The sequence below is a fragment of the Acinetobacter sp. CAU_H_56 genome, assembly GCF_058599425.1.
On the sequence record NZ_CM178654.1, the window covers coordinates 2882730 to 2998072 of the forward strand.

The following is a 115343-nucleotide window of genomic DNA, read 5'->3' on the forward strand; positions in this document are numbered from 1 at the left end:
ATAATGCTGCATTGCCCATAAAGCCCATCCAGATCAGGGTAAATCCGGTAGGAATCAGTAGAACCCCAACAATGAACTCACGGATACTGCGGCCTTCGGATACTCGGGCAATAAACATCCCGACAAATGGCGACCAGGAAATCCACCAGGCCCAATACATAATGGTCCAGCCACCAATCCAGCCACTAGGCTGATAGGCATACAGATTAAAGGTCATACTGAACAGGTTTGCAACATACTGGCCAGAGTTTTGAATGGTGGTCTGCAGAAGATAGATGCTTGGACCGGTAACAAAAACAAAGATGAGTAGCAGTAAGGCAAGCAGCAGATTCAGTTCAGCCAGGCGTTTGATGCCCTTATCCAAACCAAAAAATACCGACATCGATGCCATTACAGTAACGGCAATAATCAAAATAACCTGAGTACTGGGTGTCTGCTCAACTCCAAACAGATAATTCAGTCCGGAGTTAATCTGGGTCACCCCAAAACCTAAAGTTGTCGCGACCCCAAATACTGTCCCTAAGGTGGCAAAAGTATCTACCCCGTCTCCGATCGGGCCATGAATCCGGTTACCGATTAATGGATATAAGGCGGAGCGAACTTTTAAAGGCAGATTATGTCGATACGCAAAATAGGCCAATGACAGACCCACAATGGTATAAATCGCCCAGGCATGCAGGCCCCAGTGGAAGAAAGTCACGCGAATAGCTTGCTGTGCGGCTAGTACAGTTTCCGGATCACCAGCAGGTGGCGTAACATAGTGCATAACCGGTTCGGCAACCCCGAAAAACATCAGACCGATCCCCATGCCTGCGGTAAACAGCATGGCAAACCAGGATGCCTGGCTGTATTTTGGCTGACTATGGTCAGGCCCGAGTTTAATTTTCCCCATATCGGACAGGGCAATATAAATCAGGACAATCAGAAAGATCGCCACGGAGAGGACATAAAACCAGCTAAATGAAGTGGTAATCCACGCATTCATTTGCTTGGTCAACAGGTCAAATGAGTCAGGTGCCAATATCACCAGTCCCAAAAAAATGGCGATAATCACCACTGTACTAATAAAGACATTCGGATTGATATTGGCAAACCAGGATGAAGGTTTGGAAGGCATAGATCCCCCATTTTTTAATAGATTGAATGCCGGGAGGCTTGAATCATTATTGATAAGTAAAAACATTCTGATCGAGAGAATTACGGTCAAAGATACGTTTTGAACCTTGCGATTTTAAAATATTCAGGAAAATAAAGCCGTTAAGTTAATGTAACCAAGCTATGCAGCTCTGTACGTTCTATTCTTCAGGCTTTCTATGCTTATGTTGTATATGAGTCTGTTTAGGAAGATGGGAAATATACTGTAAGGCAATCAGACGCGAGACAATCAGGGCCAGATACATCACCCCGACAAACATCTGGATAATGGCCAGCATCCGTGCGACCGGGCTGACCGGCATCACATCAGATAATCCTGTAGCAGACTGCACACTAAAGCTCAGAAAGAGCAGATCCAGCCATGGCTGATAAGCTTTTAAATCTGGGTCCGAAAAGCTGTAAGGTACCCATAACTGGCAAATGCTATAGAGAAAAGCAAAGCCCCAAGCTAGCAAGGTAAAGACCGCTCCCGCTGCAAACAGTTCATCCTTAGTCAGATAACGATCATGAAACATATAACGTAACAGGCCATACGCTGCACTGAAATAGGCGCTGGCTTCAAACAGGTGGGCGACGATCATGATCCAGGTATAGCGCAGCCCCAACACAATTAATGACGAAAAGAAAATAGCCCCTGCGACAAAGATGAGTCCCAGAATGGTAAACATCGGAGTCTGACGAATTACCTTGGCAATCACCAGCAAGACCATCACCCCCAGCATCCATGTACCCGCGCGATAAGACACACTGTCATAACTCAGCATCGATAGGATCAGAATCAGTAATTGTAGGCATAGTAGCCACGCAGAAGGCAGATACTTAAAATGGGTCCAGAATCGTAGCAGGGAGTGCTTCATGAGATTTGTCTTGATGTCCTGTCGAGCATCATTATTGTTATCGCTGGCTTAACATAGCATGATCTGGCTAATGGATAGAAACAGGATTGTATAAAAATCATTGAAATCTCAGTTAAAAGTGAGAGTGTTCTACTTAAGATTGACTATCCAAAAGTCCTCCTCTCCATTTGATAACTCAGGTATTTTATCGCTATAAAAAAAGCCCCCATCAGGAGGCTTTTTTTAGGACATCAGATCTTAGTGATCAGATGCACCTGAGATTCCAATACCTGTTTGTGAGCGAACAAACTGTGCATCGAAAGCTTTGCGTTCTGCCTGTGCTTTCACTGAGCGGTCTGTGATGGAGAAGAACCAGCAGCAGAAGAAAGACAACGGCATTGCAAATAATGCAGGACCATTAAATGGAACGACTGGTGTATCTGAAATTGCGAAAGTATCTACCCAAACGGCTTTAGACAGTACGATCAGTACTACTGCAGTCACCAGACCAACCACGCCACCAATCACAGCACCACGTGTGGTCAGGCCTTTCCAGAACATAGACAGTACCAGTACCGGGAAGTTGGCACATGCGGCTACCGAGAATGCCAGACCCACCATGAAGGCAACGTTTTGCTTCTCGAACAGGATTCCCAGGATCATCGCAAAGATCGCAAGACCAAGAGTCGCAATTTTAGACATGCGCAGTTCAGATTCAGGTGTAGTACGACCTTTCTTGAATACGTTTGCATACAAGTCATGTGAAATTGCTGAAGCACCTGACAAGGTCAAACCTGCAACAACTGCAAGAATGGTTGCGAATGCCACTGCAGAAATGAAGCCCATGAACAGGTCACCACCCACAGCATCTGCCAGGTGAACCGCAGCCATGTTGTTACCGCCCACCAGCTCTAGCTTGCCTGTGATTGCCATTTTCGCAATATCCAGGAACTGCGGGTTATTCGCTACATATAGAATCGCACCGAAACCGATAATGAAGGTTAACAGGTAGAAGTAACCGATAAAGCCTGTTGCAACAACCACTGATTTACGTGCTTCTTTGGCATCTTTGACCGTGAAGAAACGCATCAGGATATGTGGTAGACCTGCTGTACCAAACATCAGCGCCAGACCGAGAGAAATCGCATCGACCGGATTCGAAGCCAGGCTACCTGGACCCATGATATTGGCTGCATCAGCCAGGCTCAGGTCATGTACCTTCGAGAACACCTGAATCGATTGTTCAAACATATTGGTGAAACTGAAACCTACGCCTTTCATGACCATGAAAGCCATAAATGTCGCACCAGACAACAGCATCACGGCTTTAATAATCTGTACCCAAGTCGTTGCCAGCATGCCACCGAAGATTACGTAAGCCATCATCAACAGGCCAACAATTACCACAGCAATGTTGTAGTTCAGACCGAAGAGCAACTTGATCAACTGACCTGCACCCACCATCTGTGCGATCAGGTAGAACGCCACCACAACCAGTGAACTTAATGCAGCCAGAGTACGCACTGGTTTTTCTTCCAGACGGAACGATACTACATCAGACAGGTTGAATTTACCCAGGTTACGCAAACGTTCTGCCACCAGGAATAAAACGATTGGCCAACCCACCATAAAGCCTAGTGAGTACAGTAATCCGTCAAAACCGGACAGGAATACCATCGCGGAAATACCGAGGAAAGATGCTGCAGACATGAAGTCACCAGCAATGGCCAGACCGTTCTGGAAACCAGAAATCCCGCCGCCGGCAGTATAGAAATCATTGGTATTTGTGGTTTGTTTGGCAGCCCATTTGGTAATAAATAAGGTTGCTCCAACGAAAATCACAAACATGATAATCGCGTGCCAGTTGGTCGCTTGCTGCTCCGCAGCACCCAGATCTGGTCCAGCAAATGCCATTGCCGAGCTGAGCAAGGTCAGCGCTGCAGCAGCAAGCGCTTGATATGAAATCCCTTTCATCTTAGTGTTGCCCCTTTTCTTTTGTAATCGCTTCCACTTCCTGAATTGCTTCTCTGTTCAGCTGATCAAGTTTGTTATTGGCAATGTAGGAATACACCCAGCACAATATAAAAGACAAAATAATGATACCGATACCTAGAGGTACACCCCAGGTCGTTACACCGCCAGAAATTGAAGACAATAGAAATTCTTTGTTGTAGCCAACAAGCAACATGAAACCGACATAGACAAATAGCATGATGCCGGTTAAGGTCCAGCTCAGCGTACTTTTTCTACGTACCATTTCTTTGAATTTGGGATTCTGTAGAATTCTTTCTACTTGTGCCTCATCCATAGTTACACTCCTGTAGCCCCACCATGGGCTTACTATTTTTTAATTCGAATTATCACTGTTGCAAAATAACAACATTTAGAATGACTTGTAATTTAGACTTTGGTCGTTAAAAAATGATCAATTTAAACTGCTGAGTGCATGATGCGGTATCATAGCGTCATGCACAGTACACATCAGGCTATATGAACAGTTGGCTCATCATAGGGGTGCTCGCCCTCTATATCACTTTACTCTTTACTTGCGCTTTCTATGGGGAAAAACATGCCAGCCGGCTGAGTACCCGTGGCCGCATGCTATTGTTTAGTTTAACTTTAGGCGTTTACTGTTCTTCCTGGACATTTTATGGCGCGACTGGCGCTGCGGTTCGTGAAGGAATTATTTTCCTGCCGATCTATCTTGGTCCTCTGCTCTTTGTCGCGATTGGTTACGATATCTGGCGCCGTCTGGGACGGGTACGCCAGCACCATGCCATTTCTTCAATCGCGGACTTTGTCGCTGCACGTTATGGTAAAAGTGGGCCTCTGGCTTCGCTAGTCACCATTCTGGCAGTGATTGCCATCATTCCCTATCTGGCCTTGCAGTTGCGTGCTATTGCCTTGAGTGCGGCGGTCATTCTGGAACCTTCAGCCGGGATTACCAGTACCACCAATAGCGTACTGTTCCTGACTGGCGTCCTGGCGATTCTGGCGATGATTTTTGGTACCCGGCAGATTGCCAACACCGAACAGCATGGCGGCCTGATGCTGGCTGTCGCCTTTGAGTCTTTTGTTAAGTTATTTGCCTTGCTGGCCGTAGCCTGTTTCTTTATTTTTGAAGCACCAGAAAATCTGCCTCAGATCAGTAGCGATATTCAGTCAACCTTCCATGATGTACAGCTGTTTGGCGTACCGGAAAGTTTCTGGGTACAGACCCTGTTGGCTGCACTGGCGATTATCTGCTTGCCACGTCAATTCCACGTAGCAGTGGTTGAATTACGGGATGAAAAACATATCCGTGGTGCACGTCGCTGGTTTGCCATTTATCTGATTCTGACCACACTGGCAATTATCCCGATCGCCAGCTGGGCACTGCATGCGGCACCGCAATATCTGGCGATTCCTGATGTTGCAGTGCTGTCTTTACCGCTTAGCTATAATCAGGACTGGCTAACTTTACTGGCCTTCTTAGGGGGCTTCTCGGCTTCTACCGGTATGCTGCTGGTATCTTCAGTCGCTTTATCCATCATGCTAAGTAATGACCTGATCATGCCGGCGCTCTGGCGTTTAAACCTGATCTCACGGCATGACAAACGTTTACCACTGGTACTGAAATTTACCCGCCGGATCTGTATTCTGGCCGTGATGTTGATGGGCTTCCTGTTCTTCAACTTCTTTAATGATATTGACCAGCTTTCTGTTTTTGGCTTGTTGGCCTTTAGTGCTGTGGCACAGTTTGCCCCTGCCCTGATTGGTGGCTTGTACTGGCGTGGTGGAAGTAAGCAAGGTGTGTATGCGGGTCTGTTGACCGGTTTTGCACTGTGGTCGTATACCCTGCTATTACCAACAATTTTGCGCAGCCTGCCAGAAGCCTATCAGCAGTTTAGCCAGAGTTTTCTGGAACAGGGTCCTTTGGGCTGGAACTGGTTACGTCCTGAAGCCCTGATCGGTTTCGAATCTTTTGATCCTCTGACGCATGGTGTGGTCTGGGCACTAGGTCTGAATACATTCCTATATATCTGGGTTTCCCGGATGTTCCGTCCAAGTGTGGCTGAACAGATTCAGGCAGAAAGTTTCTTCTACTATGAAACCAAGCCGCTTCCTTCTCAAAGCCCATCCACTGATGTCAGCTACTCACATCAGGATGTGGCTCGTTTAAAAGTTGGTGACCTGATTACGCTGGCTAAGCGCATTACCGGTGAAGGCCCGACCATGCAGGCCTTCCAGCAGTTCTGTGCTCAAAATAGTGTGGAACTGAATGAAAATAGCAGTGCCAATGGCATGTGGTGGCGTTTTACCGAGCAGTATCTGGCCGGTACCATTGGTGCAGCATCGGCACGTACCTTGCTGACTACAGCGATGGTCAATAATGGCCTGGCCCTTGGTCAGGTGGCGAATATTCTGGATCAGGCCTCACAATGGCAGCGTTTTAACCAGAACCTGATCATGACCATGATCGACCATATGACCCAAGGGGTGAGTGTGGTCGATGAAAACATGTGTCTTGTTGCTTGGAACAACCAGTATCTGAAACTGTTCGATTATCCAAAAGATATTGTTTATGTCGGTTGCCCAATCGCTGATCTGATTCGTTATAACGCTGAACGCGGTGAATGCGGTCCAGGTTCGGTTGAAGAACATGTACGTAAACGGATTCACTGGATGCAGGTTGGTAGTGCGCATGAATTTGAACGGATCCGTAAAGACGGCCGCGTGATTCAGATGCGGGGTAACCCAATTGAAGGCGGTGGTTTCGTGACGACCTTTGCCGATATTACTGCCTTCCGTGAAAATGAAGCATTACTGGAAGCCCGGGTTCAGGATCGTACTCAGCAGCTCGCTGATGCCCTGTCTGAACAGCAACTGGCGCGTGAACAAGCCGACAAAGCCAATATGTCCAAGAGCCGCTTTATTGCTGCCGCCAGTCATGACCTGTTACAGCCAATGCATGCTGCACGTCTGTTCAGTACGGCGCTGGAGCAAAGTGTACAAAGCGAAGAAGATCGCAAGACCCTGCAGCAACTGGATCGTGCCCTGCATGGGGCAGAAAGCATGCTCTCAGCTCTGCTGGATATTGCCCGACTGGAGGGCGGTACGATTCAGCCGAAACGTCAGGCTTATCCACTGCATGACTTATTAAGTGATCTGAAACTGCAATTCAAATCCATTGCAGCACAGCGTGGCATCAAACTGCGGGTACATGATGCCCAGTTCTGGATCGATACCGATCCGCAATGGATTCGCCGGATTATCCAGAACTTTGTCAGCAATGCCCTGCGTTATACCGCCAAAGGTAAGGTTGTGGTGGGTGTACTGCGTTCTAGCAACCGACCGAACCATATCCGGATCGGGGTTTGGGATACCGGTCCCGGTATTGCTGAAGAACAGCGCATCAAGCTGTTCCAGGAATTCGAGCGTTGTGGCCATACTTCGCCTTGGGGTGAACAGGGTCTGGGGCTTGGTCTCGCCATCGTGCAACGTATGACCGGTTTACTGGATTATCCAGTTCATGTTTCTTCCGAGCTGGGCAAAGGCTCCTGCTTCATGATTGAAGTACCGTTGACCGCAGCACCGAAAGTCGTTGCCGCCCCTGTTCAGGCTGTGCCATTGAAGTCCAAGGCCTTTAAGATTCTATGTCTGGACAATGATGAAACTATTCTGGAAGGCATGTCGACCTTATTGACCAAATGGGGTTATCAGGTCTTTAAAGCCACCGAACCAGAACAGGCAGCCGAAATGATCCAGCAGGAAAATATTCAGGTCTGGCTGGTGGATCAGCATTTAAATCAGGACAAGATCGGTCTGGACTTTATTCTGGAACATCGCAGTAGTGATATTCCGGTGGCATTAATTACCGCAGATTCTGATCCGGAACTGCCACAGCGCCTGAAGGATTTAAATATTGTCCTGCTGAAAAAACCGTTGAAGCCTGCTTCACTCCGTTCCTGGTTATCCGGTCTGAAAATCTCAGGTAGCTAGAACTTTTTATTTTCATCTCAATGCCCATTTTAATGATTTAAAGTGGGCATTTTTTATACTGAACAAATACCTTTCTTTACCTGACTGGCAAAAAAATCAGGCCAATGTGCTAAAAGCACCAAATTTCACATAATTCCTGCTGATAAATTGCTCAAAATTATCATTTCAGCATTCTCTATGGCAAAAGCCACCAATTCTATTAATATACATGTGTACACCTAGTTACAATTATTTAAATATTTGTTTTAAATTAATTTTTAATCCTATTTTGTAGCAGATAGAACTTTGGTCGTATTTTTAATACAACAAGCCTAGTTCTAAAAATAGACAATATAAGAAACGATCAGTTTCCATCTGACAATGCCTAAATCCTTTTGGCAGCTGGTCTATTTGCACTGCTAGATAGGAGTTATAAAAATGAAACTCGATGAATCAATTGCTCAGCTTCCCGCACAGACTCAGCAATTCCATCGCCAATATGGTGCTAATGCCTTATTACCCAGCATCGACTGGGCACAAATGTTTAAATACAGCAAACTCGACGATACCCAGATTCAGGCACTTGAAACCTTGTATCAGCATGCGGTTCCTTTAGCCCTGCAAGTTTTTGATGAACTGCATTTTGATGTCTTTGAACCTTATGCCTACAAACCGCAAGGTTTAGGCTTATTTGAACGTCTGGCTGAACAGGAAAACAAGCTGATTGAATCTCTGGAAGCGGAAGCCGAAGATTTGCCAGCAAAAACCCGCTATCAGATCTGGAGTATGCTGCTGCGTGGTGGCGCTGTTCTGGTCTTTAAAGCGTGGCTCGGCAAAGTGAAAAATGAAGAAGATTGCCTGGACACGACCCAGTTTGATGAACTCTCTGACTTGCTCTTTATCAAGACCTGCCCACATGAACTGGCAGAGCACCTACAGGTCGATCCGAATAGCACAGACGAGCATGTGTTCCTGATGTATGAAGATGAAGTTTATCTGGACCGTTTTAACAGTCTGGAAACTGCTGCCCTGTTTGTTGATCTTGGTGTTTATGATTCGACTTTCCTGAGTCTGCGTGATGACCGTGTGGCGGAATATCTCATCTCCAAAGGCTATGTCACCCAAGAACAGATAGATGAATTGCAATCTGCACTGAACCCCATGTTCTGTACCGATGTCACCCAAAAACAGGATTATATTGCTTAATCTGCAATATTCTCAAAATAAAAAAGACCTCATGTGAGGTCTTTTTTATTTTGTAAGCTGCCTCACTTACATTTTCTTTTCTTCAATATTCAAGGCATTGATGGCAAGCACCGCCTGGGTACGGTTTTGTACACCCAGCTTACGGAAGATTGCTGTCACGTGCGCTTTAATGGTGGCTTCTGAAACATCCAGTTCATAAGCAATCTGTTTGTTCAGCAAGCCTTCGGCTACCATCATCAAGACACGGAACTGTTGTGGTGTTAAAGACTGAATCCGTTCTGCCAATGCAGTTTCATCTGCAGCACGCGGATCAAAGTTCATGTTGGCTGGCAGATTGGGTGGTAACCAGATTTCACCTTCAAGGACTTCACGAATCGCTTCACCAATATGGCTTGGATGTGCCGATTTTGGAATATAGCCCATCGCACCATGTGCAATCGCACGCTGGATAATGCTGGCTTCTTCGTGAGCAGAAACGACAATAATTGGAATCGAAGGATATTGGGCGCGAACGTGGACCAGAGCAGAAAAGCCCGATGCACCTGGCAGGTTTAAATCCAGAAGGACAAGATCAGGCTCAGGACCATTTTCTAGACGTTCATAAAATTCATTGACTGCTGCAGTTTCATGAATCTGCGCCTGTGGCAGACTATAACGAACAGCTTGGATCAGAGCATGACGAAACAGTGGATGATCATCAACGATTAAAATATTCATAGGACGTGAGAGAGATCTTGTGCACAGTAGCTCCTATTCTAACCACACAAGCCAGTTTATGGATATGCAAGATCGCCAATTTTTTAAATAATGTGGAGTTTTTCTTTAATTTTTTTAAATTTTGGCTTATTTCAATAATTCTTTAATTCTCATCACTTTTTTATATATGATTTATTCCTATTCTGCATAACTTATCTTTATTCAATATAAATATAGTTATCAGTCATTTATCCAGCTCTCTCCATTTCAGAAGCACATTTTCCGCTTATATAGAAAAATCAGATAACTTTTCAGCATTTCGTTATTTTACACCTACTGCGGCAATCGGGATTAATAGGGTCATTCCGAGCTTAACCATTTTTAGGTACTTCACATGTCCCATTTTTCCGAGCAAAAACCTTTAAACATCGTGGCTGTTTCTGGCGGCCTGAATCACCCATCTAAAACCGAAGCACTGGTTCAAGCCATTCTGGATGAACTGGGTGAAGCGACGCCAATCAATGTACATTTCATTAAGTTCAGCGAAATCGGCCAGCTTTTAGGTGGTGCAATTTACCGTAACCAGTTACCGCAACGCGTACAGGATGATCTGGCAGCCGTTGAAGCAGCAGATGCCCTGATTGTCGGTACGCCTGTTTACCGCGCTTCATTTACGGGTCTGTTTAAGCACTTTTTTGACTTCGTAGAACAAACGGCGCTGGTAGATGTACCGGTTCTTTTAGCAGCTTCTGGTGGCAGTGACCGTCATGCGCTGGTTCTTGAACACCAATTACGTCCATTGTTCAGCTTCTTCCAGGCACAAACTCTGCCAATCGGGGTGTATGCCACAGATCGTGACTTTACGCCTGAATACACCATTCATAGCGAATTACTCCGTACCCGTATTACCTTGGCAGTGGCTCGTGCCCTACCGATCCTTGAATGGGCGCCAGCAAAGGGGCAGCGTGCTGAGGTCATTAAAGAAAAATCTCAGCAAGCCAACCAGAACCTAGGCATCAATAAGCAAATCGAACAGGAAGAAGTTTTACCTTCCGCTGCAGTGCCAAGTCTGGATGCCGCAGAATCCCGTTTGCACAGCAAGAAAGCGCCAAAGACTCAAGTGGCTTAATAGCCGCTTCATTCAGAGGGTAAGAATAATGTCTCAAGATAAAAATATTGTATTTGCTTACTGGGTTCCAAATGTCAGCGGCGGTCTGGTGGTCAGCGACATCGAACAGCGTACTGACTGGAGCTATGACTATAATGTCCGTCTGGCGCAAACTGCTGAGAAAGCAGGTTTTGATTATGCCCTGACCCAGATCCGTTTTACTGCGGGCTATAACGCTGAAAACCAGCATGAATCAGTCAGCTTCAGTCATGGTATCCTGGCGAAAACTGAACGTTTAAAAGTGATTGCCGCGATCTTGCCGGGTCCATGGAAACCTGCGCTGGCAGCGAAGCAGCTGGCCACCATTGACCATCTGACCAATGGCCGGATTGCGATTAACGTCGTAAGTGGCTGGTTCCGTGGCGAGTTTGATGCAATTGGTGAAGAATGGCCGGAACATGACGAACGTTATGCACGTTCAGAAGAATTTATTCGCAGCCTGAAAGGGGTCTGGACTCAAAACAATTTTAGTTTTGATGGTAAATACTACCAGTTCAAAGACTATACCTTGAGTCCAAAACCGCTACAAAAACCGCATATTGAAATCTTCCAGGGGGGGAGTTCCCGGGCAGCACGCGATATGGCATCTCGCGTGTCTGACTGGTACTTCACCAATGGCAATACGCCGGAAGAGCTGAAAAAACAGATCGATGATATTCGTGAAAAAGCCAAAGCGAACAATCACTCTGTGAAAATTGGCGTAAATGCATTTGTGATTGCTCGTGACACCGAAGAGGAAGCGCAAGCAGTACTGCGAGAAATCGTGGCCAAGGCCAATGTTCAGGCGGTGAAATCTTTCGGTGAGGCAACGCGTGAAGCGGGCGCAGCGAGTAAAGAAGGTGAGGGTAACTGGGCCAAATCCACATTTGAAGATCTGGTGCAATATAACGATGGCTTCCGTACCAACCTGATCGGTACACCTCAGCAGATTGCGGAACGTATCATCGAACTGAAAAAAGTTGGTGTTGATCTGGTTCTTTCAGGCTTCCTGCACTTTATTGAAGAAGTGGAATACTTCGGTGAAAAAGTCTTGCCACTCGTGCGTGAACTCGAAGCGCAGCAAGCTGAACAGCAACAAGAAGCTGAGCTCGTTTAAACTATAATAATGCTCAGCATAACGATTCATTCCCTCAAGGCTCGGCTTGAGGGATTTTTTTGTGCAACACAGTGTTCTCGGCATAGAGATAGCCGCCTGCTTCATTCTTGACTAGAATGAAGCCAAACTCGATGAGATAGAAATTTAAATTATGTATACCGGTATCGTACAAGGCTTGGAAAAAGTCGTGGATATTTGCCAGGGCAATGGCTTCATTACCATTATCGTGAGCAACGAAAATCAGTTTTTTCAGGATGTCTTTATTGGCGCCAGTGTTGCGATCAACGGCGTCTGCCTCACCGTAACGACTATTGATCAGAAGCTAAACCAGATTCACTTCGATATCTCCGATGTAACCCTTGCCCTCACCACCTTAAAATCTCTTCAAGTAGGTGATGAAGTGAATGTCGAACGCTCTGCCAAAGTCGGTGCAGAAAATGGCGGGCATAATCTGTATGGGCACATCGAAGGCACAGCAATCATTAAAAATCTGGAACATCGGGGTGAAACCTACCATATCGACATTCAGATCCCGGATGGCAATATCAAATACTTTTTCTTAAAAGGGTTTATTGGTCTGAACGGCTGCAGCCTGACCGTCAATCGCGTTGATCGTGCCAATAGTGAAATTTCGATTGATCTGATTCCCGAAACTTTGCGTCTGACCACCTGGAAAAATGCCAAAGTAGGTGATGAAGTCAATTATGAAATTGACCAGACCACGCGCACCTTGGTGGATACCCTAGAAAATATTCACCAGCGTTAAAATGAAAGAGCCGCTTATACCATAGGCGGCTTTTTTAACTGATCATTCTGCCCACGTCTACGTTTCTATACAGAATTTTCAGGCGGAATGAATAAAATAATTGGATTCCGATTCAGAACGTTATTCCCATGCAGTTGATCTGGTTCCGCCAAGACCTCCGTATACATGACCATGCCGCACTCTGGCATGCGACCCAGCAAGGACCTTGTATTGCACTAGCAGTCCTCTCTCCCGGACAATGGCAATTACATCAGGATGCCCGGATCAAAACTGATTTTTATCTGCGCCGGCTGAAATTTTTAAAACAGCAGCTACAGCAACTGAATATCCCACTCATCATATTGAATATTCCTTTATGGGAAGATTTGGCGCCAGAAATATTGAATCTATGTCAAGCCCTGCAGATTGAAAGCTTACATGCCAATATCGAAGTTGGCGTCAATGAACTGGAACGTGATGCTCAGGTACAGCAATTGCTGCAACAGCAACAGATCAGGGTCGAGCTCTATCATGACCGCACCCTGTTTCCTCTCGGCAGTATACGAAACCAGTCCAATCAACCGTATCAGGTCTATAGTGCCTTTAAGAAAAAGTGCTATGAACGGCTAATTCTGGATGTACCCGTCTGCTATCCTGAGATTGAAACTCAAGATCCAATCCAATTACCTACTGAGCTCACGGATTTTGATCTGGAAAAATTCTCAGCGGATTATGTAGTAGAGCATGCTGCCCAACTTTGGTCTGCGAAAAATCGAACTGCCTTGGACCTGCTCGATGACTTTATCGAGGATAAAATGGCTCATTATAAAACTGACCGTGATCTGCCAGCAGTTGATGGCACCAGCCGTCTTTCCCCTTATCTGAATATCGGTATTCTCTCCATTCGCCAGTGTATGCAAGCTCTTTTTCAGGATGGCTATTTCCAGATTGAAGACTTGGGTCAGCAAACCTGGTTGGATGAACTCTTGTGGCGGGAATTCTATCTACAGACCCTGTTTGATTTTCCACGTGTCTCCAAACACCAACCATTTAAGCAAAATACTAATAATATCCAGTGGCGCAATGCCCCCGAAGATTTAGCTGCCTGGCAAAAAGGCCAGACCGGAATTCCAATTGTCGATGCTGGCATGCGGCAAATGCTGGCGACAGGTTGGATGCATAACCGGGTCAGGATGATCACTGCGATGTTCCTGTGTAAGAACTTGCTGATCGACTGGCGACTGGGTGAAAGCTGGTTTATGCAGCATCTGATTGATGGCGATCTGGCTGCGAATAACGGTGGCTGGCAATGGTGCGCATCAACCGGCATGGATGCCGTGCCCTATTTCCGGATTTTTAATCCGGTCAGCCAGTCCCTGAAGTTTGATCCCAATGGAGACTATATCCGCAAGTGGGTGCCTGAACTGGCGCATCTAGATGCCAAATCCATTCATGAACCTTATGCCAAAAATCCAGATCTGGAACTGGATTATCCAAAACCGATTGTCGATTTAAAAGCCTCTCGTGTACGAGCCATAGAAGCCTTTAAGCAGATTTAGAAGAAACTATCACTTCATCTAATATGAAAAGCCTCCAATATCGGAGGCTTTTTATTTTCATATTAAGAATAAAAACTTGGATCAGGCACTTTCCCGGTCAGTACCCATTCCCCAACTTCCTGATACTTATAATCCACCGGATCATGCAAGGTCTGGGTGCGAACATTACGCCAGAAACGGTCTAGATTCAGTTTGGCTATAGTCGCACGCGCGCCCATCACTTGGAAAATATTCTGGGTGATATAGAGAGATGTATTGGTGGCCGCGATTTTGGCTGTGGCAATCGCCACTGAAACTTCACCACGCTGCTCAGCAGTGAGATCATTGCCCAGATCCCACGCGGCCTGTAAGGTTTGAATCGCTTTATCAGCTAGCAGGCGTACACTTTCCAGCTGCACATAGAACTCGGCAAAATGCTTCTGGGTAAAGGGGTCATTCATTGCCTCTTCTACCAGTGATTTTGACCAGGCTTTTTGAGTCTGTACGGTTTGTTTGGCCACTTCAAACGCACCTTCTGCTACCCCGAGGAACATGTGTACAAAGATCAACTGGGCAATCAAAGGACGTAAGCTTGAATACGGTGTACTCAGTGGACCGGGATTTAAAAGCAATTCATTTTCATGAATTCTGACCTGCTCAAAATGACTGGTGCCGCTATCGGTCTGGCGTTGACCCATATTATTCCAGTCACCGAGAAAACTTACGCCCTTACGTGCTGTTGGAATGACCCCAATCAGTAATTTTCCAGCGTCGTTATAGCCTGAGCACAGTAAAATGTCGGAATCAATGGAGCCAGAACAGAAACTTTTATTTCCATCAAAAATATATTCTTTTTCAGCAACTTTTGTTGCGGTAGTACGATGGTCCAGTGGATTTAAGGTATTGCCCCAGAACAGGTTTTCCCGAGCGGTCTGTTCAAACCAAGGACCATATTGTTCCGGTTGGGAAAATAATTGAACCGTTGCAATCAGCAAATGATGAAACCCATAAACATGTGCTAATGAACTATCAACTCGGGCAATAATTTGAATGGTTTTAAAAATTGTCTGCCAGTCTGCTTCCTGACCGCCGTACTGTTTCGGAATAGACAGGCCCAGTAAACCGCTCTGGCGAATCAGATCACGCTCGGCTTTAGGATTACCGCCCTGCTTGTCACGAACTGCGGCCGTTTGAGCAAAAGTTTCTGCCAATTGCTGGGCAATTTTCAGGGGAGATTGATCTAGATATTGTTGTCGTACATTCATTCTTTTAACCTAAGTTCAGCATGGTTTTAGCTTAGCAGATTGCAGCTTGGCACTATATTCGAAAGCATGCAGAGCTTATTCCTGAGACAAAAATACCGGCAAATAATGCCGGTATTTGAACGTCCTAAACTTATGCCTGATTACGCTGCACTTCAGCAATTAACTGATCGACTACTTGTGGTTCAGCCAGAGTCGAGGTATCGCCCAGACTGTCCAGTTCATTGGCAGCAATCTTTCTTAAGATCCGGCGCATGATTTTACCTGACCGGGTTTTAGGTAAAGCGGGTGCCCAGTGCAAGGCATCTGGCGTTGCCACTGGCCCTAAAATTTTACGTACCCAAGCTACCAGTTCACCGCGCAACTGTTCAGTACTTTCAGTCCCTGCCTGCAAGGTAACAAAGGCACAAATCCCCTGTCCTTTGATGTCATGCGGCATACCGACAACAGCAGCTTCGGCAACTGCTTCATGGGCCACCAGTGCACTTTCAATCTCTGCCGTACCCAGACGATGACCGGAAACATTGAGTACGTCATCGACACGACCAGTAATCCAGTAATAGCCATCTTCATCACGACGTGCGCCGTCACCAGTAAAGTACGTTCCCGGATAGGTCGAGAAATAAGCTTCAATAAAGCGGTCCGGGTCACCCCAGATGGTGCGCATCTGGCCTGGCCAGGAATCTTTAATCACCAGATTTCCTTCCGCCACCCCTTCAATTTCCTTGCCTTCTGCATCGACAATGGCTGGTTGTACGCCAAAGAATGGACGGGTCGCAGAACCTGGTTTCAGGTCGGTCGCGCCCGGTAAAGGCGTAATCATGAAGCCACCGGTTTCGGTTTGCCACCAGGTATCAATCACCGGACAGCGGCTTTCACCAACTACCGAGTAATACCAGTTCCAGGCTTCCGGGTTAATCGGCTCACCGACCGAACCTAAAATTCTCAGGCTGCTACGATCACTTTCCCGCACATAAGCATCCCCCTCACGCATCATGGCACGAATGGCTGTCGGTGCAGTATAGAGAATGGTCACATTATGCTTGTCGACAATATGTCCGGTACGTGCCCAGCTCGGATATTGCGGCACCCCCTCAAACATGACCGTAGTTGTACCATTAGAGAGCGGACCATACAGTACATAGGAATGCCCGGTAATCCAGCCGACATCGGCAGTACACCAGAACACATCATCCTGTTTGATGTCAAAAACTTCACGGAAGGTGCAATTCACATAAGTCAGGTAACCACCTGTGGTATGCAGTACGCCCTTAGGTTTTCCGGTTGAACCCGAGGTATACAGGATAAATAAAGGATCTTCCGCATTCATCGGTTCAGGTGGACAGATCTCATTCACGGTCATGATTTCCATGTGATACCAGAGATCACGCCCCTGTTGCATTTCTACCGGATTGCCGGTGCGATGTACAACGATGACATGTTCAACCGATTCGGTGCCAGCAATTTTCAGGGCTTCATCGACATTGGCTTTCAGTGGAATAGCTTTGCCACCACGCATGCCCGAATCTGCGGTAATCACCATTTTGGCCTGACTGTCTTCAATCCGGCTGGCCAGAGAATCAGGTGAGAAACCACCAAATACCACACAATGCACTGCACCAATCCGGGCACAAGCCAGCATGGCAATTGCGGCTTCCGAGACCATTGGCATATACAGCACCACCCGGTCGCCTTTTTTAATCCCGTTCTTTTTCAGGACATTGGCGAAACGGCAGGTTTCATCATAAAGCTCGTGAAAAGAAATAATCTTGTGACGGGACGGATGATCCCCTTCCCAGATAATCGCCGGTTTATAAGGATGTTCCTTAAGATGGCGATCCAGACAGTTGGCACTGACATTGAGCTGGCCATCTGCAAACCATTCAATTTTAAAATTGTCTTTATCAAAACTGGTATTTTTAACCTGGGTAAAAGGTTTGATCCAGTCCAGGCGCTGTGCCTGTTCAGCCCAGAACTGATCCGGTTGTTCAATGGATTGCTGATAACGCTCAAAATACTCTGTATCAGTGGTACGTGCGGTTTTCTTAAATTCTGCTGGTACTGGATAGATTTCTTTCATTGTTCGCTTCCTTGATCTTGTTCTATCTCATCACGAGAGCTTGATGGCATTTTGTTGATTGTTTTTTATGCATAATGGCAGTATGTACTGCATATTTCAAATCCGACAATCATGCTTTCGTCGTAGATTATTTATTCAAATTCAATCAGAATAACTTCGGATAATGCTCAACTATGGCCAAAGTCAGCTAGATATTGCTATCGTCAAATAAAATGAGTCTCCCACTCTCGCTGTATTTTATACAGGCTTAGGATCTTGCCCATGAATTCAACTGAACCTTCCTATTTCCCTCCTCCTTTTCCTGCAGCAGATCATCCCTTATCGATCAGGGGCCGATTTGGACGTTTGAGTTTTATTGCCTGGTCTGCATTTTTACAGTTTATTTTCTTATGCAGCAGTATTGCGCTAGGTTTAAGTATTGATATTGTGAACATTGCCAGCCTATCGGTAGATTCGAACTGGCAAATTTCCCTACATGGCCTGTCCAGCCTGTTTGCCTTGGCAATCATGCTGGTCTACCTGTATTTCGGTATTGTGATTACGGTACGGCGCTTACACGATCTGGACCGTAGTGGCTGGTGGATGCTGCTATTCTTTGTGCCTTTGATCAATCTGTTTGTCTGGATCTATATCCTGCTTTTTCCAGGAACAAGAGGCAGCAATCAGTATGGCCCAATACGTACAAGCCCCGTCTGGGAAAAGATTGTAGCTTGGCTGGTAATCATTTTTACCGTATTGAGCCTATTGGCGACGACTGCATTATTCTCTTATATGAGTGAAGGTGAACCTTCAAGAATCCCAAGTGAAGTGAAACAAAAAACGACTGAGTTCTTTTAAACCAATTGTGTCTGTTTTGCATAAATATATTGTGTATAAACTTCGCTGTTGTTAATTTTTTGCAGTAGTTGAGGCAAAATAAGCGAAATTTAAATTGTGGAGTTTTTGTGGCTGAGCAAGAGAATACTTTAAGCCAGGTAACTGAAGGGACGACTGAGCTCCTGCATCAGGCGACTGAAAAAACTGCCCAAACTGTGATCGAACATACCTCCAAGTACAATGATGCCTATAGCACCATTGACAAGATCATGGAGGGTTTCTGGGAGCGTGTGCCTTATTTCTGTATTGCGCTAACAGTCATTGTCATTTTCTGGTTACTGTCAAAACTGTTTAAGTTTTTTGTCCGTAAGACTTTAGAAAACCGTACTTATACCCGACAGAATCTGGTGCTGGTGCTGAACCGTGTCGGTAGTACCGTGATTGTTTTCTTCGGTGTTTTAATCGGGCTGGTGATTGCGATTCCAGGTTTCACCCCAGGTCAGCTGATGAGTGCGCTTGGGATTGGTTCGGTGGCGATCGGTTTCGCATTTAAGGATATTTTCCAGAACCTGCTCTCAGGTGTACTAATTTTGCTGGGTGAACCTTTCAAGATTGGCGATGACATTATCGTGAATGGTCTGGAGGGTACCGTAGAAGATATCCAGATTCGTGCAACCTTTTTACGCTCGCCAGATGGTCGTCGTATCGTAATTCCAAATGCTACGGTCTATACCAGTGCAGTCACAGTGAATACTGCTTATACCCGTCGCCGCTGTGAATTTTCGGTCGGGATCGGTTATGAAGATGATATCCAGAAAGCCAAGGATATTATTACTGCAATTCTGGATAAAGATCCGACCATCCTGAGTCAACCTGCATTTAGCGTCAATGTGATTGCACTGGCAGACTTCTCGATTACCCTCAAAGCCTTATGGTGGGTCAATACCACTGAAACAGGCATAGGCACCTCAATCAGTGCCGTTCAGGAACGGGTGATTCAAGCCTTTGCTGAACATAACATTTCGATTCCATATCCGGTGCAGGAAGTGAAAGTCTATCGTGGCGATGGCCATGAGGATGCCTCAGCTCGCGCTAAACAGTCGACCTAAAACATACGAAATCGCCGTTTCAGTACGGAGAATACGGTTGCCAAGGCTCACTGCCTGGCAGCCGTTTTTTATGAGCAAATCGACCTCATACGGAATAAAGCCACCTTCCGGACCAATGACAATCGTGCAAGGATGCTGAAGTGCATATGGCATCGGCTGTTCGGCATAAGGATGTGCAACAAAGGCTGGACAGTCTGCTGTAATGAGTCCAGACAAGATATCTTCGACAAAAGGTTTAAAGCGTTTATACAGCTCAATTTTCGGAGCAAGCGTATCTCCTGCCTGTTCTAGCCCAAGATCTACATAATGGTTTAATTGCTGCAAAAATGGGGTCTGCCAATAGCTTTTATCCACCCGATAGCTATGCAATAAAATGATTTTCTCTACGCCCATGGTGACAGCATCCATGATCAGACGGCGCAAAACTTTAGGGCGTGGCAAGGCCACAATCAAGGTAACAGGCAGCTTTGCAGGGACTGATTCTTCTTGAATCGGTTTCAATAAAACTGCTTTTTCAGAAATTTCGACAACTTCAGTTAAATACCGTTTCCCTTCCCGAATCCCAACTTTTAATGTGTCACCAACCTGAATCTCAAGATGCTGTTGCAAATGCTCCAGTTGTCGCTTTGAGCTAATCGGCCATAGTTCAGATTCGGTTTGGCGGGGATCAAGCAGGACGATATTCATAAAAAATTAACTCAACAAATCCATCACTGGATACGCGGAAACGTCATCCACAATTGTCCGAGGCAGGACTCTTTTTGCCTTATATAGGTTCTGCGATATCTCTGCAAAAAGATGGTATATGACGAGTTTTGTGGATGACAAATGGTTTTGTTACTTTTGCCGAAACAAAAGTAAAAGAAAGAAGAGTTCCTAGCATTAAATCTATAAAGATAAAGCCTAGTTTTAACCTTATACAGTCAATCCATGAAAATCGGCTTCTTCACAAATCAGAATATAATCAAAGATATTGATCAATCGCCTGAATATGCCTTTCAAGTGAACCCTGATTCTGCTGCATAATCTTTTGTGCAGCAGTATTCAAACTTTCAGCTTTAGTTGAATTATTCAGAATTTCTAGCAAAGTCTCAGCAGACTGTTTAGCATCCTGCACTACTTCTACCGCATGCGCCTGAACAAACTCATCGACAATCGTCTGAAAGTTAAAATAGTTTTTACCCAGAATCGTTGGAACATTCAGCGCAATCGGCTCCAGAATATTATGTCCACCACCCGGTTCATTCAGGGAACCACCAACATAACAGGCTTGGCTCAAGGCATACCAGAGCCACATCTCGCCCATGGAATCCGCCAGATAAACCTGAGTATCTTCTTCGATACGTTGTTCCAGGCTACGGCGTTGGGTTCTTAAACCTAAGGATAGTGCAGCTTGGAACACCTCATCGAAACGTTCCGGATGGCGTGGCACCACGATACAAACTAATGTCGAATCTGCATCCAGCGCAGATTTAAGTTCAGCCATTAATTGCTGTTCTTCAGGCGCATGCGTACTGGCGAGAGTAATGATCTTCCGGCCTTGCAGAGACCATTCCTGTTTCAATTGGGCAGCATGATTAATAAATTGCTGCGGTGCCGTGATATCAAACTTGATATTGCCCAAGACCTGAGTTTTTTCTGAAGCTATACCTAGATCAATATAACGCTGCTGGGTTGCTGTATCCTGAGCCAAAAGGCCGGTTAAATTCTTAAGCATGCCACGGGTTAGGCCTTTGACTTTGCCATAGCCTTTGGCAGATTTTTCAGAAAGACGGGCATTCAATAATAGGCAACGCACATTAAAATTCGGTGCCTGGTCAATCAGATTTGGCCAGAGCTCAGTCTCCATCAATAACAGCAATTTAGGCTGATATTTTTGATAAAAATCACGAATCAGGGTTTTCTGGTCAGCTGGCAAATATACAGCTTGGAATAAGTCTAAATAAGGTTCTTTTAAGAAGAGAGATTTGGCACGTGCCTGTCCGGTCTTGGTGGTATTGGTCACTAGAACCGGATGCCCAAGTTTTAAGTAATGTTCAATTAAAGGTTGAGCGGCATTGGTTTCCCCTACGGATACTACATGAAACCAGATCGCCTGCAGATTTTTAGGGGACTGGAAAGGACCAAAACGTTCCAACAGTTCTTGTTCTAATTGTTCCGGACTGGTCGCACGTTTACGTATACGGGATTGATAAAGCGGTTTCGCTAGCGCCAAGGCTGCGTTATACCAGAATGGAGTAGCCACATTGCGCCCCAAAACAGATTCAATCGGCAAAATATAACAGAGCCACATCGACATGTTAATCGATGTGGCTCTTATTTCGAATTATTCTATGGTGCTTAATACTCTAACTTCTGCCAAAGTTGGATAATCAATATAACCTTCAGCCACCTGACTGCCGATCATATTTTCCATTTTCAGCTCATTAAGCGGTGCATTATCAAGCAGACGTTCGTATAGATCAGGATTTGCAATGTAGGCTTTACCAAATGCGACTGCATCTGCCTTTTCAGCTGCCAACAGCTCAATCGCATCTTCACGACTCAGTTGCATATTGGCAATATAAGGTACTCCACCTGAACGCTCTTTCATATATTCGGAAATACTGTCTTCAGCCAGATATTCACGGGTAAAGAAGAAGGCAATCTTGCGCTTGCCCAGCTGCTCCATGGCATAGCCAAATGTTTCACGTGGATCATTATCCCCCATGTCATGGTCATCACCACGCGGCGCAAAATGTACCCCTACACGATCCGCACCCCATACTTCAATCAGTGCATCAGTTGCTTCTAGCAGGAACCGTGTACGGTTTTCAACTGAACCGCCGTATTCATCTTCACGCTGATTGGTTTTGCTTTGCAAGAACTGGTCAATCAAATAACCATTGGCAGCATGTAATTCAACACCATCAAAACCGGCTTCTTTAGCACGAATCGCGGCTTGCTTATATTGCTCGGTAATCGCGTGAATTTCAGAAACTTCCAAGGGACGTGGCGTAACGTATGGACGTTTTGGACGTAACAAGCTGACATGACCCGCCTGTTGTACTGCACTTGCAGAGACTGGTGTTTCACCATTTAACAGATCCGGATGTGATACACGACCAACATGCCAAAGCTGGGCAACGATTAAACCGCCCTTCTCATGAACCGCTTGAGTGACCTTTTTCCAGCCTTCGACCTGAGCATCGGTAAACAGTCCTGGAGTATTTAAATAGCCATTGGCTTCTTCAGAAATCACTGTAGCTTCAGAAATGATCAGACCAGCACTTGCACGTTGCGCATAGTACTCAACCATCATTGGGGTTGGAACACGATCAGCAGTTGCACGGCTACGGGTCAGCGGCGCCATGATGACACGGTTTTTAAGCTCTAACGCACCGAGCGTTAAAGGAGAATTTAATTCAGCCATCGTTACTCCCACCTGTTAAAGGTGTTGTTGTAGGTGTTCGATAAATTGCTGAATCAAAGTTTCATTGCGGGAGAAATATGACCACTGTCCATGCTTGGTCGCAGTGATCAGGCCAGCCTGCTGTAATACCGACAGGTGATTGGACATGGTGGACTGTGAAACCTGGCCTAAACGTTCAATTTGACCTGCACAGACCCCACGTTGAAAGCCACCACACTCTTCCGCAGACAGATATTGCTCCGGCGATTTTAACCATTCCAGAATTTGTCGACGGGTCGGATTGGCTAAGGCTTTAAAAATTAGATCAAGGTCCATAGGCACATCACAATCAGTAGCGCAACGAAACTTCATTCAGCATCTGCGACTATTATATCGTATTTTTTCGATTTATATATCGAATAATTTAGATATAAGAGTCACAGTCTGTTAAAGCTTTATTACGCCAGCTTTTAAACGATTTCTTACAGGCCCTGTTTCAGGCTTGCTTCGATAAATTTGTCCAGATCACCGTCCAAGACTGCGCCAGTATTGGAGTTTTCTACCCCTGTACGCAAATCCTTGATACGTGAATCATCCAGGACATAAGAACGGATCTGGCTACCCCAGCCGATATCAGACTTGGAATCTTCCAATGCCTGTGCAGCTTCATTACGTTTATTCATTTCCAGCTCATATAGCTTGGCACGCAATTGCTTCCAGGCATGGTCACGGTTGGCATGTTGTGAACGCTGGTTCTGACATGCCACCACAATACCGGTTGGAATGTGGGTTAAACGCACTGCAGAGTCAGTTTTGTTAATGTGCTGACCACCCGCGCCTGATGCACGATAAGTATCGGTACGGACATCTGAAGGATTGATTTCAATTTCGATATTGTCATCTACTTCAGGTGAGACAAACACGGCAGAAAATGACGTATGACGACGGTTGCCCGAGTCAAATGGTGATTTACGCACTAAACGGTGTACACCAGATTCGGTACGTAACCAGCCATAGGCGTACTCACCTTCCACACGAATCGTCGCAGATTTAATCCCGGCAACATCACCGTCAGATTCTTCCATCAGTTCAGCTTTAAAACCATGACGTTCGATCCAGCGCATGTACATACGTAGCAGCATAGACGCCCAGTCCTGTGCTTCAGTACCGCCGGAACCTGCCTGAATCTCCACATAGCAAGGGTTTGGATCCATCGGGTTGCTGAACATACGGCGGAATTCAAGCTTCGCCAGTTCTTCTTCAGCCGTATTCAGCTCAGTCTGTACATCTTCCAGCATGGCCTCTTCATCTGCTTCAACCGCAAGGTCAAGCATTGCCTGGGCATCTTCAAGCTGGGTGGTTAAGCCGTCCAGTACATTGAGTACATTCTCAAGCTCGCCTTTTTCTTTGGCCATGGCCTGAGCACGACTCTGGTCATTCCAGATCGCCGGGTCTTCTAATTCACGCAGGACTTCTTCTAAACGCTCTTTTTTCAGATCGTAGTCAAAGATACCCCCGTAGTGTTTGACCACGTTCGTTTAAGTCTTTTAATTGGTTTAGATACGGATTAATTTCCACGTGAATTACTCTCAATCAAAATTAGGTATAAATTCTTAGGTCAATATTATATCACAGTCTATTTCGCCAATTTATAGCGATAAATCCATCTTTAAGGCTAAGCAAGAAAATGTCACTAGCACATTTTTTAATTACAAAATTTGTCAGCCCGATAAAATAGCTAAATATTATTTTTAATACTTTCTCATTCTATTCTTAAATATATTTCGCTGTATTTTTATACTCAATTTTTTATTCATTTTAAAACCCTAAAACCCCTACAAAATAAGATAAAAAATAGCATTTTCAATACATTCCACAATATCTACACACTTTTAATAAAACAAAACATTTCATTTTTAGTTTTTGAATTCAATTAGTTATTAAATGAAAATTACATAATATTACCTTACTCACAATGTAGTAACTTTCCTTTGATTGACGATTATTAGAATTGGTCTAGACTTAAAGTTGTAACAAAAAGTGTATTAATTTTAGCCATATTTTTCAGAGGGGAGTATCCGCATGAAAAAACTAGCAATCGCTTCAGCATTACTTTCAGCCGTAGCTCTTACAGGTACAGCAGCTCATGCTTATCAAGTAGAAGTGGGTGCATCTGCAGGCCTAACAGACCCGGATAATGGTAGCTCAAGCGGCTCTTTTGGTGTTGATGGCACATACTACTTTAATCCAGTTGAAACACGTAATGCACCATTAGCCGAAGCAGCTTTCCTTGATCGTGCAAGTAATGTGAAAGCTCAATATCAATATGATGATTACGACTCTTCAGAACGTCACCGTTATGGTGTAGGTGCTGAATACTTCGTACCAAACTCAGATTTTTATTTGAGTGGTAGCGTAGGTCGTGATGATTCTAAATACGACTATGCACCTGATTTTGACGAAACCGTTTATAGTGCCGAAGTCGGTTATTTACCTGCACCAGGTCTGTTAATTGCAGCAGGTGTAAAAGGTTATGACAATGACTATGATGACGGTGTAGATCCAACTTTACGTGCTAAATATGTGACCACTTTAAGCAATGGTAAAGACATTAACCTTGAAGCTGGCGCTGCCTTTGGCGACCTGGATGAGTACAACTTAAAAGCTGACTACTTCATCGACAAAACTTTAAGTGTTGGTGCTGATTATCAAAGCAAAGACAATGGCCCATATGACTCAAATGAATTTGGTGTAAGTGCACGTAAATTCTTTAATGAACAAGTGAGCTTGGAAGGTCGTGTAGGTTTTGGTGAAATTGGTAACCAAGACTACAACAAATTTGGTCTAGCTGCGAAATACCGCTTCTAATCCCTACAAAAAGTAAGTCAATCTTAAAAAGCCCATCCTCGCATGGGCTTTTTGCACTTTTAAAAAGCATTTAGGTAGTTTTTGCACATTGACGGGGCGGATATAAACTGTACAATTTGTTACAACTGTTCATGAAACAGTCATATTTTTATAACAAAGAGAGAAATCTAAATGCTTAAAAAACTTGCTCTTGCGACTGCACTTATTGCTAGCCTAGGAACTGCACACGCTTACCAAACCGAAGTTGGAGGTACAATTGCTTTTGTAGATCCAGATAATGGGGATACTTCTACTGGTTTTGCAATTGATGGCACTTATTACTTCAATCCAGTTCAAGTAAAGAACTCGCCTCTTAATGAAGCAGCTTTTTTAAACCGAGCTAGCAATATTAACGCAGAAGTTTCTTATATCGATTACGATGTAACCGATGTCACAACTTTCGGTGTAGGGGTTGAATATTTTGTTCCAAATTCAGATTTCTATGTAAGTGGCTCTATTGGACAAGCATCTACTGATACACCAGCTGGCGATTTTGACACTACATTTTATAGCGCAGAATTAGGTTATTTACCCGCACCAGGTTTATTAGTTGCGCTTGGTCTTGCTGGTGTTTCTGAAGATGATGCAGATGATGAAATTGATCCAACTTTACGTGCTAAATATGTGACTCAATTCGGCCAATACGACATGAACTTTGAAGGTGGTGCAAGCTTCGGTGATATTGATGCTTATAATCTAGGTGCAGACTTATACCTCGACAAAACTTTCAGTGTCGGTCTTGGATTCTCTGATTCCGACGTCGAAGGTACTGATGTATTTACCATTCGTGCCAAGAAATTCTTTAATCAGCAAGTTAGCCTAGAAGGCTCAATTAATTTTGGTGACAATGCTGATATCTTCGGTGTACGTGGTGCATACCGCTTCTAATACCTCCGATGAAAAGCAAAAAAACCGCTCACTTGAGCGGTTTTTTATGGTCTATTGTTCTAAATATATAATTCGCATCTGCAAGCTGACATTACCATTAAAGACATTTTTATCCAGCTCATAAACCAAACGCGTGTCTTTCATCGGGTCAAATTGATATTTATCTGCTGCATTGAAGGCGATCGCATCTACGACCTGGCCATTTTCCAAAGCCACGCGTAATTTAAGATGCACATCTTTGAGCCAGCGATAGTCCATGATTTTAAACACGCCGTCAAAAATCGGTTGCGGAAATTTTTGTCCCCATGGACTTAAATTCTGCAATAAATCGACTGTTTCGATTTGAAAAGCAGAATCTGGCAGTGCGCCATCGGTCCATAAAGTGGCAGTGAATAAATCCTCATCCATCGCAGCAATCAGTGCCTCAAAGACCTGCTTAAACTCAGCAAAATTTTCTTTTTTCAGGGTTAAACCTGCTGCCGCTGCATGGCCACCAAAATGGCTAACTAAATGTGGATATTGCTCCGCCACCTGTTCAATCGCATCACGGATATGAATCCCTTCGATGGAACGTGCCGAACCTTTGATATGAATCCCATCTTCATCTGCTGCAAACACAATACTTGGACGATGGAACTGTTCTTTTAAACGCCCCGCTACAATCCCGATCACACCCTGATGCCAGTACTGTTCAAACATGATCAGTGCGGCAGGCAAAGTATTCTCATCGAGCTGGATTTTTTCCAGTTCAGTCAAAGCTTCCTGCTTGATTTTGCCTTCGACCTGACGACGTTCGACATTCAGTTTATTCAACTGTTCTGCGAGTGGATAAGCGGTTGCCAGATCCGGAGCGAGCAAACACTCAATCCCGATATCCATGGTTTCCATACGACCCGCTGCATTAATACGTGGACCAAGTACAAAACCCAGATCCTGCGCTTTGAGCGTGGCAGCATCACGACCAGCAATTTCCAGCAAAGCACTGATACCAGGTCGGCAAAGATGCTGCTGAATCCGTTTTAAGCCAGCATCCACCAGAATACGGTTGTTATAGTCCAGACTTGCAACATCTGCATAAGTACCTAAAGCGACCAGATCCAGATAATTGGTAATAACCGTTGAAGATTTACCGAGCTTTTTACGATGAGTCGATAGATTCGCCAAGACATAAAAAGCTACCCCTACACCCGCCAAGGCCTTACTTGGAAAATCACAGCCCAGCTGATTGGGATTGACCACAGCCTCTGCTACAGGGGTAGGCTTGGTAGTTAAGTGGTGATCGGTAATAATAACCTGCATGCCATGATCCTGCGCCTGCTTCACACCTTCATGACTGGAAATCCCGTTATCCACTGTAATTAAAAGATCCGGCGTAAAATTGGCAAAAGCCAGATCCGCAATCGCAGGTGTCAGGCCATAACCATACTTAAACCGGTCAGGAACCAGATACTCAACATGGGCACCCATATCACGCAGGGCGAGTACCATTAGTGTTGTACTGGTCGCCCCATCAGCATCATAGTCACCGACGATTACGATTTTCTGGCCAGTATCTATAGCCTGATCAATCAGCTGGATCGCTTCTGTTAAGCCTTTCATGGTCGGTGCCAGTAGATGCTTGAGTTTAAGCTCCAGCTCCTGTTCAGATTCCACACCACGGCGTGCCAAAATTTCGGCTACGAATGAAGGCACGCCCTGAAAAGATTCAGGGCGTGTCAGTAAAGGTCTTTGCTTGATTTCAAGTTTAGGCATTGTTATGGCATCAATCGTTGTAGTTTCCACGCCCCATCGATTTTTTCATAACTCAGGCGGTCATGTAAACGGTTGGGACGGCCCTGCCAGAATTCATAATAATCCGGCTGCAAACGATAGCCGCCCCAGAATCCCGGCTTATCCAGTTCTTCCTGATTAGCGACCTGCTGATGCAGATCCCAGAAACGTTGCTGTAATTCTTCACGACTCGCAACCACACCGCTTTGCGGGGTACTGATATGCGCAGCGATCTGACTTTCGCGCGGACGTTTATGATAATAGTCAGTTGATTCTTCTTCCGAAATTTTAATTACCTTACCGCTAATCCGGATCTGACGTTCCTGTTCCTGCCAGTAAAACAGCAGTTCAGCATACGGATTTTCGGCCAGATCCAGACCTTTTTGACTATCATAATTGGTATAGAAATCATACCCTGCTTCAGTCGCACCACGCAGCAACACTGTGCGCACATGCGGACGACCTTGTGCATTTGCGGTTGCCAATGACATGGCATAAGGTTCATGCAGCTGTGCAGCAAGTGCATGGTTAAACCACTGCAAAAACTGCATATGCGGATTGGGATTGACCTGATCTTCATGTAGCTCGCCTTTTTGGTAGTTCAGACGCAGTTCACTCAGATCCTTAATCAGATCGCTCATTCACTCTTCCCCCATTTAAGCGGCGTTGGCACGTACCGCATCAGCCAATGAATTTGCCAGTGTGGTCACTTCAGCAAGATCCTCGCCTTCCACCATGACACGGATCACCGGTTCAGTCCCTGATTTACGGATCAGTAAACGGCCACGACCTTTGAGCTGCTCTTCAGCTTTGTTAAATTCTGCAGTCAAAGCAGGCACTGAGTACGGGTCAAACATGGTATTCAGACGTACATTCACCAACACATTCGGCAATAATTTAAAGTCAGCCACTAACTCGTGCAGTGCTTTCTTCTGCTCGACCATCACGGTTAAGACTTGCAGCGCAGCAATAATCGCATCGCCTGTAGTGCTCTTGTCTAAAGTCAGGATATGACCTGATGGCTCGCCACCAATCGACCAGCCTTTTTCTTCCAGACCTTGCAGTACATAACGATCACCGACTTTAGCGCGCAACAATTCTACTCCGGCTTTTTCGAGGGCCAGTTCTAGTGCCATATTGCTCATCAAGGTACCAACAATCCCAGCCGGTTTTTTCGAGCTTTGAGTTGCCAAGATATACAGTATATGGTCGCCATCAATCAGTTTGCCGTATTGATCCACCAAAACCACACGGTCGGCATCGCCATCAAACGCAACGCCCAGATCCGCTTTATGCTCAAGTACTGCCTGTTGCAAGCTTTCAGGATGGGTGGAACCGCAATTATCATTAATATTTAAACCGGTCGGTTCATCATGAATGGCAATGACCTTGGCACCCAGTTCACGGAACACCGCAGGTCCGACGTTATAGGCCGCGCCATTGGCACAATCCACCACGATAGTTAAATCATTCAGATCCAGGTGATATGGGAACGTCGACTTACAGAATTCAATATAACGGCCATTGGCATCTTTCACACGGAAACTTTTACCCAAGTTCGCGTTATCTTCGATCACCAGTTCTTTTTCCAGTTCCTGGTTGATCTCATCCTGCAAAGCATCAGGCAGTTTTTTACCTTCACTCGAGAAAAACTTAATCCCGTTATCGAAATACGGATTGTGTGATGCAGAAATGACAATACCTAAACTGGCATGCAAAGCACGGGTTAAATGGGCAATAGCCGGCGTTGGCAAAGGTCCAAGCAGATGCACATAAACACCTGCCGCATTGAGTCCTGCCTGTAGCGCAGATTCCAGAATATAACCCGATAAACGGGTATCTTTACCCAGTACCACCAATGGTTTGTTTTTTTTACTATTTCGTTTTAATACTTTTCCTGCTGCAAAACCTAATTTCAGGGCAAATTCAGGTGTAATTGGTAACTCACCAAATTTTCCACGAATACCATCGGTACCAAAATAACTCATGCTTTGTCTCACTTCTTAACGGGTGATTTACATCATCCTTTTTCATTGTGCAACACTGTACACCAAAACAAAAAAGCCGTCATGAGGATGACGGCTTTTTTTAGAGTAAACAATCAGCGAAAGTTAGCCCATACGGTAGTTTGGCGCTTCTTTGGTGATGGTTACATCATGCACGTGAGACTCAGACATACCGGCAGATGTGATTTTCACAAACTTGGCATTTTGACGAAGATCATCAATGGTTGCAGAACCGGTATAGCCCATAGAAGAACGCAGACCGCCCATCATCTGATGCACGATATTACCCATTGGACCTTTGTACGGTACGCGACCTTCAATACCTTCAGGAACCAGTTTTTCAGCACCGGCTTTAGAATCCTGGAAGTAACGGTCAGCAGAGCCAGTCGCACCAGCCATCGCACCCAAAGACCCCATACCACGGTAAGCTTTGTAGTAACGGCCCTGGAAGAATTCAACTTCGCCCGGTGCTTCTTCAGTACCGGCCATTAATGAACCCACCATGATGGTGCTTGCACCAGCGCCAATCGCTTTGGCCATATCACCAGAGAAACGGATACCACCATCAGCAATCAATGGAATCTGTTCTTTCAATGCACGTGCAACAGAATCGATTGCAGAGATTTGCGGCATACCAATACCAGCCACGATACGAGTTGTACAGATTGAGCCAGGACCGATCCCTACTTTTACTGCGTCCGCACCCGCATCAAGCAATGCAAGCGCAGCATCACCAGTAGCGATGTTACCGCCAATCACTTGAACTTGTGGATAGTTCTGTTTCACCCAACGTACACGCTCGATCACACCCGCAGAGTGACCATGTGCAGTGTCCACAACAATCACATCTACACCAGCATCAACCAGTGCTTCTACACGGCTTGGTGTTTCAGCACCAGTACCGACTGCTGCACCTACACGTAGACGACCTAAATCATCTTTACAGCTGTTTGGATAAAGTTCCGCTTTACGGAAATCAGTCACCGTGATCAAGCCTTTTAATTCGTTGTTTTCGCCAACAACGATCACTTTTTCAATACGGTTTTTTTGCAATAAGGCCTGAATGTTTTCTTTCGATTCGCCTTCACGCACAGTCACCAGACGGTCTTGACCTGTCATGATATTGCTGACCGGCTGTTCCAGATTGGTTTCAAAGCGTGTATCACGGCCTGTCACGATACCAACCACTTTACCGTCTTTAACCACGGGTACACCGCTGATGTTATTCGCTTGAGTCACAGCGATCAGTTCACGTACTGTAGTTTCTGGGGTAACTGTGATCGGATCTTTCACCATACCGGCTTCAAATTTTTTCACACGGCGTACTTCTGCGGCCTGGGCAGCAATATCCATGTTCTTGTGCAGAATACCGATACCGCCATTTTGTGCCATCGCAATTGCCATACGTGACTCAGTCACAGTATCCATAGCTGCTGAAACAAGTGGGATATTCAGGTTAATGCCGCGAGTCAGGCGTGTCTTTAGAGAGACATCTTTTGGGAGAACAGTAGAGTAGGCAGGGAGTAATAGGACATCATCGAAGGTTAACGCGTCTTGAACGATGGTCAACATAACAGTCTCACTGGTAATTTCCGTGCGCTATTATAAACAAATTTAGCTCTAAATTTCATTGCAATTGCAAAATTTATTTTGTCTAAATCTGGACTTAGATTTAATCCGAATATCTAAACCTGTAAATTTGACTATTCAATCAACAATTTAAATATGCCAGAGCAGTCATCATATTTATTCGGTTTACAAAATCCTTTACTAATTTTTTCTCCCATAAAAAGCAGAGTCCATACCCTGCTTTTTAAATCTTGAGTTTGGATTTAGCTCACCCGTTCGAAATTATCATCATTTTCGGCTTCATCCGGCTCAATCTGGATGAATGGAATCATATTGTGTGCCATCCGTGCCTTATTGCACTGGGCATCAGCGATCTGAACTTCTTTACAGGATGAGCTACGTAGTTCGTACATGCCACAACTCACTTGTTCACCAATGCTACCTTCAAGTGCTATACAGCGTGGATTTTTTTGATTGGTTCCCACCATGCATGAATAGACGGAAGTGACAGGTTCAATATAGTGCTCAGGCATGGGAATCCCCTCTGCCCAATAGAATGAAACCCTGAAATAGGCGCAACATGCGCCACAACTTAAACATGCATCTTGTGTAGGAACTTGAGACAACATTTCTTATAAATTCTCGTCATCAAAAACAGTTTTTTGCAGGCGGAAAATATAAAAAATGTTGTTTTTCTACTCAAGAAAAAATTTAAAATTTTCTTGAACTATTCAGGACAAGTAAAAACAGTTTCATCCATTAAATCAGTGCCGCATTCCAGTGTTTCAATCCAGTCCAGGAACTGGTTAATCTGTTCTTTACCCACGAACGGTGTTCCATGTTGCGGCACAATCATGTCTACCTCCATGGTACGTACCATTTGTACCCATAAACGAATCACCTTGTTATTGCACATATAGCGCTGGTGAAATCCCTTCATTTTCGGAATGTGCGCCGCAAAATTTTCCAGTGGTTTTGAAGCATCCTCGACCATTGACGCGCCCATATCACCAGAAAACAGGATCTTGGCAATGGGGTCATAAAACTGGAAATTACCGACTGAATGTAAAAAGTGCGCTGGAATAGCAATAATACTGGATTGACCGAGTGGAATGATCTGACCATGATCCGGCAATTCAACCAGACGATCCAGCCAGTTACCTTTCATACGGTCACTCATAAAGGCTGAATTCAGATGTGGCAAGAAACGCGCCCATAGCTTGGAAGCGACGACTTTGGCTTCAGTATAGACCAGCCAGCGCGGCATGGACGTAATAATGTCCGGATCCTGATGCGATGCCATCACATAATCCAGATTGCTCAACCGGGTATAGCGGTTCAGTTCCATCGTCAACGGTACATAGGTTAAATCACCACCCGGATCAAGTACTGCAGCACGCTCATTGTCTAAAATCAGAAATTGGTTTGCCTGGACGCCTTCACCTTTAACGAGACTGGTAAAACTAATACATTTATGTGTCCCATTATCAAACAAGACTTGCGATGTGGTGCGCTCGAAGGCCATCAGTAATCCCCAATTTTATTCGTTTAGGATAGTTTTTCTATAGGCATATAACATATAGGGAATTAAATGAACTTACAATCAATAAAACTGGATATATCACTTTATTTATCAGCAAATTGAGCACAATTTATTAATAAAAAATCCCGAGTTTTTAGCTCAGGATTTATACGAAATTGATTTTTATTTTTAAAATAAATAATGTTGTGCCAAGGTGCCCACACCGATGATCAAGAAAATACTGGCGCCAATTTTATGAATCAGACCGATTGGAAGTTTATTCGCCAGTTTGTCACCGATAAATACCGCAGGTGCATTGGCAATCATCATTCCGACGGTAGTACCCATCATCACCCAAAGCACACTGTCAAAACGTGCTGCCAGTGCCACTGTCGCAATCTGGGTTTTATCGCCAATTTCAGCCAGGAAGAACAGCACAAAAGTCGCACCAAACACGCCGTACTTTTGCCATTTATTGATACTGTCGTTTTCATCCCCTAGTTCATCCGGAATCAGCATCCAGATCGCCATCCCAATAAAACCGACTGACACAATCCACAGCAAAATTTCTGGCCCAATAACGGTAGTGACCCATTGCCCCAGGGCTGCTGAAAGACCATGGTTAATCAGGGTTGCCAGTAAAATTGCAATTAAAATCGGTGTTGGTTTACGGAAACGTGCTGCAAGAAGCAAAGCCAGTAACTGGGTTTTATCACCCATTTCGGCAAGTGCAACGATGGCCGTGGAAAGCAGGAATTCGTACATGCGGTCTTTCTCTGGCTGGCATTTTCTACCGATGATTCACCCTTCCCGCCAGCCAAAATCTGCAGAATGGTAAATCAAAGGTCTTGCCAACAAAAGAAAGCTTCGAGAAGCTCATTTGGTTCTTTGCTATGATGACCATGCCCTGTTGAGCAAATATGTTGACCATCACCCTTCTGCTTTGCGCAAAAGGCGGCTACTCCCCAATGAAGTGCGCCCATTATAGCCAACCGTGTTTATATTTACAAATTGTCATATAAAAAACCCTGCCGGAGCAGGGTTTTTATTTTCATACATTCATGAATCAGATCAAGAGCGTACGAATATCCTTTAACAGCTTGGTTAGCTTATTGGTAAAGCGTGCAGCATCGGCACCATTAATCACGCGATGGTCATAAGACAGTGACAGTGGCAGCATCAGACGTGGATCAAAGCCCTCCCCATTCCATACCGGTTGCATGGTTGCTGGAGAAATGCCCAGGATCGCCACTTGCGGCCAGTTCACCAACGGTGTAAATGCTGTACCGCCAATTGAACCCAAGCTGGTAATCGTGAAGTTCGCACCTTGCAGATCTTTAGGTGACAATTTCTTATCACGCGCTTTCTGGCTTAACTCACCCAGCTCAATGGCAATCTGCTTGATCGACTTCTGGTCCGGGTTACGTAATACAGGAACAGTCAGACCATCTGGCGTCGCAACCGCAATGCCCATATGGATCTCATTACGTAGCAATACCGATTTACCGTCATCAGACAGGTGACCGGCAAACTCGCGCTCTTCTTTGAGCAGATAAGCCACAGCCTTGATAATGAAAGCCATGATGGTCAGGCCAATACCTTCTTTCTTGAAGTTGCCTTTTAGCTCATTACGCCAAGCTTCCAGCTCAGTGATATCGGCTGCATCAAACTGGGTCACTTGTGGGATGTAGTTATTTAGCGATAACTGCGGAATCGAAACCTGTTGCAGACGCGTCAAGGCTTTCTCTTCTACCCCACCAAAAGCACTGAAATCAGGCAGTTTTGGTAAGCCAGCAGGAGCTGCAGTTGCCGCAGGTGCGGCTGTTGTTTGCGGTGCAGTCAGACGATCTTTCACATACGCAAACAGGTCTTCTTTCATTAGACGCTCATGCGGACCAGAAGCTTTCACTTCTGCCAATACCACACCCAGTTCACGAGCCAGTTTACGCACAGCAGGACCAGCATAAACTTTGGCATTGGCAGCGTTCTGCTCTTTACTAAGCTTGTCTGCACTATGCGTTTCAGGCGTCGCAGCAGCAGTGTCAGCTTTTGGAGCTGCCACTGCTGCAGGCGTAGCTTTAGCTGTAGGTGCTTCTGATTTTTCCGCTGGAGCAGCAGCATGTGATGTCTGTCCCTCAGCTTCAATCGTAATCAGTGCCACGCCTTCAGAAACATTCTGGCCCAGCTCAACATGAATCGCCTTAATCACGCCGGCAGTCGTGCTTGGCACTTCTACTGTCGCTTTATCTGACTCGACCACGATGATACTCTGGTCTTTCTCCACCGTATCACCGACCTGTACCAGAATTTCTGCTACAGCAGCCTTGTCGACACCCAAGTCAGGTACTTTTACTTCAATATCACCTACAGGGGCTGCCGCCTGTTGTGGTGCTGTTTCAGTTTTGGCCTCAGGTGTTGCTTGAGCTTTTGGCTTTTCTTCCGCTTGAGGCGCTGCTTGCTCAGCAGCTTGTGTCGAATCTGCAGTTTTCACTGTTAGAATCAGCACTCCTTCTTTGACTGAATCGCCCTCCTGAATATGAATCGCTTCCACAGTACCTGCAACCGTACTTGGTACTTCAACTGTCGCTTTATCCGATTCAACCACGACTAAGCTTTGATCAACTTCAACTTCATCGCCAACCTGAACCAGAATTTCACCCACCAGGGCTTTTTCTACACCAATATCCGGTAATTTCACTTCTACAGTAGATGCAGAAGCCGATTGAGAGGACTGTTCACTTTGGCTAGAGGCTTTAGACTGATGTGTCGCCACTTCCTGCAGGATTTCTTCATCAGGTAATTCAGTTGGAGTATTTTCCGAAGTTTTGTCAGCAGCATCAGCTTCCTGACTTTCTACCGTACTGGCATCATCTTCAGCCTGCAGTTCAATCAGGACAGTACCTTCAGATACTTCATCACCCTGATTGATCAGGATGCTTTTAACTACACCTGCTGAAGTGCTTGGTACTTCAACAGAGGCTTTATCTGATTCCAGCAGCACAATACTTTCATCTACAGCAATGGTATCACCCACCTTGACCAGGATTTCTGCCACAGTTGCCTTATCTACACCAATATCTGGAGTCGTAATTTGCATGATTAGTTCTCCTCTTTGTAGTCAGCAACTGGATGCAATTCAGGAGTCGCCTGAGGTGCCCAAGCCACCGGACGATCAGTATCTAACTCAAAGCTAGAGATCGCGTCTTTCACTAAACGTGCATCGACTTCGCCTTCATCTGCCAGCTTCTTCAAGGTTGCCACGACAATATGTGCGGCATCGACACCAAAGTAGCTACGCAGGTTGCCACGCGTATCTGAACGACCATAACCATCAGTACCCAAGGCTACGAACGGACGGCTATCTGGAAGATAGGCACGGATCTGTTCGCTATAGGCACGCATGTGATCGGTGGCCGATACTACGATACCGTCCTTGTCACGTAACTGCTGAGATACCCATGGCTCTTTGGCTTCTTCGGCCAGTGGATGCAGGCGGTTATATTCCTCACATGCCATACCATCACGAGCCAGTTCATTAAAGCTGGTCACGCTCCAGACATTGGCATGAATCTGATATTCCTCACGCAGGATTTTCGCGGCCTTGATGACTTCACGCAGAATCACACCTGAACCCATTAACTGAACCGTAGCTTTCTCGTCTTCTTCCAACAGATACATACCACGCTTAATGCCTTCTTCTGCACCTTGCGGCATTGGTGGATGTTCATAATTTTCGTTCATCAGGGTCAGGTAATAGAACACACGTTCCTGATTCACATACATACGTTGCAGACCATCATGCACAATCACGGCAAGCTCATAGCCAAAGCACGGGTCATAAGAGACACAGTTCGGAATGGTATTGGCCAGAATGTGTGAATGACCATCCTGATGCTGCAGGCCCTCACCATTTAAGGTAGTACGGCCAGCGGTTGCGCCCAGCAAGAAGCCTTGCGCCTGTGCATCACCTGCGGCCCAGGCAATATCGCCAATACGCTGGAAGCCGAACATCGAGTAGTACATGTACATCGGAATCATTGGCAGGTTATTGGTTGAATAACTGGTCGCCAAGGCTGCCCATGCGCTCATCGCACCGGCTTCATTAATCCCTTCCTGCAGCATATGTCCGTCTTTGGCTTCACGGTAATGCATCAACTGTTCCTGATCTTCAGGGGTATATTGTTGACCATGCGCTGCATAGATCCCCAATTGACGGAACATCCCTTCCAGACCAAAGGTACGTGCTTCATCCGGAACAATCGGTACTACACGGTCCTTGATTGCTTTCTCTTTTAACAAGGCAGAGATGAGACGGACCATGACCATGGTGGTGGACTGTTCTTTACCGTTTGAACCTTTAAGCACAGCATCAAAAACAGAAAGCTCAGGAATCGGTAAAGATTCGCTTTCTTTGCGACGTGCCGGCAGATAACCACCCAGTGCCTCACGGCGTGCCTTCATATATTTAATTTCAGGCGAGTTTTCACTTGGACGGTAGAATGGAATTTCTTCCAGTTGTTCATCAGTAAATGGCAAGTTGAAACGGTTACGTACGTATTTCAACGATTCCAGCTGCATTTTCTTGATTTGGTGGGTCTTGTTCACCGCTTCAATTTCATCAGACAGACCATAACCTTTTACGGTTTTCGCCAGAATCACCGTTGGCTGACCTTTGGCCTTGGTCGCTTCTGCATAGGCAGCAAAGACTTTGTACGGGTCATGACCACCACGGTTCAGATTATCAATATCTTCATCGCTCAGGTCTTTAACCAAAGCTTCTGCTTCTGGATATTTACCAAAGAAATGTGCACGTGCGTAGGCACCACCTTTCACCTGATAGCGCTGGTAATCACCATCCACTGCTTCTTCCATAATCGCTTTGAGTGCACCAGATTTGTCTTTATCCAGTAGTGGATCCCAATGACGACCCCAGACGACTTTAATGACACGCCAGCCGGCACCACGGAACAATGACTCAAGTTCCTGAATGATCTTGCCATTACCACGTACCGGACCATCCAGACGCTGCAAGTTACAGTTCACCACCCAGATCAGGTTATCCAGCTTCTCACGACCCGCCAGTGAAATCGCGCCCAAGCTTTCCGGCTCATCCATTTCGCCATCGCCCAGATATGCCCAGACTTTACGGTCTTCTTCCTTAATCAAGCCACGGTTCATCAGATACTTTTGAATATGCGCCTGATAGATCGACATGATTGGACCCAGACCCATCGATACCGTCGGGAACTGCCAGTAATCTGGCATCAAGTAAGGATGAGGATAAGAGGGTAAGCCTTTGCCGCCGACTTCACGACGGAAATTATTCAGATGCTCTTCAGTTAAGCGACCTTCTAAAAATGAGCGGGCATAAATCCCCGGTGCACAGTGACCTTGATAGTAAATCAGGTCGCCACCGAAGCTGTCGTTATTGGCACGGAAGAAATGGTTAAAACCCACATCGTATAAAGTGGCAGATGAAGCAAAGCTGGCCAAGTGACCACCTAAGTCATCACCAGTTTTATTTGCGCGAAGCACCATTGCCAAAGCATTCCAGCGAATCAGTGCGCGAATACGGCGCTCCATGTCCTGGTCGCCCGGCATCGCAGGTTGTTCTTCTACAGAAATAGTGTTTAAGTAGGGAGTATTTAAACGCTGAATAGGAACATGTTTGGCAATTGCGCGTTGATAAAGTTTTTCAAGTAAAAAGGCGGCGCGCTCGGTTCCCATGTGCTGCAAAACGGAGTCAAAAGCGTCTTGCCATTCTTGGGTTTCTTGAGCGTCGGTATCTCCATAAAACGCCATAATCTACAGTTCCTGAAAGCCAAATTGATCACTTATATGTATCATATTTACGGCTTATGCAGGTATGGCTCTGACTGAATGCGGTTCTGGAGTACTATTTATTATCTAAATATCCATTGACACTTTATTACACAAAGTAACAAAAAGAAGTCAATAATGGCGATTTTTTATACGACAGTTATAATTCCGGGTGATAATATAATATCTAAAAGCAATTAGACCGAACTCCTTCTCTACTCCCTGGAAGAAATGTTCAGCCTAATTGCCTTAAAAGCGTTTTGATTGATTTTTTATGAGTATCAAGTATCAGACGTAAAGTATTTCAGTTATTTTGAGCAAAGCTACGCTTAAGGCAACATTGCTAAATAAGTTGAAGGATTTTTACGTTGACCGTCTTTTACTACTTCATAGTGTAGATGAGGACCTGTACAACGACCTGTACAACCTACATTCGCAATATGATCACCAGCTTGCACCTGATCTCCCACACGTGCAATCAAGCGTGAAGCATGGGCATAACGAGTAAGGTATCCATTACCATGGTTAATTTCGACATACTGACCATAACCTGTACCCCAACCCGATTTGGTTACGATACCAGGACCAGTTGCGTAGATCGGGGTACCGCTTGCAGCAGCCAGATCTAGGCCTGAGTGATTTTCAGCACGACCACCCATGGTACGGCCGCCAAAATTTGAGCTGACACGTTTCATGTCGGGTAATGGATGAGCTACTAACCATGAATAAGGGTTATTTGAAGATGCAACTTTGCTGGATGAAGAATTGCTATATTTTTGAGCAATGGTCTGATTATTCAGTTCAACCGGTTTTTCACGTAGCTGAACATTTAATTTGGTTTGTGCGGGAATATCAATATCTTCAGGATGGGTATAAGAACCCTGCGATAAAGTACGTGTTAACTGCTCAAGACGGTCAGGTGTAGCATCTTGTTGATTCAGATCCACTAAATCTGCAAAAGCTACTGAAGCAGCTGAAACCGAAATAGAAAATGCCAATAGGATACGTCGCATAGGCATATGCATAAAAAACCTCTCTAAACTGCTAATCGAGTTTCTTGAAGATCTCTTCCTTGATATCCACTTTAAGAAGCGCATAAGATTAAGACATAAACATGTAGGAGTTATGTATGTCGGAACCTGTCAACGTCTTTCAAAAAACAAGAAAACAGATAAAAACAGGAAACTTTTCGTTTCTCTCATCACAAGTTTCTGCATGGCAGAAGCTTACGAAACTCGTACAACCGCTATTGCCTCAACCCGAACAATGGCAAGTTGCCTGCTATCAAAATGGTGTGTTAACGATTACTGGTGAAAACCAAGCCATGATTTCTCAATTGGCTTATCTTCAAAAGCAATACATCTCACAACTCTCTCAAATAAACGAATTAAAAGATCTCACTAAAATCCAGGTTTGCTTAAGGAATCCATCCCCTGTTCAACCGGTTCCAGAAAAATCTGAAAGAGCCTTGAGTCCAGAAACACAGGAATTACTTCGCGGTGCTGCTGACTTTATAAGCGACCCTAAGCTTAGCCAAGCTTTACTACGTTTGGCAAGCAATAAAAAGTAACATTGCAATGAGATGTAATAAATTCCAATGTTGTTTTTATGTGACAGGTGTCACATTAGATGCAGCTAAGTTATAACACAAAGACACAAAGACAAGGACTTATGTCACAGTTACATAACTAATTGGACATTGAGTTACGTCATCAAATGTTACAATTTCATAGCTGCTTGGGTCACTTTTCACGTTACGCAATAGTTGATTATTCAAAGCATGCCCTGATTTGTAACCATCAAATTTGGCAATGATCTGGTGGCCTAGCAGGTATAAATCACCTACTGCGTCCAGAATCTTGTGACGTACAAACTCATCCGAGAAACGCAAACCTTCTTCATTGACCACGCCGGTTTCATCTACACCGATCGCATTTTCCAAGCTTGCACCCAAAGCCAGATTATTGGCTTTCAAGTAGTCAAGGTCTTTCATAAAGCCAAATGTACGCGCTTCACTGACTTCATAAACAAAGGTTTCTGTAGAAAAATCGATGCTGGCAGACTGATGTTCTTTTTTAAAGGCAGGATGATCAAAATCAATAGTGAAATTTAGCTGAAAGCCGTCATGTGGGCTGAAAATCGCCCGTTTATCATCGATCAGGGCTTCAACAGGTTTAATAATTTTAATAAATTTCTTTGGTGCATCTAGTTCTTGCAAGCCGCCCTGCATGAGCAGATAAATGAAAGGTCCGGCACTACCATCCATAATGGGAACTTCTGAAGCTGACACTTCAATAATCAGGTTATCAATACCCAGTCCCGCAATGGCGCTCATCACATGCTCAATCGTACCCACTTTGGCATTTGACTGAACCAGATTCGAACACATGAAGGCTTCTTGGATCAATAAGGCATCCGCAGGAATATCGACAGGTGGATCCAGATCAATACGACGAAACACAATGCCCCCATCGGCGTGGTGTGGCACAAAGTTAATCATAACCTTCTGCCCACTATGAAGACCGATTCCGCTCGCTTTCACGATACGTTGCAGGGTACGTTGTTTCAACATGCTTTTTATCATCTGTTCACCAATAAAACCGCTATACGTTAGCATATTTGGCCATTGATAAAAAACAAAAGGTGGCTCTAAAGCCACCTTTTCTGTGCAATCATCGTAAACACATGCTGTTACATATTATTTGCGCTGTTGATTTTTAAGATAATCTTGGATGCTCATTGGCGTTGGACGCGGACTAGAAACTGAAGCGGCAGGATTAGCTGCTGCACCTGCTTCATTTTGCTGGCGCTGAATTGCCGGTACATCATCATCTTCAACTACTGCCTGTGATGATGATGGACGTGCTGCCTGTACATTCGCGCGTTTAGTCGGCTCAACCGAATCTGCAGCATGGCGAGTCAAACCAGTCGCAATCACCGTTACACTAATTTCATCACGAGCATCCGGATCAAATACTGTACCGTAGAAGACCTGACCTTCGTCCAGATCCACGATCTGGTTTACAACATCAGTAATTTCTTCAATTTCACCGAAGGTTACGTCATCACCGCCAGTCACGTTAATCAGAATACCTTTAGCATTCATGATGGTGACGTTATCCAATAATGGGCTGCGAATCGCCTGCTCTGCTGCCTGACGTGCACGGTTTTCACCACGACCCAAGCCTACACCCATCATGGCATAACCACGCGTACTCATTGCAGTTTTCAGATCGGCGAAGTCAAGGTTAATGTGACCAGGACGTACCACCAGATCAAAGATACTACGTACTGCATTCAACAGTACATCATCCGCTTTTTTATACGCATCCTTCATTGAAATATCACGGAAGACTTTCAATAGACGCTGGTTTGGAATGATGATCAGAGAATCTACGTGCTGTTCTAGCGCTTCAATCCCCTTCTCGGCAGATTGCAAACGGCGTTTACCTTCAAAGTTGAATGGCGTAGTCACGACACCAACAGTCAGGATGCCCATTTCTTTGGCAATTTCAGCAACGACTGGCGCAGCACCGGTACCTGTACCGCCACCCATACCGGCAGTAACGAATACCATGTCGGTACCTTCAAGCTGCTGGCGGATCAGTTCACGGCTTTCTTCTGCTGCCGCTTGACCGACCTGTGGATTTGCTCCAGCACCCAGACCACGTGTACTTTGCTCACCCAGCTGAATTTTAAATTCGGCTTCCATGCGATCCAGTGCCTGTTTGTCTGTATTGGCACAGACGAACTTTACGCCCTGGATATCGGACTGCAACATATGCTGTACAGCATTACCACCCGCACCACCTACACCAAATACAGTGAAACGGGCTTGACCATTGCTATCGCTATGATCTTCTTCGAAAAATTCAAATGAGGCCATGACCTATAAAATTCCTAATTCATAATTGGCAGTCACTAAGCCCGTATACTGCCTTAATCTTGATAAAAATTGTTTTTAAGAATGCTGCTCAAGCAGGCACTTGTCAAGTACAAGCCCGATTAACTACAACTTCCCAACAATATTCACAATAAAAATCGCTTAAAAGATCGCTTTTAACGTTTCGTTAAAACCTGACCATGCCCGTTTAATGCGCTGTGTTACTGATAATTTGTCCCCGTCTTCGGTTTCAACGAGGGTTTCCTGGGTATCACTCTGACTAAACATCAGCAAACCAGCCACTGTTGCGTATTGGGAACGACGTAAAGCCGCCTGGTGCTGTTCATCCGCATAGACCTGTACCGGTGGATTGCCCAGATGTGCAGATACACCCAAGGTACGGCGTACAAAGCTGACCATACCTTCAATCTGACTGGCATCACCAGTCAGCACCACACCATGATACAGTCCCTGCATCGCGCCATGGTTTACCAGTTCATCACGCACCAGACCCATGATTTCTTCATAACGCGCCATGATAATTTCAGTCAGTTCAATCCGGCTGATGGTTTGTGGTCCGTCAATGCCCTGGAACTGAATCATATGCTCTGGTTTAACCACTTTCAGGTCAACACAACCATAGAGCAATTTCAGACGTTCTGCTTCTTCTGTTGTGGTCTGTAGAACTGCTGCGATATCACGGGTGACATGTTCACCGCCACGCTGAATGGTATGGGTTAATGCCAAACGGCCATCCAGATAAACAGCGACATTGGTGGTTCCCGCACCGATATCCACCAGACACACGCCATATTCTTTTTCATCTTTGAGCAGGCTGGCTTCAGCGGTAGCCAGACAGGACACCACCATTTTCTCCACACCGATATTGGCTCCTTTTAAAGCGCGGTCAATATTCTGCATGGTGCTGATCGGTAACATCATCAAGTGATAATGCCCGGTCATGCTATGTGCCGACATACGGATCGGGTTGAGTACCCATTCCGGTGCATCATCCAGCTCGAAGCCCAAAGGTACCGCACTCACCAGATAATGATCTGAGGTGACATGACTGGCTTTGGCCAGCTCAAGTGCCCGCACCACTTCACTGGTCGTAATTGAATGTTCACTATTATCAATGGTGGTACGACCCGAGGCATAAAAGCTTTTTAATTCAGCACTTGGAATCGAAATCCACGCAGAATGCACACGACATTCAGCCATATCTTCCGCTTCTTGTACGGCGTTTTTAATGGCGGTAATGACTTTATCGAGACTGACAATTTTTCCTTTATTCATGCCTCGGTTACGAGCGGTCGCCATCCCAATCACTTGGATATTGTCTGGCGCGTGTACCTTACCAATCAAAACTGAAACTTTGTGTGTCCCAATGTCAATCGCCACAACCGAGGGAACAGCTTCACTCATTATTAACTACTACCATTACGTGTTTGTTAGATTTATGGCTTTATAAGGCCTCTAGTTTTTAAAGCCGGTCATTATGGCTTTACTGTTACATTATTCTCAACGCCCGTGTCATTAATGGTTACAATAAATTGACCATTTACAATTTTAGGCGGAATTGAATTTTTCCATTGAATCGCCAATCCATTGCGATAACGCAGGTCGATCGCTGAAATTTTCGACCATACCGGTTTTAGTTCGCTATAGGACAGATGACTCAAACGTTGCAACTTGCTCATGGTCTGGTCTTTATCGACAATTACACGCAAACCTGAATCAAACTGCATAAACCATGTCATTCGTTCAGTTAAATATAATTCTTTTAAACGAATACCTTGTGGTAAAAATAACTGATTGATTTCATTATAACGTCGCATCATGGTATTTGCATGAGTAGAGGGTCCATGCAGCAACGGTAAAGCTGAATAATCTTTAGGACTGACTTCAGTGAAAATAATGCCACTATCACTTAGCAGCCGTCCTGTACCCCATCGGGCAATAGCATGATGCGGCATTACCCGGACATGAATCTTGTCTGGCCAGGCACGAGATACCACCACACGGTCCACCCAAGACAGTTCCAGTGCGCGGTCACGAATCGATTCCAGGTCCGAAGTGAAATAGTTTTCAGTCACAATCGGTGAAACGTACTGCATGACCTGGCGCTCTTCAGCTGCTGAACGCGTTCCTGCCACTTTCAGCTCTGCTACCTGAGCATCAGTCATCACCTTGTACAGGCCAAAAATCCCAAAAGCCAGCACCACCAGCGCGACACACAACAAGGCCCAACCACCCAGGTTGGTCAGTTTTTCTTTGCGTGTCGGCGGCTTGTCGTGAATTGAGGTAATCGCAGCACGTTTACGGCGCATGGTTGCTGGGAGTTGAGCCATAACTTAGTGTGCCGCACCGTTTAATGTTTGTTCCAGAATCGCTACACAGAGCGCGTCAAAACTATAGCCAACGGCTGCAGCCGCTTTTGGTACCAGAGAATGACTGGTCATACCTGGAACTGTATTCACTTCCAGCAACCAGAAATTACCCTGTTCATCCTGCATTGCATCAATACGACCCCAGCCACTTGCACCCACTGCCTGGAAAGCACGTAGAGCCAAAGCTTGCAATTCTTTCTCTTCAGACTCGCTCAAGCCACATGGAATGCCATACTCCACATCATTACGTTGATATTTAGCTTCGTAGTCATAGAAAGCCACATCTTCTGGCGGTTGCAGGCGAATAACGGGTAAAGCCTGACCATTCAGAATCACAATGGTAAATTCACGGCCTGTGATCCATTTCTCTGCCATAACAACGGCATCATGTTCAGTCGCTTTGGCAATCGCATCGGCAAAGTCTTCTACTTTTTCAACTTTACTCATGCCAATACTCGAACCTTCATGTACAGGCTTAATGATCAGCGGCAAATCTAAAGCAGATACAATTTCTTGCGCATTCGAGTTCTTGGTCACGATACGGTATGGCGCAGTAGGTAATTCTGAACCCTGCCAAACCTGTTTGGTTTTGACTTTATCCATACCAATGGCAGAACCCTGTACGCCTGTACCGGTATATGGAATATTCAACCATTCCAGCGCACCCTGAATCTGGCCGTCTTCACCGCCACGACCATGCAATACCACAAACGCACGATCATAATTTACTAGCTCGGTAACACTACGCTCTTGTGGATCAAACGCTTCTGCATTGACCCCAGAACGCACTAATGCCTCAAGTACGGCGGTTCCACTATCTAGCGAAACCTCACGCTCTGCAGATTTACCACCCAGCAATACGGCAACTTTTCCGAATTTTGAAGCATTTGACACGTTTATATCCTTAAACTTTTTGAATCTGTTCAATCAGTCATAACATGACTATTTTACTTTACATATAAATGATTTTGAGCAAGTTCGATTGAGATTGCTCCAACATTACCTGCGCCTTGGGTTAATAACAAGTCATTTGCTTGCAATACCTTTTTCATCACCTGGCTCAGGTTCCCCTCGACCGGATCAATTAGGATTGGTTCAACTTCCCCACGTAAACGGATACTACGTGCCAATGCGCGGCTATCTGCACCTACAATTGGCTTTTCCCCTGCCGGATACACTTCAAGTAAAAGCAGTTGATCGACTTGCGACAGCACTTCTACGAAGTCATCAAAACAGTCACGGGTACGGCTAAAACGGTGCGGCTGGAACATCATCACCAGACGGCGATCTGGATGGCTGGCACGAGCTGCTTTAATAGTGGCTTCTACTTCTTTTGGATGGTGACCATAGTCATCGACCAGTTTCACATCGCCGCCTTCAAGCTCGAATTGACCTTGTACCTGGAAACGGCGACCTACACCACTAAAGCCTTCCAGTGCACGGCAAATGGCTGCATCAGATACGCCTTCATCCGTTGCAATCCCAATCGCAGCCAGGGCGTTGAGCACATTGTGCAGACCCGGCTGATTCACAGTCACGCGTAGCGGCTCACGATCTTTACGTAATACGGTAAAGTGACTGCGCATACCTTCCTGTACAACATCGACAGCACGAATGTCATTGTCTTCATTAAAACCATAAGTCAGTAATGGGCGACCAATACGAGGCATGATTTCACGGATATTGGCATCGTCACCACACACAACCGCCAAACCATAGAATGGCAGTTTTTGCAGGAACTGGATAAAGGTATCTTTTAAAACATCGAAGCTACCGCCATAAGTATCCATATGGTCAGCATCAATATTGGTCACAACGGCAGCCATTGGTTCTAGATACAGGAATGATGCATCTGATTCATCGGCTTCTGCCACGATATAACGACTTGCACCCAAAGCGGCATTCACACCAGTACGGTTCAGCAAACCGCCGATCACATAAGTTGGATCCAGATTTTCTTCTGCCAGCATACAGGTAATCAGACTGGTGGTCGTGGTTTTACCGTGAGTACCTGCAACCGCGATCCCGTGACGGTAACGCATCAGCTCACCCAGCATTTCTGCACGGCGGACCACAGGTGTACGGGTTTCAAGGGCTGCCTTGATTTCCGGGTTTTCCTTATCAATCGCGGTAGATACCACGATGACATTGGCACCTTTGATGTTGCTGGCTGCATGGCCGATATAGACCTTGATGCCATTTTCTTCTAATTGAGCCGTGGTTTTTGAGGCTTTGATGTCTGAACCAGAAACTTTATACCCCTGGTTTTTCAGCACTTCTGCAATCCCGCACATCCCTGCACCACCAATCCCTACAAAGTGGATATGCTTGATCCGGCGCATTTCCGGGACTTTAATTAATTTCTTTGCTTGGTCTGCTGGGGTTACTGGAGACATAATTTACTCGGATTACAATTCTTGAATTAAACGGACCACATGCTGGGTCGCATCGGGTTGAGCCTGACGGCGTGCTTTTACCGCCATTTCCATCAGTACCTGACGGTCAAGCATCGGCTCTAATAAGGTTTTTAAACTGTCTGGCGTCAAAGTAGCCTGCGGGCAGATTTTGGCTGCCTGCTGATTGGCCAGGAATTTGGCATTCGCAGTTTGGTGGTCATCAACTGCACTTGGTAGCGGTACAAAAATCGCGGCTACACCGGCAGTTGCAATTTCAGTAACCGTCAGTGCACCGGCACGGCAAATGACCAGATCGGCATCGCTATAAGCTTGAGCCATATTTTCAATGAAAGGCTGAACTTCAACCTGCAAAGAGGCTGGTTTGTCTGCATAACGTGCGCGCGTTGCTTCAGCATGATTTTGACCACACTGGTGATAAACATTTAACGGCACATTCAACTGTTTCAAGGCTTCCGGCACACGTTCATTTAAGGCTTGTGCCCCAAGTGAACCACCAACTATCAGAATTCGTAACGGCTGGCCAGCTTTTTTCCGCTCCTGATAACGCCAGGACGGATTTAAAATTTCTGTAATTTCTTTACGTACCGGATTACCGGTGGTCACCACTTTATCTTGTGCTGGGAAAGTATTAGGAAAAGCCTGACATACCGTTTTAGCGACCCGTGACAATTGGGTATTGGTAAAACCCGCAACTGCATTCTGTTCGTGAATAATCACAGGAATACCCAGGATCCGCGCTGCCAGACCACCCGGCCCTGCCACATAACCGCCAAAGCCTGCAACAGCTTCGACTTTGAGCTGTTTCATATGCTTCATGGCACTAAGAGTAGCTTTTAAAATTTTAAAGGGTGCCAAGGCTTTACGCACAAAACCATTGCCACGCACACCTTGAATATCGATTTGATAAATTGGAATATTATGGTTTTTTAATAATCGGTTTTCCATGCCTGCTGGCGTTGCCAACCAAGACACTTCAATTCCTTGTTGTTGTAAATCTTTTGCAACGGCTAACGCTGGAAACACATGTCCACCCGTACCTGCGGCCATCATCATGACATGTTTAGGCTGTTTTTGCTGAGCGTCGGTCACGGTCTAATTCTTCAATTTTAAAAATGAAACAGGAGGTCTAATTTAAGTCATCAATTGTAATCACAAACGCTTGCCCTTGAAAGTTTATTTACCTTATTTCAACAAGCGTTTCATTGTTTTTTTCATACTAATTTGAAGTTTAAACTAGTTTTATTATAAGGTCTGCATTTTTCCTTAGACTTAAGTGAAATATCAGCATAATTTTTGAATATTTTTCATTTAATCTTTTTATACCTACTTGCTAAATCTATACATTTTTCACTAATTACTGGCTATTTTTCCATTTAATTCATCCTATTAACTTATGCCTAAATCATATAAATCTGAATAAAATTTTATGTTATCCCTATATCTATATAATTTTTTTCAAATTGATCTGCATATTCCTTAAATGGACTCAAGCATTATAGATGTCAAAAATATCAATACGTGATCTATGGATTATTTTAGCCGGTTATCTGGCCGCCATGCATGTCGGTAAACTATCTGCTGTTATTCCCATTCTGCAACAGGATTTAGGCTTAAGTTTTACACAAGCCGGGTTTTCCCTGTCTTTAGTACAAGGAGCCGGGATGCTATTTGCCCTTTGTATTGGTGCTTTTTCGGAAAAAGTGGGTTTAAAGCGCTGCCTGATTTTGGCATTAATCATTTTAGGACTAAGCAGTATAGCTGGCCTCTGGATTCAGCATGCCACAGCCTTATATTTCTTCCGCTTTACCGAAGGGATTGGATTTTTAACTATTTCCTTGTGTGCGCCTGCAATTTTAAAACGGATCAGTCGGCCTGAAACACTGAATTTTAAAATGGGACTCTGGAGTTCCTATATGGGCGTGGGTGTCAGTGTTGCTGTTTTTAGTATTCCTGTTTTACTCGAATACCTGAACTGGCAAAATATTTGGGCCATTCTCGGCAGTCTATGCTTGATTATTGCAGGCATCATTAAACGATATCTACAAATAGATTCAGCGGCATGTGCACCCAACAGGACGACTCAACCAGTACCGTCAAATACTTCATTCTGGCAGATTATCAAAGTCACCCTTACCCATCCTCCCATCCTGTGTTTAGCTATTATTTTTGCCTGTTATACCAGTCAGTGGATTACCGTGACCGGGTTCCTGCCCAGCATGTACGTCGAACACGGCATTGATTTAAAAGTTGCAGGCGTTCTGGTTTCAATCGTGGTACTTGCTAATCTGGGCGGCACTTTTGGTGCAGGTATGTTGTTACAACGTGGCTGGAAACCCAAGACGCTATTCAACACCGGATTTATAGCCATGCTGTGTAGCAGCTTTTTGGCTTTTACAGCCAGTTCATGGCTCATGTTCGAATTACAGTTTATAAGTGCTGTACTGTTTTCACTGATTGGTGGAATTATCCCGACCACCATTTTTGCCATTACTTTGCAGTATGCCCCGCGCGCCAATGCCGCAGCAGCCAGTGTGGGTCTGGTTTTACAGCTTTCAGCCTGTGCTCAGTTTCTTTTACCGCCTTTGAGCGCAGCACTGGTTTCGACCACACAGAATTGGGCTTATATCGCGGCAGTTACCGCCAGCCTTTCTATATTAGGAATCTTAATGACCTTGCTTTTATTCAAGCGTTATGCCCAATAAAAAGAGCCTCAGACGAGGCTCTTTTTATTATTGAAAGCTTAGGCTTGATCCAGACCGGCTTCCAGTACATCAAACAGATCATCTGCAATGGAGGTACCAAACTGGGTATCAATTTCACGGATACAGGTTGGACTGGTGACGTTAATTTCAGTGACATAGTTGCCAATCACATCCAGACCAACAAATACCAGACCTTTTTCTCTGAGATAAGGACCTACTTGCGCTGCAATGGCTCTATCATTCTCAGTTAATGGACGTGCTTGACCTAAACCGCCTGCCGCCAGATTGCCACGCACTTCACCATTTTGCGGAATACGGGCCAGACAATACGGCACGGGTTCGCCATTGATCATCAGGATACGCTTATCCCCTTCTACAATTTCAGGAATATAACGCTGTGCCATAATCGGCTGGTTACCATTGTTGGTCAGAATTTCAATGGTTGAGCCAATATTGATACCATCCTGATAGAGACGGAAAATTCCGGTGCCGCCCATACCATCCAATGGTTTTACAATGACATCGACATGCTCTTTTAAAAATTCACGGATCAGGCTTTGTTGCGACGTTACCAAAGTCGGAACTTGCAGATGCGGGAACTGAGTAGCAAACAGCTTTTCATTGCAGTCACGCAGACTTTGCGGTTTGTTAATAATCCATGCCCCTTCCCGTTCTGCCTGTTCCAGAATATAAGTGGTATAGACAAAGTTCATGTCGAATGGCGGATCTTTACGCATCAGCACCACATCATAAGCTGCAACCGATTCTTTTTTCTTTTCACCCAGTTCGTAGTAATGGTTATAGTCTTCAAATACCTGCAAAGGCGAGATCAGACCAAAGGCCTTCCCTTGATCGATATATAAATCTTGCTGTAATGCATAACCCAGTTCATGTCCACGGCGTGCAGCTGCCCATAACATGGCCATGGTTGAATCTTTTTTCAGGTTTACATTTTCGATGGGATCCATCACAACAAGTACGCGCATGTCTCTGTGCTCTTTCTTAAAAATACATTAGCAAGGAGTATAGCCTGTGCAGTTTCTTTTGTTTATGGTGATTTTGCATGACTAATTTTGTATAAATGCTTAAATACTTTAATCAACAAGAGCATTTATCATGCAGCAGGCAATTGTCGGCTTTCATCTGGATGAAGAAAATCATTGGGTCGCTGAACTGGCCTGTGGTCATGGTCAGCATGTGCGGCATAATCCCCCTTGGCAAAACCGTCCTTGGGTCATGACCGAACAAGGCCGTAAAGAAAAACTGGGCGTCTTATTGGACTGCAAAAAATGTGAAATACACGAGGATTAATATCTTCTAAATCAAATCAGTATATATACTCACCCTGAGTATTTTATCTCGTTTAGAAAATTGATTAAAACCTGAATAAAAATAATAATACCTGGCTTATAAATGCATTATCTTTCAACTAAATACATCTAATTTTATGATTTAACGATTATTTTTCGAAATCATGGTTCCCAGCATAATAATAAAGGTACTGACCCCGCCAATCAGTAAGCTCATCAGAGCAATTTCCAAAGTGATCTTATGATGCCAGCTCTGATCAGGAATCCAGGGCAAATTCAGATTTTCCCCAAAGATAAAGTTAATAGTACATATAATCAGAAAGCCAATCGTTGTAGAGATCAGTAAAGTCACCACCAAGTTTTTCCACATCTTGTAGCCTACCAGCATGACAATAATGGCTAAACCTACCACCGTTATAATCGATATAAATAAAACACTGTTCCAGTAATCCATTCCTAGTACTCTTATTTTAAATCAATTAAAATTATGAAATTCTTATAATTAATTACGTAATGTTTATTTTAATATAGGCAGATTACAATTTGTAAACAATGACCATAACTACCTTATTCATTTTATTTGTAAAGGGACTTTATGGGGGGGGGTAATTCATTCTTTAATGAGTTTCTTTTAAAAATATTTTTCTTTTTAGATAAAATAATTTTGATCAAGATTTATATATTGAGAAGAATATTTATATAAAATTTAATTTTGAAGAAGATAATATAACTTATCAAATTTAAAGTTTATCCAGATCAGAATTTCTATCTTATTATTTATATTTCTTTTAAATACAGTCGCCTGAACAGAATCTTTCTTCCCATAAAAAGTAAAGCCTTAGATTACTAAGGCTTTACTTTTTATCTGGTGAATCAGGTTTTAGATTCCGTATTTCACACGATAAGCTTCCATTTTCGCCAATGCTTCGCTATCGCCTTTTGCATCTAGGTAATTCATTAAATCTTTCATGGTAATCAGTGCATGTACTGGAATTTCCAGTTCTTTTTGTACTTCCTGAATAGCAGATAATTCACCTTGGCCTTTTTCCTGACGATCAAGAGCAACCAGTACACCTGCAATTTGCGCACCGGCATTTTTCAGGATGGTGACCACTTCACGAATGGCAGTACCGGCGGTGATCACATCATCAATGATCCAGACTTTTTTCCCTTCGACTGAAGCACCTACTAGCACACCACCTTCACCGTGATCTTTGGCTTCTTTACGGTTAAAGCCCCATGGCACGCTCACGCCATGATTTTGAGACAGCGCCACTGCTGTAGCCGCCACAAAAGGAATGCCTTTGTATGCTGGTCCAAAAATCACTTCAACATTGTCACATTCAGTTAATTTTGCAGCATAGCCAGAAGCCAGTAGTGACAAGGCCTCACCGTCATTGAGCAAGCCAGCATTAAAAAAATAAGGACTCACACGTCCTGATTTTAAAGTAAACTCACCAAATTTAAGCACACCACGTGATAATGCGAGTTCGATAAAAGCTTGCGGGTTAAACTGAGCTGGCGTTGACATGAGGTGCTCCTAAATCCATTAATTAAGGGTAAGATTTGCGCATGATACCAAAGAGTAGCTATCCAGGTGATCAAAAAATTCTTCGTGTCGTTTCAATTAATGTCAACGGTTTACGTTCCTCTGTCAGCAAGGGCTTGCTAGAGTGGATCGAACAGTCTGATGCCGATGTGATCTGCATGCAGGAAAGTCGGATTACCCATGCGCAGTGGACTGACAAATTCAAGCCTGAAGGCTGGTATACTCACCTGTTCCCTGCCGAGCGTCCAGGTTATGCCGGCACAGCGATTTACAGCCGCCTGCCTTTTGTTTCCATTACCGATGGTCTGGGTTTTGAACTGGCTGATTCTCAAGGTCGTTTTATCTCGGCAGAATTTGACTTGGGTCTGGAAAAAACAGCACATATCTGTTCCCTGTATTTACCTTCAGGTTCTTCGGGCGATGAAGCGCAGGCACGTAAAGATCACTTTCTGGAAGAGTATAAAAAGATCCTGAAACAATGGCGCGATGAAGACAAATCCATCATTGTCTGTGGTGATTACAATATCGTGCATAAACGTATCGATATTAAAAACTGGTCCGGCAACCAGAAAGCATCGGGCTGCTTGCCGCATGAACGTGCCTGGTTAGATCATATTTATGATGAGCTGGGTTATGTCGACACATTCCGTGAAGTCCGTAAAGAAGCCGAACTGTATTCCTGGTGGTCAAATCGTGGTCAAGCCCGCGCCAAGAACGTGGGCTGGCGGATTGACTATCAGGCTTGCTCACCGGACTGGAAAGACCGTACTGTAAATGCCTGGGTCTATAAAGATGAATGGTTTAGTGACCATGCACCCGTGATTATTGACTATAAAATCTAAAACCGACCGAAAGATTGAGTGAACAAATGTTCACTCAATTAAGGTTTATTACCTACACTACATGACGTATTTTCAGGTTTATCTTCCCTCCCTAACAGCGCATGATACTCACACGGCACAGGGATATGTCAGGATGACACTATAAGGACAGGACGCCGTAGGAAGAAAATAAAACAAACTATCAGATTTAGCTTGTTTTTCATGGATGTGACAACGGACGTTGTATTGAGACCCGCATAATCAGGATGATTAGATGCGGGTTTTCTCATTTTAGCACCTTCATTTTTTCTTATTCTTAAACTTCACCACTTACTTTTTAATACCCCTTCTGATCTTAAACGATGTCAATCGGATGATATGTCTTTTAAATATTGCTTAAAAACAAGCCTCTTGAAAGCACATAGGCGATCGGCATAAATTCAGCTAAGCTAAGCCATCAATAAATAAACTGTTTGGGATACAGCGAGCATGCTCAAGATTTATGGCATTAAAAACTGCAATTCAATGAAAAAAGCTTTTGATTTGCTTAATGAATTGGAACTAGCTTACGAATTTCATGATTATAAAAAACAGGGGATTGATGCGGATACGGTTAAAACCTGGCTGGATGCTTTAGGCCAAGATGTAGTACTGAATAAGAAAGGCACTACCTGGCGTAAACTCACTGCAGAAGAGCAGGAAAATGCGCTTACCAGTGAAGATAATCTGATTACTGCCCTAACTACTCATACCAGCTTAATCAAACGTCCGGTATTACAGACTGCAACTGGTTTTATCGCTGGTTTTGATGAAGCCACTTATCAAAAGCTAAAAGACTAATTGTCTCAGATGAGCTGGAAGAATAAAAAAAGCCTGACAGAGGTCAGGCTTTTTTTATGGTAGTTTTTAGAGAACGGTTCTGATCCATTATTTGGCACGAATCCAGGTCTGGTTACGACCTAAAGCAGACACGCCGATATAACCGCGTAGCTCAAGCTTCTTGCCACCATCTGTCAGGTTGCCTTTCAATTTGTAAGTTTTACCAGATTTTGGATCTAGGATCGAACCACTGTCATAGCTGGTTCCGCCTGTATTTTTCAGGCCTTTCACAATCGTTAAACCTTTCAGCGATTTATTGTGATACGGACCTTCACATTTTGTACAAGCATTTTCTTCACCCGGTGTTAATACCGATTGGATGCTTGCAGATAATGTCCCATTTTTTTGCTCAGTAAATTTTACTATAGCCTTTGGTTGTTTGGTTTCGTCGTCAATCGTTTTCCAAACGGTACCATTTAAAGGATCTGCAGCATTGGCCAGCGCAGATAAGCCGAGTAGTCCTAACATTAGCGTAATTTTTTTCATTTTTCTTCATTTCCCTAGTCTGAGATAGACCGATGTAGTATTAAAAAGTCACAACATTTTTGCAATTTTTACCTGTGACTATTTAGTGTAACCTTGTAAATATTGTTGGTAAATAATCCACATAATCAATAAAAGCAGAAAAAGATGGAAAGAAGATGAAGATGAGCCCCGTGACGAAACAATTAATTACAGAAAGTCTTTTAAAAGCGACCATCCGCGCGCCTAGTCGGTTCAATCTTCCTCCAAGCTCCTTACGGGTCGCACTGGAGCAGATGTGCAAGATCTTTCCGCAAGATAAGTCTGTACAAATCCGTTCGCTCCGACTGGCGGGTGTACATGCCGAGGAAATCAAACCACAGCAGGAATCCAGCCAGCTGATTTTCCATATTCATGGCGGTGCTTTTTATCTCGGTTCCTTAAATACCCATCGTGCCTTTATGACCCAGATTGCCGCTCGCACCCAGATGCAGGTACTGCATATTGATTATCCTCTGGCACCCGAATCTGCTTATCCTGAACCTTTGGAAGCTGTTTTTGATGTCTATAACCTGTTATTAGATCAGGGCATTCAGGCCAAGGACATTATTCTGTCCGGAGATTCGTGTGGTGCTAATCTGGCGTTGGCATTGGCACTCAAATTACAGCAGGAAGGTCTGCCACAGGTGAGTGGACTGATTCTACTTTCCCCTTTCCTTGATCTGACCCTGACCAGTGAATCACTACGCTATAATCAGAAACATGATGCCCTGCTTTCGATTGAAACCCTGAAAACCGGGATTCAGTATTATGTACCGAGTGCAATGGATCGTGGCGATCCGGAAATTTCCCCATTTTTTGCCGATCTCAGTGGTTTGCCACCGATGCATATACAGGTGGGATCTAAAGAAATCCTACTGGATGATGCCACACGCTTCAAGGAAAAAGCGGAACAGGCTGGTGTCGATGTTGAATTCAAGTTATATACCGGCATGTGGCATAATTTTCAGATGTTTAGTGCCTGGTTTGAAGAGGCCCGACAAGCGCTGGCGGATCTTTCAGAATTTGCTCATCGTCTGGATCAAGACTAGAAATTTAAAAGAAGCCATAAAAAAGATCAGCGATTGCTGACCTTTTTTTGTTCATTCATTTTCTATCGAATTTTAGATCTGGCTGACCTGCGCCATCGCAGTTTCAATTGCCTGCTGTTTCGCTACATCACCCATATTGACGCCTTCAGCGCGAATTACGTGCACATCAGTTACGCCAGTAAAGTTAAACACAGTTTTCAGGAAAGCTTCCTGGAAATCGACTGGGCTTTGTTCGCCATAAACACCACCGCGGCTACTGGCAATATAGACTTTCTTTTCACCTGCCAGACCCACTGGGCCATTTTCTGTATATTTAAAAGTACGCCCTGCCACACTAATGCGGTCAATCCAGGCTTTTAAGGTAGAAGGTAGACCGAAGTTATACATAGCGGCCCCAACCACCACGATATCCGCCTGTAAGTACTGCTGTAAAATCTGTTCTCCTAAAGCCGCCTGCTCAAGATTCTGACCCATCAAAATTTCAGCAGTTAAATGTGGAATCGGCTGTGCAGCCAAGTCCAGATATTCAAGCTCAACTGCCTCACCATGTTTCTGTTGAAGCTGTCCCACAATAGCTTGAGTCAACTGACGGGAAATAGAGGCATCGCCTAAAATACTGGAATCAATCTGTAAAATTTTCATTGCTTAATCTGGTCCGTTCATTGTTCGGGAATGAACATAGCTTAATAAATTTTAAATAATGAAATAATGGGTTTAAATAAAACACTTCATTGCGTATTTAGAACAATAAATTTCCAGCTTAATTTTTTCTCCTTTTTTTTAATTTTTGATAAATATTACTGATTATCAATGAATTAATTGTATGTTATATTTCTGTAAATAATTAAAGCAATATTTTTCCATCTTTTAAAAACTTAGCAATAACAATAAAGGTCAGACCTGTTGTATGAAGCGAATGTCAGCAGTATTACAAAAATTCCAGAATCATCGACTCAAGAAATATCTGATCGAAGATGAAGTGGTGATGAACTGGGGAATTTTGAAAAAGTGTATCCTGATGCTGGCACTGGGCTGTGGCATACATATCAGCTGGCTAAGTTGGGATCTTTTTGTCCTGTCACATCCGCAATACTGGCAGCATGTCCATATTGACGTCGTTCGTTCACAAGTTCACATGAATGGCCTATTTTTACTGGCGCTGGTTCTTCTGATTTATCCCTGTTATAAATTTCAGGGTAATGCGCTGATAGAACGATATTTTCCCTATCTGGCAGTGGGTATCTTTGTGGTGTCCCTGTGTCGGGATGCGTATATCGTAGGCGTGATCAGTCCGGTAGCCACAATTGCCTATGTTTGCCTGATGACGGTAGGACTGGTCCTGTTTCACCGGAGGCTGGTCTATAGCATGCTGATTCCAGCCTCACTGTTTCTGGTAACTTGCGCCTATCTAAGTTTTAACCAGCAACTGCCTTATTCGCCACTCTTTAATATTCAGGACCAGTTTTTCCATAATAGCTTCTGGCTATTATCAATGCTGTATTTTATCCTGCCAATTCTTGCTGTCTGCATGATTTTATTTGAGATTTTACTCAGTCAATGGCGTTATCGCGAACAGCTAATCAACCATCTCAGCCAGATTGATCCTCTGACCAATCTGTTTAACCGCCGTAGCATTAATCAATGTCTGGATCAGTTAAATAGTACTGCGACTTTTAACTATGCACTGGTGCTGCTGGATCTGGATCATTTCAAAAAGATCAATGATTACTATGGACATCACAAGGGCGATGAAACACTGGTACAAGTCAGTGCGGTACTGAACCAGCAATTACGTGAAAGCGATGTCGTCGGACGGTTCGGTGGTGAAGAATTTATTTTGGTCCTGAATAATTCCAGCCTGGAAAAAGCTCAGCAGGTAGCAGAGCGTTGCCGAAGCGCGATCCAGCAGCTACAGATTTTTAGTGATGAAGGACAGTTGATTCCGGTGACTGCCAGCTTTGGCATTGCTATTTCAAAACCTGAATTACGCCCGCAGCAACTTCTGAGCCAAGCCGATCAGGCCCTTTATCAGGCCAAAGCCGGTGGACGGAATCAGGTGAAATCTTATCTGGAACCTCTAAAAGTTCAACCAGCCTGATATTTTCATCAGTCTTATTCACTTTAAAGCACGTACCCGAAAAGCTTTAAAGTGAATGTTAGAGCTGCTCTAAAAGCTGTAGTTGTGCCAATAATTCTGCTTCACTAAATGCACCTGTCAAACGTAAGCTGCGAATCTCCTGCTGCTGAGTATCGAGAAATAAATAGGTCGGTGGTCCCAGAATTTCCCATCGGTTAAGCAGGGTCTGATGCGTAGCATCATACTGACTAAGATCCAGCTTGATCAGAAAATAAGGGACTAAGGCCTGCTGGACAACAGCTGCCTTTAATACTTTATGTTCAATCGGCTGACAGGCCACACACCAATCAGCATAGACATCCACAATGACCTTCTGCCCTTTCGGTACTGTAGCCAGTAATTGTTCAAATTCAGTGGCTGTTTTTGCTATATGCCAACTCGCCTGTTGTTGGGCATTTTCAATAAAAAAGCGCTGACTATGCTGATATTGACTATATGTAATATAAGGCACAGCGATAGCCAAACAGATGATATAAAGCCAGCGCAGTCCGGTATTTTTCCAGAATAATCGTGCCAGAACATAAGCAACAAAGCTTAAGCCCAACCCTAGCGACAGCCACTGCAATGCAGCTTCTGAAATCAGCGGACGAATAAAATACAAGGCCAAAGCCAGCATGATGAAAGCAAAGAGTACTTTTACCTGATTCATCCAGTGCCCGGCTCGAGGTAGGATGCGTGCCCCCATAATACTGGCCAGCAGCAACGGGGTACCCATACCGAAACCTAAAGTAAACAGCAGCACTGCGCCTTGCCATTGGTTCTGGGTCTGGGAAATAAACAGTAATGCACCAGCTAATGGTGCCGTCATACAAGGCCCGACCAATAAGGCAGAAACAGATCCCATGACCGCAGCGCTAACTAGAGTTCCTCCTTGCTGCATCGCCTGAACCCGGTCCAGACGCTGCGTCAGACGCTGTGGCATTTTAATTTCAAACAGGCCAAACAGGTTGAGGGCAAATACCACAAATAATGCACTAAATGCCATCAGGGTGGCAGGTTGCTGTAACCAGCGTTGAAAGTTGAGTCCGGCTGAAGATGCGATCAAGCCCAGTACCGCATAGACTGCGGCCATACTGCTTACAAAGCTTAGGGCAATCATCCAAGCCTTGATGCCTTTGCTATCACGAACAATCAGTGAAGTCAGAATTGGCAGCATCGGCAAAGAGCATGGCGTAAATGCCAGCAAAATGCCCAAGCCGAAAAATAACAGTAATCCATAAGCCAGCGAACTTTCAGCTAGACGTGTAGACCATTGCTGGTCTTGTGCCGAGTCGCTGTTGGATCGTGTAGAAATGACTTCGACGATTTTGCTGTCTGTATTTCCTGATTCTAGATCATCAGCAGAATTTTCCAGAATCCGGTTGTGCTGTGAGGAAGAGCTGCTTAAATCCAGTAACCGTTTATTACCCGAGCCAGTAGATTCATATTGCACCAGACCGGATAAGTCAGTCTTGAATTCAATGGTTTGGGGTGGGTAACAAAGCCGGTCTTTGGCACAGCCTTGCCAGCTGACCTGATAAGTTTGACCCGCCTGTGTCGGAATCTGAACTTTTAATTGCTGATAATAAACCTGGGTATGACCATAGTTTTCATCATATAGATCTTCAGCGGGTGGCAATTGCAAGGTCATCGGCTGACTTCCCTGCTTTAGCTCTACCTTATGCTGATAAAGATAATAGTTTTGCGGAATTTCCCAGCTAAGTTCAGCCTGTTGCTGAGTGACTGAACTGATACTCAGAGGAAAAGCCTGCTCAGGCGAAAGCAAAGGCGCTTCTGCCTGAGCAATATTGCTAAGCAACACTGTGCCCAATAAGACTGGAGAAAATACTTTTCTCCCGATCTTAAACTGTAGTGCTTTGGTCATATCGAAATAAGAGCAGCTTAGAATAGGAACGATACGCCCAAGCCTGAGAAGTAACCTTTATTCTGACCTTCCATATCTACCCCGACACTGGCATCAAGCTGTACCTGATCATTCAATGCATACATGACACCAGTGCCTAGCGCATATTCATTATCCTGACTTTCAGCTTTGCGATAAATCAGTTCAGAATAACCTGACCAGCGATCAGCAATCTGATAGCTTAAAGCTGGAATTGCAGTAATCGCCCAGTTGCTATCCTGCCATTCATAACGCATGGTCAGTGCAGTATTCACCAAATCATTATATTGATAAGCAACTGCTGAGCTCAGGCTATAAATATCTTCTTCATTACTAAAATTAGCATTACCTGTGGCAATAATAGCTTCAGCCATCAGCGCCATACTGAGTTTTTCATCATCCAGATCAATGGCTTTTTTCAGGCCAATACTGACATCGCCTAGACCGTCATCCTCTTCAGTCTGACCATTGAACTTGGTTTGTGACCAAGCCGGACCGGCCCAGCCTAAACGTAATTCCAGATCATCAGTCAAACCGGTACGCAACAAGACGTCGGCATTTAAAGTGGTTTGTTTCAGCTTGCTTCCATCCACAGTCGCTTCGCTATAAGAGAAACTCGGTAAACCCTGTTCCCAAGCTAACTGACCCACTGGAACTGTACTGGTGCCCAGACCTTCACCTGGTCGGTCAAACTCTACCGCTGCACAAAGCTGTGCACTGACACCCGTCAGTGCCATCAAACCCAATATTCTTAAAGTTGTCTTCATCTTGCTGGAGCTCTTTCTTAAAATTTAATGTAATTCCTTGGTCATTTTTGCGCCATGACTACGCAATAATTCTAGGGTCTGTTTTTCTTCTTCCAGTGCTTCTGCCCAGTTAATTTCATCAAAATCACAATCAAAGAATAAATCACTAATCGATGACAGAATGGTTAATCCTTCTTCATCCTTGCTGTTCGGATTGACTTTTTCTTCTAATAGGCGCTGCACTGCAGGTACACAGGCTGCACTGGCCGCATCCCAAAGCGGGCCATAAACTTCTTCAGCATCCCAAAGATGCAAATTGACTTTGGCCTGGATCAGCGCTTCCAGAATCTGTAAATGTACATCCAGACGTTGCTGTTTTTCTTCAGCAGTTAAGGGACTGCCCGCTTCATAAGCTTCGCAGACTTCTTCCCACCATTTGAACAGGCCATCTGACCAGATGGAAATAACTGGGCCTTTTTCCAGATCAATAAAATTCGGGTTAAGTCCATCTGCCAAAAGCTGTTTGACCTGACCCAGATTAAGTTCTTCGAGTGCTTGCACAAAAAGCTGTTGTTGCGCAGTTAACATGATGGAGCTCACTTCAAATTCGTTTTTCACTATTATGCCGAATAAAGCGGGATTTGTTTTGTTCTCATTCGTTTATTTTATCTAAAATTGAAAAAAGCCCCGTAGGGCCTTTTTCATCTGCGAATTATTTATTGTTCTAGATCTGTACCTGTATCTTCTTCCGCAAGTTTTAGCGGAGTGCTACGTACGTTATCTTTTTTCTCAATCACATGTTCCAGACTGCGTTTTAAACGGTCAATGGCTCCATGAATCGCAGTATCAACATTATGACCATGATGGTTCACGACAATTGGCTTCAAGCCGGCAGGACGTGCTTCGATCATGCAGCGAATATCGTCATCGCCTCCTTTGGCAGCATTTTCATCGCTAAGATGCACTGAGAAATGGGTAATACGCTCACTGTGGCGCTGGAATTCCTGATTTAATTCGGTACGAACGTAAGTAATTAGACGATCACTATTGCGAATGTTTTTATCGGTACGGAGTTCAATGTTCATAAAATACCATCCTCAAATCATTTTAACTTTTTAGTGCAGAATTTTTATCTTGGCACGTGTATAGCTTGCTGTTTTATATTGCATTTCACATCTTCAAATCGCTTTGGATAAAACCCTCCAGATTGAATGATGAACACATTTTTGAGTCTGCAGAACCGTGTTCCTATACTTCGAATATCGGTCCTCTGTTGAAAATATGCAAGTGATATTTTGATTTTTTTAGCAAAAGGACAACCGATCGTGACAACTGCTTACAGGATCGTGATTGATCTTCCAGATTTAGAACAATCGAATTACTATTCACATGACCTTCCCAAAATTAAAGCAGTCTTTGCCCTGTTCATAGAAGATCTATGTCTTTACTTTACTCAGCTTCAAAATTGAGTCTCTATTCTTAAAATTAATTTAAATATAAAAATTTAACTCGCTTCAATTATCCTATAAACCTTCTTCTCCCCATATCTCAAATTATCATCAGCTCAAGACGATGAAATATTTCCGTCAGCGATCAATTTTGACTTTATTTTTACTTATTAATCTGTATCCTTAAGCTGCTTTCTCGGGGGAGATATTTAAATGAAATTTACACAAATCGCGGCACTTTGTGCATTGGCTTCAACAGCAGCTTTCACTCAGGCAGCAGTTTGGCAGGATTTTAGTTTGACAGGCCTATATGGCGAAAATTATGCACATCCTGTAGGTATGGTTGATGATTTAGAACAGTCAACCATTACGGCTGAATATGCAGCTGGTTTAAAATATGGTGATATCTTCGCCTTTGCTGACCGTACTAATAATGATCTCAGTGGTAATGAAACTTACTTTGAAGTTTCACCACGTTTAAGCTTAGGTGCGGTCACTGGCCAAAAACTTGAAGCTGGTCCAATTAAAGACGTACTTATTTCTACTACTTGGGAAGGTGGTGAAGGCTTTAATAATTACCTATATGGTATTGGATTTGCTCTAGATGTTCCTTATACCAGTTATGCAAACATCAACTTCTATAAAGTTGATAATGAAAAAGGTTCTGAAGATGACTATCAGATGACCATTACTTATGCGGTTCCATTTAAAATTGGTAGTGAAGAATTCCTGGCAGATGCTTTCCTGGACTGGTCAACAGCTGAGAAAAACGATCATGCAAGTGAATTGAACTGGACGTCTCAATACAAATGGAATGCTGGTAAACATATCTCTCCTGAAACCAAATTATACTTCGGTATCGAGCATTCAGTTTGGAATAATAAATATTCGATCAAAGGCTTAGACGAACATAATGTTAGCGCATTGGTGAAATACCATTTCTAAGTTTTTAGAATGAATAAAGCAGAACTTCGGTTCTGCTTTTTTATTGCCTAAATTCAAGTTATGGTTAGATATTCTCTTTCTTTTTTTGGCATCTGCTTATGAGCTTTGTTATTCGTCCTGCTCAAATTCAAGATCTGGAACAGATACTCCCGATCTACAATGCTGAAATCTTATACGGAACCTCAACCTGGAATAGCACGCCAAAAACGATCCAGGATTTTCAGAACATGCTAAGTGAATTAAATGCTCAGGGATTTCCTTTATTGGTGGCTGAGCATTTAGTGTCCAAGCAAATTGCAGGTTATGCGGATTATTCTACATTTCGACCCATTCAGGGTTTTAAACACACTGTTGAACATTCTGTATTTCTTCATGCAGATTTTATAGGGCAAGGTCTGGGCAAAACCTTGATGCTCAAGCTGATTGAACATGCCCGACAAAATGCTATCCATGTTATGGTCGGTGCCATTGACCATAAAAATCAAGCATCAATTGCCTTACATGAGAAATTAGGCTTTAAACAAACCGGTTATATGCCAGAAGTTGGACAGAAATTTGGACAATGGCGCGATCTGGTATTAATGCAACTCAACCTGAACTAAACCAAAATATTTTATTTTTTATGTAAAACTTAATATAAATAGGTCAATAATCTGTTAGAAAAATTGCGGAGAGATAAAATTTTCTATTAAAACCAGAATAATGTCAGTTGAGTAAAATTATGGATAAATGGTTTATCTTTATCAGTATTCTCCCCCTGAGTAGTTTCAGTTTCGCCAATTCAGACTTTGAAACTGAACTCCGATCCGAATGTGCCAAGGTGAAAAGCTATGCCGACTCGGGAAGAAAATTTTATGATCAGAAACAGTATCAAAATGCGCTAGGACAATTTCAACAGCAAGCTTCCTGGTCTGCCTTTTGTGCAATGCATAGTGAAAATAGCGGTGTATCTTTTTCCGAGAGTGCCATTGCCACTGCTTTTAATAATGTCGGGTTAAGCTATTTTAAATCAGGAAAACCACAATGGGCACGGGCCTGGTTTTCAGTCTTTCCTCAGGCCAAAAGCAGTCAATTTAATTTAAAACAGCTTCCTCTCCCGCAAAAAACTCAAAACTTGGCTGGCATCTATATACAGCATGCTGGCTTCGGTCACTGGAATACCATTCAAGTCAAACGGATTAAAAATTCTTATCAGATTCATTTTAATGGCCTCTATATGGGAGTAAATAGCATGATTTATGGTCCAAATATAGGTGAATTTGAAACCACAATGCCTGTTAATAAAAATCAAACGACCTATCGATCAGATGACTGCAAAATTAATCTCAATTTTGCTTTTGATCCTAAACAGGGGCAGCAGGTGATTTTAAAACAGGACAATGGCAGTTCAGGTTGTGGCTTTGGACATAATGTCTATGCAGATGGACACTATTTAAAAGTTGAGTCTTAAATTGAGTTGTTAAAAAAGCCCGCGATTGCGGGCTTTTTAATAGGTATTAGCAGCAAATCATTTTAAACAACGATATCCGCCAGATTACCTTTCTGTTCCAACCAGTCTTTGCGATCACTGGCGCGTTTTTTGGCCAACAGTTTATCCAGTAAGCCTGAAGTCAGGTGCACATCATCCAGATCTAGCTGCACCAGACGACGAGTATTTGGATCCAAAGTAGTTTCACGGAGCTGGCTGGCATTCATCTCGCCTAAACCTTTGAATCGGGTGATTTGCGGATTCTTGGTTTTACATTTTTTCAGGATGCCTTCCAGTTCATCTTCATCCAGCGCATAGTGCACATCTTTAGCATCATCAATACGGAATAGTGGTGGCATCGCTACAAACAGATGCCCTTCCTCGACCAGAATCGGAAAGTGTTTTACGAACAGCGCACATAACAAAGTCGCAATATGCAAACCATCCGAGTCGGCATCGGCAAGAATACATATCTTGCCATAACGCAGTTCAGACAGATCATCTGAACCTGGATCGACCCCAATCGCGATTGCAATGTTATGTACTTCCTGAGAGGCCAGCACTTCATCCGAAGAGACTTCCCAGGTATTTAAAATTTTCCCGCGAATCGGCATGATCGCCTGGAAATTTTTGTCACGTGCCTGCTTGGCCGAGCCACCCGCAGAGTCTCCTTCCACAATAAACAGTTCAGACTGATCCAGATCATGTCCAACACAATCTGACAGTTTCCCAGGTAAAGTCGGACCAGCGACAATTTTCTTACGCTCAACTTTCTTAGCTGCTTTTAAACGGCGACCCGCTTTGGAAATGGCCATTTCTGCCAGTTGCATAGCGATGTCTGAATTCTGGTTCAGCCACAGTGCAAACGCATCTTTGGCAATATTCTGCACAATGCCTGAGGCTTCACGGCTAGATAAACGTTCCTTGGTCTGACCAGAGAATTGTGGCTCTTGGAATTTCAGCGACAGGATATAGTTCACCCCATCCCAGACATCTTCTGCAGACAGTTTCATATTCCGTGGCAACAGGTTACGCAGCTCACAGAACTCACGCATGGCATCGGTCACACCCGAACGTAAGCCATTCACGTGAGTACCACCCTGTGCGGTTGGAATCAGGTTGACATAAGATTCCTGAATACTTTCTCCACCTTCTACATTCCAGCAGATGGCAAATTCTGCACTGGCACGCTCAGCATCACCTGTCGCCACAAAAGCAGGGGCCGGAATAATTTCACGGTCTTCCAGCTCATCCATCAAATAGTCGACCAGACCATTTTCAAACTGCCAGATGATCTTTTCATCATTAATCTGGTCGATATAGTTAATTTGCAGACCAGCGGCCAATACCGCTTTGGCTTTTAAATTATGTTTTAAGGCTTTAAGGGCAAATTTGGGCGAATCGAAATATTTGGTTTCTGGCCAGAAATGAACAGTTGTCCCTGTGGCACGTTTCGGTGCCTTGCCTTCTAGCACTTCTAGTGGTGCAGTCGGTTCACCATTTTCAAAGGCCATTTTATACAAATTGCCGTGACGCTGAACTTCAACTTCTACGCGGCTAGAAAGCGCGTTGACGACCGAGATCCCCACCCCGTGCAGACCGCCAGAAAATTGATAGTTATCGGTACTGAACTTACCACCGGCATGCAGTTTGGTCAGGATAATTTCAATCCCGCTCTGACCATATTCCGGATGAATATCAACCGGCATACCACGGCCATTATCTTCGACCGATAATGAACCATCCTTATACACCGTGACCGTGACTTTATTGGCATGTCCCGCCAGTGCCTCATCGACCGCATTATCAATCACTTCCTGCGCCAAGTGGTTTGGACGAGAGGTATCGGTATACATGCCCGGACGACGACGCACCGGATCTAGACCAGATAAAACTTCAAGAGATTGAGCCGTATATTGAGACACGTTATTCGGTTTCCTTTTTTATGCAGTCGGATAAAAACTGTAAGAGCAGCGGAATTTTCTCCGCAAAATCATCCATACCATGGCTGCCATTGGCCTCTGTCATCAGCAGTGCAGGTGGACGAGCTGAACTATAATAGCGATGTGCTTCACGATAATCCAAAACTTCATCGCCTTGTTGTAACAGCACTAATATTTTGTCTGCATCTTGCGCAGTTGGTAGCGCCATAGCTTCGAGCTGGCCAAGATCTGCGTCATTCAGGCACCAGTTCGGATGAACCTGCAGAGGCAATTCATCATCAAACAGTTCACGAAACAGCTGCCATGGTCGCATTGCCGGATTGATCAGTACAGCCGGCACATGCGCTTGAGCGACCAGATATGTCGCATAGAATCCCCCGAGGCTACTGCCGACCAATGCCACCTGGTCCATCGACTGGATCAATTTAGAAATCTTCTGAATTGCAGCCATGGGCGGCATGTTCAAATCTGGTAAATGCACCTGAATATCCGGGTACTTTGCACAGTATTGTTCCAATAACTGGCCTTTAATCGAGCTGCTACTACTCTTGAACCCATGCAGGTAAATGATATTCATCGGCAATCAATAAAAAACAAACAAAATGTCAAAATTTAATTTAAAAGTGTGAAATACACTTCATTTTATAACCACTTAATTGCTTAAATTGTCTGACAAAAAAGCCTTTAATGTTATGCAATTCTCGCTATTTTAAGAGTATTCCGAATAAATTGAGAATCAAGAATACTGAAAAAAGAATTTATACCGCGAAGTGCTCAAAAAAGAAAGATGTCTACGGGTCATATAAAGGATAGGATCAAATGCCAAGTTTAACGCCATTGCATGAAACCTATTGTCGATGGGATCGAACTCCGCTTAGCCAGGCAGATGTCCTGGAAGGCCTGGCACAATTGGTCACCATGCGCTTTAGTGATGTAGTACAGGAGCTGATTAAATCGATTCAGCGTGAAATTTTAATGAGCGTATTCGGGCTGAGTGAAAAAAACTCCAAAACTTTCCAGAATATTCCTTATATCGTACGTCTGTATCAAATGTCTTATGACATGATCTTTCATTATGGCAATACCCTGATTGCGCCTGGACTGCGCCGTATTATTGAAAGATTTCCCAAATTACATAATAAACCTCTGACCCCGACCATGCATTTTATGGTCAGTGCCCTGAACGGGATTATTGGCGATTATCTGCTGAAATATCAGAATCCTCTCGCCCTGCCGATGCTCATTTACGATCATTATGGTTCTCTGCAACAAGGTGAGCTAACCGGACGCATTACCCTATTTGTGCATGGTCTGTGCATGAACCATTTGGACTGGTCAACCCGCAAATATCCGGGCATTGGAGAAAAATTACTGGCACAGCGTGACCATAACACCATGCTGTACCTGAACTACAATACCGGACGCCGCATTTCAGCCAATGGCCGCAGTCTGGCCAATGCCTTGCAGGATCTGGTCAAACGTAATCCAGGAATTACCAGTATTGATCTGATCGGACACAGTATGGGCGGTCTGGTGTCACGCAGCGCCTTGTTCTATGGCAAACAAAATGTCTATGACTGGATTCCGATGGTGGAAAATCTGGTCTGTCTGGGCTCACCGCATCATGGTGCGGTACTGGAACGTTTTGGTTTTAGTTTGCAGGAAAAACTTGGACATTTTCCTTTAGTGAAAATTGTGGGGCATGTGGTGAATATTCGCAGTAACGGGATTCTGGACTTACGCCATGGCAGCGTCCGGGATGATGACTGGGAACATAATCCGGTACGGATTGGCTTTATGGACGACAACCGTAAACCAGCCCCGATTCCTGCGCATATCGATGCCTATCTGGTGGCAGGTACGATCGAGTTTGAACACCATACCAACAAAACGCTTAATGTGATCGGCGATTATCTGGTCAGTGTCAAAAGTGCCTTGGGCGAACATCCCCACCCGCGTTTTGACCTGAAAGTACCCGACGCACATAAGGCGATTTTCTATGGCTTGAACCACTTTGAAATTCAGTATCATCCGTTGGTGGCTGAACAGATTGTGCGCTGGTTCTATCCAAGTGTGGAAGATGAAGCCTATACACAAATTCATGAATACGTGACCGATCTAGATAGTATTGAAGGCATTGCCCTGACCTGATTGAAGATAAAAAATTTGGTTCGCCTCTAAGAGAGTGATAAAAAAAGCCAGTCTGTAGACTGGCTTTTTGATTCCAATTTTGAAAATCAGTATTTATCTCTTAAACGTTTGACGGGCGCAGTCTGATATTTGCGAAATAACTGCCACAGGCTGATCAGCAATAAGATACTGAAGAACACCAATGACCAGACCGGTAAAGATTGCCCCAAGAACGTCCAGTCAATTGCGGCACATTCACCTGAACCATTTAATACCTGCTGTAATACCGATTTCATCGGCAAAGTTTCCAACCAGTAATCCAGACCTGGGCCACAGCTCGGCACTCGATCCGGTGGCAGGTTCTGTAGCCAGACATGCCGTGCAGCTACACCGACTGACCATAAGATACTGAGCGAGCCTAAGAAAGCATATACGCGCTTCATGGCATTGGATTTCGGATTATGCAGCAACGCAATCAGGGAAATAATCCCTAGTCCGATCAATCCGATTCGTTGAAACACACACAATGGGCAAGGGTTCAGGCCCTGTCCATGCTCAAGATATAAAGCAAATGCCATCCCGGCAATAGATGCCAAAAACAACACACCACTCACGAAGCGATAACCCCATTGCATGGTTAATCCTCTTATTTATTATCGATATTGGGCTAAATATTCAGTAAAACTGATCGTGTTATCTTGCTCGAGCTGGTGTTGTTGCTGCAATGACTTTTGTGACAATTCATTGAAATATTTAAGTGTTTCTTTGCTTAATCGATGTAATTCATAGAGATTGCTATGCTGATGGGCCAAATGCTGGCCAAATTGCCACATGCTGCTGTGGCTACGGATATCTCCGACAATCAGGGCTGACAAGGTCGCATCGACTTCATCGACACGGATCTGCATCGCTTGCATGGCGCTACTATATAAATCAGTGTCATAAGCCTGATCGAGCAATTGAGCCAGTGGCTGCATACGTTGCAAATGTAGATTACACCAGTCTTCAATCATATAACGCTGACCATTTTCCATAATTGCAGCGTTATAGGCGCGACCACGATTCACCACTTCTGCCTGATTCTGGTCAATGATTTCCTGTTCTGCATCCAGCAATGCCGGGCTGTCTTGCAATAAGCAGTACAGTGCCACTACTTCCAGGAAGCCGGCAGTATCTTCATTGATCCCGATCGCGCTATACGGATTGACATCTACAGCACGCAGCTCGACATAGCCGATCCCGCGATTTTGCAAGGCTTGCGATGGAGTTTCACCTTCTTGAGGTACCTGCTTCGGACGCACCAGACTGTAGTATTCATTTTCAATCTGTAGCACATGGTCATTGATCTGAATTGGCTGACCATTGGCATCATCCAGACCCAGACGGGTAAACTGTTTATACGGTGTTCTGACCGCTTTTTGCAGACCTGCCAGATAATCCTGCAGATTATTGTAGTGAATACCCAGCTGTTTCTGTGCCGAATTCTGGTAGCCAAAACGTCCCATCCGTAATGCAGTCGAATAAGGCGTATATAAAGTACCGCGCACCAGCGGGAATAAGTGGTGATCACGTCCAGTCATAAAACACTGACAAACTGCTGGACTGGCACCAACCAGAAAAATTACCAGTGGCGTCAAACGAATAAAGTTACGGATCAGCCCCATATAACGATGGCTGCGATAATCTTGCAGGCTTAAAGCGCGTAGCTCTTCATCGGCTTCCTGTTCTTGTAGCGCTGTAAAGAAATGATCCGGGAAAGACAGATTATAGTGAACCCCGGAAATGGTCTGCATACGGCGACCATAACGCACGCCTAAACCATGACGATACAGCGTTTTAAATAAGCCAATATTGGAACTGCCATATTGTGCTAACGGGATATTTTCATCCTTGCTGTCGAGCATGCACGGCATGGACATCGGCCAGAGCTTTTCATCATTTTTCAGATGACGGTGTACAAAGGCATGAATGTCGGTCAGGTAGTTGAGAGCTTCATTAATACTCTCTTTCGGCGGAGTAATAAACTCCATTAAGGCTTCAGAATAATCAGTCGTAATATGCGGATGTGTCAGAGCTGAACCTAAGGCATGAGGATGTGGTTCCTGCGACAGGAAACCATTGCTTTGCATACGCAAGCTCTCACGCTCGATACCGCGCAGCATTCCTTTGATGAGCGACGAATCTACCCATTCCGGTAATACATCATGGGCAGTCGATTCAGGTTGACTCATTACAATCTCGCTTAATGGGGGTAACTATTAAAATAGAATCATCGGTTTAGCTTAGTATACCGCGATTTCCAGACAGCACATGCTGCCCTGCCTAGTTTTCAAGCAAACCATTGATTTTTAGTTGGGCAAATTTTTAACACAAAGTTTCTCTATAAGACATGTGAAATTTGTGATTTTATTGACAAATAAATGCTAATAAATTGTAAACATTATGAATTATCAAGATATTTTAGACTTCTGGTTTAGTCCTGAAACGCAACCCAACTGGTTTGCCAAAAGTGACCAGTTCGACCAAAGTTTGAAGGAAAAATTTGGCGATATTCTGGAACAAGCAAGTAAAGCTGAACTGTGGTCATGGCGTAAGAATGCTGACGGCCGTCTGGCAGAAATCCTTGTTCTGGACCAGTTTTCACGCAATATTTTTCGGGATACGCCGCGTGCTTTTGCTCAGGACAGTCTGGCTTTGGCACTGGCTCAGGAAGCCATCAGCCAGGATCTGGACAAGCAGCTGAGTCCGGAGCAACGTTCCTTTCTTTATATGCCTTTCATGCATAGCGAGTCTCAATTAATCCATGAATTTGCGCTAAAATTATTTCAGCGCCTCGGCAATCCAGAAAACCTCGAATATGAAATCAAGCATAAAATCATTATTGACCGTTTCGGACGCTACCCACATCGCAACCAGATTCTGGGCCGTGAATCCACCGAGGAAGAATTGAGTTTCCTGACCCAGCCAGATAGCAGCTTCTAGAGGTCTGTAACTCGCTGGATCATCCTATCAGGAGAACGAAGATGAAAAAGACCGTCATTGCCCTGACCCTTGCGACGACCGCCCTGCTTTCCGGCTGTGCAACGACACCGTCCAAGCCGCTTACCTTTGACCAGCTCGGCCATTACAGCACCACCCCACTGAATGCCAACACCTACCGCATCAGTTTTCAGGCGCGACCTAATATGAGTTTCGGTACGGCCGAAGAAATCACCCTGCTGAAAGCCGCTCAAACTACGGTACAAAATGGCTTCCAGTTTTTCCGGGTACTGAACGATCCTAGTAACCGTACCCAGCAACCACCGCGTCAGGCGATTGTCTATCCGGCGCCTAGCGTCTATCCATACGGCTATTATCGTCCTTATGGTTATTCCCGCCGCTATCCGGGATTCTGGCCCGATCCATTCTATGACCAGCCCTATACTGTCACTTTAGATCCTGCTCAAGTGGCTTATACCATTGAGTGCTTTAAAGCCGGTCAGGAGCCGAAAGATGCTTTTGATGCGCGCTTGATTTTACAATCACTTGGCGCTAAATATGGAGTAAGTCCATCCGGCCAAGTACTCCAACCGCAGCCGGCCACGCCCCAATAACAGGATTATTTATGCAGAAAGAGCAGCCGTCACCAAGCTTACAACGCAGTAAACGTTTTGCGACCATTGCACTGGTCGTCGCAGTACTGGCTTGGCTGGCGCTGATGATTACTGCAAAACTGCTGCCTGAATATGTCTGGCTGATTCATATCCTGATGCTCTCTGCCGAAGCAGGTGTAGTCGGTGGTCTGGCGGACTGGTATGCGATTACCGTGCTGTTCCGCAATCCTTTTGGTCGGCTGCCGATCCCGAAATTTTTACGTGACCATACTGAAATTATTCCACGCAATAAAGCCCGGATTGCCGAATCTATGGGTCGCTTTGTGCAGGAAAATTTCCTTTCCCCGCAAATTGTGCAGCGCAGTCTGGCCAGTACCGATTTAAGTCTGGCTGCCGGCCGCTGGCTGGCCAATCCACAGAATAATGCTCAGGTCACACAAGTGATTCAGCAGACTGTACCTAAAGTATTTGAATTTGTCGGGCAGGAACAGATCGCCGGATTTATTCAGAGCAACAGTGTGCAATGGGTCAAAAATACCCAGATCAATACCTTGGCCAGCGAAATGTTACGCGCTGTTTTAGAAAATGATTTCCATCAGGATGTGCTGCAACGCGGCCTGGATGTGGTGCATGCCTGGATGACTTCACATCCGGAACAGACCCGTGAGCTGACCCGCACTTTATTCAAGGAAATGGGGGTCTGGCGTCTGGCCAAAGGCGCGAGCTGGATCGGCATTGATGTGCAGCAACGCAGTATCGATTCGGTGATTCAGCGGGTGGAAGCCATGCTGGCAGATCCCGATCATCCATGGCGGCTTAAAATTGAAGAAACTGCTCAAGAACTGATGCAGCAATTGGCAGACTCTGAAAGTATGGCCAGTCAGCGACTGAATGAAACCAAAGATGCTCTACTCGACAGCCCGCAAGTGCTAAATTTTATCAGTGGTGCAGTGGTCATTTTATGCGATGCCATCAAGGCAGATTTGCAAAAATCGGATTCGGGGATTGCAGAGAATCTGCGAGTCGCCATTCAGCAAGTCGGTGAGAATATTATTTCAAATACCTCAGTGCGTGAGTTACTGAATAAACGTCTCAGTGGTATCGCTGTCGATTTGAGCGACCAGTACAGTGAGAAAGTGATTCGTTTTATCAGTGAACGTATTCATGAATGGGATTCGACCGAGATGATCGACAAGATTGAAAATGAAGTCGGTGGTGACCTGCATATGATCCGGGTTAATGGTGTCGTGGTCGGGGCCTGTATTGGTCTGATCCTTGGAATCATCCGTGCTGCAGTCGAGCATCTGATTTAATTGATTTTTAGTTAGAGAGCCTATCTGTTAGTGAATGCTTTTTACCTTCTAGAACTTCTTTCTTAATTCTCATTGATAGAAAACAATTATTTGGGTGGCTGATTTCCTGACATATCGACCAGCAATCCAGCAAATTTGCGTACAAAAGGTAAAAGCGTCACCACAATCGGAAAAGCAATCGCCCAGGAAATCATCCAGTTATGAAACCAGAGGGCCATAAAGCCCTCAATCCAGCCCAGATTGCGCAGCATGTTAATCATGGAAATAATTCCACTCATCAGGCAGGACAAGATAAAAGGCACAATGACCAAGGCCCATTTGGCTGGAAGTTTGGGAATATTGCCGATGATGGTCGGACGCTGTTTTGAATCCATGCTGACTCTTTTTATAGTTTCAATCAGGCTAATATAGGCCATTTTGATTGCTGGATGATTCATTTTTTATAGTAAAGTTTGCAACTTATTTATTCCCCTCTTTCTCATGTGATCCTTCATTGATGACCGACCGATGGATAGAAACCATAGGCTGCTAATCGTATATTTTTTATTCCCCATAAATGGTTTTACCTAAAGAGTCGGAAATTTGCTATATTTGCTGTTTTTCTGCGATATCTATTTTCGACTGATTATGAATACGGCAATCCAAGCAGCTCTCGATCATGCAGTGCAAACTTTACAGGCACAAAACGTACTCCCATCTGACTGGAACAATACAAGTAATTTGACGCGTACCAAAGACCGCAGCCACGGTGACTTTGCATCAAATATTGCCATGATCGCGTCTAAAGCTGCGGGGATGAAACCGCGTGATTTAGCAGAAAAAATCCTTGCTGCCCTGCCTGAAGTGGCGGATATCAGCAAGGCAGAAATTGCAGGCCCAGGCTTTATTAACTTCTTTTTAAATGCAGACCAGCGTTTTGCTGTGCTGGATCAGATTCAGGCTCAACAGGCAACGTATGGTCGTACCCAGGCCAATGCGGAAAAACGCGTTCAGGTTGAATTTGTGTCTGCGAACCCGACTTCTAGCCTGCACGTAGGTCATGGTCGTGGCGCTGCTTATGGTATGACTGTTGCAAATCTGCTTGAAGCGACAGGTGCCAAAGTTGACCGTGAATATTATGTCAACGACGCTGGCCGTCAGATGGATATTCTGGCAACTTCAACTTACCTGCGTTATTTAGAATTGACGGGTCAGGAACTGGTGTTCCCGAAAAATGCCTATCAAGGTGACTACGTCAAAGAAATCGCACAAAGCATTATTGATAAAGACGGCGATATCTATGTTCGCCCTGTTGCAGACGTTTATAAAGATGTCCCTGAAGATGTACAGTACGCTGCCGAACCGGATGCTGAAGGCAATAAAGTGGTGGTTTCAGGCGATAAAGAAAAACACATTGATGGCCTGATCTTCAACTCCCAAACCTTATTGAATGAAGGTTACCGCGTCTTCCATCAAGCTGCGTTAAAAGCCATCCTTGATGATATTAAAGATGACCTTGGTGAATTCGGGGTGACTTTCAATCAATGGTTCAGTGAAGCGACTTTGACTGAAAAAATTGATGAAGCGCTACAAACTCTAGATCAGCGTGGCTTCCTGTATGAAAAAGATGGCAACATCTGGTTCAAGTCGACTGAATTTGGTGATGAAAAAGACCGCGTGGTTAAACGCCGTAATGGTCAAACCACTTATTTTGCCTCTGATATTGCGTATCACCTGAACAAATTACAACGTGGCTATACCGATATCATTGATATCTGGGGTTCAGACCACCACGGTTATATCGCACGTGTAAAAGCCGCGATTGATGCTCTGGGCTATGACTCGAAAAAACTGACTGTACTTCTGGTTCAGTTTGTCAGCCTGTGGCGTGGTGGCGAGATGGTACAGATGTCCTCTCGTTCAGGCCAGTTCGTGACTTTGCGTGACCTGCGCAAAGAGGTCGGGAATGATGCAGCGCGTTTCTACTATGTTATGCGTAAATCTGAACAGCATATTGACTTCGACCTTGACCTTGCCGTATCTCAAAGCAAAGACAACGCCGTATATTACATCCAGTATGCGCATGCGCGGATCTGTCGTATGTTAGAAAAGGCAGCGTCTACAGGCGTGAACTTTGACGTCACCACTGCACGTGGTCTGGCAGCTAAACTTGAGCTGGAAGCGGAAACTGAAATTCTGGCAAAACTGGCGGCTTATCCAGAGATTGTCGTTCGTGCTGCAAATAGCTATGAACCACATCAGATTGGTAACTACCTAAAAGAGCTGGCTGCGCTGTTCCATGGCTGGTACAACGACAACAAGGTTCTGGGCGATGATGCAGAATTGACTCAGGCACGTTTACTGTTATCTGTAAATGTTCGCCAAGTACTGCGTAACGGTCTGGAACTGCTTGGTGTATCGGCGCCTGAGAGCATGTAAGCAAAACACTTTTTGTATGCTCGCAAGGCGAGAGCTATGCTCGAAGCGAAAATGCAAAGCACTACTTTTACATTGACGCAAGACGGAGAGCCCTGCTCGAAGTAAGCATGCTCATACCGTTTATCTGCTGAATAAACATTTTGTAACTTTAGCTATGTGTTTGAAGATGCAGATAAATTAAAATTCTGTGTGATTTGTGATCTAGATAATGACTTTTCTATCACGATCACATAGGATGAAGTCATAGTAGGGGCATAACTGCTGTTATGCCTTTTCTATTTGCCCCGATAAATAAGAGGAAATCCCAAGTGTTTGGAAAAACGCAGCGCGGTGTATCTGAAAGACCGAATAAGCCTAAAAAGCCACTTATTCCTACCTGGCTTGGCACACTCGTGATCATTTTAATCGTGTTAAGTTTTTTAATGGCACTCATGCTGTGGAAGCCATGGGAACCTGTTAAACCTAAAAACCAGGCTACGGCTGAGCATTCTCAAGAAGAAGATACCAATAAAGACTACCGTTTTTATGATCTGTTGCCACAACAGCAAGTAACACCGATTCCTGAAGAGGCGGTTCCTGAAGCAAAAAATCAGGAAGCAGTGGTGATTGTAGAGGCACCAAGACCAGAAGTTGATGAATCAGAAACAGCAACTGAGCCGGGTCTGGATGCAACCGAAGCCCCAACTCCTGCTTCTGCAAGCTATATTTTACAAGTCCGTAGTTTTGATGACCCGGATCAGGCAGATGCCCGCCGTGCAGAAATCATTCTCAACGGTTTATCTGCAGATGTAGTCCGCAGTGTGGAAAATGGCAAGGTTTGGTATCGTGTCGTGTCTGGACCTTATGACTCAGCGGAATCTGCCATTATTGCACAGCAAACCTTACAGCACAGTGGTATCGATTCGATCGTGGTCAAACGATAAGGTTTAAATATAAAAAGCGCCAGATGGCGCTTTTTTTTGGATCTTTTATCTCCTCCCTTTTTTAAAGGGAGGTTGGGAGGGATTTTAATTTTTTAACTCCCTCTTGCGAAGCAAGGCTTCTCACCTTTTTCAAAGGGAAAGAATCTAAGGGATATTTGTTATCATGAGATTCCCTCCTAAGCAAGCTTTAAAGCACTGCTTTGAATTGAAGCGCAAGAGGAGGAAATTAGAATATTTAATCCCCCTCAATCCCCCTTTTTCAAAGGGGGAAGCAACACAACAGGAGATTAAAAGCTTTTTATAGGGTATGCCCCAACGCCTCACCCATCAACACGGTTGAATTGGCTTTAAACTTCTCATCCCATTGCATCTTGTTTTCTTCAAACAGAATAACAGCGGTTGAACCTAAGTAGAAACGACCCAGCTCAGCACCTTTTTCTAAGAAAAGATTATGTTGATTCAGCTCGATACGGCCAGAGGGTTTTACTTTGCCAGTCGCTACAGTTTCAATACCAGCCACAATCATCGCGCCAACTAGAACCACTGCCATACGACCCAGTTCAGTATCAAACAGACATACCATACGTTCATTACGGGCAAACAGGCCCGGAATATTTTCGGCTGTGGTCTGGTTGACTGAGAACAATTCACCCGGTACATATAAAGTTTCGGTCAGAGTCCCGGCGAATGGCATATGGACACGGTGATAGTCACGTGGTGACAGATACACGGTCGCAAACTCACCATTCTTGAATGGTTCTGCAAGTTGCGGATCAGCAATCAGGTTTTCAACCGTAAACTTCTGGCCTTTGGCCTGAAACACATCGCCATTTTCAATTTTACCCAGTTGGGAAATCGCGCCATCTGCCGGAGATACAATCGCAGTTGAATCAGCATCGACCGCACGCACCCCGGTTCTTAATCCACGGGTAAAGAAATCATTAAATGATTTGAATTTCAGGGCATTGGTTTGCTCAGCAATCGACATATCAATCCCGTATTTGGTCTTGAATGCTGCGATCACGGCTGTTTTTACAATCGGATTTTCGCTGGCTGCAATTTTTCCCACCACACGGGACAGGCGATGCTGTGGCACCACTTTTTGGGCCTGGATAAACAGTTGTTGTTTTAGACGCGATGTGATGCTCAAGATGGCACCTCTCCTGTAGCGATTGGACTATCGAGGCGGTTGCCCCATTCACTCCACGCACCATCATAGGCTCGAATATTCCAGCCGAATAAGCGACCCAGAATATAAGCCAGACCTGAACGGTGATGGGACTGACAATACACCACAACCGGCTGATCCAGATCAAATCCCAGTTGTTCCAGACGCTGCTGAGTACGTGGTAAAGGATGTAATTTTAAATGATTTTGCCGGTTAAGGGCAGTACTCCACTCAAAATGACGTGCGCCCGGGATGTGACCACCGCGTCGCGCAGCCAGACGAAGGCCGGTATATTCATCTTCTGTACGACAATCCCATACCTGAATATTTTCATTTTCAATGAGTTGTTTTAATTCATCATAATCAATCTGAAACTCAGCCTTTCTTTCAAGATTGACTGGAATCAGATGATCAACGGGTATAAACGTTTCCTGATCCGATGAAGTCGGTAGTCCCGCACCCAGCCAGGCATGAATGCCGCCATTGAGTAAACTGGTATTTTTAAAGCCCAAACAATGCAGGTTCCAGAGCAGGCGCCCTGCCCACGCACCGCCTTCATCATCATAAGCCACGACATGATGTTCAGGAGAAATATTCAGGTAACGAATTAAAGCTTTCAGCCCTTCTACGTCCGGTAACAGGCCCATGGCTGTTTCTTCCTGACGAACCAGCAGCTTGGGTTGCAGATGTAAGGCATGTGGAATATGCAATTGTTCATAAACCGACGCCCGGCTTAAATCAACAATTCGAAGTTTTTCGTGTTCCAAATGCGGAACCAAATCTTCTGCTTCAATCAGCAGACCAAAGTCAAAGGCGGAAGCTGTCATCTTAGTAGTTGTCATTGCGGTCAAATCCTTTTGATCTTAGCACAGCTCATTTTTTCAATTATGTTGTTTTTATCTAGATCCTTAGCATAATTTTAGCTAAAGCTAATTTAAGAAAGACCATCATCTAAGAAAAAACCGCCTCATGATTGAAGCGGTTTTTTGAATAAAGCAGAGATTTTTAGGCAGGTTCTGAGATATTGAACACCTGACGTAAATAAGCCAGGAAGGTATCATTATCTGTCATGGTTTTGCCTGGGCTATCGGAGATTTTCGCCACGGATTGACGGTTACATTCCACCAGTTTCAATACGATATTTAGCGGCGTCTGCCCCATATCATTGGTCAGATTGGTGCCGATCCCGAAACTGACCTGAAAGCGGTCTTTGAAGTATTGATGCAATTTCCAGGCTTTTTCCAGATTAAGACCATCACTAAAAGTCAGCATTTTGGTTTTGCTGTCAATTTTCAGCTTTTTATAGTGAGCATAAGCTTTGTCACCCCATTCATAGGGATCGCCACTATCATGACGCAAGCCATCAAACAGTTTGGCAAAGTACAGGTCAAAGTCACGCAGGAAAGCATCCATACCGACTACATCGGTCAAGGCAATTCCGAGGTCACCGCGATATTCCTGTACCCAGGTTTCCAGGGCTGCTTTCTGGAAATTACGCAAACGCACATCTAACGCCTGAAAGGCTTGCAGAAATTCATGCGCCATGGTGCCAATCGGGGTAATGCCCAACTCTTTGGCTAAATACACATTACTGGTCCCACGGAACACGTGCGGTGCAGCTTTATTGAATTCTTCGACAACATGCTTTTGCCAGTCAAAACTATAACGACGGCGGGTACCAAAGTCTGACACCAGGAACGGTGGATCATTCGGGTTCTGCGCGGCATCATACTGTTTTAAAAGTTCAATTTTAGCTTTTAAACGGCGTTCACCTTCGGCTAGCACTTCAGGTGTACGAATGCGGCTGAAATACAGTTCATTGACAATGGCCAGTACAAAGATTTCAAACATCATTGCCTGAACCATGGGGCCTTCAATAGTAATATCCAAGCGGCCTTCATTATCGATGGTGGCCTTAATAAAACGGCGTTTGAGCTGGAATAGTTCCAGATAATCCACAAAATCGCTTTTGATAAAACGCAGGCTGCGTAAATATTGTAATTCGTCTTCTTTAAATTTGAGCTGACACAGCAAATCCAGTTGATGATTCAAATCATCCAGAATATCCGTCAGCGGATATTCCGTGTCTTCCAGATTGCGACAACGGAAATGATAGACACTATGCGTTTGCGGAAACTTGTGTAATACCACTTGTAGCATGGTGAATTTATACAAGTCAGTATCTAACAAAGAGTGGATAATTGGAGCCATAACTAAGGAAAATATCGCTGTGCTTATCCCGCATTAAAGCATAAAAGTTTAGGCAATATTGCAGGATTTACGTACAGCTAGCTGAATTATCGACAAAAGTTCAAGAAAATAAACTGCTTCCTGCTCGGTTATTTGACTGCTTTCAGCCCGTTTTCCTGTTCCTTGATAATTTTCTGTAGCTGCTTTTCCTGACCGATCACCTTGGCAAATTCAGCTGTGGTTTTTTGCCCGGTTTTCTTGGCTTGAGCATCACAGTCGACCTGACGCAGCTGTTTGGCAATGGCAAATTCCATTTTGAACAAGGCACCCATCAATGCCGTATTGCCACGCTTGTCCCGGGCGCAGCGGTCTGCCCCTTTGGCCAGTAAGGTGGTCACGATATCCTGATGGCCATAATAGGTCGCCATCATCAACGGGGTATAACCATCTTGATTGCGTATATCGACTGGAAAGCCGTGTTTTAAAAATTCATTGATCACTTCGCTATTGCCAATTTTAGCCGCAGCAAAAAACAGATCGATCAATTCCTGTTGTGAGGTCATCTGAACGCTTGCCGCAGTTTTTGCAGGGGAGACATTCTTCACTTCAGCAGCAGTTGCGAATGCGGAGCTAAAGGCAAGAATACTGGCTAAAAATGCATATGGCAGAACTTTCATGATGAACTCCAACAGAAATCGAAAGGAAAATTTAAGTCTCTAAAGACTTAATTGACCTGAGATGGAATAAAAAACAGAGTGCCTGTAAAACTCCCCCTAGGGTGCAGGAAAGGTTTGGAGTATTACAGGACTTTTTGGAGGTGATGCGCTAGGCCCTAGTCACCAGTTCCTCAAGACCAATCGGAATTAGTCTTTTAATTTTGCAGCTTTGGCTTTAACGATGGCGATGTCACCATTTACAGCTTTAGTCATGCGCATACCGTAGTCAACATCTGCCTTATAGAAGTAAGACAACATGATGTGCTTGGTTTCTGAATCTTTGACATTGCCCAGATCAGCCGCCAGGTTCATGATCAGGTCATCTTTCTCTTTGGCAGTATATGAACGGTACAAGTCACCTGCTTGCTTGAAGTTTTGCTCTTTAGTACCGATCTGTTGCACATGACCAGTCAATGGCGTTTCAACTGCACGCGCTTTTTCAGTCGCCGGTTTTGGCTCTTTACGGCTTGGCTCGTAGTTCACATCAGAGTCACGTTCAGACACATTCATGTGACCTTCCTGGTTATTGTTGTTCACATTCACCACAGGACGGTTTACCGGAATTTGCTGATGGTTCGCACCTAGACGATACATTTGTGTATCTGAATAAGAGAAGATACGGCCTTGAAGCAAACGGTCTTCAGATGGTTCGATACCTGGGACCAGATTACCTGGTGCAAATGCAGCCTGTTCAGTTTCATTGAAGAAGTTCTTCGGCATACGGTTGAGTGTCAATGTACCGACTTTCACTTCTGGAACCAGTTTGGTTGGCCAGATTTTGGTTGGGTCTAGCGGATCGAAATCAAAGCTGTTCAGATCTTTAGGATCAAGCACCTGAATATACAGATCCCATTTCGGGAAATTACCTGCATAGATGTTGTTATAAAGATCGTTGGTCAAGTGGTTGAAATCTTTACCTTGTTGCACAGCTGCTTCTTTGACGTTCAAGCCCTTCACGCCCTGTTTAGAGCGGAAGTTGAATTTCACGTACTTGTATTCGCCTTTGTCGTTATACAGTTTGTAGGCATGTACACCGAAACCGTCCTGTTCGCGGTAGCTGGTTGGGACACCTTGCTTGCCATAAACATAAGTCAGCATGTTGGTTGCCCAAGGCTGGCTAGACAGGAAGTCAAACACACGGTTGGCATCTTGTACGTTGGTGACGGGGCTTGGTTTCATCGCGTGGATGAAGTCCGGGAATTTGATCGCATCACGGATAAAGAAGACTGGTGTCTGGTTACCGACCAAATCCCAGTTACCTTCCTGAGTATAGAATTTGATGGCAAAACCGTGCGGATCACGTAGGGTTTCTGGTGAACCTTTACCATGAATGACAGTAGACATGCGCACAAAAACTGGAGTTTTAGTACCGGCCTTGAATAAAGAAGCAATTGTTAAATCAGACAGATCTTTCGTCGTAACGAATTCACCATAAGCCCCTGTACCACGTGCGTGAACCACACGTTCAGGAATGCGCTCACGGCCAAAACGTTGCAGTTTTTGAACCAGTTGCACATCTTGTAGCAAAGTTGGACCTTGTGGACCCGCAGTGATCGAGTTCTGATTGTCACCGACTGGTGCCCCGTTATCTTTGGTTAATGGCGCAGCTTGTACAGCTGTCACCGTTGCAAGCATTGCAACAAGTAATGAACGCTTAAACATTTCTAACTCTCTCAATTTAATACCTTTCCTGCATGCAGCTAAGATACGTGAGAGTATAAAATAGATAAAACAGATAATTTTTATAATTATGATCGTGTTTTTAGATAGTTTAAAATATTATCAATGATAATCAATCAATTAAGCCCATTTTTTAGACATTAACTTAATAATAGATGAGTCTGATCTTGCTACAATGGCGGCAATTTTGAATCTGACTGAAATTGATTATGCGTGCATTATTACAACGGGTACTGGAAGCCAAAGTCGTGGTCGATGGTGAAACCACCGGAGAAATTGGCAAAGGTATTCTGGTTTTTCTGGGCCTCGGTAAAGAAGATAATCTGGAAAAAGGCAAAAAACTGATTGATAAGATATTGAAATACCGTTTCTTTGATGATGAGCAGGGCAAGATGGGCTGGAATGTCAGTCAGGCCGGTGGCGGTTTACTGCTAGTGTCCCAATTTACCTTGATGGCGCAAACTCAAAAAGGCTTACGCCCGGACTTTGGTCCCGCCATGCCGCCAAGCGATGCCAAGGTCTTGTATGAACAGCTGGTTGAATATGCGCAGAGCCAGTTCGAAAATGTACAAACCGGTATTTTTGCGGCCGATATGAAAGTGCATCTGGTCAATGATGGGCCGGTAACGTTTAATCTGGAAGTTGAATAAACCGTCATTGTTCCAAAATGAAAAAAGCCCTCTTGATGAGGGCTTTTTTATGATAATCCTTCCCTAGCCCCTCCTTTAATTAAAGCAGGGGGATTAGGAGTTATTTACCAGTTTTCTCTTTAATAAACTGACGTGCCATTTTCACTTTTTCTTTGACCGGTTTTGGCAGTTTAGGCGGAATCATTTTCGCGACCTGGTTAAACCAGACCAGCAGACCAAAATCACCTTCCATTTTAATCGTGCCACTTTGCATACCGGTCATGAATGCAGTCGGATCACCTTTGAGCAACGTTTTTACGCCCTGTTCACTGTCAGCAAATTGCAGCACAAAATCAGCTTTTTCTGCATCACCTGAAACAGTATCAATATGACCATTATTCACAACGATCTGACGTGCCATTCCTTCATCTGTTCCGATCTGGATACGGAACTGGCGTTCATGTACCAATTCAATAAATTTCGGACTGGTACGCGCTAACTGCTTCATACGTAATGCAAGACCTGCGACCAGCAAATCAAGTGGATCGGTACTGAGGTCAACCAGAGGAAGTTTGAGCACAGGAATGGAGGACAGTTTCATGGAATTATGCCTATTCTAATTGTACGAAAATTGACAAATATCCTAGCATAGATCAAAGCCAGGCAGATGCAGGACTTTGTATCATATTTCTAAACGAAAAATGCACCCGCAGGTGCATTATTTCGCTGATATTAGAGAACTTAACGGCTAGATAGCTGCTGCTGGTCATCTTCATACACTGGTGTATGTTCGATATAACGGCGTTTAGCCAAAGCACGCTCTGCACGTCGATCTTCACGCAATAACAGTAAGGTCACTACGACCATCACGGCCGTTAAAGCTGTCAGATAGCTATATGTCATCGGGAGCTCAAACAAGGCTTGAGTACCTACTCGAATCACTTCGATCAGGCCCCAGGCCAGCATTCCCGCAGCCATAAAACTTAACCAGCGACGATAAGGCGAGAAGAAAACAGCAAGCACAGCCGCGGCGACTAAACTAAAGCCTACGAGAGTTGCTAGATTCGCTGTTACCATATAAACCCCTCCATCCAAAAGGATAGTGTGTATGCTTGATATTGCAACCGTCCTACCTATTGAATTTCGTTAAATCAATAAAATGGAATGTGTTGATTTGTATCTCTATGCATGCATTATGCTGAGTTTTTTGCATAAAAAAAGTCCTGTTTTCTCCCCTTACGACATACTCTGTCGCGATATTATTTTGTCATTACATTTTTTATTTTCACAGTATTTGTGGATCAATTGCTGCGTCGATGTTGGCGTGTCATTACAAAATCATATGCCCTTTCATCGACTTAAAAAAAATATTTTCCGTTTAAGATGATCGGGGTATTTATAGACAAGCTATGCCGTCCCTCGATAAAAGTTAAGCTAAAAATATAAAAAAACGCGACCCTAAGGCCGCGTTGGATTTCATCGCAAAGCTATGTGTTACGCGCGGCTCAGATCTTTATCATGGACACCGAGCAGGTATAACACACCATCTAGACCCACGCTGGAAATGGCCTGATTGGCATTCTGACGAACTAAAGGTTTGGCACGGAAAGCGACACCCAGACCCGCAATTGAAAGCATTGGCAGGTCGTTGGCGCCATCACCCACAGCAATGGTCTGTTCCAAAGAAATTCCCATATTGTCGGCAATTTCGCGGAGCAATAAAGCCTTGCGTGCGCCATCTACGATATGACCTTTGACTTCACCCGTCACCACGCCATCCTGCACATCCAGAACGTTGGCATGAACTTCATCAATTCCCAGCTTGGCTTGCAGATATTCTGCAAAATACTGGAATCCGCCAGACAGAATCGCGGTACGGTAGCCCAGTGCTTTCAAAGTTGAAATCAGGCGTTCTGCACCTTCAGTCACAGTTAGACGTTCTGCAATTTTTGGCAATACCGATGCATCCATGCCTTTTAATAAAGCAACACGGGCACGGAAACTTTGCTGGAAGTCCAGCTCACCCTGCATGGCGCGTTCAGTGATTTCAGAGACTTGGATGCCGACACCAGCTTCAATTGCCAGCTCATCAATCACTTCCTGCTCGATCAGGGTCGAGTCCATGTCAAAGCAGACCAGACGGCGATTACGGCGGTAAGCATTATCTTCCTGTACCGCGACATCGACATTCAGGTTATTGGACAGGCTTAAGCAGGCTGCACGCATGGCTGCTGCATCCAGCATCTGGCCTTTCAGACCAAACTGTACACAGGCACGTTTAGGGCCATTGTTTGAACCATCCAGCTCAGGACGGCCAGAAAGACGGGTCACGGTTTCAATATTGAAGCCCTGACTCGACACGATTTTGGTCACGGCTTGCAGATGAGAGGCATTTAATTCCGGGGCCAATGCCGTTACGATATAACGCGTGCGGCCACCCTCTCTTACCCACTGTTCATATTCAGCAGCAGAGATTGGTTTAAAGCGCACTGTTAACCCGATATCATGTGCTAGAATCAGGATTTCCTTCATGGCTAATGCTGTTGCAGTTTGGTCATCAGACGATACAACAATACCTAAGGTCAGTTGATTATGAATGACCGCTTGCCCCACATCTAGAATCTGTAAGGAATGAGCGGACAAAACCTGCATTAATCGTGTAAATTGATTAGGCTGGTCGGGTCCTAAGAATGATATAAGAATGATTTCTCGCATGAATTGACTCGGGTCTGAGCTACAACTATTGTTAGAATCATAATCGAAATTGAACAGAATTGCCTTGGAAGTTTACGTTGAATGCGCCTAGACAAGGGCTATTTGCTAGCCTACTGATTGTAAGTTTTGCTCTGCATACCTTTTTACTGGTATTGGCAACGACTCACCAACTGAATGATAACCGTGCCAACCAGGGACAGCTCATGACGAGCCAACTGGTCACAGACAGCCTGGCGGAGCTTGAACCGGCGAACCGCGTTTCTCTGGCACTTCTGGCCAACCGTTATGCGACTAACCCAAGCGTTGCTTCAATTCGTATCCTGGATGCGAATGGTCAGGTTTTAGCCACTGGTGGGCTGACCAAGACCCGTGATGGGGAAGTTTTTGTCCGAGATGCCCTGCAAAACGAGAAAAAAGTCGGTGTGATTGAAATCACCTTGATTGAGCCAAGTATTGGTGAAATTCTGCGGACTCAATGGCTCGCCATTCTGTTCTCTTTCATTATTCATGGTTTGCTTTGGGTCGGTTATCGCGCAGTAGCGCGTCCAAGCCGTACCGAGTATCTGGCACGTATCAATAATGAATCGCGATTGAAATTCGAGATTCAGACCTTGACTCAGGCACTGGAACAGGAAAAGCATAATGCCGCCCTCGCCATTGCCCAGGCACAGCAAGCCCTGAAAAACAAACCGAAAGAAAAAGACAGTAAACCGGTGGTCCTGGATACTGATAGCCTGAGCTTGAACATTCAGTTCTATGATCCAAAACAGTTGCTGGATAGTGTGAATAAGACGGTATCGGTTCCTTATTTCAATCTGTGCCAGATTTTCCTGAACAAAGCCACTGAACTGTGCATCCAGCATTACAAACTGAACAGCACGGATATTTGTACCGTACACAAGTTTGATGAGAAAGGTGCCAGTATCAGTATTGCGGCAGACAAGCCAGATGCCCTCGCCTGTCTGACCATGATCAGTTCAGTATTCCAGTTACTTTCGGAAGTTCTGTATAAACGTTATCGCGAAGAAAAACGTTTTGTGCTGCAGACACGTAGTGCAATTTCTTCAGCCGTTGAAGAAATGCAGCTTAATTCCGTTCAGGCTGCAGAACGTTTGGTTCAGCAACTGGTCGCTAAAGAAAGTGCACTGCATGTTCCTAATGCCCTGTTAAAACAAATCGCAGACCACTTTGAGTTGGTCAGCATGCCAAATCCGACCAATGTTCTGACTCGTCATGCCTTTGTGGTCAATGGAATGGATGCAGAAAGTGCTGAACTGGCGCAAAGCTTCAGAACCGAGATTCTCAAATCGAAACAGTCTAAAGCATCCTAAGTCACAGAAAGCAAAAAGCCCGATTGAACATCGGGCTTTTTTATATGAGAGAAATATAATCTTCAGCAGTCAGGATGCTATGTATTCGCGGAAGTATCTTGTGCTGATACAGATTCAATTGTCTTGCTTTTGGCAACCCAGTACGTCGCCAAGGCGGGTCCAGAAATATTATGCCATAGGCTGAAAATCGCACTTGGAACCGCAGTAATGGGAGAGGCGGCAAAATGGGTTGCAGCCAAAGCTACCCCTAAACCAGAATTCTGCATTCCCACTTCAATCGAAACCGCGCGACAATCGATTTCTGCCAGTTTAAATATTCGGCTGGCCCAATAACCCAATAAGTAGCCCATCCCATTGTGTAAAGCCACAAGCCCTAAAATCATTAAACCAGATTCCAGAATCTGGGTTTTACTGCCGGCAATAATTGCCGCCACAATTGCGACAATGGCAATCACCGAAATTACTGGCATTACCTTGATATAGCCTTCCACCCTGGTTTTTAGAAGGGCACGGACAATCAAACCTAAAATGATTGGAAACAGCACTACTTGTAGAATCGAAATCAGCATGGACAAGGCATTAATTTCAATCCATTGGCTGGCCAGCAGATAAAAAATTGCCGGAGTCAAAAGCGGTGCCAATAAAGTTGATACCGAAGTACACGCCACAGACAAGGCCGTATTACCTTTGGCCATATAGGTAATCACATTGGATGCGGTGCCGCCTGGACAGCAGCCCACCAGAATTACCCCAATCGCAATTTCAGCCGGAAGCTGGAATAGCTGACAGAGCAAAAAGGCTAACCCTGGCATCACCATAAACTGAGCCACGACCCCAATCGCGACGGCCTTAGGACTTTGTAAGATACTTTTAAAATCGCCTGGCGTCATGGTCATGCCCATGCCAAACATGATCAGACCCAACATCCAGGGAATATAGGCGCGTAACCAGACAAAAAGGTCCGGCAGCATCAAGGCAATGGCAGAAAACAGAATGACCCACAGAGCAAAGGTCTTTTGGACAAACTGGCTAAATTGAAGAAGTGCTGACATGGGGAAATCCAGGGGTCATAAAAAAGAAATCAAGGCATCTGTGAATGCCTCAAAGTAAACAAACCATTGCATAATGGCAAATGGCCCTAATCACCTTAAGTCAGCGCTTAGGCTGCATTAATAATATCTTTCAGATAAATCCGTTTTACGCCCTGTGCCAGCATGTCCTGCCAGGCATGTTGTAGCGAACCATTCAGGTCTATGCCTTTGGTGGCATCCGCAATGACATAGGCCTTAAAGCCGAGTTTACAGGCATCCATCGCAGTCCAGGCCACACAAAAATCGGTCGCAATGCCTACAATAAACACGGTATCAATACCGCGCTCACGTAAATAGCCGGCCAGACCGGTACTGGTTTTCTGATCAGCTTCCATAAAGGCGGAGTAACTGTCGATATTTTGATGAAAGCCTTTACGGATAATCAGTTGGGCTTGTGGAAGGTTCAGCTCCGGATGGAATTCAGCATCCTCTGTTCCTTGTACACAATGACTCGGCCAGAGGACCTGAGAACCATAATCCAGCTGAATCGTGTCATAGGCTGCTTGATCAGGATGATTGTCTGCAAAGGAAATATGCTCTGCCGGATGCCAATCCTGAGTCAGCACAATATTCTGAAAGTACTGCCCCAATCGGTTGATATTCGGAATAATCTGATCGGCATTGGTAACAGCCAGATTTCCACCTGGGGTAAATCCTTTTTGTACATCCACTACAATCAGCGCCGCATTCTGCATCATTTTCATCCCTTGAAATCTGAGTTTGCATCCAAGCATAGCTTAAAACTAAAGAAAATTTTTAGTCCTTTAGGTAAAAATAGAATGACTCTGCATTCTGATAAAACTCATGATGTGTTAACTGTAAAAGCTATTGCTCTGCAAAACATAGAAAGAATTTGTCTTAAGCTGAACTGATACTGGAAAATAAAAAGCCTGCATCAGTGCAGGCTTTTCGGATATTCATCTTTTTATTTTTAAACTTTAGTACGGCTGATCAGGAATAGCATACATACCGCAGAGATTACGATACATGGAATCGCTGCCGAGATCACCCCTGCTGCACCGAAGCCTGCTGTCAGTAGCTGACCCGCAATTGCAGGGCCAAGCATGGCGCCGATACGACCAACTGCAGAAGCAACACCCACACCTGTACCACGTACTTCAGTCGGGTAAACGATACTACCGAAGGCATAGAGTACGCCCTGACAACCAATCACGAAGGCACCTGCCAGTGCTGCGGCCATGTACATTTGCTCAAGTGAGCTTGCACCGTTGAGTGCTAATAGACCCGCCAGGATACCGCCGTACATCAACAGAATGACATACGCTTTTTTCAGACGATCCGTCAGCATACCCAGAATCACGGTACCAATCGTTGCAGTCACCATGAAGTAGAACTGTGCAGTCGAACCATCTTTACGGGTGAAGCCCAGTTCCATAAACAATGATGGCAACCAGCTCAACATGATGTATACCACCATCAGAGTGAAGAAGTAGCTCACCCAGATGCAAAGCGTACGAAGCAGGTTGTCAGAGTTAAACAGATCCTTGAATGAACCCTGAGGAGATACTGCACGTTCTGCGGCTGTCTTGTTTTGTGCTTTTAAGTATTCTTTAGATTCAGGTAGACACAACATCATCAGAGGAATCACGATGATGGGTAATAAACCACCCAGGTAGAAGACATTTTTCCAGTTTGCACCGAATTCAGTTGCTGCGATTAAAGACAAGATTGCTGCACCCACTGGCATACCACAGTACATCAGGCCTACGGCACGACCACGGTTTTGTGGAGCCACGGCTTCAGAAGCTAAAGTGATCAGAATCGGCATTGCACCGCCAAGACCCGCACCAGCCAGAAAACGAACTGCCAGCAAACTATGGAAACTGTTCACCCACACGGTACATAAGGTAAATAGTGCAAAAATTGCGGTTGACCAGATTAAAACTTTCTTACGGCCAATACGGTCCGCAAATCGACCACCGATCAGTGCGCCAGGCAATAGACCCAGAATCCCTGCACTAAAAAACACCCCCAATTGTGAGCTATCAAGACCAAAGTGCTCACGAATACCAGCAGCGGCAATCCCGGCAGCCTGAATATCCAGGCCTTCAATCACAGCGATCAGAAAGCAGATCCCTACCGTGATGATCGCGTGCTTATTGTCTGATTTTTCCATTGGAATATCCTTGTTCAATCAGCGTTCAAAAGAGAGGCCATCATCTATGAGCGCTCAAATAGAATTAACTACCAATAAGTTGAACAATTTGCTCGGATATACTGAAAAATCCAGAAAATTGATGACCTTAAGATGCTGTTCGATAAAGTCAAAAAAGCAATTAATGAGAAGTATTAAAATCCCAGTATTTTTGGATTTAGACTTATACATCAAACTCGGAAATTCAACAGTGAGAAAAATTCGGGGCCGATCACTAATACGAAAAAAAGATTAGTTCAGGCATTTTTGCTTTTTATTCATCATAAATAAGGTTTATTATTCGATATATTTTAGCTCTTAATTCATCGAATATAAATATTAATACTCCCCTAAAACGCCATAAAAGCATGTTTTCCAAATCTATTTAATTCACTTAAGTGACTTATTCTTTGTAATTTTTCCTAAAAAAATGAATTTATTACTCTCCATACTGCTGGAGGATAAAGGATGATTTGGACAGCAAAAAATTATAACGATTAAAACTTGATTGTTGCCTGGGGGCTTTGTATAAAGAATTCAGTGGCTTTTACTAAAGCATATTGTTCTTATGCGTTTGATCAGTCATAATTTGCATAAGCAATATTCAATTCAGTGCAAATCTATTGAATTTGCTACAAATCAAAATACAAACCCATCCCAAATATGTTTTCTCATTCTCTTCGGATGGACAAATAGGATAGTTTTTTAAAATGACTCAGCAAGCACAGACCATTCAGGGTTCCATTGTCGCAATCGTCACCCCCATGTTTGAAGATGGCAGCGTAGATTGGAAGGGTCTCGAGAAGCTGGTTGAGTGGCATATTACAGAAGGCACCAACAGCATTGTCGCGGTTGGTACCACTGGTGAAGCATCAACGCTCAGCATGAGCGAGCACACCCAAGTGATCAAAGAAATCATTCGTGTTGCTAACAAACGTATTCCTATCATTGCCGGTACAGGCGCAAACTCGACTCGTGAAGCAATCGAGCTGACTCAGGAAGCCAAAGAACTTGGCGCTGATGCTGCCCTGCTGGTTACTCCTTACTACAACAAACCGACTCAGGAAGGCCTATATCAGCATTATAAAGCCATTGCTGAAGCGGTTGACCTACCTCAAATTCTTTATAACGTTCCAGGTCGTACTGGCGTGGATATGGCCAACGAAACCGTGATCCGTCTGGCAGATATTCCACAAATCGTAGGCATTAAAGATGCAACAGGTGATGTAGCCCGTGGTGCTGCCCTGATTGAAGGTCTGGCAGGCAAAAACATGACTGTTTACTCAGGTGATGATGCAACTGCCTATGAGTTAATGGGTCATGGTGCCAAAGGCAATATCTCTGTGACTGCCAACGTTGCACCAAAAGTCATGAGTGAAGTATGTGCTGCAGCCATTGCAGGCGATGCGGCACGTGCTGAAGAGCTCAATGCTCAGGTTGCAAATTTACACAATATTCTATTTTGTGAATCAAACCCAATTCCTGTGAAATGGGCTCTCCATGATATGGGCTTAATTGGTACAGGTATTCGCCTTCCATTAACACCACTTGCAGAACAATATCGCGCTCCGCTTCATGAGGCACTTGTAGAAGCGAGCGTCATTAAATAAAGAGCAACGATTATGCAATTACGTTTAGGACTTACCCTGGCACTTTCAGTATTCAGTTTAGCAGGTTGTAGTTCAATGGCCTTTAAAAACGGTACCTTGGACTATAAAGAAACAACCACGCTGCAACCATTGCAATATCCTGAAGGGTCAATGGTTCGTCCTGCAACGCCTTTGTACCCTGCTCCAACAGTGGATCCGCTTGCCCTGGAAAATGCACCAAAGCTTGAAAATCAGCGTGGTAACCGCTTTGCGATGCCACGCCCTACTGCACAGCCAGTAAATTCAACTCAAGCAGATGAAACTCAAGAAAATTTTTCAGGAAAGCCGCAATTAGTCACTGACGGAAATCAAAATCCACTGCTCAAAATTGATGGAAATGCTGCTACAATATGGCAATACACTCTTGCCACGCTTAGCAGCCTTAACCATTCTATCGTTGGTCAAAATAAAGATCGTTATGAAGTAGCGATTCAGGTCGATCAGCAAACCTATGTTTTAAGACTCTCTCCCGCAGGTTCGAGTAACACCCTGGCTGTGTTTAATCCCGATAACAGTTTTGCCGACCGCGAAAAAGCAGCAGAACTGTTAAACCAGATTTACCAAAATTGGCCAGCCTAGACATTTTCTAGGCATTTTTTTTTGTAGAAGGTTCCCTCATGTTAAAACAAACCTTGCTCTATACTGGTAAAGCGAAATCTGTCTATACCACGGACAGTGAAGACCACCTGATTTTAGTTTTCCGTGACGATGCGTCCGCATTCAATGGCGAAAAAATCGAACAACTGGATCGTAAAGGTAAGGTGAATAACCGTTTTAACGCCTTCATCATGGAAAAGCTGGCTGCTGCTGGTATTGAAACTCATTTTGAGAAACTGCTGACACCGACTGAAGTGCTGGTGAAAAAACTTAAAATGATTCCAGTAGAATGTGTGGTACGTAACTATGCTGCGGGTTCTTTATGCCGTCGTCTGGGTGTAGAAGAAGGTAAAGAGTTAACGCCTCCAACATTCGAATTGTTCTTCAAGGATGACGCGCTAGGCGATCCAATGGTGAACGAATCTCAAGCGATTGCTTTAGGTTGGGCGACTGCTGAACAACTGGCAAAAATGAAAGAACTGACTTACCAAGTGAACGATGTGCTTAAAGCATTATTCGAAGCGGGTAATATGCTTTTGGTTGACTTTAAACTTGAATTTGGTGTGTTCCACGACCGTATTGTACTAGGTGACGAATTCTCTCCAGACGGTTGCCGTCTATGGGATAAAGACACCAAGAAAAAACTGGATAAAGACCGTTTCCGTCAAGGCCTAGGCGGCGTGGTTGAAGCGTACGAAGAAGTTGCAGCACGTTTAGGTATCAATCTTGAAGATATCTAAGCACTAGTAATGCTTCAAAGAACCGGGTTAATAACCCGGTTTTTTATTGTCTAATCTTATGATCGAAAAAATGAATTTTATTAATAAAAATGATCGTTTTTACATTATTCAATGCATGTCTTAATATTACTGCATTCCGGCAACATCCTCAGCAGATGCAATCCATCTGATGTTGCTGACCAGATTTATACCCTTACCCTCTAGGATGTATCTCCCCCAAGACATCCTATTTCAGCCCAATTCTCCTTGAATTGGGCTTTTTTTTGCTTATTGCTGTTGTTGTTCCTGCTGCCAGCGACGTTGTTGCAGACGTTCGCCTTCTACTTCACGCTTATTACGTGCCGATTCGTACAGTTTGGTGCCTTTCAGCTCAGGCGGCAGGTAATCTTGCAGAACAAAATGTTCCGGATAGTTGTGCGGATACAGATAATTCACTCCATAACCCTGCTCTTTCATCATTTTGGTCGGTGCATTACGCAGATGTAAAGGCACTGGCAAATTGGCCGTTTTTTCAGCCAGATCCATCGCTTTATTAATGGCGAGATACGTACTATTACTTTTGGCACTGGTCGCCAGATAAACCGCACATTGTCCCAGAATAATCCGGCATTCCGGCATGCCAATCGCTTGAACTGAGCGGAAACATTCGCCCGCCAGCAACAAGGCATTCGGATTGGAATTGCCAATATCTTCTGATGCCGCAATCAGCATACGGCGGGCAATAAAGACTGGATCTTCACCACCTTTCAGCATGCGTGCCATCCAGTACAGGGCAGCATCCGGATCACTGCCACGAATCGACTTGATGAAGGCCGAGACCAGATCATAGTGCTGCTCGCCAGACTTGTCATAACGGGCAATATTCTGCTGTGCGACTTTGACCACAATCGCATTGGTAATGATATTTTCCTGGTCAGCCTCAAAGGTACTGGCAATCAGATCCAGCAGATTGAGCGCCTTACGCGCATCCCCAGCGGCAAACTGCAGTAAGGCGTCAAATTCTTCAATCTGGATATAGCGTTCCTGCAGAAATTTGTCAGTCTGAATCGCCTGAGTCAGTAAAGTCTGAATCGCTTCATCACTCAGCGCATTTAAGGTATAGACCTGACAACGTGACAGCAAGGCACTATTGACTTCAAAGGATGGATTTTCCGTCGTCGCACCAATCAAGGTAATTTTGCCTTTTTCGACGGCATTCAGCAGTGCATCCTGCTGGGATTTATTAAAACGGTGAATCTCGTCAATAAACACCACGGGCGTCAGCAGATCACCACTTTCTGCAATGACTTCACGCAACTCCTTCACACCAGTATTGAGTGCAGACAGGCTGATAAATGGCCGGTCTACCGCTTGGGCAAGTAGCAAGGCAATTGTGGTTTTACCTACTCCAGGTGGACCCCAGAAGATAATCGATGGTAAATGCCCTTGGTCAATCATTTGACGTAGAGGTGCATTCTCTCCAAGCAAGTGATCCTGCCCGATAATTTCTGTAAGGTCGCGAGGCCGCAAGCGTTCTGGAAGCGGGATATGACTGTCTGACATCTTATTATTGGCTCAAATTAAATTCTGCTTTCATTCTAACACCGGTAGTTTTGATTCCAATATTTCAAACATTTATGAGAAAAATTTAATTTATGTAAGAAAGCTCTATTTTTTTTACAATGAATGGATTAATCTTATGAAAAGTAGATAAATAGAACATGATTAATTACAGGTGAATAACCTTGTAAATTTCACATTGTCTCATATTAATTAGAATGGACTTGAGTAACTGATTGGATGCTCTTTGGGTGGTATCGGTGGGGATGCATGAAGCATAATAAATCTAGACGAACAACTGCAGAATGCGCTGAGTCGCTTATTTCAACCTCGATACAATCTTCTAATGAGCAACAGGCAAAATTCAGATTATTACAGGACCTAATCAATGATGTGCCACATCCACTCTGGGTGCTGGGCAAAGATAATATTGAATATTTTAATCAGGCACTTTCGGATTATTTAGGCACCAATTTAAGTGAATATGGTCCTAAAGAATGGCAAAGCCTGATTCATCCAGATGATCAGCCAGCGTTTTCTGAGCAATGGCATGCTGCCCTGAATCAGCAACAAGGTTTTAATACCCAGTGCCGGATTAAATCGGCTGATTCCAGCTATCGTATGTGTGCCTTGGCGATTAAGTTTCAGCATACAGCGGAACATCTGCTGCAATGGTCGGTATCCCTGACCGATATTCATGAATATTTCGAGATTCAGCAACAACTGTCTCAGGTGATTTCTACTCAGAAAAATATGCTGGATGCCAGTGTCGACTGTATTAAAGTGATGTCTCCACAAGGCGAGATCCGTCATATCAATCAGTCTGCCTGCCATAAGTTAGGGATTGATCCTGAACAGCAGCCTGCCCTGCATTCATGGTTAAATCTGTTACCCGCTGAAGTTAAGAAAACTGGACAACGTGCTTTAAAACAGGCTGCTCAAGGCTTAAATAGCCGTTTTGTAGAAAAAGCTCAGACGGATAATGAGAACCCAGAATATTGGGATCATTTACTGACTCCAGTATTAGACGAAAATAATATTCCCCAAAATATCCTGTGCGTTTCACGCAATATCAGTCAGCAAAAAATAGCAGAAAGCCGTTTAAAGGCCGTGATTCAGCGTGATGAGCTGACCGGACTGTATAACCGTAATGCCTTTTATAAAACCTTTAAACAGGTGCTGTTAAAAGCCAAGCAGCAGCAAATGATGGTTGGCCTTTTACTGATTGATCTGGACTATTTCCGGCATATCAATGACACTTTGAGTCATATTGCCGGAGATCATTTACTGCATGTCTTGGGCAAGCGTTTTCAGGCCTGTTTTGGTTCCAACAATATAGTCGTTGCCCGTCTGGGTGGAGATGAGTTTGCCATTCTGGTCAAAAACTTGGAAAACGAAGCCCAGCTGATTAATGCCGCACAACTGGCCTATGCTCAACTAGAACAACCAGTAAGTTATGTCGGCCATCGCATGAGTATTGGCATGAGTATTGGTTGTACCGTTTATCCGCGTGATGCCCAGAATAGTTCCAACCTGCTGAAATGCGCCGATATTGCCCTGAATGATCTGAAAAATAGTGGGCGTGGCGGGATTCGCATGTTTAATCAGGAGATGTTCAGGTCACTGGAAAACATGACCAAACAACTGACGCTGGCACGCAAGATTATTCATGCGGATCAGATCATTCCTTATTATCAGCCTAAGGTCCGTCTCTCCGATGGTGAGGTGATTGGTTTTGAGGCCTTACTGCGCTGGCAGGATCAACAGCATCAGATCCAGTTACCCTCTCATATTTTTTCAGCTTTCCAAGACTATGACCTAGCTTCGCGCATCAGTGAAACCATGCAGCTGAAAGTCTTTGAAGATATGAGCCGCTGGCAGGCTGAAGGTCTGGATATACTGCCGATTTCAATTAATGCAGCTCCGGTTGAATTCCTGCGGGATGATTATGCTGAGAAATTTCTGGCTCGTCTGTCCCGATTCGATATTCCTGCGCATAAGGTTGAGTTGGAAATTACCGAGCAGAGCTTGTCTGAAGGCGGAGCCAATTATGTGATCCGGGCACTGAACCTGCTGAAAAAACATGGAATTCATATTTCTCTGGATGACTTCGGTACCGGTCATTCTTCCCTGACTCGTTTGCAGGAATATCCGGTCGACTGCATCAAGATTGATCGCAACTTTGTAGAACGTATGAACAATGATCCGTCTGCGCTGGCCATTGTTAAAGCTATTACCCAGATTGGTTCCAGTATTTCTCTGGATGTACTGGTCGAAGGCATTGAGAATACCGAACAGCTAGACACATTGATCAATTGTGATTGCCAGATCGGACAAGGTTTTTATTTTTATCGTCCTATGTCCGGGTCTTCAGCACAGCAACTGCTACAACAGGCAGCTTAATTTTTTTATTTAATCATTTGACGGGGTTGGATTGCGCTAATCATTAGCGCACCCAGCGCACGATATATTCATCAATTTCATCTTCATCAATGTCGACTTCACTTAAGCAGCGACCAGCAGCAGATTTTTTGGCCTGAATTACGCTTTGTCGTGAACCTGTCTTCAGATAATGCCAGGATGGCAGGCTTTTCCCTTCAGCAACTCGGCGATAAGCACAGCTTGAGGGTAACCAGTGAATAGTGTCCAGTTTCTCAGGTGTTAGCTGTATACAATCCGGCACATATTGCAGCCGGTTCGGATAATCCGAACAGCGGGCAGTTTTGCAGTCCAGTAATTTGCAAGCCACTTTGGTATAGGCAACTTCATGGGTGTCTTCATCTTCCAGCTTGATCAGGCAGCAAAGTCCACAACCGTCACAAAGCGCTTCCCATTCTTCTGGCGTCAGCTCAGTAAGACTATATTTTTTCCAGAAGTATGGACGTAAGGCATCAGACATAATCAAAGCGGCTATGGTAAAAATCAGCTTATTATACCAAGTCTCAACAAAGGAAATGTAGGGACGTGAATCTTATTAATATCACGTAAACTATTGTTAAATCAGAGACAGTACATCAACAAAACACTAACAGTGCCCAAAATCGAATATTCCTATACTGGATTTGAGAATAAAAACACATGGAGAATTGATATGTTTCGCTGGGCTATTATTTTTGCTGTGATTGCCTTAATTGCCAGTCTACTTGGTTTCGGTGGAGTAGCAGGCTTATCTAAGGATTTCGCAATTATCTTATTAGTGATTGCCGTTATTCTTGCCATTGTTGGTTTCCTTTCTCGCGGCAAGGTCTAGCGACTGAGTTTTGCTTAAGGAAAAGTTTCCTACAGAAAAAACAAGAGCCATTTGGCTCTTGTTTTTTTATGCGCCAAAAATAGATCAAGGTTTGATATGACGTGGTCTGAAACCAGCAGCGACCAATGCGGCCAAATACGCCACGACTCCTACCACACATAAAATCAGCACTTCCAGTACACGCATCCATTGTGATACATCACCATTGTACCAGCTCAGTGCATAGGCCAAGGCTGCAATCATCACCACATTGGCGAACATGAATTGCATAAAGATTTTTTTCCAGTGCGCACCAAAACGGAAAATATTGCGTTGATGCAGATAGAAGTATAGCAGACCCGCATTGACCATGGCTGAACCGGTTGAAGCCAGTGCCAGTGCCATATGCTCCGCTTCCCAATGAATCAGCTTAAAGAAACCAATAAAGATCACGTTCAGAATCGCATTGGCTGCCACGGCCATTAAACCGACGCGTACCGGTGTACGGGTATCCTGCTGGGCATAGAAGCCGGGAGCAAAGACTTTAATCAGCATAAAGGCAATTACACCGCCACTCATACATTGCAATGCCAGCGCCGTCATCTGGGTATCTTCAAAGGTAAACTGTCCACGTTCAAATAATGCCTGAATAATCGGTGTTGACAGCATGAACAAGGCAATACTGGCTGGTAGACCAACCAGTACGATGACTTTCGCTGCCCAGTCCATCATGCCGCGGAATTTTTCCGGATTCTTTTCCGTATGCTGTGTGGATAAAGACGGCAGAATCACGGTACCGATTGCCACACCAATCAGACCCAATGGCAACTCAGTCATGCGTTCAGCACTATATAGCCAGGACACTGAACCGTCCTGCATGAAAGAAGCCCAAACCGTATTCAGTAACAGGTTGATCTGGGTGACCGATACACCAAACAAAGCGGGTAGCATCAGTTTCATGATGCGATCCACCCCTTCATGCTTGAAGTCTACTTTCGGTGGAATCAACAGGTTTTTACGCCATAATTCTGGAATCTGGATTGCCAGCTGCAAAATCCCGGCAATTACGACTGCCCAGCCTAGCGCCATAATCGGCTCTGCCATAAAAGGGGTGAGCCAGAGCGCACCGGCAATCATGGCAATATTCAATAAGACCGGAGCAAAGGCTGGCGTACTGAAAGAGCCATAACTGTTCAGAATACTGCTGGCAAAAGCCGTTAGTGACATAAATAGCAGGTATGGAATGGTCAAGCGGAACATGTCTGTAGCCAGCGCAAACTTTGCTTCATCGCCATGGAACCCTGGCGCATAGATATACATGATCACCGGTGCGGCAATGATGGCAATCATGGTCAGGGTGGTCATGAAGGTGGCTAGGCAGCCAAAGACCCGGCTGATCAGGATCTGCACTTCAGCATGGGTACGGCTGGTTTTATATTCGGTCAGTACCGGAATAAAGGCTTGGGAGAATGCCCCTTCTGCAAATAGCCGTCTGAAAAAGTTTGGAATACGAAATGCCACCACGAAGGTATCGAAATCTTTACCGGCACCGAATACATTCAGTAAAACCACATCCCGGACCAATCCCAGAATCCGCGACAACATGGTCATCGCACTGACAATTACGGTCGAACGCCAAAGGGCCATCCTATTCACCTAATAATTAATTTGGGCCTATTGTAATGAAACTTGCAAAAGAAGTTCATTGCTTAATCACATGACTTCCTGAAGGGTCATGGGTTCTTATAATGTTGTAACTGAGCACGAAAAGCACACCAGTCAAAATATGGTCCCGGATCGGTTTTACGTCCCGGTGCAATATCTGAATGTCCAGCAATATGCTGCTGCAGTTTGGGATAATAGTCTTGCAAACAGGCGGTGACTTTGACCAAGGCATCATATTGTGCCTGTTCAAACGGCAGGTCATCACTGCCTTCCAGTTCAATCCCGATGGAATAATCATTACATTCTTTTTTGGCCAGATAGCTGGAACGACCGGCATGCCAGGCCCGGTCATTAAAATTCACAAACTGTAGCACTTCACCAGAACGCAAAATCAGCAGATGTGCAGACACCTGCATGCCTTCAATAGTCTGAAAATACGGATGCACGGACCAGTCCAGCTGATTCTGAAAAAACTGTTCAATATAACCACCACCAAACTGTGACGGCGGCAGACTGATGTTATGGATCACCAGTAACTGGATGTCGGTATGTTCAGGCCGCTGATTAAAATTTGGAGAAGGGATCTGGCGTACCCCGAGCAATTGCCCGTCCCGGATTTGAAACTCAGCTGCCTGTTGCATAAAACTGTCCTGTACAAAAATAAAATCTGCAATATCAGGATTGCAGCCGGCTTAATGCTAAAACTTTCATAGGCAAATCTCAATTCATCCCGGCAGGCTGTATGAAAAATCGCTCATTTTAATGTAACGGTGTTAAGATAACGCACAATTTTTCACGGCTAAAAAAGATACGGAAATACTCATGAGCATATCTCAGGCTTTGCTAGAACAGTCGATTCAGATCAATATTCAACAGGCACTCTCCGAAGATATTGGCGATGGTGACATTACTGCCCTGCTGACTCCTGAAGATGAACAGGCGACTGCCACGATTATTAGCCGTGAAGCAATGGTTCTTGCTGGTCAGCCTTGGGTCAATGCCCTGATTCAGGCCTATGATCCGAGTGTAGAAGTGATCTGGCTAAAAAATGACGGCGATCATGTCGCTGCTAATGAAGCTTTTATAAAACTGGCCGGTTCTGCACGTAGCCTGCTAACTGTAGAACGCCCTGCCCTGAACTTTGTACAGACGCTGTCTGCAGTTGCGACCAAGACGGCAAACTATGTCAAAGAGCTGGACGGTTTGAATACCAAGCTCTTAGATACCCGTAAAACGCTGCCAGGCTTACGTATTGCCCAAAAATATGCTGTTGCTGTCGGTGGTGGTCAGAATCACCGTCTGGGTTTATTCGATGCTTTCTTGATTAAGGAAAATCATATTATGGCAGCTGGCGGCATTCGCCAGGCGATTGCCAAGGCACACCAGATTGCACCGGGTAAACCGGTGGAAGTAGAAGTTGAAACCTGGGATGAACTAAATCAGGCCCTAGAAGCCGAAGCTGATATCGTGATGCTGGATAATTTCAGTCAGCAGCAAATGATTGATGCCGTTAAACATGTGGCTGGTCGCTGTAAACTGGAAGCTTCAGGCAATATCACCATTGATAACTTACGTGAAGTGGCGAGTACAGGCGTAGACTATATTTCGATGGGTGTACTAACCAAAGATGTCAAAGCCATTGATCTATCGATGCGTTTTAATGGGTAAATTTTTATCAATAAAAAAGGGTGCCATAGCACCCTTTTTTTTATTCTCAAGGATATAAATCATAGAGGTTGAATGGCCTCTACTCTGTTAATTGGTATCACTTCCTCGTTCCATATTTGCACCATCGCGGTTTTCATCACGAGAATTCGAATCACAGGCAGTTAAACCCAGTACAGCAAATACTGAAAATGCCATCAACCATATTTTCATGTTATAACCCTCTGAATGAGATTTGGTTGAAAGATCATCGCTTAAAACAGGGGTTACACAGTAGACAGATCCTGTTCATTTTTTTGTCAGGCAATGTGTAGCTATAATAAAAAACGCATCCGAAGATGCGTTTTTTTACAGCTTGAAAGGCTTACCAGCCTAAAGCTTCTTGCTGTTTCTTGATCAGTTCCTGAATCCCTTTTTCAGCCATGGCCAGCATGTCATTGCACTGCTCACGGGTAAATGGCTTATCTTCAGCAGTACCTTGGATTTCAATAAATTCACCTGCTTGGGTCATCACGACATTTAAGTCAGTCTGACAGTTTGAATCTTCTTCATAGCAAAGATCCAGCAGTACTTCATCTTTAAAAATACCTACAGAAATGGCTGCTACCAGACCTTTAAGTGGATCCTGTTTGATTTTCTTTTTCTCAAGCAATACATTCATGGCATCAATCAATGCTACTGCAGCACCCGTAATTGATGCAGTACGGGTACCACCATCTGCCTGGATCACGTCACAGTCAATGGTAATGGTATTTTCACCAAGTTTTTTCAGGTCGACCATTGAACGTAGGCTACGACCGATCAGACGCTGGATTTCCTGAGTACGGCCACTTTGTTTGCCGCGAGCAGCTTCACGATCACTACGGGTATGTGTTGAACGTGGCAGCATGCCGTATTCTGCTGTTACCCAGCCTTGACCCTGACCTTTCAGGAAACGTGGTACAGAGCTGTCCACACTGGCAGTACACAGCACTTTGGTATGACCAAATTCAACCAATACGGAACCTTCCGCATAACGTGTATAGTTACGGGTAATTTTCACTTCACGTAATTGATCTAATGCTCGTTGGTCGATACGCATAATAGGTCCTGCTGTTGACTAAAAATAATTGCGGCTCAGTATAACAGAAGCCTCTGCCAAGATTGGAACAGAGGACAGATCATTTACAAAATCACTGGACACGCCTTGCTTGTATAGATTTTTCAGTCCATCTGCGCTACTGCGATGAGCATGTCTTTTTTGCTAAAATGCAGATCTGCTGAAGGAAAATCCCTATGTCTTTACGTGAAGAACGCAAGCAACAAAGCCGTCAGGCCCTCCTCGATGCTACCTTGGCATTGAGCAGCCGTGGCCATGCCTTTAGCAGCATCAGCCTGCGCGAAATCACTCATGAAGTCGGACTGGTGCCTGCCGCATTTTATCGACACTTTCAGAATATGGATCAGTTGGGACTAGAACTTCTGGATCAGGTTTCAATTCATCTCAAAGGTGTGCTGAATCAGTTAGGACCTGCAGATTTTTCTCTTGATGAGCTTTCAGCCAAGATCGAACTGTTTTTTCAGGCAGTTGATGCACATCCCGAAGCCTGGACATTTGTGAGTGCCGAACGTTGGGGCGGTTCTATCATTCTCAGACAAGGGATTGAGCGGGAAATTCATTATCTGACCCAAGACTTTCGGCATACCCTGGAACAGATTCCAGCCGCCCAGCAATCTTCTTCTCCAGCCGAATTAACCGCACTGGCACAGGTCCTGGTTCCTCTCGCATTAAACTGGGCTATGGGCTGGATTCAGCTTCAGGCACAGCCTGATCCCGAACTGCGACAAACTCAGATAAATGACTTCAAAGCGCAAAGCCTAAAGCAGTTAGAACTGTTATTTCGTGGAATTTTATCTCAAACCTGAGGTCTCATCTGAGTGAAATCTATTTCACAATTCAATTTTATCCTGACATAAAAAAAACCCGCATATAGCTGCGGGTTTTTAGATTCATGCAGATCTGGTGTTATTTAGCTTTACGCTCTTTTTCAACCAGATAATTCACTACTTGAACCACTTTGGCATCATCGCCCTGAACTACATACTTACCATTTACGGTTACCGCTGGTACGCCGCTTAACTGATAAGTCGCAGCCAGATTTTTAGCCTGTGCGATTTTTGAAGAAATCGGGAATGATTTATAAGTGGTATTAAATTTCGCTTCAGAAATACCATAACGGGTATAGAACTTGGCCAATTGAGCCTGCTCCAGAATTGGCTGTTTCTTCGCATGGATATCATGAAATAGCTGCAAATGCGCTTTTTGACGAACACCTAGAGCTTCAGACACATAATACGCACGAGCTGCCTGTTCCCATAGTGGATTCATCGCGGCTGGGGTACGCACGAAACGTACATCTTTAGGTAATTTTTTTAACCAGCTTTGCATGTGTGGTTCAAGAGAATAGCAGTGACCACAGCCATACCAGAAGAATTCACGGACTTCAATTTTCCCCGGCTTTTCAACTTTTACTGGATTCGCCAGGACTTGATAGTCTTGACCTGCTACAAAGTTGGCGGCCATTGCACTGCCAGAAAATGCCAAAACAGATGCGGCTACAGTGCCTAAAATAAATTTTTTCATTGGGATTATCGTCCTCTAAATCATTATGTCTAATTTATGGCTTCACTATAAAGTAATTATGCCGGTTTCGTTTTTATTCTGTGAACTTTTTTACAGCTTTTATCGCTTTTTTTTCCAGAATCGCTACACTAAACAAGTGTACTGATTTACAAGAAGTTAAATCTGTTTATACCGCCTCTGGGCGAACTTAAATTTTAAATAATCACGACTGATTGAGGTGACACCGATGTCGCAATTGAATGTTGATCCACAAGAAATTGCCAAGTTTGAAGCATTTGCAGCTATATGGTGGGATCAGCATTCCGAGTTCCGCCCATTGCATATGATCAATCCGCTACGTCTCAACTGGATTGATGAACATGCTGGTGGCTTGAGCGGCAAGAAAGTGCTGGATGTGGGCTGTGGCGGGGGCATCCTGTCAGAAAGCATGGCGCGCCGTGGCGCTCAGGTGCTGGGCATTGATATGGGCGAAGCGCCACTGAATGTGGCACGCATCCATGCTGAGCAGGAAGATGTTAGCAATATTGAATACCGTCAGATTCCGGTAGAACAGCTGGCAGAAGAGCAAGCCGGTCAATACGATGTGGTTACCTGTATGGAAATGCTGGAACATGTACCTGATCCAGCCTCTATTATTCAGGCCTGTTATAAACTGGCCAAACCGGGTGGTCATGTCTTCTTCTCGACCATTAACCGTAATCCAAAATCTTATCTGTTCGCGATCATTGGTGCAGAATATATCCTGCGTATGCTGGCCAAAGGTACACATGATTACAGCAAATTCATCAAGCCTTCTGAGTTGGCGCACGACATCCGTAATGCCGGTTTAAAACTGAAAGATATGACTGGCCTGCATTATAACCCGCTGACCAAACGTTACTGGCTGGCACCGAATGTTGACGTGAACTATATGGTGTATACCGTTAAAGAAAGTGCGCAAGAGGCTGCCCAATGAAGGCGGTTCTATTCGACCTCGATGGTACTTTAATTGATACCGCAGCTGACTTTATCCGGATTATCCAGCATATGTGCCGTGAAGCCGGCCGTGACGTGGTGGAAGCTGATCTGATCCGTACCCAGGTTTCAGAAGGTGCACGTGCTATGGTCAAATTGGTCTATCCGGAACTGCAACTGGAAGACCCGGTTTTCTTGGATCATCGCCAGCGTTTTCTGGATATGTATGGTGCAGATATTGCTGTGGATACAGACCTGTTCAGCGGAATGTATCCTTTACTTGAAGAGTTAGAGGAAAATGATATCCCTTGGGGAATCGTGACCAATAAACCGCGCTGGTTGAGCGAAGCCTTACTCAAAGCTTTAAACCTGACCGAGCGCTGTGCCGTACTGGTCTGTCCGGAAGATGTGACCCGAACCAAGCCAGATCCGGAGCCAATGTATCTGGCTGCCGAGCAGTTACAGCTGGCTGCAGAAGACTGCATCTATGTCGGGGACCATCCACGTGATATTGATGCAGGCCGCAATGCCAAGATGTATACCATACTGGCAGCATACGGTTATTTACCACTGCAATACAAAGATGACTTAACAGCCTGGCAAGCCGACTATATAGTGAATACAGTGAACGAGTTACACCAGCACATTCAAAAACTGGTCTTGAGCGAGCCAAGTGTCCTGTCTTGATTCCTGAAACTACTGAAGACACTTAACAATAATAATGAGGAGGTAGATAATGAAGTATTCAGAATATCAACCTCGCCCCGATCTGTTAAAAGATCGTATCATCCTGATCACGGGTGCGGGCGATGGCATTGGTCGTGCAGCAGCAATCAGCTATGCCCTGCATGGGGCAACTGTAGTTCTGCACGGGCGTACCTTAAACAAGCTTGAAGTCATTTATGACGAGATTGAAAGCTTAGGTGCGCCGCAACCTGCCATTCTCCCATTACAGTTATCTAGCGCCTCTGAACGTGATTATGAATTATTGCTCGACACGCTCGATCGTCAGTTTGGCCGTCTGGACGGGATTTTGCATAATGCCGGTATTTTAGGCGAGCGAGTGCCACTGGCAGATTATCCGGTTAATGTCTGGGATGATGTCATGGCGGTTAACCTTCGTGCGCCTTTTGTGATTACCCAAGCCCTGTTACCCCTGCTGGAAAAATCCAAACATGCTTCTGTGGTCTTTGCCAGTTCCGGCGTAGGTCGTGAAGCCCGGGAATGCTGGGGCGCTTATTCAGTTTCAAAAATTGCCATTGAAGCAGTGAGCCAGTTATTTGCCAAAGAACGGGTCAATTCGAATATCCGTTTTAACTGTATCAATCCAGGCGCTACACGTACGGCAATGCGTGCCAAGGCTTATCCGAATGAAGATCCGAAAACCTTACCGACACCGGATTCCATCATGCCAGCCTATCTGTACCTGATGGGTGAAGATAGCTTGCATATGAACGGTCAAAGTATTGATGCGCAGGACTAAGCTCTAATTGATACTTATTTAAAAGCCAATGTCCGCATTGGCTTTTTTGTTTTTTAAATTCTATAAAGATAAGGCCCATTTGAAAGCTGCTTATTCTCCTGCCCAATTCATCCAGATTTCAGACTGAATCAGCCAGACCTTTCTTATTTCTACAATACTGTCTTTATTCAGTTCGCTGCAAATTCCCCTATACTAGCGCCAACAGATTTTTATTTGAGTGCAACATGACTGACTTAAACAACATCACCGTGACGACTTTGGAAGATGGCATGATCTCTCTGCTGGTCGATCAGCAGCCGATCTCTGAAAAATACGGCATGAAGTTTGATGCCAGCATTGTCGATGACATTCAGGCACTCGAAAATGGTCAAAAACTGAAACTGTTTGACCAGTTTGTCTTTTCCCATACCGATCTGAATTTTGAACATTCCTATCATTATGTGACGGGTATCGAAAAGCTGGACGATCGTTATCAGGTAGCGAAACACTTTGTCTATCGTATCAAGATCGAAGGTCAGCCTGAAATTGAACATGTGATCAGCAATCAGGGCAAAGCAATGACAGCAGAAGATGTGCGTACTTTTATTCAGGCACATGTACAGAAATCCCTAAGTGACTATACTGATCTGAACTATGCCTATTAAGATCGTTCATTAGATCCCGAAAGAGCACATTTACGGATGATGCTCTTTTTTTATCCTTAAATTCTTTAAAAAACAGACATAAATCGTTTTAACGAATCAATAATATAAAATTATTCGGTTTTCCAAATTTATATAAAATTTTTATAATGCTTTTCAAGTTAAATCAAAGCGAAGGAAAATTAAATGGCAGACCAAAAACGTAAAACTGAAACTATTCGTCGTATTGAAAACTTGCAGTTATCAACTGCCCTGATTTTGGCTTTAGAAGATGCAGTCGAGGCAGAGTCTGTGGCTGAAGCCATTCAGTCCTTACAGGGTTTAACGGAACAGTGGAACTGAAAAATTGCCATGCCCGAATCAAGATCTGGTGCTTAAAAAGAATATTTTTCCACTAATTTGAGACGGTTTTGATATACAATTCAGGACATTGCGCTTGCATCTTGATCCCGGTTTTGCTGAAATGCCAATGGGGCTGGGCATAACTGGTCAACTGACTGAAGTGCATCCTAAGCTTATGTAAAATCATGGCATAATCATAATTTCTCTGTAATTGATATAAAACTTCAGCCAGTTCTTCACAGTTTCTCTGCAATTTTTCCGTACATTAGTTACTGTAGAAAATGAACAATTGAATGAGGGTTCAACATGAAAAAGGTTCTGGTAGCATTGGCGATGTCCTGCAGTGCATTCATGCTAGCAAATGTTGCAAACGCTGCCCCTCATTTCAATGATGAACAGCGTATGGAACGGGGTCCGGGTCATCATCAGGCCAAGAAATCGCGTGAGTTCCATGACGATCACCAAGACCAGTATGATAAACGCCGTATGCGTGAAGAACGTGGTGTTAAGCGTCTGCAGCAGTTACGCTGGCAGCCTGGCTATGTCATGCCGCAGCATTATCGCAGTAATGGCTACAAGGTCGAATATAAGGATCATAAACTGCCTAAACCAGACCGTAAGCAGCAATGGTACAAAGTCAACAATGACTACATTCTGGTGAACTCTGAAAATAACAGTATTATCCGGATCATCGGAGACTGATTCAGAACCTGATGCAAAGCCCAACCTCGTTTGGGCTTTTTGATGTTTAGGATGAGCCTTTTTAGGTTTTTTCTTATTTTAGAGTTTTCCTTTTAATCGTGGCTAATCTCCTAAATTCCTTCATGAATTTAACAATTCCACTAAACTGGCCTCACGCTTTCTATCCACTTATTCGCTAATTTAATCTCATCGAAAACATGTACAGATTTTTAGGTGAGAGCCATGAAAAAAGTTTTAACTACAATTGCCTTATCTCTTAGTGCGCTGGTGGCTACTTCTGCAATGGCAGCACCGCAGCATCATGATCCACGTTATGCACCGCATAAACCGGCACCACATTGGAATCATAAAGATGCGAAAAAATGGGATGATCGCCGCGATGACCGTCGTTACAACAACCGTGGGGTTAACCCAAGCCGTGACTGGCGCGTAGGTCAAAAACTGCCAAACCAATACGACAACCGTCGCTTTGAAGTCAGTGGCTATGAAGCACGCCGTCTGCCGAAAGCAGGTAAAAACCAGCAATGGTACAAAATCAATGGTGACTATGTGCTAGTCAACGATCGTAACGACAAGATTGTTCGAATCATCAACTAATCATTCTCTTTTCTGCCCTTCTAGCAGACACCTGAAGCTCGCTTCAGGTGTTTTTTTATATCTGTACTTCCACTTCAGTATTTTTTCATTAGAATCAAAGCTAGATCTTTAAATGTTGAAATAGGCACAGCTATGACTGCAGCAGAAACCTCACCGAGCAACACCTTGCAATATGTGCACTGGTTTCGCCATTCTGCGCCTTATATCAATGCTCATCGCAATAAAACTTTTGTGATCATGTTTGATGGTGAAGCGGTATTGCATGACAACTTTCAGCACATCATTCATGATATTGCCCTTCTCAATTCTTTGGGAATCCGTCTGATTCTGGTGCATGGCGCACGTCCGCAAATTAACCAGAATCTGGCTGCAAGTGGCTTCGAGACCCCTTTCCACCAGCAGCGTCGGGTGACGACACGTGAATCCTTAAGCTGTGTACTGAATGCAGTGGGATCGATCCGTTTACAGATTGAGGCCTTACTGTCGATGGGGCTGGCCAACTCACCCATGTATGGTGCGCGCATTGATGCTGTTTCTGGAAATTTTGTGACAGCCAAACCTTATGGTATCCGTGACGGGGTCGATTTTCAGTTAACTGGTGAAGTTCGGGCCATTGATACCGATGCGATTCAACGTCATCTGGACAATCATAATATTGTGATTCTCGGTCCGACCGGCTATTCAACGACGGGCGAAGTTTTTAACCTTCTAGCTGAGGAAGTCGCAACCAAAACTGCCACTCGCCTTAAAGCCGATAAACTGATTATCTTGGGTCGACAGCATGGTCTGCTCGACAGTAAGGATCATTTAAAACGGGAAGTAACCCCACAGCAACTGGATGACTATATTCTTTCTGATGAACAGGATATTGAAATTCGGCTCCAGCTCAAGGCCGCTCAGGAAGCGTCCCGAAATGGCGTCAATCGTGTTCACCTGATTTCGTATACCTATGACGGCGCCTTGCTGGAAGAACTGTTCACCCGGGATGGTTCCGGCACCATGATCACCGATGCGCATTATGAAGAAGTGCGTATGGCCGATATTCAGGATGTCGGTGGCCTGATCCGTTTGCTCCGCCCCTTGGAAGAAGAAGGTATTCTGGTTTACCGTTCGCGGGAGCGTCTGGAAAATGAAATTGACCAGTTCGCTGTAATTGAGCGTGATGGCATGATTCTGGCCTGTGCAGCCCTGTATCCGATTCCAACTACGGGCAATGAACTGCGTTCTGCAGAAATCGCCTGCGTTGCGGTAGATCCAAGTTACCGTCAATCCAACCGCGGTAGTCAGATTCTGCATTATCTGGAAGATAAGGCTAAAAGTCTGGGTATTCAGCAACTGTTTATTTTAACGACCCGTACTGCACACTGGTTTCTGGAACAGGGCTTTGAACCGGCATCAGTAGATGATTTGCCCGATGCCCGACAGGCTTTTTATAATTATCAGCGCAATTCGATTGTCTGTAAAAAGTCACTTTAAAGTGACTTTTTTATGCGCTCTCATATCTTTATTTTAGATAACGATATTCATAAAACCTGCATTCAGTATAAAAATACTATTGCTGATTTTTTAATAAGCATATCTGGCCACTTTATTTAGAATAAATAATTTTATATTTCATTATCTTATATAAATAATTCTTTTTTCCTAAATTAATGTGTAAATCAGTTTCCTGCATAAGTTTTGCACTTTTTTATTTATCTTTTTTCTTCATTAGAAATTCCTGAATAGTTATTTTTTTAGAAAAGTAAAAAGCTTTAGCGTATGCCTAAGTTCTTCATTTCACATTTCTAAATTTTCAGGAGTTCTGATTCATGCGCCAATCACACATTCAATTATTCACAAAAACTGCGGTCCTTAGTGCTGCGGTGGCTGGCGTGATGATGCTTTCTGGCTGTGGCAAAAAACAAGAAGCCGTGACCCTGAATATTGGTTTCCAGAAATATGGTGTACTGCCGATCTTAAAAGAACGTGGCACCTTAGAAACGTCATTAAAAGAACAAGGCGTGAATGTGAAATGGGTTGAATTCCCGGCTGGTCCTCAGTTGCTTGAAGGCTTGAATGTCGGCAGCGTATCTTTTGGTGAAGCCGGTGAAGCGCCACCGATTTTTGCTCAAGCAGCGAATTCAAATCTGGTCTATGTGGCCAACCAGCCTGAAGCACCGAAAGCTGAAGCGCTAATCGTACAAAAAGACTCGAAGATTCAATCCGTACAGGATCTGAAAGGCAAACGTGTTGCCTTAAATAAAGGCTCAAATGTTCATTACTTACTACTCAAAGTCCTTGAAGCCAATAATCTAAAACTCAGCGATATCGAAGTGGTTTACCTACCACCTTCTGATGCCCGTGCCGCTTTCGAACGCGGTGCTGTCGATGCCTGGGTGATCTGGGATCCGTTCTTCGCTGCAGCAGAACATCAGATTGGTGCCCGTGTCATCGCCACGGGTGAGAACATCGTCAGTAATCATCAGTTCTATATGGCAGATCGCAAGTTTGCTGAAGCCAACCCACAGATTATTGAAGCTGTCGTGAATGAACTCAACCTGACCACTGAATGGGTTTCTGCTCATCAGGATGAAGCAGCCAAACTTCTGGAAAAACCGACAGGCCTGGCCTTTGATGTATTAAAAACGTCTATTTCACGCATGGGCTTTGGGGTAAAACCACTCACTCCCGAAGTGGCACAAAAACAACAACAGGTGGCTGATGCCTTCTATGGCCAGCAACTGATTCCAGCAAAACTGAATATTCAATCTGCAATTATCGCGAAGTAAACCAAAGAACAATTTAGGGGATTTAATCATGACTCAACATCAGCTACACAACAAAGCAATCACATGGTTCAAGACCTCCAGTCATGGGATGAACGCTGCATTAGTTGCTTGCGCGATGTTGGGTTCAAGTGCTGCTTGGGCAGTGGATCCTTCAGTTAAACAGCTGCGTGTGGGTTATCAAAAAGCCTCTGTGAACCTGGTGATTGCACAGCAGCAAAAGCTGTTGGAAAAGGAATTTCCAAATGCAAAAATCAGCTGGAATGAATTCCCAGGCGGACCACAAATTTTAGAAGCACTGGCGGTAGGTTCTATTGATGTAGGTGCAACTGGAGATACACCTCCTGTCTACGCTCAGGCAGGCAATAAGCCATTGCACTATTTTGCTTATGAAACTGCAAAACCTTTATCTTCTGCCATTCTGGTCCAGCACAATTCCAAAATTACCAAGCTGAGCCAGCTCAAAGGTAAACGTGTTGGCGTGCACCGCGGTTCAAGCTCACATTATTTACTGGTACAGGCAGTACGCAAAGCGGGTCTGCAATGGACTGATATTCAGCCGGTCTGGTTAAGCCCTGCTGATGCGCGTGCAGCTTTCCAGAAAGGTGCGATTGATGCCTGGGCGATTTGGGATCCGTACTATGCTGCGGCTCAAGTAGAAGATAAAGCCAGAGTTTTATCTTCAGGTAAGGGCTTAAGTCCAAATTACACCTTTTACCTCGCTTCAGAAAATTTAATCAAAAATCATCCGCAAGCTTTAAAAGGCATTATCAAGCAGGTCAATGTTGCAGATAAATGGGTACAAAGCCATAAGGCTGAAACTGCAAGCATCTTTGCACAAAGTACCGGTCTAAAACCGATTGTCAGCCAGACCTTTATCCAGCGTCGTCCGAATCCGTCTGGTGCGGCACCGCTCACCAGGAAAGTGATCGCCGATCAGCAGGAACTCGCAAACCGTTTCAGCGAACTCAAGATCATTCCGAAATCTATCAATATTCAGCAAGCCGTTTGGGCAGGCAAATAATCTAAGGATCAAAGACATGAAAATTTTCTGGTTTATCCCGACACATGGCGACAGCCGCTACTTAGGTACCAGCAAAGGTGCACGCCAGGTCGATCATGCTTACATGAAGCAGATTGCGGTTGCGGTCGATAATCTTGGTTATGAAGGTGTATTAATCCCGACTGGCCGTTCATGTGAAGATCCGTGGTTAACTGCAGCTAGCCTGATTGATGCGACTAAAAAACTGAAATTCCTCGTCGCGCTGCGTCCAGGTGTTACCACGCCTGCTCTGACTGCACGTATGGCTGCAACCTTTGACCGTCTGTCTGGTGGCCGTGTATTGCTGAACCTGGTGACGGGTGGTGATGAGCAAGAACTAAAAGGTGACGGCGTTTATGAAGATCATGCAACACGCTACAAGACTGCAGCTGAATATACGACAATCTGGCGTGAAATTCTGACCCGTTCACATACCGGCGAAAGCTTCACTTTCCATGGCGAACGTCTCAGTGTAGATGATGCCAAACTGCTTTATCCACCAGTTCAAAAACCATATCCACCACTCTGGTTCGGTGGTTCTTCAGATGCAGCCGTTGAACTGGCCACTGATCAGGTTGACACTTACCTGACTTGGGGTGAGCCACCTGCAGCAGTGAAAGAAAAAATTGAAAATGTCCGTGCCAAAGCCGAAGCAAAAGGTCGCAAGCTGAGCTACGGTATCCGCTTACACGTAATTGTTCGTGAAACCAATGAAGAAGCATGGAGAGCAGCAGACGAACTCATCCAGTATGTAGATGATGCCACTATTGCTGCTGCACAAGCGAAATTCAAGCAAATGGACTCTGTCGGCCAACGCCGTATGGCTGAGCTGCATAATGGCGACCGTAGCAAACTCGAAGTGTCTCCAAACCTGTGGGCAGGTGTAGGTCTGGTACGTGGCGGTGCAGGTACAGCATTGGTCGGCGATCCAGAAACTGTCGCAGCACGTATTCAGGAATATGCTGATCTAGGTATCGATACCTTCATTTTCTCAGGCTATCCACATCTGGAAGAATCGATCCGTTTTGCGGAACTAGTATTCCCATTACTTCCGCTTGAAACTCAACAAAAACTGGCTCAGCCAAACCTGACTGGTCCATTCGGTGAGATTGTGGCAAATAATTACACTCCAGATGAGAACAAGAAGGCTGAGAGTGTTCAGGAGCCAGCTTAATGTCGAAAATCGTTTCAGTTGAAACCCTCGCAGAAAAGAAGGTTTCACGTGGAACACAGCTTGGGCAGCGTTTGCTGCCCTGGTTAGTTCCTGTCGGATTAATTCTACTCTGGCAAATCGCGTCGAGTACCGGTTTGCTGGAAAGCCGTATTTTGCCTGCACCAAGTGCCGTAGTCATCGCATTCTGGAATTTGCTGCTCAGCGGTGAGTTGTGGACACATGTCAAAGTCAGTGCTGGTCGTGCCTTAAGTGGTTTATTAGTAGGCG

At 44.6% G+C, this 115343-nt stretch carries 108 protein-coding genes and 1 riboswitch (2 of these 109 cut by a window edge); of the genes, 47 read left to right on the plus strand and 61 right to left on the minus strand.

Translation table 11 applies throughout. From position 1 onward, the window contains the following. The 4 genes from AC4MCC_RS13630 to AC4MCC_RS13645 all read right to left on the minus strand — a co-directional run. Nucleotides 1-1117 carry the 5' portion of a glycine betaine transporter gene (locus tag AC4MCC_RS13630; protein ID WP_491885443.1) on the minus strand. It extends 848 nt beyond the left edge of the window, so only the first 1117 of its 1965 coding nucleotides appear in the window; the start codon lies at nt 1115-1117; the stop codon falls past the left edge of the window. Between the two features lie 178 nt (nt 1118-1295). Further along, entirely contained in the window at nt 1296-2012 is a 717-nt protein-coding gene (locus tag AC4MCC_RS13635; protein ID WP_491885444.1) for an ion channel, read from the minus strand. Nucleotides 2013-2249: 237 nt separating this feature from the next. Then, nucleotides 2250-3965 (minus strand): cation acetate symporter, encoded by a 1716-nt coding sequence (locus AC4MCC_RS13640; RefSeq protein ID WP_491885445.1) that lies wholly within the window; start codon nt 3963-3965, stop codon nt 2250-2252. A gap of 1 nt (nt 3966) precedes the next feature. Continuing rightward, the gene (locus AC4MCC_RS13645; RefSeq protein ID WP_004781535.1) at nt 3967-4299 is read right to left on the minus strand and encodes a DUF485 domain-containing protein; all 333 of its coding nucleotides are present in this window, start codon (nt 4297-4299) and stop codon (nt 3967-3969) included. Between the two features lie 182 nt (nt 4300-4481). Between AC4MCC_RS13645 and AC4MCC_RS13650 the strand changes: the two genes are divergently transcribed. Next, nucleotides 4482-7973 (plus strand): PAS domain-containing hybrid sensor histidine kinase/response regulator, encoded by a 3492-nt coding sequence (locus AC4MCC_RS13650; RefSeq protein WP_491885446.1) that lies wholly within the window; start codon nt 4482-4484, stop codon nt 7971-7973. Nucleotides 7974-8390: 417 nt separating this feature from the next. Next, nucleotides 8391-9158, plus strand: a complete 768-nt coding sequence (locus tag AC4MCC_RS13655; protein WP_491885447.1) for a hypothetical protein — start codon at nt 8391-8393, stop codon at nt 9156-9158. Between the two features lie 66 nt (nt 9159-9224). On the opposite strand, the gene AC4MCC_RS13660 is transcribed toward AC4MCC_RS13655, so the two are convergent. Further along, on the minus strand, nt 9225-9875 hold the full coding sequence (locus AC4MCC_RS13660; protein ID WP_004781530.1) for a response regulator: 651 nt from the start codon (nt 9873-9875) through the stop codon (nt 9225-9227). A gap of 373 nt (nt 9876-10248) precedes the next feature. Here AC4MCC_RS13660 and msuE point away from each other — a divergent pair, with 373 nt between their 5' ends. The 4 genes from msuE (at nt 10249) to AC4MCC_RS13680 (ending at nt 14422) form a co-directional block, all read left to right on the plus strand. Further along, nucleotides 10249-10983 (plus strand): FMN reductase, encoded by a 735-nt coding sequence (msuE, locus tag AC4MCC_RS13665; protein ID WP_419374864.1) that lies wholly within the window; start codon nt 10249-10251, stop codon nt 10981-10983. Between the two features lie 28 nt (nt 10984-11011). Beyond that, entirely contained in the window at nt 11012-12118 is a 1107-nt protein-coding gene (gene sfnG / locus AC4MCC_RS13670) for a dimethylsulfone monooxygenase SfnG (protein ID WP_419374865.1), read from the plus strand. 151 nt (nt 12119-12269) lie between these two features. After that, a complete protein-coding gene (locus AC4MCC_RS13675; RefSeq protein ID WP_168416825.1) occupies nt 12270-12884 on the plus strand; it encodes a riboflavin synthase subunit alpha in 615 nt (204 codons plus the stop codon). A 128-nt stretch (nt 12885-13012) separates the two neighbouring features. Beyond that, on the plus strand, nt 13013-14422 hold the full coding sequence (locus AC4MCC_RS13680; RefSeq protein WP_419374866.1) for a cryptochrome/photolyase family protein: 1410 nt from the start codon (nt 13013-13015) through the stop codon (nt 14420-14422). 62 nt (nt 14423-14484) lie between these two features. Here AC4MCC_RS13680 and AC4MCC_RS13685 read toward each other — a convergent pair whose 3' ends face one another. Together AC4MCC_RS13685 and acs are read right to left on the minus strand one after the other, a co-directional pair. Further along, on the minus strand, nt 14485-15666 hold the full coding sequence (locus AC4MCC_RS13685) for an acyl-CoA dehydrogenase family protein (RefSeq protein WP_419374867.1): 1182 nt from the start codon (nt 15664-15666) through the stop codon (nt 14485-14487). 130 nt (nt 15667-15796) lie between these two features. Next, a complete protein-coding gene (gene acs / locus AC4MCC_RS13690) occupies nt 15797-17743 on the minus strand; it encodes an acetate--CoA ligase (RefSeq protein WP_104426735.1) in 1947 nt (648 codons plus the stop codon). Nucleotides 17744-18004: 261 nt separating this feature from the next. Here acs and AC4MCC_RS13695 point away from each other — a divergent pair, with 261 nt between their 5' ends. Continuing rightward, a complete protein-coding gene (locus AC4MCC_RS13695; protein ID WP_034170236.1) occupies nt 18005-18580 on the plus strand; it encodes a DUF805 domain-containing protein in 576 nt (191 codons plus the stop codon). A gap of 107 nt (nt 18581-18687) precedes the next feature. Next, entirely contained in the window at nt 18688-19668 is a 981-nt protein-coding gene (locus tag AC4MCC_RS13700; protein ID WP_159123798.1) for a mechanosensitive ion channel family protein, read from the plus strand. On the opposite strand, the gene AC4MCC_RS13705 is transcribed toward AC4MCC_RS13700, so the two are convergent. The 5 genes from AC4MCC_RS13705 to prfB all read right to left on the minus strand — a co-directional run bounded on the left by AC4MCC_RS13705 (nt 19642) and on the right by prfB (nt 24637). Continuing rightward, on the minus strand, nt 19642-20355 hold the full coding sequence (locus AC4MCC_RS13705; RefSeq protein ID WP_419365477.1) for a 16S rRNA (uracil(1498)-N(3))-methyltransferase: 714 nt from the start codon (nt 20353-20355) through the stop codon (nt 19642-19644). The genes AC4MCC_RS13700 and AC4MCC_RS13705 overlap by 27 nt on opposite strands. A 277-nt stretch (nt 20356-20632) precedes the next feature. Continuing rightward, nucleotides 20633-21913 carry a 3-deoxy-D-manno-octulosonic acid transferase gene (locus AC4MCC_RS13710; protein ID WP_419365491.1) on the minus strand — a complete coding sequence of 427 codons (1281 nt, stop codon included), beginning with the start codon at nt 21911-21913 and terminating at the stop codon, nt 20633-20635. A gap of 81 nt (nt 21914-21994) precedes the next feature. After that, complete coding sequence (locus AC4MCC_RS13715; protein ID WP_166139484.1) at nt 21995-23080, minus strand: alkene reductase; 1086 nt, start codon at nt 23078-23080, stop codon at nt 21995-21997. A gap of 15 nt (nt 23081-23095) precedes the next feature. Further along, complete coding sequence (locus AC4MCC_RS13720) at nt 23096-23395, minus strand: ArsR/SmtB family transcription factor (RefSeq protein WP_121979733.1); 300 nt, start codon at nt 23393-23395, stop codon at nt 23096-23098. 146 nt (nt 23396-23541) lie between these two features. Further along, a protein-coding gene (prfB, locus tag AC4MCC_RS13725) for a peptide chain release factor 2 (RefSeq protein WP_180139362.1) occupies nt 23542-24637 on the minus strand; the annotation gives its coding sequence in 2 pieces (ribosomal slippage) (nt 23542-24564 and nt 24566-24637; 1095 coding nt in all). Nucleotides 24638-25141: 504 nt separating this feature from the next. On the opposite strand from prfB, the gene AC4MCC_RS13730 reads away from it, so the two are divergent. Next, nucleotides 25142-25927: a putative porin gene (locus AC4MCC_RS13730; RefSeq protein ID WP_034703585.1), complete on the plus strand. Its 786-nt coding sequence runs from the start codon at nt 25142-25144 to the stop codon at nt 25925-25927. Between the two features lie 171 nt (nt 25928-26098). Next, nucleotides 26099-26854, plus strand: coding sequence for a putative porin (locus AC4MCC_RS13735; protein WP_419374868.1), 756 nt, complete (start codon nt 26099-26101; stop codon nt 26852-26854). A gap of 51 nt (nt 26855-26905) precedes the next feature. Here the strand turns inward: AC4MCC_RS13735 and recJ are convergent, their stop codons facing one another. The 10 genes from recJ to AC4MCC_RS13785 form a co-directional block, all read right to left on the minus strand. After that, nucleotides 26906-28606, minus strand: coding sequence for a single-stranded-DNA-specific exonuclease RecJ (gene recJ, locus AC4MCC_RS13740; RefSeq protein ID WP_491885860.1), 1701 nt, complete (start codon nt 28604-28606; stop codon nt 26906-26908). Between the two features lie 2 nt (nt 28607-28608). Beyond that, nucleotides 28609-29265 carry a pyridoxamine 5'-phosphate oxidase gene (gene pdxH, locus AC4MCC_RS13745; protein ID WP_180011091.1) on the minus strand — a complete coding sequence of 219 codons (657 nt, stop codon included), beginning with the start codon at nt 29263-29265 and terminating at the stop codon, nt 28609-28611. 15 nt (nt 29266-29280) lie between these two features. Continuing rightward, the gene (glmM, locus tag AC4MCC_RS13750; RefSeq protein WP_491885448.1) at nt 29281-30612 is read right to left on the minus strand and encodes a phosphoglucosamine mutase; all 1332 of its coding nucleotides are present in this window, start codon (nt 30610-30612) and stop codon (nt 29281-29283) included. Between the two features lie 123 nt (nt 30613-30735). Continuing rightward, nucleotides 30736-32202, minus strand: a complete 1467-nt coding sequence (gene guaB / locus AC4MCC_RS13755; RefSeq protein ID WP_034170242.1) for an IMP dehydrogenase — start codon at nt 32200-32202, stop codon at nt 30736-30738. A 260-nt stretch (nt 32203-32462) separates the two neighbouring features. After that, nucleotides 32463-32828 carry a YkgJ family cysteine cluster protein gene (locus AC4MCC_RS13760; protein ID WP_491885449.1) on the minus strand — a complete coding sequence of 122 codons (366 nt, stop codon included), beginning with the start codon at nt 32826-32828 and terminating at the stop codon, nt 32463-32465. A 98-nt stretch (nt 32829-32926) separates the two neighbouring features. Further along, nucleotides 32927-33724, minus strand: coding sequence for an oxygen-binding di-iron domain-containing protein (locus tag AC4MCC_RS13765; protein ID WP_419374870.1), 798 nt, complete (start codon nt 33722-33724; stop codon nt 32927-32929). 186 nt (nt 33725-33910) lie between these two features. After that, on the minus strand, nt 33911-34486 hold the full coding sequence (locus AC4MCC_RS13770) for a TMEM165/GDT1 family protein (RefSeq protein WP_159123792.1): 576 nt from the start codon (nt 34484-34486) through the stop codon (nt 33911-33913). 72 nt (nt 34487-34558) lie between these two features. Next, nucleotides 34559-34700: riboswitch (yybP-ykoY riboswitch) on the minus strand. Between the two features lie 87 nt (nt 34701-34787). Further along, on the minus strand, nt 34788-36818 hold the full coding sequence (locus AC4MCC_RS13775) for a 2-oxo acid dehydrogenase subunit E2 (protein ID WP_491885450.1): 2031 nt from the start codon (nt 36816-36818) through the stop codon (nt 34788-34790). A gap of 2 nt (nt 36819-36820) precedes the next feature. Continuing rightward, complete coding sequence (gene aceE / locus AC4MCC_RS13780; RefSeq protein ID WP_125279167.1) at nt 36821-39523, minus strand: pyruvate dehydrogenase (acetyl-transferring), homodimeric type; 2703 nt, start codon at nt 39521-39523, stop codon at nt 36821-36823. Nucleotides 39524-39870: 347 nt separating this feature from the next. After that, nucleotides 39871-40560: a M23 family metallopeptidase gene (locus AC4MCC_RS13785; protein WP_419365471.1), complete on the minus strand. Its 690-nt coding sequence runs from the start codon at nt 40558-40560 to the stop codon at nt 39871-39873. Nucleotides 40561-40670: 110 nt separating this feature from the next. On the opposite strand from AC4MCC_RS13785, the gene AC4MCC_RS13790 reads away from it, so the two are divergent. Beyond that, nucleotides 40671-41111, plus strand: coding sequence for a DciA family protein (locus AC4MCC_RS13790; RefSeq protein ID WP_004781492.1), 441 nt, complete (start codon nt 40671-40673; stop codon nt 41109-41111). A 99-nt stretch (nt 41112-41210) separates the two neighbouring features. Here the strand turns inward: AC4MCC_RS13790 and lpxC are convergent, their stop codons facing one another. The 7 genes from lpxC to murG all read right to left on the minus strand — a co-directional run bounded on the left by lpxC (nt 41211) and on the right by murG (nt 49320). Then, nucleotides 41211-42113: a UDP-3-O-acyl-N-acetylglucosamine deacetylase gene (gene lpxC / locus AC4MCC_RS13795; RefSeq protein ID WP_034170289.1), complete on the minus strand. Its 903-nt coding sequence runs from the start codon at nt 42111-42113 to the stop codon at nt 41211-41213. A gap of 126 nt (nt 42114-42239) precedes the next feature. Next, entirely contained in the window at nt 42240-43427 is a 1188-nt protein-coding gene (ftsZ, locus tag AC4MCC_RS13800) for a cell division protein FtsZ (protein WP_125279164.1), read from the minus strand. 159 nt (nt 43428-43586) lie between these two features. Continuing rightward, entirely contained in the window at nt 43587-44849 is a 1263-nt protein-coding gene (ftsA, locus tag AC4MCC_RS13805; protein WP_034170249.1) for a cell division protein FtsA, read from the minus strand. Nucleotides 44850-44920: 71 nt separating this feature from the next. Further along, the gene (locus AC4MCC_RS13810; RefSeq protein WP_034703611.1) at nt 44921-45775 is read right to left on the minus strand and encodes a cell division protein FtsQ/DivIB; all 855 of its coding nucleotides are present in this window, start codon (nt 45773-45775) and stop codon (nt 44921-44923) included. A 3-nt stretch (nt 45776-45778) separates the two neighbouring features. Continuing rightward, nucleotides 45779-46708, minus strand: a complete 930-nt coding sequence (locus AC4MCC_RS13815; RefSeq protein WP_179991918.1) for a D-alanine--D-alanine ligase — start codon at nt 46706-46708, stop codon at nt 45779-45781. Nucleotides 46709-46761: 53 nt separating this feature from the next. Beyond that, complete coding sequence (murC, locus tag AC4MCC_RS13820) at nt 46762-48210, minus strand: UDP-N-acetylmuramate--L-alanine ligase (protein WP_005232692.1); 1449 nt, start codon at nt 48208-48210, stop codon at nt 46762-46764. Between the two features lie 12 nt (nt 48211-48222). Beyond that, on the minus strand, nt 48223-49320 hold the full coding sequence (murG, locus tag AC4MCC_RS13825) for an undecaprenyldiphospho-muramoylpentapeptide beta-N-acetylglucosaminyltransferase (RefSeq protein ID WP_419374872.1): 1098 nt from the start codon (nt 49318-49320) through the stop codon (nt 48223-48225). A gap of 410 nt (nt 49321-49730) precedes the next feature. On the opposite strand from murG, the gene AC4MCC_RS13830 reads away from it, so the two are divergent. Further along, a complete protein-coding gene (locus AC4MCC_RS13830; RefSeq protein ID WP_419365469.1) occupies nt 49731-50933 on the plus strand; it encodes an MFS transporter in 1203 nt (400 codons plus the stop codon). A 38-nt stretch (nt 50934-50971) separates the two neighbouring features. On the opposite strand, the gene gshB is transcribed toward AC4MCC_RS13830, so the two are convergent. Beyond that, a complete protein-coding gene (gshB, locus tag AC4MCC_RS13835; RefSeq protein WP_419365468.1) occupies nt 50972-51919 on the minus strand; it encodes a glutathione synthase in 948 nt (315 codons plus the stop codon). A 130-nt stretch (nt 51920-52049) separates the two neighbouring features. Here gshB and AC4MCC_RS13840 point away from each other — a divergent pair, with 130 nt between their 5' ends. Then, complete coding sequence (locus AC4MCC_RS13840; RefSeq protein ID WP_286740185.1) at nt 52050-52244, plus strand: DUF3565 domain-containing protein; 195 nt, start codon at nt 52050-52052, stop codon at nt 52242-52244. Nucleotides 52245-52385: 141 nt separating this feature from the next. Here AC4MCC_RS13840 and AC4MCC_RS13845 read toward each other — a convergent pair whose 3' ends face one another. Both AC4MCC_RS13845 and pyrE read right to left on the minus strand, forming a co-directional pair. Continuing rightward, nucleotides 52386-52697 carry a hypothetical protein gene (locus AC4MCC_RS13845; protein ID WP_159124191.1) on the minus strand — a complete coding sequence of 104 codons (312 nt, stop codon included), beginning with the start codon at nt 52695-52697 and terminating at the stop codon, nt 52386-52388. 426 nt (nt 52698-53123) lie between these two features. Beyond that, nucleotides 53124-53774, minus strand: coding sequence for an orotate phosphoribosyltransferase (gene pyrE, locus AC4MCC_RS13850; protein WP_125279724.1), 651 nt, complete (start codon nt 53772-53774; stop codon nt 53124-53126). Nucleotides 53775-53815: 41 nt separating this feature from the next. Here pyrE and AC4MCC_RS13855 point away from each other — a divergent pair, with 41 nt between their 5' ends. Next, on the plus strand, nt 53816-54634 hold the full coding sequence (locus AC4MCC_RS13855; RefSeq protein ID WP_159124217.1) for an exodeoxyribonuclease III: 819 nt from the start codon (nt 53816-53818) through the stop codon (nt 54632-54634). Nucleotides 54635-55102: 468 nt separating this feature from the next. Further along, on the plus strand, nt 55103-55453 hold the full coding sequence (locus AC4MCC_RS13860) for a Spx/MgsR family RNA polymerase-binding regulatory protein (RefSeq protein WP_491885451.1): 351 nt from the start codon (nt 55103-55105) through the stop codon (nt 55451-55453). Nucleotides 55454-55540: 87 nt separating this feature from the next. On the opposite strand, the gene AC4MCC_RS13865 is transcribed toward AC4MCC_RS13860, so the two are convergent. Next, the gene (locus tag AC4MCC_RS13865; RefSeq protein ID WP_004781465.1) at nt 55541-55978 is read right to left on the minus strand and encodes a DUF2147 domain-containing protein; all 438 of its coding nucleotides are present in this window, start codon (nt 55976-55978) and stop codon (nt 55541-55543) included. A 155-nt stretch (nt 55979-56133) separates the two neighbouring features. Here AC4MCC_RS13865 and AC4MCC_RS13870 point away from each other — a divergent pair, with 155 nt between their 5' ends. Continuing rightward, complete coding sequence (locus tag AC4MCC_RS13870; RefSeq protein WP_491885452.1) at nt 56134-57045, plus strand: alpha/beta hydrolase; 912 nt, start codon at nt 56134-56136, stop codon at nt 57043-57045. A gap of 72 nt (nt 57046-57117) precedes the next feature. On the opposite strand, the gene AC4MCC_RS13875 is transcribed toward AC4MCC_RS13870, so the two are convergent. Beyond that, nucleotides 57118-57687 carry an FMN-dependent NADH-azoreductase gene (locus AC4MCC_RS13875; RefSeq protein ID WP_159124195.1) on the minus strand — a complete coding sequence of 190 codons (570 nt, stop codon included), beginning with the start codon at nt 57685-57687 and terminating at the stop codon, nt 57118-57120. 265 nt (nt 57688-57952) lie between these two features. Here AC4MCC_RS13875 and AC4MCC_RS13880 point away from each other — a divergent pair, with 265 nt between their 5' ends. After that, complete coding sequence (locus AC4MCC_RS13880; RefSeq protein WP_159124196.1) at nt 57953-59143, plus strand: GGDEF domain-containing protein; 1191 nt, start codon at nt 57953-57955, stop codon at nt 59141-59143. Nucleotides 59144-59201: 58 nt separating this feature from the next. On the opposite strand, the gene dsbD is transcribed toward AC4MCC_RS13880, so the two are convergent. The 4 genes from dsbD to AC4MCC_RS13900 form a co-directional block, all read right to left on the minus strand. Further along, entirely contained in the window at nt 59202-61046 is a 1845-nt protein-coding gene (dsbD, locus tag AC4MCC_RS13885; protein ID WP_491885453.1) for a protein-disulfide reductase DsbD, read from the minus strand. Between the two features lie 17 nt (nt 61047-61063). Continuing rightward, nucleotides 61064-61831 carry a transporter gene (locus AC4MCC_RS13890; protein ID WP_416656172.1) on the minus strand — a complete coding sequence of 256 codons (768 nt, stop codon included), beginning with the start codon at nt 61829-61831 and terminating at the stop codon, nt 61064-61066. Nucleotides 61832-61855: 24 nt separating this feature from the next. Further along, complete coding sequence (locus tag AC4MCC_RS13895; protein WP_004781453.1) at nt 61856-62398, minus strand: ankyrin repeat domain-containing protein; 543 nt, start codon at nt 62396-62398, stop codon at nt 61856-61858. 128 nt (nt 62399-62526) lie between these two features. Continuing rightward, the gene (locus AC4MCC_RS13900; RefSeq protein ID WP_005232722.1) at nt 62527-62895 is read right to left on the minus strand and encodes an HPF/RaiA family ribosome-associated protein; all 369 of its coding nucleotides are present in this window, start codon (nt 62893-62895) and stop codon (nt 62527-62529) included. Between the two features lie 576 nt (nt 62896-63471). Between AC4MCC_RS13900 and AC4MCC_RS13905 the strand changes: the two genes are divergently transcribed. From AC4MCC_RS13905 to AC4MCC_RS13915, 3 genes are all read left to right on the plus strand, one after another. Further along, nucleotides 63472-64203, plus strand: coding sequence for an outer membrane protein OmpK (locus AC4MCC_RS13905; RefSeq protein WP_491885454.1), 732 nt, complete (start codon nt 63472-63474; stop codon nt 64201-64203). Between the two features lie 98 nt (nt 64204-64301). Next, the gene (locus AC4MCC_RS13910) at nt 64302-64805 is read left to right on the plus strand and encodes a GNAT family N-acetyltransferase (RefSeq protein ID WP_419365459.1); all 504 of its coding nucleotides are present in this window, start codon (nt 64302-64304) and stop codon (nt 64803-64805) included. 119 nt (nt 64806-64924) lie between these two features. Next, a complete protein-coding gene (locus AC4MCC_RS13915) occupies nt 64925-65653 on the plus strand; it encodes a hypothetical protein (protein ID WP_419374881.1) in 729 nt (242 codons plus the stop codon). A 62-nt stretch (nt 65654-65715) separates the two neighbouring features. On the opposite strand, the gene parE is transcribed toward AC4MCC_RS13915, so the two are convergent. Together parE and AC4MCC_RS13925 are read right to left on the minus strand one after the other, a co-directional pair. After that, on the minus strand, nt 65716-67596 hold the full coding sequence (gene parE / locus AC4MCC_RS13920; protein ID WP_419365457.1) for a DNA topoisomerase IV subunit B: 1881 nt from the start codon (nt 67594-67596) through the stop codon (nt 65716-65718). Nucleotide 67597: 1 nt separating this feature from the next. Further along, a complete protein-coding gene (locus AC4MCC_RS13925; RefSeq protein WP_005232728.1) occupies nt 67598-68191 on the minus strand; it encodes a YqiA/YcfP family alpha/beta fold hydrolase in 594 nt (197 codons plus the stop codon). Between the two features lie 242 nt (nt 68192-68433). On the opposite strand from AC4MCC_RS13925, the gene AC4MCC_RS13930 reads away from it, so the two are divergent. Then, nucleotides 68434-69765, plus strand: a complete 1332-nt coding sequence (locus AC4MCC_RS13930; protein WP_395526682.1) for a PGAP1-like alpha/beta domain-containing protein — start codon at nt 68434-68436, stop codon at nt 69763-69765. 86 nt (nt 69766-69851) lie between these two features. Here the strand turns inward: AC4MCC_RS13930 and AC4MCC_RS13935 are convergent, their stop codons facing one another. Next, a complete protein-coding gene (locus AC4MCC_RS13935) occupies nt 69852-70379 on the minus strand; it encodes a disulfide bond formation protein B (RefSeq protein WP_419365455.1) in 528 nt (175 codons plus the stop codon). Nucleotides 70380-70397: 18 nt separating this feature from the next. After that, nucleotides 70398-71975, minus strand: a complete 1578-nt coding sequence (gshA, locus tag AC4MCC_RS13940; RefSeq protein ID WP_491885455.1) for a glutamate--cysteine ligase — start codon at nt 71973-71975, stop codon at nt 70398-70400. Nucleotides 71976-72186: 211 nt separating this feature from the next. Here gshA and AC4MCC_RS13945 point away from each other — a divergent pair, with 211 nt between their 5' ends. The 3 genes from AC4MCC_RS13945 to AC4MCC_RS13955 are packed head-to-tail and all read left to right on the plus strand — an operon-like array spanning nt 72187 to nt 74650. Then, the gene (locus AC4MCC_RS13945) at nt 72187-72726 is read left to right on the plus strand and encodes a DUF924 family protein (protein ID WP_491885456.1); all 540 of its coding nucleotides are present in this window, start codon (nt 72187-72189) and stop codon (nt 72724-72726) included. A 41-nt stretch (nt 72727-72767) separates the two neighbouring features. After that, entirely contained in the window at nt 72768-73337 is a 570-nt protein-coding gene (locus AC4MCC_RS13950) for a CC0125/CC1285 family lipoprotein (RefSeq protein ID WP_491885457.1), read from the plus strand. A gap of 11 nt (nt 73338-73348) precedes the next feature. Then, a complete protein-coding gene (locus AC4MCC_RS13955) occupies nt 73349-74650 on the plus strand; it encodes a DUF445 domain-containing protein (RefSeq protein ID WP_491885458.1) in 1302 nt (433 codons plus the stop codon). Between the two features lie 86 nt (nt 74651-74736). Here AC4MCC_RS13955 and AC4MCC_RS13960 read toward each other — a convergent pair whose 3' ends face one another. Further along, the gene (locus AC4MCC_RS13960; protein ID WP_125278848.1) at nt 74737-75024 is read right to left on the minus strand and encodes a DUF2798 domain-containing protein; all 288 of its coding nucleotides are present in this window, start codon (nt 75022-75024) and stop codon (nt 74737-74739) included. Nucleotides 75025-75277: 253 nt separating this feature from the next. On the opposite strand from AC4MCC_RS13960, the gene argS reads away from it, so the two are divergent. Then, entirely contained in the window at nt 75278-77068 is a 1791-nt protein-coding gene (gene argS / locus AC4MCC_RS13965; protein ID WP_491885459.1) for an arginine--tRNA ligase, read from the plus strand. Nucleotides 77069-77376: 308 nt separating this feature from the next. After that, the gene (locus AC4MCC_RS13970; protein WP_159124212.1) at nt 77377-77991 is read left to right on the plus strand and encodes an SPOR domain-containing protein; all 615 of its coding nucleotides are present in this window, start codon (nt 77377-77379) and stop codon (nt 77989-77991) included. A gap of 298 nt (nt 77992-78289) precedes the next feature. Here the strand turns inward: AC4MCC_RS13970 and asd are convergent, their stop codons facing one another. The 5 genes from asd to AC4MCC_RS13995 form a co-directional block, all read right to left on the minus strand. Then, nucleotides 78290-79141: an archaetidylserine decarboxylase gene (gene asd, locus AC4MCC_RS13975; protein ID WP_166137528.1), complete on the minus strand. Its 852-nt coding sequence runs from the start codon at nt 79139-79141 to the stop codon at nt 78290-78292. Then, the gene (locus AC4MCC_RS13980; protein WP_491885861.1) at nt 79138-79986 is read right to left on the minus strand and encodes a sulfurtransferase; all 849 of its coding nucleotides are present in this window, start codon (nt 79984-79986) and stop codon (nt 79138-79140) included. The genes asd and AC4MCC_RS13980 overlap by 4 nt, the downstream gene beginning before the upstream one ends. Nucleotides 79987-80164: 178 nt before the next feature. After that, nucleotides 80165-81370 carry a nicotinate phosphoribosyltransferase gene (gene pncB / locus AC4MCC_RS13985; protein WP_312211139.1) on the minus strand — a complete coding sequence of 402 codons (1206 nt, stop codon included), beginning with the start codon at nt 81368-81370 and terminating at the stop codon, nt 80165-80167. Between the two features lie 128 nt (nt 81371-81498). Beyond that, a complete protein-coding gene (locus AC4MCC_RS13990) occupies nt 81499-82026 on the minus strand; it encodes an ankyrin repeat domain-containing protein (RefSeq protein ID WP_168382674.1) in 528 nt (175 codons plus the stop codon). A gap of 186 nt (nt 82027-82212) precedes the next feature. After that, entirely contained in the window at nt 82213-83727 is a 1515-nt protein-coding gene (locus AC4MCC_RS13995; RefSeq protein ID WP_491885460.1) for a catalase, read from the minus strand. 227 nt (nt 83728-83954) lie between these two features. Between AC4MCC_RS13995 and dtd the strand changes: the two genes are divergently transcribed. Next, complete coding sequence (gene dtd / locus AC4MCC_RS14000) at nt 83955-84395, plus strand: D-aminoacyl-tRNA deacylase (protein ID WP_004281259.1); 441 nt, start codon at nt 83955-83957, stop codon at nt 84393-84395. 100 nt (nt 84396-84495) lie between these two features. On the opposite strand, the gene AC4MCC_RS14005 is transcribed toward dtd, so the two are convergent. From AC4MCC_RS14005 to serB, 3 genes are all read right to left on the minus strand, one after another. Beyond that, entirely contained in the window at nt 84496-84975 is a 480-nt protein-coding gene (locus AC4MCC_RS14005) for an SCP2 sterol-binding domain-containing protein (protein ID WP_004281258.1), read from the minus strand. Between the two features lie 140 nt (nt 84976-85115). Further along, nucleotides 85116-85451, minus strand: coding sequence for a ciprofloxacin tolerance protein AciT (aciT, locus tag AC4MCC_RS14010; protein WP_034703185.1), 336 nt, complete (start codon nt 85449-85451; stop codon nt 85116-85118). Between the two features lie 417 nt (nt 85452-85868). Beyond that, the gene (gene serB / locus AC4MCC_RS14015; protein ID WP_491885461.1) at nt 85869-87089 is read right to left on the minus strand and encodes a phosphoserine phosphatase SerB; all 1221 of its coding nucleotides are present in this window, start codon (nt 87087-87089) and stop codon (nt 85869-85871) included. A 77-nt stretch (nt 87090-87166) separates the two neighbouring features. Here serB and AC4MCC_RS14020 point away from each other — a divergent pair, with 77 nt between their 5' ends. Continuing rightward, on the plus strand, nt 87167-88420 hold the full coding sequence (locus AC4MCC_RS14020) for a hypothetical protein (RefSeq protein WP_180014874.1): 1254 nt from the start codon (nt 87167-87169) through the stop codon (nt 88418-88420). A gap of 77 nt (nt 88421-88497) precedes the next feature. On the opposite strand, the gene AC4MCC_RS14025 is transcribed toward AC4MCC_RS14020, so the two are convergent. The 3 genes from AC4MCC_RS14025 to mhpT all read right to left on the minus strand — a co-directional run bounded on the left by AC4MCC_RS14025 (nt 88498) and on the right by mhpT (nt 91648). Continuing rightward, a complete protein-coding gene (locus AC4MCC_RS14025; protein WP_491885462.1) occupies nt 88498-89472 on the minus strand; it encodes a bile acid:sodium symporter family protein in 975 nt (324 codons plus the stop codon). 107 nt (nt 89473-89579) lie between these two features. Further along, the gene (gene pncA, locus AC4MCC_RS14030; RefSeq protein ID WP_491876298.1) at nt 89580-90209 is read right to left on the minus strand and encodes a bifunctional nicotinamidase/pyrazinamidase; all 630 of its coding nucleotides are present in this window, start codon (nt 90207-90209) and stop codon (nt 89580-89582) included. 233 nt (nt 90210-90442) lie between these two features. Beyond that, the gene (mhpT, locus tag AC4MCC_RS14035; protein ID WP_491885463.1) at nt 90443-91648 is read right to left on the minus strand and encodes a 3-(3-hydroxy-phenyl)propionate transporter MhpT; all 1206 of its coding nucleotides are present in this window, start codon (nt 91646-91648) and stop codon (nt 90443-90445) included. A gap of 728 nt (nt 91649-92376) precedes the next feature. On the opposite strand from mhpT, the gene dapA reads away from it, so the two are divergent. The 3 genes from dapA to purC are packed head-to-tail and all read left to right on the plus strand — an operon-like array spanning nt 92377 to nt 94652. Next, the gene (gene dapA / locus AC4MCC_RS14040; RefSeq protein WP_491876300.1) at nt 92377-93276 is read left to right on the plus strand and encodes a 4-hydroxy-tetrahydrodipicolinate synthase; all 900 of its coding nucleotides are present in this window, start codon (nt 92377-92379) and stop codon (nt 93274-93276) included. Nucleotides 93277-93288: 12 nt separating this feature from the next. After that, nucleotides 93289-93894 (plus strand): hypothetical protein, encoded by a 606-nt coding sequence (locus AC4MCC_RS14045; protein ID WP_004781397.1) that lies wholly within the window; start codon nt 93289-93291, stop codon nt 93892-93894. A 38-nt stretch (nt 93895-93932) separates the two neighbouring features. After that, nucleotides 93933-94652, plus strand: a complete 720-nt coding sequence (gene purC / locus AC4MCC_RS14050) for a phosphoribosylaminoimidazolesuccinocarboxamide synthase (protein WP_004781395.1) — start codon at nt 93933-93935, stop codon at nt 94650-94652. Between the two features lie 267 nt (nt 94653-94919). Here the strand turns inward: purC and AC4MCC_RS14055 are convergent, their stop codons facing one another. Next, nucleotides 94920-96194, minus strand: a complete 1275-nt coding sequence (locus AC4MCC_RS14055) for a replication-associated recombination protein A (RefSeq protein ID WP_166137552.1) — start codon at nt 96192-96194, stop codon at nt 94920-94922. Between the two features lie 267 nt (nt 96195-96461). On the opposite strand from AC4MCC_RS14055, the gene AC4MCC_RS14060 reads away from it, so the two are divergent. Further along, nucleotides 96462-98594, plus strand: a complete 2133-nt coding sequence (locus tag AC4MCC_RS14060; RefSeq protein ID WP_491885464.1) for a putative bifunctional diguanylate cyclase/phosphodiesterase — start codon at nt 96462-96464, stop codon at nt 98592-98594. Between the two features lie 43 nt (nt 98595-98637). Here the strand turns inward: AC4MCC_RS14060 and AC4MCC_RS14065 are convergent, their stop codons facing one another. Continuing rightward, the gene (locus tag AC4MCC_RS14065) at nt 98638-99090 is read right to left on the minus strand and encodes a YcgN family cysteine cluster protein (protein WP_004781392.1); all 453 of its coding nucleotides are present in this window, start codon (nt 99088-99090) and stop codon (nt 98638-98640) included. A gap of 192 nt (nt 99091-99282) precedes the next feature. Here AC4MCC_RS14065 and AC4MCC_RS14070 point away from each other — a divergent pair, with 192 nt between their 5' ends. Next, on the plus strand, nt 99283-99441 hold the full coding sequence (locus tag AC4MCC_RS14070; RefSeq protein ID WP_004647174.1) for a DUF1328 domain-containing protein: 159 nt from the start codon (nt 99283-99285) through the stop codon (nt 99439-99441). Nucleotides 99442-99525: 84 nt separating this feature from the next. Here AC4MCC_RS14070 and murJ read toward each other — a convergent pair whose 3' ends face one another. Beyond that, nucleotides 99526-101076 (minus strand): murein biosynthesis integral membrane protein MurJ, encoded by a 1551-nt coding sequence (gene murJ, locus AC4MCC_RS14075; RefSeq protein ID WP_419365443.1) that lies wholly within the window; start codon nt 101074-101076, stop codon nt 99526-99528. 77 nt (nt 101077-101153) lie between these two features. Beyond that, complete coding sequence (gene ampD / locus AC4MCC_RS14080) at nt 101154-101726, minus strand: 1,6-anhydro-N-acetylmuramyl-L-alanine amidase AmpD (RefSeq protein WP_180025294.1); 573 nt, start codon at nt 101724-101726, stop codon at nt 101154-101156. A 181-nt stretch (nt 101727-101907) separates the two neighbouring features. Between ampD and nadC the strand changes: the two genes are divergently transcribed. After that, the gene (gene nadC, locus AC4MCC_RS14085; protein WP_419365442.1) at nt 101908-102753 is read left to right on the plus strand and encodes a carboxylating nicotinate-nucleotide diphosphorylase; all 846 of its coding nucleotides are present in this window, start codon (nt 101908-101910) and stop codon (nt 102751-102753) included. Between the two features lie 87 nt (nt 102754-102840). Here nadC and AC4MCC_RS14090 read toward each other — a convergent pair whose 3' ends face one another. Next, entirely contained in the window at nt 102841-102963 is a 123-nt protein-coding gene (locus tag AC4MCC_RS14090; protein WP_005232802.1) for a hypothetical protein, read from the minus strand. Between the two features lie 151 nt (nt 102964-103114). Further along, nucleotides 103115-103831 (minus strand): ribonuclease PH, encoded by a 717-nt coding sequence (gene rph / locus AC4MCC_RS14095; RefSeq protein ID WP_004781384.1) that lies wholly within the window; start codon nt 103829-103831, stop codon nt 103115-103117. A gap of 194 nt (nt 103832-104025) precedes the next feature. Here rph and AC4MCC_RS14100 point away from each other — a divergent pair, with 194 nt between their 5' ends. Then, nucleotides 104026-104655, plus strand: a complete 630-nt coding sequence (locus AC4MCC_RS14100; protein WP_491885465.1) for a TetR family transcriptional regulator — start codon at nt 104026-104028, stop codon at nt 104653-104655. A 100-nt stretch (nt 104656-104755) separates the two neighbouring features. On the opposite strand, the gene AC4MCC_RS14105 is transcribed toward AC4MCC_RS14100, so the two are convergent. Next, on the minus strand, nt 104756-105373 hold the full coding sequence (locus tag AC4MCC_RS14105) for a thiol:disulfide interchange protein DsbA/DsbL (RefSeq protein WP_004781380.1): 618 nt from the start codon (nt 105371-105373) through the stop codon (nt 104756-104758). Nucleotides 105374-105599: 226 nt separating this feature from the next. Here AC4MCC_RS14105 and ubiG point away from each other — a divergent pair, with 226 nt between their 5' ends. From ubiG to ssuC, 12 genes are all read left to right on the plus strand, one after another. Further along, a complete protein-coding gene (gene ubiG / locus AC4MCC_RS14110; protein WP_034704015.1) occupies nt 105600-106328 on the plus strand; it encodes a bifunctional 2-polyprenyl-6-hydroxyphenol methylase/3-demethylubiquinol 3-O-methyltransferase UbiG in 729 nt (242 codons plus the stop codon). Continuing rightward, nucleotides 106325-107014, plus strand: a complete 690-nt coding sequence (locus tag AC4MCC_RS14115; RefSeq protein ID WP_005232806.1) for an HAD family hydrolase — start codon at nt 106325-106327, stop codon at nt 107012-107014. The genes ubiG and AC4MCC_RS14115 overlap by 4 nt, the downstream gene beginning before the upstream one ends. Nucleotides 107015-107063: 49 nt before the next feature. Next, nucleotides 107064-107810 carry a YciK family oxidoreductase gene (locus AC4MCC_RS14120; protein ID WP_004781375.1) on the plus strand — a complete coding sequence of 249 codons (747 nt, stop codon included), beginning with the start codon at nt 107064-107066 and terminating at the stop codon, nt 107808-107810. Nucleotides 107811-108034: 224 nt separating this feature from the next. Beyond that, nucleotides 108035-108454: a hypothetical protein gene (locus AC4MCC_RS14125; protein WP_419365439.1), complete on the plus strand. Its 420-nt coding sequence runs from the start codon at nt 108035-108037 to the stop codon at nt 108452-108454. Nucleotides 108455-108637: 183 nt separating this feature from the next. Then, nucleotides 108638-108793, plus strand: coding sequence for a hypothetical protein (locus tag AC4MCC_RS14130; RefSeq protein WP_004781372.1), 156 nt, complete (start codon nt 108638-108640; stop codon nt 108791-108793). Nucleotides 108794-109099: 306 nt separating this feature from the next. Further along, complete coding sequence (locus AC4MCC_RS14135; RefSeq protein WP_491885466.1) at nt 109100-109495, plus strand: RcnB family protein; 396 nt, start codon at nt 109100-109102, stop codon at nt 109493-109495. Between the two features lie 222 nt (nt 109496-109717). Next, nucleotides 109718-110092 carry an RcnB family protein gene (locus tag AC4MCC_RS14140; RefSeq protein WP_491885467.1) on the plus strand — a complete coding sequence of 125 codons (375 nt, stop codon included), beginning with the start codon at nt 109718-109720 and terminating at the stop codon, nt 110090-110092. A 132-nt stretch (nt 110093-110224) separates the two neighbouring features. Next, nucleotides 110225-111568 carry an amino-acid N-acetyltransferase gene (gene argA, locus AC4MCC_RS14145; protein ID WP_491885468.1) on the plus strand — a complete coding sequence of 448 codons (1344 nt, stop codon included), beginning with the start codon at nt 110225-110227 and terminating at the stop codon, nt 111566-111568. A gap of 335 nt (nt 111569-111903) precedes the next feature. Next, nucleotides 111904-112863: a sulfonate ABC transporter substrate-binding protein gene (locus AC4MCC_RS14150; RefSeq protein ID WP_419374897.1), complete on the plus strand. Its 960-nt coding sequence runs from the start codon at nt 111904-111906 to the stop codon at nt 112861-112863. Between the two features lie 28 nt (nt 112864-112891). Continuing rightward, nucleotides 112892-113884 (plus strand): sulfonate ABC transporter substrate-binding protein, encoded by a 993-nt coding sequence (locus AC4MCC_RS14155; protein ID WP_491885469.1) that lies wholly within the window; start codon nt 112892-112894, stop codon nt 113882-113884. Nucleotides 113885-113900: 16 nt separating this feature from the next. Further along, nucleotides 113901-115076: an FMNH2-dependent alkanesulfonate monooxygenase gene (ssuD, locus tag AC4MCC_RS14160; protein ID WP_491885470.1), complete on the plus strand. Its 1176-nt coding sequence runs from the start codon at nt 113901-113903 to the stop codon at nt 115074-115076. Beyond that, a protein-coding gene (gene ssuC / locus AC4MCC_RS14165; protein ID WP_419374899.1) for an aliphatic sulfonate ABC transporter permease SsuC crosses the window boundary here: on the plus strand, nt 115076-115343 show its start. It continues 548 nt past the right edge of the window; the window shows 268 of its 816 coding nt (coding positions 1-268); it begins with the start codon at nt 115076-115078; its stop codon lies beyond the right edge, outside the window. Before ssuD ends, ssuC begins: the two co-directional genes overlap by 1 nt.

Bases quoted from the DNA above. Each gene is read 5' to 3' on its own strand.
- AC4MCC_RS13735 (WP_419374868.1), top strand. From the start codon at position 26,099: ATGCTTAAAAAACTTGCTCTTGCGACTGCACTTATTGCTAGCCTAGGA.
- AC4MCC_RS13860 (WP_491885451.1), top strand. From the start codon at position 55,103: ATGCTCAAGATTTATGGCATTAAAAACTGCAATTCAATGAAAAAAGCT.
- AC4MCC_RS13925 (WP_005232728.1), bottom strand. From the start codon at position 68,191: ATGAATATCATTTACCTGCATGGGTTCAAGAGTAGTAGCAGCTCGATT.
- AC4MCC_RS14025 (WP_491885462.1), bottom strand. From the start codon at position 89,472: ATGTCAGCACTTCTTCAATTTAGCCAGTTTGTCCAAAAGACCTTTGCT.
- dsbD (WP_491885453.1), bottom strand. From the start codon at position 61,046: ATGACCAAAGCACTACAGTTTAAGATCGGGAGAAAAGTATTTTCTCCA.
- dapA (WP_491876300.1), top strand. From the start codon at position 92,377: ATGACTCAGCAAGCACAGACCATTCAGGGTTCCATTGTCGCAATCGTC.
- AC4MCC_RS14060 (WP_491885464.1), top strand. From the start codon at position 96,462: ATGAAGCATAATAAATCTAGACGAACAACTGCAGAATGCGCTGAGTCG.
- sfnG (WP_419374865.1), top strand. From the start codon at position 11,012: ATGTCTCAAGATAAAAATATTGTATTTGCTTACTGGGTTCCAAATGTC.
- pncB (WP_312211139.1), bottom strand. From the start codon at position 81,370: ATGGCTCCAATTATCCACTCTTTGTTAGATACTGACTTGTATAAATTC.
- ftsZ (WP_125279164.1), bottom strand. From the start codon at position 43,427: ATGGCCTCATTTGAATTTTTCGAAGAAGATCATAGCGATAGCAATGGT.
- AC4MCC_RS13770 (WP_159123792.1), bottom strand. From the start codon at position 34,486: ATGTACGAATTCCTGCTTTCCACGGCCATCGTTGCACTTGCCGAAATG.
- AC4MCC_RS13955 (WP_491885458.1), top strand. From the start codon at position 73,349: ATGCAGAAAGAGCAGCCGTCACCAAGCTTACAACGCAGTAAACGTTTT.
- glmM (WP_491885448.1), bottom strand. From the start codon at position 30,612: ATGAGTTATTTTGGTACCGATGGTATTCGTGGAAAATTTGGTGAGTTA.
- ampD (WP_180025294.1), bottom strand. From the start codon at position 101,726: ATGCAACAGGCAGCTGAGTTTCAAATCCGGGACGGGCAATTGCTCGGG.
- AC4MCC_RS13865 (WP_004781465.1), bottom strand. From the start codon at position 55,978: ATGAAAAAAATTACGCTAATGTTAGGACTACTCGGCTTATCTGCGCTG.
- acs (WP_104426735.1), bottom strand. From the start codon at position 17,743: ATGAAAGAAATCTATCCAGTACCAGCAGAATTTAAGAAAACCGCACGT.
- AC4MCC_RS13650 (WP_491885446.1), top strand. From the start codon at position 4,482: ATGAACAGTTGGCTCATCATAGGGGTGCTCGCCCTCTATATCACTTTA.
- ssuD (WP_491885470.1), top strand. From the start codon at position 113,901: ATGAAAATTTTCTGGTTTATCCCGACACATGGCGACAGCCGCTACTTA.
- AC4MCC_RS13715 (WP_166139484.1), bottom strand. From the start codon at position 23,080: ATGGCTGAATTAAATTCTCCTTTAACGCTCGGTGCGTTAGAGCTTAAA.
- AC4MCC_RS13840 (WP_286740185.1), top strand. From the start codon at position 52,050: ATGCAGCAGGCAATTGTCGGCTTTCATCTGGATGAAGAAAATCATTGG.
- AC4MCC_RS13775 (WP_491885450.1), bottom strand. From the start codon at position 36,818: ATGCAAATTACGACTCCAGATATTGGTGTAGATAAGGCAACTGTGGCA.
- AC4MCC_RS13900 (WP_005232722.1), bottom strand. From the start codon at position 62,895: ATGAACATTGAACTCCGTACCGATAAAAACATTCGCAATAGTGATCGT.
- AC4MCC_RS13960 (WP_125278848.1), bottom strand. From the start codon at position 75,024: ATGGATTCAAAACAGCGTCCGACCATCATCGGCAATATTCCCAAACTT.
- AC4MCC_RS13950 (WP_491885457.1), top strand. From the start codon at position 72,768: ATGAAAAAGACCGTCATTGCCCTGACCCTTGCGACGACCGCCCTGCTT.
- murC (WP_005232692.1), bottom strand. From the start codon at position 48,210: ATGTCTCCAGTAACCCCAGCAGACCAAGCAAAGAAATTAATTAAAGTC.
- AC4MCC_RS13935 (WP_419365455.1), bottom strand. From the start codon at position 70,379: ATGCAATGGGGTTATCGCTTCGTGAGTGGTGTGTTGTTTTTGGCATCT.
- AC4MCC_RS14140 (WP_491885467.1), top strand. From the start codon at position 109,718: ATGAAAAAAGTTTTAACTACAATTGCCTTATCTCTTAGTGCGCTGGTG.
- AC4MCC_RS14070 (WP_004647174.1), top strand. From the start codon at position 99,283: ATGTTTCGCTGGGCTATTATTTTTGCTGTGATTGCCTTAATTGCCAGT.
- nadC (WP_419365442.1), top strand. From the start codon at position 101,908: ATGAGCATATCTCAGGCTTTGCTAGAACAGTCGATTCAGATCAATATT.
- recJ (WP_491885860.1), bottom strand. From the start codon at position 28,606: ATGCCTAAACTTGAAATCAAGCAAAGACCTTTACTGACACGCCCTGAA.
- AC4MCC_RS13705 (WP_419365477.1), bottom strand. From the start codon at position 20,355: ATGAATATCGTCCTGCTTGATCCCCGCCAAACCGAATCTGAACTATGG.
- AC4MCC_RS13635 (WP_491885444.1), bottom strand. From the start codon at position 2,012: ATGAAGCACTCCCTGCTACGATTCTGGACCCATTTTAAGTATCTGCCT.
- AC4MCC_RS13640 (WP_491885445.1), bottom strand. From the start codon at position 3,965: ATGAAAGGGATTTCATATCAAGCGCTTGCTGCTGCAGCGCTGACCTTG.
- rph (WP_004781384.1), bottom strand. From the start codon at position 103,831: ATGCGTATCGACCAACGAGCATTAGATCAATTACGTGAAGTGAAAATT.
- AC4MCC_RS13785 (WP_419365471.1), bottom strand. From the start codon at position 40,560: ATGCCTATGCGACGTATCCTATTGGCATTTTCTATTTCGGTTTCAGCT.
- AC4MCC_RS13890 (WP_416656172.1), bottom strand. From the start codon at position 61,831: ATGAAGACAACTTTAAGAATATTGGGTTTGATGGCACTGACGGGTGTC.
- AC4MCC_RS13915 (WP_419374881.1), top strand. From the start codon at position 64,925: ATGGATAAATGGTTTATCTTTATCAGTATTCTCCCCCTGAGTAGTTTC.
- AC4MCC_RS13895 (WP_004781453.1), bottom strand. From the start codon at position 62,398: ATGTTAACTGCGCAACAACAGCTTTTTGTGCAAGCACTCGAAGAACTT.
- AC4MCC_RS13675 (WP_168416825.1), top strand. From the start codon at position 12,270: ATGTATACCGGTATCGTACAAGGCTTGGAAAAAGTCGTGGATATTTGC.
- AC4MCC_RS14005 (WP_004281258.1), bottom strand. From the start codon at position 84,975: ATGAAACTGTCCTCCATTCCTGTGCTCAAACTTCCTCTGGTTGACCTC.
- AC4MCC_RS14150 (WP_419374897.1), top strand. From the start codon at position 111,904: ATGCGCCAATCACACATTCAATTATTCACAAAAACTGCGGTCCTTAGT.
- AC4MCC_RS13990 (WP_168382674.1), bottom strand. From the start codon at position 82,026: ATGAAAGTTCTGCCATATGCATTTTTAGCCAGTATTCTTGCCTTTAGC.
- AC4MCC_RS14130 (WP_004781372.1), top strand. From the start codon at position 108,638: ATGGCAGACCAAAAACGTAAAACTGAAACTATTCGTCGTATTGAAAAC.
- AC4MCC_RS14155 (WP_491885469.1), top strand. From the start codon at position 112,892: ATGACTCAACATCAGCTACACAACAAAGCAATCACATGGTTCAAGACC.
- AC4MCC_RS13730 (WP_034703585.1), top strand. From the start codon at position 25,142: ATGAAAAAACTAGCAATCGCTTCAGCATTACTTTCAGCCGTAGCTCTT.
- AC4MCC_RS14115 (WP_005232806.1), top strand. From the start codon at position 106,325: ATGAAGGCGGTTCTATTCGACCTCGATGGTACTTTAATTGATACCGCA.
- serB (WP_491885461.1), bottom strand. From the start codon at position 87,089: ATGCGAGAAATCATTCTTATATCATTCTTAGGACCCGACCAGCCTAAT.
- AC4MCC_RS13980 (WP_491885861.1), bottom strand. From the start codon at position 79,986: ATGACAGCTTCCGCCTTTGACTTTGGTCTGCTGATTGAAGCAGAAGAT.
- AC4MCC_RS13870 (WP_491885452.1), top strand. From the start codon at position 56,134: ATGAAGATGAGCCCCGTGACGAAACAATTAATTACAGAAAGTCTTTTA.
- AC4MCC_RS13875 (WP_159124195.1), bottom strand. From the start codon at position 57,687: ATGAAAATTTTACAGATTGATTCCAGTATTTTAGGCGATGCCTCTATT.
- AC4MCC_RS14125 (WP_419365439.1), top strand. From the start codon at position 108,035: ATGACTGACTTAAACAACATCACCGTGACGACTTTGGAAGATGGCATG.
- lpxC (WP_034170289.1), bottom strand. From the start codon at position 42,113: ATGTTGAAACAACGTACCCTGCAACGTATCGTGAAAGCGAGCGGAATC.
- aciT (WP_034703185.1), bottom strand. From the start codon at position 85,451: ATGGTAACAGCGAATCTAGCAACTCTCGTAGGCTTTAGTTTAGTCGCC.
- AC4MCC_RS13685 (WP_419374867.1), bottom strand. From the start codon at position 15,666: ATGAATGTACGACAACAATATCTAGATCAATCTCCCCTGAAAATTGCC.
- AC4MCC_RS13645 (WP_004781535.1), bottom strand. From the start codon at position 4,299: ATGGATGAGGCACAAGTAGAAAGAATTCTACAGAATCCCAAATTCAAA.
- ftsA (WP_034170249.1), bottom strand. From the start codon at position 44,849: ATGAGTGAAGCTGTTCCCTCGGTTGTGGCGATTGACATTGGGACACAC.
- pncA (WP_491876298.1), bottom strand. From the start codon at position 90,209: ATGATGCAGAATGCGGCGCTGATTGTAGTGGATGTACAAAAAGGATTT.
- AC4MCC_RS13845 (WP_159124191.1), bottom strand. From the start codon at position 52,697: ATGGATTACTGGAACAGTGTTTTATTTATATCGATTATAACGGTGGTA.
- AC4MCC_RS13760 (WP_491885449.1), bottom strand. From the start codon at position 32,828: ATGTTGTCTCAAGTTCCTACACAAGATGCATGTTTAAGTTGTGGCGCA.
- AC4MCC_RS13765 (WP_419374870.1), bottom strand. From the start codon at position 33,724: ATGGCCTTCGAGCGCACCACATCGCAAGTCTTGTTTGATAATGGGACA.
- AC4MCC_RS13855 (WP_159124217.1), top strand. From the start codon at position 53,816: ATGATACCAAAGAGTAGCTATCCAGGTGATCAAAAAATTCTTCGTGTC.
- gshB (WP_419365468.1), bottom strand. From the start codon at position 51,919: ATGCGCGTACTTGTTGTGATGGATCCCATCGAAAATGTAAACCTGAAA.
- AC4MCC_RS13995 (WP_491885460.1), bottom strand. From the start codon at position 83,727: ATGTTTAAGCGTTCATTACTTGTTGCAATGCTTGCAACGGTGACAGCT.
- pyrE (WP_125279724.1), bottom strand. From the start codon at position 53,774: ATGTCAACGCCAGCTCAGTTTAACCCGCAAGCTTTTATCGAACTCGCA.
- msuE (WP_419374864.1), top strand. From the start codon at position 10,249: ATGTCCCATTTTTCCGAGCAAAAACCTTTAAACATCGTGGCTGTTTCT.
- pdxH (WP_180011091.1), bottom strand. From the start codon at position 29,265: ATGAGCGATCTGATTAAGGATCTGAGTGAACTGCGTCTGAACTACCAA.
- AC4MCC_RS14135 (WP_491885466.1), top strand. From the start codon at position 109,100: ATGAAAAAGGTTCTGGTAGCATTGGCGATGTCCTGCAGTGCATTCATG.
- AC4MCC_RS13880 (WP_159124196.1), top strand. From the start codon at position 57,953: ATGAAGCGAATGTCAGCAGTATTACAAAAATTCCAGAATCATCGACTC.
- AC4MCC_RS13660 (WP_004781530.1), bottom strand. From the start codon at position 9,875: ATGAATATTTTAATCGTTGATGATCATCCACTGTTTCGTCATGCTCTG.
- AC4MCC_RS13720 (WP_121979733.1), bottom strand. From the start codon at position 23,395: ATGGACCTTGATCTAATTTTTAAAGCCTTAGCCAATCCGACCCGTCGA.
- AC4MCC_RS13695 (WP_034170236.1), top strand. From the start codon at position 18,005: ATGAATTCAACTGAACCTTCCTATTTCCCTCCTCCTTTTCCTGCAGCA.
- mhpT (WP_491885463.1), bottom strand. From the start codon at position 91,648: ATGGAAAAATCAGACAATAAGCACGCGATCATCACGGTAGGGATCTGC.
- AC4MCC_RS13905 (WP_491885454.1), top strand. From the start codon at position 63,472: ATGAAATTTACACAAATCGCGGCACTTTGTGCATTGGCTTCAACAGCA.
- AC4MCC_RS14090 (WP_005232802.1), bottom strand. From the start codon at position 102,963: ATGAAAATATGGTTGATGGCATTTTCAGTATTTGCTGTACTGGGTTTA.
- argS (WP_491885459.1), top strand. From the start codon at position 75,278: ATGAATACGGCAATCCAAGCAGCTCTCGATCATGCAGTGCAAACTTTA.
- AC4MCC_RS13830 (WP_419365469.1), top strand. From the start codon at position 49,731: ATGTCAAAAATATCAATACGTGATCTATGGATTATTTTAGCCGGTTAT.
- AC4MCC_RS14055 (WP_166137552.1), bottom strand. From the start codon at position 96,194: ATGTCAGACAGTCATATCCCGCTTCCAGAACGCTTGCGGCCTCGCGAC.
- ubiG (WP_034704015.1), top strand. From the start codon at position 105,600: ATGTCGCAATTGAATGTTGATCCACAAGAAATTGCCAAGTTTGAAGCA.
- AC4MCC_RS14065 (WP_004781392.1), bottom strand. From the start codon at position 99,090: ATGTCTGATGCCTTACGTCCATACTTCTGGAAAAAATATAGTCTTACT.
- AC4MCC_RS14120 (WP_004781375.1), top strand. From the start codon at position 107,064: ATGAAGTATTCAGAATATCAACCTCGCCCCGATCTGTTAAAAGATCGT.
- AC4MCC_RS14100 (WP_491885465.1), top strand. From the start codon at position 104,026: ATGTCTTTACGTGAAGAACGCAAGCAACAAAGCCGTCAGGCCCTCCTC.
- dtd (WP_004281259.1), top strand. From the start codon at position 83,955: ATGCGTGCATTATTACAACGGGTACTGGAAGCCAAAGTCGTGGTCGAT.
- aceE (WP_125279167.1), bottom strand. From the start codon at position 39,523: ATGGCGTTTTATGGAGATACCGACGCTCAAGAAACCCAAGAATGGCAA.
- AC4MCC_RS13655 (WP_491885447.1), top strand. From the start codon at position 8,391: ATGAAACTCGATGAATCAATTGCTCAGCTTCCCGCACAGACTCAGCAA.
- argA (WP_491885468.1), top strand. From the start codon at position 110,225: ATGACTGCAGCAGAAACCTCACCGAGCAACACCTTGCAATATGTGCAC.
- AC4MCC_RS13945 (WP_491885456.1), top strand. From the start codon at position 72,187: ATGAATTATCAAGATATTTTAGACTTCTGGTTTAGTCCTGAAACGCAA.
- AC4MCC_RS14105 (WP_004781380.1), bottom strand. From the start codon at position 105,373: ATGAAAAAATTTATTTTAGGCACTGTAGCCGCATCTGTTTTGGCATTT.
- AC4MCC_RS13680 (WP_419374866.1), top strand. From the start codon at position 13,013: ATGCAGTTGATCTGGTTCCGCCAAGACCTCCGTATACATGACCATGCC.
- AC4MCC_RS13790 (WP_004781492.1), top strand. From the start codon at position 40,671: ATGTCGGAACCTGTCAACGTCTTTCAAAAAACAAGAAAACAGATAAAA.
- AC4MCC_RS13930 (WP_395526682.1), top strand. From the start codon at position 68,434: ATGCCAAGTTTAACGCCATTGCATGAAACCTATTGTCGATGGGATCGA.
- AC4MCC_RS14045 (WP_004781397.1), top strand. From the start codon at position 93,289: ATGCAATTACGTTTAGGACTTACCCTGGCACTTTCAGTATTCAGTTTA.
- AC4MCC_RS13910 (WP_419365459.1), top strand. From the start codon at position 64,302: ATGAGCTTTGTTATTCGTCCTGCTCAAATTCAAGATCTGGAACAGATA.
- gshA (WP_491885455.1), bottom strand. From the start codon at position 71,975: ATGAGTCAACCTGAATCGACTGCCCATGATGTATTACCGGAATGGGTA.
- purC (WP_004781395.1), top strand. From the start codon at position 93,933: ATGTTAAAACAAACCTTGCTCTATACTGGTAAAGCGAAATCTGTCTAT.
- AC4MCC_RS13810 (WP_034703611.1), bottom strand. From the start codon at position 45,775: ATGGCTCAACTCCCAGCAACCATGCGCCGTAAACGTGCTGCGATTACC.
- guaB (WP_034170242.1), bottom strand. From the start codon at position 32,202: ATGTTGACCATCGTTCAAGACGCGTTAACCTTCGATGATGTCCTATTA.